Genomic DNA, 113,900 nt, shown 5'->3' with positions numbered 1-113,900 from the left:
CCGGCGCCCTCGACGCGGAGCTGGCCCAGCGGCTCACCTGGGCGGAGCGCCGCGTCGAGCTGCCCGCCGGCCGGTACGAGACGCTGCTGCCGCCGTCCGCCGTCGCGGACCTGGCGATCTACCAGCTGTGGTCGTCCGGCGCGCGGGACGCGGCCGAGGGCCGCACCGTGTTCAGCAAGCCCGGCGGCGGCACCCGCGTCGGGGAGAAGCTCTCCGAGCTGCCGCTGACGCTGCGCAGCGACCCGTCGGCGCCCGGCCTGGAGTCGGCCCCGTTCGTCATCGCGCACGCCTCGGGCGACGAGTCCTCGGTGTTCGACAACGGCCTGCCGGTCGGGCCGGTGGACTGGATCCGCGACGGGGTGCTCAACCGGCTCCCCACCACCCGGCACAGCGCGGGCCTCACCGGCCTGCCGGTGACCCCGGCCGCCGACAACCTGATCCTGGACGGCGGCGGCACGAAGTCGCTGGAGGAGATGGTCGCGGCGACCGGACGCGGGCTGCTGCTGACCTGCCTGTGGTACATCCGCGAGGTCGATCCGTCGACCCTGCTGCTCACCGGTCTGACCCGGGACGGCGTCTACCTGGTCGAGAACGGCGAGGTGACGGGCGCGGTGAACAACTTCCGGTTCAACGAGTCGCCGGTGGACCTGCTCGGCCGGGTCGCCGAGACGGGCCGCACGGAGCGGACGCTGCCGCGCGAGTGGAGCGACTACTTCACCCGGGCCGCGGCACCCGCCATGCGGATCCCGGACTTCAACATGAGTTCGGTCAGCCAGGGCGTCTGAGGGCCCCTGCCAGGAGGATGGCGACGGTGGACGAGAAGCGGACGGTCAAGGTCTCGAAGTTCCTGGCCCTGGTGCTGCGGCACGATCCGGGGGCGGTCGGGCTGGCCCTGGACGAGGGCGGCTGGGTGGCGGTGGACGAGCTGATCGCCGCCTGCGACCGGGCCGGCCGCCGCTTCTCGCGCACCGAGCTGGACCACGTCGTCGCGACGAACAACAAGAAGCGGTACGAGTACTCGCCGGACGGCCGCCGGATCCGGGCCAGCCAGGGCCACTCGGTCCCGGTGGACCTGGGGCTGGCGGCGGCCCCGCCGCCCGACGTGCTCTTCCACGGCACGGCCACCACGACCCTGCCGCTGATCCTGCGGGACGGGCTGCTTCCGATGTCCCGGCAGGACGTCCACCTGTCGGCGGACGTGGAGACGGCCGTGCGCGTGGGGGCGCGGCACGGCCGTCCGGTGGTGCTGGAGGTGGATGCCGCCCGGCTGGCCGCCGAGGGCCATGTGTTCCGGGTCAGCGCCAACGGCGTGTGGCTGACCGACCGGGTTCCGGCGGCGCGGCTGCGGCAGCGCCCGGTCCAGCCCGACCGGGCCGCCGGCGTCAGGCCGTCCTCTTGCCCCTGACCGCCGCCCACAGTCCGTCGCCCACGGCGACCACCGCGATGGCTCCGAGCAACTGCAGCAAGTGCCGGGTCCAGTCGATACCACTGGTGTTGTTGACGCCGATCCACGTGGCCACGGCATTGCCCAGGACGCTGCCGAGCATGCCGAAGATCGCGGTCAGCCACAGCGGGATGGCCTGCTTGCCGGGCAGGATCGCCTTTGCGATCAGACCCAGAACCAGACCGACGATGATCGCCCACAACCAACTCATGTCACACGCCTCCTCGCGTTCAAGTGACAACGCACTCGTGTCGTCAGTCTGTGCCGAGGTGGGCTACGCCGCATGTCGGGGGCGTCCATACGCTGTACGAGGGGGTATGTCCGCCACTCGCCGGGCGGCCCCGGTCTCGAATGCGACGGACCCGCGGCGTACCGTGAGGAAGGCCTGGGGCGGGTCCCCGCAACAGAATTCGGTACGGCCCGAAGGGCCGAGCGGGCGGTGGAATGTGATGCGGAAGCACAGCGAGGGTCAGGTCATCCGGATCACCGGGGCCCGGACCAGCCTGACGCAGGACGTACAGGGCCGGCAGCGCCGTTACATCATCTCGATGCTGGTCCGTACCGCGTCGGTCATCGCCTGCGTGACCTTGTGGAACGTGCAGCGGCCGCTGGCCTGGGTCGCGCTGGTCCTGGGCGCTCTGCTGCCCTATGTCGCGGTGGTCATCGCCAACGCGGGACGGGAGAACGCGCCGTCGCTGCCGTCCACCTTCGTCCCGCCGCCGACCCGGCCGATGCTGGAGCGGGCCGTCGTGGAGGGCCGCGTGGTGCCGGGAACGGAACCTCAGGAGGGTCCGTACACCGGTCGGAACTGAGCCGCGGATGGCTGGAAACCTCAAGAAAAGCTCAGATCAATCATGAGGATCCACTCCTCGACCGGGGTGCGCGCGTGACATACTTCGTACGCGCTCCGCATCCCCCGTCGGAGCGACGGACCGACGCCGGGCGGCTCCCCCCGTGGCTGCCCGGCGTCGCCATGTTTACTGGCGGCTATGAACGACGAGACGCCGATCTGCTCGGCCAAGGGCTGCCGCACCACCGCCGCGTGGGTGCTGGCGTGGAACAACCCGAAACTGCACACCCCCGACCGCCGCAAGACGTGGCTCGCCTGTGACGAGCACCGGGAGCACCTGTCGCACTTCCTGGACCTGCGGGGGTTCCTGAAGGACACCGTGCCGTTCGACCAGTGGCGCTCCCCGGAGGACTCCGCGGAGCCGGCGGCGGCGCCCGATCCGGCGGGGCGGCAGGGGCCGGACGCGCCCTGAGGCGTCCTGATAGCGGACAGCCCACGGGTCCGGCCCGCGACCGGCCCGGGGGTCCGGCGGGGCCCTGGCGGGCCCTGGGGCCCTCCTAGCCGCCGATCGCCGACATCGGGCGGTCGGGCTGCAGGAACGACGGGTCGTCCAGCCCTGAGCCGGCCTTCTTGCCCCACATCGCGGTCTTCCACAGCGCGGCGATCTCCGCGTCGGTGGCGCCGGAGCGCAGCGGGGCGCGCAGGTCGGACTCGGTGCGGGCGAAGAGGCAGTCGCGGACCTGGCCGTCGGCGGTGAGCCGGGTGCGGTCGCAGGCGCGGCAGAAGGGGCGGGTCACGGAGGCGATGACGCCGACCCTGGCCGGGCCGCCGTCCACCAGCCACCGCTCCGCGGGGGCGGAGCCGCGGGCGCCGTTGGGCTCCGGGGTGAGCGTGAAGCGGGTCCTGAGGCTGTCCAGGATCTCCTCGGCGGTCACCATGTCGCCGCGCTGCCAGCCGTGCTGCGCGTCCAGCGGCATCTGCTCGATGAAGCGCAGCTCGTAGCCGTTCTCCACGGCCCACCGCAGCAGTTCAGGGGCCTCGTCGTCGTTGACCCCGCGCATGAGCACCGCGTTGACCTTGACCGGGGTCAGCCCCGCGGCGCGGGCCGCCTCAAGCCCGGCGATGACGTCCTGGTGGCGCTTGCGCCGCGTCATGGCCTGGAAGACGTCCGGGCGCAGGGTGTCGAGGGAGACGTTGACCCGGTTCAGGCCGGCGTCGCGCAGCGCGGACGCGGTGCGCCCCAGGCCGATGCCGTTGGTGGTCAGCGAGATCCGGGGGCGGGGTTCGAGGGCCGCGACGCGTTCGATGATGCCGACCAGGCCGGGGCGCAGCAGCGGCTCGCCGCCGGTGAAGCGGACGTCCTTGACGCCGAGGTCGGTGACGCCGATCCGCACCATCCGGACGATCTCGTCGTCCGTGAGCAGGTCGGGCTTGGCCAGCCACTGCAGGCCCTCCTCGGGCATGCAGTACGTGCAGCGCAGATTGCACCGGTCGGTCAGCGAGACCCGCAGATCGGTGGCGACGCGTCCGTAGGTGTCGATCAGCACGCGTTCCGCCTCCCTCGCGGGCACCTGATGCGCCCGCCACTCCAGCTTAGGACCACGGCGACCCACCGCGTATCGCCGCAGCGTACGCGATGGGCCCCTGAATGCAACAGTTTGTTGAAACCGCGGTGGAGGCGGCGGTCAGTGCGCGCCGGCGCCGGTCATGGAGCGCACCTCCAGCTCCTGGTACTTCTCCAGGTCCGGCTGCTCCTTGGACAGGACCGTGCCGAGCCAGCCGAGCAGGAAGCCCAGCGGGATGGAGACGATGCCCGGGTTGGCCAGCGGGAACCAGGAGAAGTCGCTGCCGGTGAAGAGCGAGTCGGAGGCGCCGGAGACGACCGGCGAGAAGATCACCAGGACGACCGAGGAGACCAGGCCGCCGTAGATCGACCAGGTCGCCCCCGAGGTGGTGAACTTCTTCCAGTACAGGCTGTACAGGATGGTCGGGAGGTTGGCGGAGGCGGCGACCGCGAACGCGAGCGCCACCAGGGCCGCCGCGTTGAGCTTCGTGGCGTACATGCCGAGCCCGATGGAGACCGCGCCGATCGCCACCGCGGCGATCTTCGCCGTGATGACCTCGTTCTTCTCGCTCACCTTGCCCTTGCGGATCACGTTGGCCCACAGGTCGTGCGCGAACGAGGCCGACGAGGCGAGGGTGAGGCCCGCGACGACGGCGAGGATGGTCGCGAAGGCCACCGCGGAGATCACCGCGAGCAGGATCGCGCCGCCGGTCGTGCCGGGGCCGCCGCCGACGTACTCGGCGAGCAGCGGCGCCGCGGTGTTGCCGGACTTGTCGCTCGCCTTGATCTTGGCGGCGCCGACCAGGGCCGCCGCGCCGAAGCCGAGGGCGATGGTCATCAGGTAGAAGCCGCCGATGATGCCGATCGCCCAGTTGACGGACTTGCGGGCGACCTTCGCCGTGGGCACCGTGTAGAAGCGGACCAGGATGTGCGGCAGCCCGGCGGTGCCCAGCACGAGGGCCAGGCCCAGCGAGATGAAGTTGATCTTGCTGGTGCTGTCGATGCCGTACTTGAGGCCGGGCTCCAGGAACTTGTGCCCCTGGCCGCTCTTGTCGGCCGCGGCGCCCAGCAGCGTGGACGGGTTCCAGTGGAACTTGTTCAGCACCAGGATCGTGATCAGCAGGGTGCCGAGGATCAGCATCACGGCCTTGATGATCTGCACCCAGGTCGTGCCCTTCATGCCGCCGATCGTCACGTAGAGCACCATGACGATGCCGACCAGCGCCACGATCAGCCGCTTCGGGCCCTCGCCGGTGACGCCGAGCAGCAGCGAGACCAGGGCGCCCGCGCCGACCATCTGGGCCAGCAGGTAGAAGATCGACACGACGATGGTCGAGGTGCCGGCCGCGGTGCGCACCGGGCGCTGGCGCAGCCGGTAGGCGAGCACGTCGGCCATGGTGAAGCGGCCGGAGTTGCGGAGCGGTTCGGCGACCAGCAGCAGGGCGACCAGCCAGGCGACCAGGAAGCCGATCGAGTAGAGGAAGCCGTCGTAGCCGACGAGCGCGATGGCGCCCGCGATGCCGAGGAACGAGGCGGCCGACATGTAGTCGCCGGAGATCGCCAGCCCGTTCTGGAACCCGGTGAAGCCGCGGCCGCCCGCGTAGAAGTCCGTCGCGTCCTTCGTCTGGCGGCCGGCCCAGACGGTGATGCCGAGGGTGATGACGACGAACACCGAGAAGAGCGTGATGATCAGGCCGCGGTGCTCGGACGCCGCCGCCTCGGCCGCCAGGTTGATCGTGCCGGTGGTCATGAGCGGTCCTCCAACGTAGCGCCGTTCTCCAGCCGCGCCTTGAGGGCTTCGGCCCCCGGGTCGAGGCGGGCGTTCGCGTACCGGGCGTATATCCAGGCGATGAGGAACGTGGTGAGGAACTGCGCGAGGCCGAAGACGAAGGCCACGTTGATGTTGCCGATGACCTTGGTCGCCATGAACCCGCCCGCGTAGCTCGACAGGATCACGTACAGCAGGTACCAGGTGATGAAGGCAATGGTCACCGGGAAGGCGAACACCCGGTAGGAGTGCCGCAGTTCGGCGAATTCCGGACTCGCCTCCACCTCGGAGTACGAAGCGGGGGTCGGCGGACCCGGGGTGGCGGACGGTGGTGCGGGATCCACGGTGCCTCCATGAGTGATCTGCGTCACGTCGATGATCGGAAACCGCATGTTAGAGGTGTGGCGGCAGGTGTTCAACAGGCCCGGGGGCAAAACCGCCGCCATCCGGAGCGGACCCGACACCCGGACGCGGGCGCTTCGTTGTACAGGGCGCCCAGCACCGTCGCCCGGCGGCCCCGACGCGGCCGTGACGCCAGTTCGAGGACAGCGCCCGTGAACACCCAGCCGAGTTCCCCGCCACCGGGTCCGCACCGACCGCCGTACGGCGCCGTCCGGCTGCCCGTCCCGGTGGCCGCGGCCCCGCCGCCGGCCGGCCGCGCGGCGCCCGCGCGCTGGTACGGACCGCGGGTGGTCATACCCCTGTTGAGCATCGAGGCGCTGCGGTCCGGCCACGGCGGTGGCTGACACGCCCGGCGCCCGAACGGGAATCCGGTAGGAATCCGGGATTTCCACCGGAATCCATTGATGGCACCACCAGTACGACGATAGTTTCCATCGTCATGTACCCGTCCAACGGCAACCGGGCCGTCGTGACGGGTTGTTGGACGATTGGAGATCCCATGGTTCCTCTTCACAGACGGTCCGGACGGCGTCGCGTGCTCGCGGCGACCGTCGGGATGGCGCTGGCCGCAGCGGTCGCCGTACTGCCGGGCGCCGCTTCGGTGGCCGCGGCGGACAGCCCGGCACCGGCGGACGGCCCGCTGCTGTCGTACGTGGTCAACACCAAGGTGGACCACGGCACCGTCAAGAGCGTCGAGCACGCGGTGGCCAGGGCCGGCGGGCAGGTGGTGATCTCGTACGAGAAGATCGGCGTCATCGTCGTCCACTCGGCGAACCCGGGGTTCGCCGCCGCGATACGCAAGGCCCACGGGGTCCAGACGGCGGGCGCCACCCGTACCGCCGCCATCGCCCCCGCCTCGACCACCGAACTGGGCGCTCCCGAGCGGCTCACCGCGGCCCAGGTCGCCGCGGCCACCGCCAAGGCGGGCCCCGCGCAGGAGCCGCTGGAGGCGAACCAGTGGGACCTGAGGGCCATCAAGGCCGACCAGGCCGCGAAGGTCAACCCGGGCAGCCGGAAGGTCACCGTCGGTGTCATCGACACCGGGGTCGACGACACCCACCCGGACCTCGCCGCGAACTTCTCCGCCGCACAGTCCGCGAACTGCGTGGGCGGCGTGGCCGACACGTCGCCGGGCGCCTGGCGCCCGTACGACCCGGCCAGTGACTACCACGGCACGCACGTGGCGGGCGAGATCGCCGCCGCGCGCAACGGCGTCGGCGTGGCCGGTGTCGCTCCCAACGTCAAGGTCGCGGCCATCAAGGTCAGCGACCCCGTCACCAGCCTGTTCTACCCGGAGAGCGTGGTCTGCGCGTTCGTCTTCGCGGCCGACCACGGCATCTCCGTGACGAACAACAGCTATTACATCGACCCGTGGCTGTACAACTGCCTCGCCGACCCGGACCAGCGGGCGATCGTCGACGCCGTCAACCGCGCGTCGAAGTACTCCGAGCGCAAGGGCGTGCTCAACGTCGCCTCGGCCGGCAACTCCGACGACGACCTGGACTCGGACGCGATCGTCGACGCGTCCAGCCCGGACGACAGCACGCCGGTCGAGCGCACCATCGACCCGCACAAGTGCTTCGACATCCCGACCCAGCTGCCCGGCGTCGTCACGGTCTCCGCGACCGGCGTGCAGAACCTCAAGTCGTACTACTCCAGCTACGGCCGCAACGTCATCGACGTCGCCGCCCCCGGTGGGGACAAGTACCAGATCCCGGACACCCCGGACAAGAACGGCCGCATCCTGTCCACCCTGCCCGGCAACACCTACGGATACCTGCAGGGCACCTCGATGGCCAGCCCGCACGTGGCCGCCGTCGCGGCGCTCGTCAAGAGCAAGCACCCGCACGCCACGCCTGAGCAGATCCAGTGGATCCTCAAGGCCGAGGCCGACAACCCCGGCTGCCCGACGGGCCTGTACGACCCGGACGGCAACGGAGTGCAGGACGCCACCTGCACCGGCCCGAAGCGGGTGAACAGCTTCTACGGGTTCGGCATCGTCGACGCCCTGGACGCCGTCACCAAGTGATCCGGTAGCGGAGACAGCACGACGGTTCACGACGACGCCGGGCGGGCCCGCTGGACGGGCCCGCCCGGCGTCCGTGTGCCGTCAGAACCTGATGATGGTCTTCAGGGCGGTGCGCTGGTCCATCGCCTTGTAGCCGCCGGGGACGCCGTCCAGGTCGACCTCCAGGTCGAAGACCGGGGACGGGTCGACCGCGCCCGACAGGACGTCCGGGAGCAGCTCCGGGATGTACGCGCGGACCGGGGCGACGCCGCCGCGCAGGGCGATGTTGCGGTTGAACATCTCGCCGAGGTCCAGGCCGGTGCCGCTGCCGTGCGGGACGCCGACGTAGCCGATGGAGCCGCCGTCGCGGGTGATGCCCACCGCGGTGCGCATGGACTGCTCGGTGCCGACCGCCTCGATGACGGCGTGCGCGCCCTGCCCGCGGGTCAGCTCGCGGACCGCCGCGACGGCCGCCTCGCCGCGCTCGGCGACGACGTCGGTGGCGCCGAACGTGCGGGCGAGGTCGGTGCGCGCCTCGTGCCGGCCCAGCGCGATGATCCGCTCGGCGCCCAGCCGCCTGGCGGCGAGCACCCCGCACAGGCCGACCGCGCCGTCGCCGACGACGGCCACCGTCGTGCCGGGGCCGACGCCGGCGCCGACGGCGGCGTGGTGGCCGGTGCCCAGGACGTCGGACAGCGCGAGGAGCCCGGACAGCAGGCGGTCGTCGGAGAGCGCCTCGGCGGGCAGCTTGACCAGGGTGGCGTCGGCGAAGGGCACCCGGACGGCCTCGCCCTGGCCGCCGTCGGAGCCGACCGAGCCCCAGAAGCCGCCGTGCACGCAGGAGGTCGTCAGGCCCTCGGCGCAGTAGGCGCACACCCCGTCGGACCACATGAAGGGGGCCACGACCAGGTCGCCGGCGGTCAGCCCGGACACCTCGGAGCCGGTCTCCTCGACGACGCCGAGGAACTCGTGGCCGATGCGCTGCCCCGGCTCGCGGGCGGCCTCGCCGCGGTACGCCCACAGGTCGCTGCCGCAGACGCAGGCGCGGACCACCCGCACGACCGCGTCGCCGGGCTGCCGGACCGCCGCGTCCGGGACGTCCTCCACCCTGATGTCGAACGGGGCGTGGATGACGGTGGCGCGCATGGGGTGTCCTTGGTGCTCAGTTCAATGGGGTGACCTCACGGTACGCCCGTGGCCCCGGTGCCGCGCGCCGTGGGTCCTGGCAGGTCAGGGCCTGGGCCAGCAGGTACTGGGCGGCGAGGTAGGTCAGCATGACCCAGAAGTCGTGGGCCGGCAGCCGCGGCCAGTCGGCGATGCCGGTGGCGATGAGGGTGTCGGAGAGCAGGAACAGCGCGCCGCCGGCCGCCGCCCGCGCGCCGAGCCCGGCGGCTCCGGTGGCCATCGCGGTCAGCAGCAGGCTGTAGCCCGCGACGGGGCCGCGCATCGACGCCTCCAGGCCGCCCCACAGCAGCGTGATCACCACCAGCCACACCACGGCGTACGCCGCCGCGCGCCGCAGCGCCGCCCGGCGGTCGGCGAAGGCGCCGTGCCGGACGAAGAGCACCAGGTAGCAGACGTGTCCGGCGGCGAAGGAGCCCATGCCGGCCAGGAACGCCAGGTCGCCGCCGATCTGCAGGGCGACGTCGCCGCCCCAGCCGAACAGCAGCGCGGCGATCAGCGGCCGGGGGCCGCCGCGGGCGGCGGCCCAGCCGGCCAGGACGGGCAGCAGGGCGGGCTTGGTGAGCTGCCGCCCCAGGTCCCAGCCCGCGAGGGTCGCGGCCAGGTGCGCGGTGCCGACGACGGCGAACGCCACGAGCAGCGCCCGCTCCGTACGGGCACGGCTCACGCGGCCCGCTCCCCGGTGGCCGGGGCGGCGGGGACGGTGACCGGCACGGTGGCCGGGGCCGGGGCGGGCTGCCAGCCGGGGCCGCGCAGCACGTGGCCGAAGCGGGCCCGCCAGGTGCCGGCGGCGGCCACGTCGCGGGCGATGGCCGCGTACTCGTGGGTGGCCACGCGCAGCGGGTTGTACGTGCCGATGTTCTTGGTGAGGCCGAACACCGGCCGCTCGGTCTCGGGCGCGAACGAGCCGAAGAGCCGGTCCCAGACGATGAGGATGCCGCCGAAGTTGCGGTCCAGGTAGCCGCCCTGGGAGGCGTGGTGCACCCGGTGGTGCGAAGGGGTGTTGAACACGTACTCGACGGGCCGGGGCAGCTTGCCGACCCGCTCGGTGTGCACGAAGAACTGGTAGACGAGGTTGACCGAGGAGCAGAAGGCCAGCGCCGCCGGGTGCACGCCCACGGCGATCAGCGGCACGTAGAAGGGCCAGACGGTCAGCGACGTCCAGGGCTGGCGCAGCGCGGTGGAGAGGTTGAAGTTGCGGCTGGAGTGGTGGACCACGTGGCAGGCCCACAGCAGCCGGATCATGTGGTGCCCGCGGTGCGACCAGTAGTAGAAGAAGTCCTGGCCGAACAGCATCAGCGGGAGCGTCCACCACAGCACCGGGATGTGCAGCGGGGTGATCGCGTAGACCGCGGCGTACACGGCGACGATGGGGATCTTCCACAGCAGGTCGAAGACCAGGCTGCCGAGCCCCATGGTGATACTGGTGGCGGCGTCCTTGGCGACGTATCCGGCGGCGTCCTCGTCGGGATGGATGCGGTAGCTCACCATCTCCAGGACGGTGAGCAGGACGAAGGCCGGTATCGACCACAGCACGACATCGGGCAGTTGCGGCATGGAGGCACGATAGGGGCGCCCGGGCGGCCACCGCTAGGGGTTGTTACCGACAAGTACGACGAGTGTTACGGCGGCCGTTACGGCAGCCCTCGCGGGCCGCGGCCGGTCAGCGTCCGGCCGGATCTCCCGGCGCCGCCTTCAGCGCGGCCGCCAGATCGGCCCGCTGCCGGATGCCGAGCTTGCGGTACGTGCTGGTCAGGTGGGTCTCGACGGTTCTGCGGGCGAGGTGCAGCAGCTCCGCTATGGCCCCGTTGCCGTGTCCCGCGGCGGCCAGTTCCGCTATCCGCCGCTCGCTGGCCGTCAGGGCGCCGGTCCCGGTGTGCGGACCGCGGCGCGGGCGGGCGCCGCCGTCCCGCAGCGCCTGCCGCGCGAGCCGCCCCAGCCGGACGGCGCCGAGCCGCTCGGCGCGCGCGGCGGCCTCCCGCAGCACGTCGCGGGCCTGCCCGGAGCGCCCGGCGGCGGTCAGGGAGCGGCCCAGGCCGAGCTGGGCGGTGATCAGCTCCGGCTCGGCGTCCGGGTCCTCGCGCAGCCGGGCGACGGCCTCCTCGATCAGTTCGATGCCGCGCCGGCCGCCGGTGGCCGAGCCGAGCGCGCGCAGGGCGCGCCCCTCGGTCCGGGCCGTGCCCCAGACCCTGGCCAGCCGCAGCTCCTCGGCGGCCAGCGGCACCGCCTCGCCGGCCCGGCCGGTCCGCACCAGGCTGTCGGCGGCGGCCGAGCGCCAGGCGGTGACGACCGGGCTCACGACGCCCCGGGCGACCTGCCGCCGGCCGCAGTCGTGCAGGTCCTCCAGCGCGCCCGCGTCGTCGCCCCGCGCGGCACGCAGCAGACCGCGCGCGTACAGGAACTCGCACCACTGCCAGGAGTGGTCGGGGCCGGGCCCGGCGAGCCGCTCGGCGAGCGCGGCCGCCTCGTCCAGCCGGTCGAGCTCGGTGAGCGCGATCATCGTCTGGGCGCCGACATGGACGTTGGCGGCGGGGTCCTGGTCGTCGACGAGCCGGGCGAAGTCGCCCCGCATGACGGCGGCCTCCGCCCGCACGCTCACCAGGCACTCGTGCCCCGGGTGCAGCACCGGCTCGCCGAGCGGGATGCGGGCGGCGAACCGCTCCGCCTCGTCGAGCCGGTCGGCCCACTGCGCGACGGTGGCCACCGACCCCAGGACGTACGGCTCCAGCAGCGGGTCGACGGCGCCGGGGGCGAGCAGCGGGCGCACCTGCTCCCAGGCCTGCTCCGCCGAGAGCAGGCCCGCGGCCGACTCGTACTCGGTGAGCATCGTCTCGGCCATCGGATCGGGGTCGCCGAGGTGCCGCAGCCGCAGCAGTTCCGAGATCATCTGCCGCCAGCTCTCGCCGTCGTGCGAGGCGATCAGCGCGGTCGCCGCCTGCACCGCGCCCAGCAGGTCCGGGCGGCCGGCGAAGCCGTCGGCGAGCTCGCGCAGCACCGCGATGGCCGCGGGCACCTCGCCGTGCGCGGCCAGTGCCGTGCCCAGCGCGTTGGCGACCCGCACCCGGCCGTGGCCGTCCTGCTGCACGCGCAGCGCCTCGGCGAGCCGCCGGACCCCGGCCGCCCGCTCGATCCTGACCTCCAGGCAGCCCAGTTCGGTCAGCACGCTGCCGCGCCGCTCGGTGGTGAGGGGCTCGTCCAGCGCCCGGCGCAGGTGCGCGACGGCCCGCGGCACGCCGTCCGGCCGCGAGCGGGCCTCCTGCGCGGCGGCCAGCAGCACGTCGGCGGCCCACGCCTCGCCGACCGGCGGGACGGGCAGCAGGTGTGCGGCGACCGCCCCGGCCCGGTCGCCGCGTTCGAGCAGCAGCCGGGCGGCGGCGCGGTGCGCCGCGTCCCGGCGCTCGCGCGGCAGGGTGTGCAGCACGGCGTCGCGCAGCAGCGGGTGGGCGAAGCCGACCGGCTCGCCGCCCGCGGCCAGGAAGCCGTGGTGGCGCAGCGCGGCGGCCCAGCCCGCCAGCCGGGCGGGATCGGCGCTCTCCGGCACCGCGCTCCCCGGAACGCCGCCCGCCGGCACGCCGCGGGCTGGCGCCGAGCGGAGGCGGCGCCGGCGCTGCCACTCGGCGAGGAGCCCGAGCGGGTCGTCCTCGTCCTGGACCAGCGCGAGCGCGCAGCCGGCGTCGGCGGTCTGCCGGCCCGCCGCGGCCAGCAGCCAGGCGACGGCGTCCGCGTAGCCGCCGGGGTGGAGTTCGGCGACGCTGGACGGGGTTCGCTCCGGCGGGCCGCCGGGGTACAGCTCGGCCAGGTCCTGCAGCAGGGCGTGCAGCAGCAGCGGGTTGCCGGCGGTCGCGGCGGCGAGGCCGGACGGCGCCTCACCGCCGAGCCGCTCGCGGGCGATCGCGTCGACGCAGGGCCCGCTCAGCGGCGGCAGCCGCACCGTGTGGACGAGCGAGGGGGCCAGGCCCCAGGCGATGCCGCGCGCCGCGGCCGTCATGTCGTACTGGTGACGCTCGGTCAGGATCAGCAGCAGCGGCAGCCGGTCGAGCCGGGGCACGAGCCGGGCGAACCAGGCGCGGGAGGCCGGATCGGCCAGATGGACGTCGTCGACGGCCAGCGCGAGCGGGACGCCGCCGGGCGACAGCTCCTCGACGCACGCGGCCTCGGGGGCGCCGTCCAGCAGCCGGTGCACGACGGCGGGGAGGTCGCCCGCGTCCCGGTCGTGCTCCGCGCAGCGGGTCCTGCGGACGTCCAGGCCCTGCCGCCGGGCCAGTTCGGCCGCGGCGTCCAGTAGCGCGGTCCTGCCGCTGCCGGTTGTGCCGCGCACCACCAGCAGGGCGCCCGAGCCCGCCTCGGCCTGCTCGGCGAGGCGCGCCGCGACGGCGAGCTGGTCGTCGCGTTCGCGCAGACCGAGCCGCTCCCCCACCGTGGCCACCGCACCCCTTCCGCCGCCGCGGTCCCAGGATATGCCGTGGTGTTGTCGTGGTTGATCTCGTGGTGGTCCACGATGGCCGGACACCCCGGGTGCGGCACTGTGGAGACGTAGCCGATCCACCGGGGGACCCCTCATGCACAGGCCGAGCCTGCCCACCGCGGTAAGCCTGGCCGTGCTTGCCCTCTCCGTGTTCGTGCTGGTGACGGCGTGCGGCACCACCAAGGACGCCGCCCGTCCGTCACCGACCCAGAACCTGCCGGGGCACGCCTCCACGCCCCGGCCCGGTGCCGCACTGTCCGTTCTGTTCCGGACGGTGCCGGCCCGCTAGACCGCGGCCCGCCGCGGTCCCACGGTCTTCCGGCGGCGGGGACTCCCCCGTATTCCCCGCCGCCGGAGGCAACTCCCCCGCCGTCACCACACGCGGACGGAGCCTCCCGGGGCGAACGCCGGGCTGGTCGCGTCGGCGGGCACCTCCCGCAGCGGTTCGGCGATCTCCGCCACGGTGGGCCCGGACTTCGCGGCGACCGCGTCCAGCAGCCCCAGGTCGAAGCCGTAGACCCGGGCCGCGTTGCCGCCCACGATCGCGGCGACCTCGTCCGCCGGCAGCCCGGCGAACGCGATCCGCAGGCCCTCCCGGGTGTAGGGGTAGGTCCCCTCGTCATGCGGGTAGTCACTGCCCCACATGATCTTCTCCAGGCCGATCCGGTCGCGCAGCGGCACCTCGTGCGGGCGCATGAAGCTCGCGCCGACGAAGCAGTTGTCCCGCCAGACGGCCTGCGGGCCCTTGCCCATCGACGCCGCCAGCCCGGTGCCGAACTTGGCCTCGGCGGTGGCCGCCCGGGTCGCGGCGCTCACCAGCCGCCCGTGGTAGTACTCCAGCATGTCGAGCACGGCGGGGATCCACCCCGAGCCCTGCTCGGTGAGGACCAGCCGCAGCCCGGGATGGCGCTGGAACGCCCCGCCGAAGATCAGGTGCCACAGCGCCCGGTGCGAGAACCACGTCGTCTCGACCATGAACACCGCGCGGGCCGCCGGTTCGTCACCGAGCGGCGGGGAGGCCGAGCCGCCGTGGTGGTTGACGGGCACATCCAGCTCGTCGCAGACCGCCCAGAGCGGGTCGTACACGCCCGAGTACAGTTCGGGGACGCCCGAGCCCGGTGGCGCGCCCGGCAGCAGGATGCCGCCGGTCAGCCCGTGCTCCTTGGCCCACCGCACCTCGCGGACCGCCGCGTCCACGTCGTTGAGCAGGATCTGCGCCACGCCCGCGCGCCGGCCCGGCGCCTGTGCGCAGAAGTCCGCGAGCCAGCGGTTGTGGGCCCGCAGCCCGGCCCAGCGCAGCGCGAACTCCTCCTTCGTGGGCGCGGGGGCCAGCAGCGAGCCGCTGGGGAAGAACGGCGGCACGGTGTTGGGGAAGACGACCTCGGCGACGATGCCGTCCGCCTCCAGCTCCGCGAGCCGGCGCTCGGAGTCCCAGTTGCGCGGCGCCTCGGGCGCGATCAGGTCCTCGTACGGGTTGACGTAGGTGGCTGCCCACGCGTCGAACTCCGCGTGCAGGCCGCTCTCCAGGTACGGCCGGTAGTCGAGCAGGTCGGCGCCCGCGTGGCAGTCCGCCGAGATCACCGTGTAGCGGTCGTCGGGTCCTGGGCCGGGGAGGGGTCCGGTGGGTGTCATGTGCCCGCCTCCATCCCGACGTACGGGAAGTCGTGCCCGGTCAGCCAGTGCCGCCCGGTGTCCCGGGCGCGCGCCCAGGACGCCTCGACGGCCTCCTGGTCGGCCGGCTGCCCCAGCTCCGCCGGGGTCGGGCCGATGCGGCGGGCGATGGGCGCCAGCTTCCCGGTGTCGAAGCCGAAGACCTCGGCGGCGGCCAGCCCCAGCATCTGCCGGGTCTCGGTGACCGGGATGTCGTGGAAGGTGTTGCGCAGCCACTCCCGGGTCGCCGGCCAGGTCCCCTCGGGGTGCGGGAAGTCGCTGCCCCACAGGATGTTGCCGACGCCGATCTCGTAGCGCTGGGCCAGCTCGCGCCGCTTGGTGTTGGTCGCGCAGATGAAGACCTGGCGGTCCAGGTACTCGCTCGGCGGGCGCTTCAGCTCGGCGAACGGCGAGAGCTTCTTGCCGCCGTGCGCGCCGAGGTAGAGCCGGTCCATGAACCACAGCTGGTTCGGCAGCCACCAGCAGCCGGACTCAGCGACGCCGAACCTCAGCCCGGGGAAGCGCTCAAAGACCCCGGCCCAGAGCAGGAACCACAGCGGCCGGGACGGCCAGAACGTCACCTCGCTGACGTAGATGCCCAGGTGGTCCCCGTACTCGTGGTGCGGGGCCGAGCCGGAGTGGGTGACGATCGGCATCTCCAGCTCCTGCGCGACCGCCCATACCGGGTCGTAACGGGCGTCGTGGTAGGCCGCCTTGTCGACCCAGCGGGCCGGGATCATCAGGGCGCCGAGGCCGGACTCCTTCGCCCGGCGGACTTCGGCCACCACCGCGTCGATCTCGCCGGTGATGGGCAGCAGCGCAACCCCGCAGCGGCGCTCCGGGCTGCGCTCCGCGCAGAACTCCGCCAGCCAGCGGTTGTGCGCCTGGGCGCCCGCCATGCCCAGCGCCGGGTCCTGGTCGCCGGAGAGCCCGAGGCCCACCCCGAAGGGGGCGGCGGTCTGGCTGTCGACGGCGTCGGCGTCCGGGAAGACGACCTCGGCCGCCACCCCGTCCCCGTCGAGCTCCTTGTCGCGCTGCGCGCTGTCCCAGCCGCCGCGCAGCCCCTCCTCGTTGTCGCTGAACCACTTCTGCGCGAACGCCTCGTTGCGCACCCCGAGCCGCGTCATCGCCTCGCGGCGCGCCTGGCGCTGCCCGAGGAACTCGTCGAAGTCCGCGTGGAACCTGCTGTCGAGGTACGGCCGGTACTGCTCCGTCGGCAGGCCCGCGTGGCAGTCCGAGGAGATGATCAGGTACGGATCCGTCATGATGTCTGCTGTCCCCTCGTTCAGTCGAGAATGAAGTTCTCGAGGTAGCCGGGGTTGGCCCGGTCGAGCATCGACCGCGAGCGCGCCCGGATCTGGGCGTCGCTGCGCTCGCTGGCCGGCAGTATCCAGAAGCGGTCCGCGCGGATGCCGTCCGCCACGAGGGCGGCGACCTCCTCCACGGGGGTGAACTCCACCTCGTGCCCGGCCTCCCTCATCGCCGCCTCCCACTGGTCGAGGCTGCGGTAGGGGGTGCGGCGCGGCGCGGACTTGGCGTACCGCTCGGGGCGGTTGCGGTGCGACTCCCACAGGCCGGTGCGGAGCATGTGGGGGCCGGGGAAGAGCACGGAGGCGCCGACGGCAGCGCGCTCGGCCTTCAGATGGGCGTACAGCGACTCCGTCATCGTGACCACGGCGGCCTTGGTGACGGCGTACACGGACGCGGTCGGCAGCGGGGCGATCCCGCCGTCGCCCGAGGAGGTGTTGACGACGTGGCCCGGCTCGCCGGCCGCCAGCATCCGGGGCAGGAACGCCTGGACGCCGTGGAAGACGCCCCACACGTTGACGGAGAACGCCCACTGCCAGTCCTTGGGGTCGTGCTCCCACATCCGGCCCTCGGCCCCGGAGCCGACCCCGGCGTTGTTGCACAGCACGTGCACGGCGCCGAAGGCGCGGTACGCGGCCTCGGCGAGCGCGTCGACCGACGCGCGCTCGCTCACGTCGGTGAGCTGCCCGACGGCCTCGGCGCCGCCCTCCCGCAGCCGCCCGACGGCCTTGTCGAGCGCGCCCTCCTCCACGTCGGCGAGGACGACCCGCAGGCCCTCCGCGGCGAACCGTTCCGCCATGGCGTACCCGATGCCGCTCGCGGCGCCGGTCACCACGGCCGTCTGTCCCGCCCGCAGCTCCATCAGGCCTCCCGCGGGGGTGCGTCGAGGAGCTGCTGCACGTCGTCGTAGCGCTGGTGCATGTAGGGCAGCAGCGCCTGCGCGCTGACCCGCTCGACGACCTGGCCCGACTGGTCGCTGGTCTTCTCGCCGATGGTGATGTCGACGAGCCGGCGGACCACGAGGTCGGCGACCGGGTCGTAGGCGGACTCGCGCAGCACCACGCTGCCGGTGACCGCCTCCAGCTTGCGCACCCGCTCGTGCCGGGTGCAGCGCACGAGCACCGGGTCGCCGTCGAAGCCGTCGCCGTCCACCGCCGGCAGGAACTTGAAGTAGAAGTCGGTCTTCTCGGTGGTGTCCGGCAGCGGCAGCGGGCCGCCGACCGCGCCGGCGACCTCGACGAACGCGATCCCGTGCCGGGCGAGTTTGGCCATCACGACGTCGCCGACCCGCTCCACGGTCACCTCGCCGAGCTTCTTCGGCTCGCCGAAGACCTCCCGGCCGCCGATCAGCGCCCGCTCGGTCGTCATGGGCATCACCAGCGGGTACCAGCCCTCGACGCCGTCGTGCCGGGCGGAGACCGCGACGGAGCCGGCGCCCAGCGGGTGCCCGAACAGGTCGACACGGCTGATGTTGACCCGCACCAGGGGCCGTTCGCCGGGCTTGAGCGGCGGCGGCAGGACCTGCGCCACCACGTCCGGGTCGGTCTCCCAGACCGCCACCACCCCGGTGGACCAGATGTCCGGGAGCTTGCCGCCGGCGGCCTTCGCCGCACCGATCTCCGCAGCGCTGCGCGGGCCGTACCGTACTCGCGTCATGTCGTGCCGCCCTTCGTTCATGTCAGTCACACGGGTGCGTCATGAGGGATTCGGGACGAGCTTCTGTAACACAGTTACACCGACGCGCTCGAAGGGTAAATAGGCGTGCACGGTCCACAATGGGAGCACCATGACGCGCACCGCCCTGACCCGCGACGACGTCCTCGACGCCGCTGCCGCGCTCGTCCGGCAGCTCGGCCCCGAGGCGCTGACCATGCGCAAGCTCGCGGCGGAACTGGGCACCGCGGTCACCTCGATCTACTGGCACGTGGGCAACCGCGAGTCGCTGCTCGACGAGCTGGTGGCGCGCACCGTGCGGGAGATGGGCGCTATCGCCCCCACCGGCCGCGGGCCGCTCGACCGGGTGCTGTCCATCGCCCGCGCCCAGCGCCGGATGCTGCGCGACCGGCCGCACCTGATCGCGATGGTGCACGAACGGGGCCTGACCGAGCTGATGTTCCTCCCCGCCCAGCAGGCCCTGATCCGGGAGCTGCACGAGGCGGGGCTGCGCGGGGCGCGGGCCGCGGACGCGCTGCGCGCCATCGAGTTCCACGTCATCGGCTTCGTCCTGGTCGAGCGCAACCGCGAACGCTCGCCCGCCCAGATCCCGGTGGAACAGGACCTGTGGGACAGCGCCACGGCCGGCCACGACCCGGCGCTGGCCCGCGCGCTGACCGACCCGCCCGACCCCGAACGCCTCTTCACCACCACGACGCGCGCCCTGGTCGGTTCGCTGTTGCGTCTCTGAGTGTCAGCGGCGCCCCTTATTCTCAATGACCATGCTGGACAACCGCACCGAGCCGACCGCCGCACCGCCCCCGTGGCCCGCCGCCTACCCGGACGGATATGCCGTGGTCGACGTCGAGACCACCGGTCTGGGCCGCGACGACCGGATAGTGTCCGCCGCCGTCTACCGGCTGGACGCCCGGGGCGAGGTCCAGGACCACTGGTACTCACCGGTCAACCCGCTGCGCGATCCCGGCCCGGTGTGGATCCACGGGCTGACCAGCACGATGCTCGCCGACGCCCCGCTCTTCCCGGAGATCGCCGCCGAGCTGGCCGAGCGGCTGGCCGGCCGGGTCCTCGTCGCGCACAACGCCGTCTTCGACTGGTCGATGCTGGCCCGCGAGTACGCGCGGGCGCGGTCCGCCGCCCCGGTCGAGCAGCGGCTGTGCACGATCGTCCTCGCCAAGGAGCTCCGGCTGCCGCTGGCCAACCACAAGCTGGAGTCGCTCGCCGCGCACTACGGCGTCGTCCAGCAGCGCGCCCACCACGCCCTGGACGACGCGCGGGTGCTCGCCGAGGCGTTCCGCCCCAGCCTGCACCTGGCGGCGGCGGCCGGGATGCCGCTGCCGCTGCACGCCTGCCGGGCGCTGACCGAATGGGTCGACGCCGGGGTGCCGGCGGCCCGCCCGGCGCCGGCCGGCGGGTCGTACGGCTCCTACCGCCCCGGCAGCTGGCGCCCGGCCCGCAAGCGGCCGGCCTGCCCGTACCCCAACCCCGGGCGGCTGGAGCCCGACGGGGCGCTCATGCAGGGCATGCGGGTGGCGTTCTCCGGCGACACCGGGACAGACCGCGAGCTGCTGGAGGACCGGGCGACCGAAGCCGGGCTGCATGTGGCGTCCAGCGTGAGCCGGCTCACGAGCGTGCTCGTCACCAACGACCCGGACTCCCCCACCGGCAAGTCCGTCAAGGCCCGCGCGTTCGGCACCCCCGTCATCGACGAGCGGCGCTTCGCGGAACTCCTCAGGGCGGTGACCCCGGCGCCCGGGGTACACGGCTGATCGAGTGGCGCGGCGGCGACGCGCCCGGCCGCCTGTTGCCCACCGCCCCCGCGCCGCGCAATCTGTGCCCCATGGCCCGTTGTGAAGTGTGCGGAAACGATTACGTCATGAGCTTCGAGGTGCACGCCCAGGGGGCGGTGCACGTCTTCGACAGCTTCGAATGCGCCATCCACCGCATGGCGCCCATCTGCGAGCACTGCCGGGTGCGGATCGTCGGCCACGGCGTCGAGGCCGACGGCCACTGGTACTGCGGTGCGCACTGCGCGAAGGCGGAGGGCGCGCACGGTCTGGTCGACCGGGTCGGCTCCGTCCCCATCTCCTGATCCGTCCCGCATCGACCCGCTATCGGCCGGCACCCCACGACCGAGTACCGTCGTGGGGTGTACCGCTTTCTGCTGTCCCGCCAGTGGGTGATCCTCACCCTGCTCGGCCTGGTCATGATCCCCACGATGGTCAAGCTGGGCTACTGGCAGCTGCACCGCCACGAGCACCGGGTGGCCAACAACCACCTGATCAGCCAGAACGTCAAGGCGGCCGCCGTCCCCGTCGAGGAGCTGGCGGCGCCCGGCAGGGCGGTGCCCCGCAAGGACCTGTACCGGACGGTCAGCGCGCACGGTCACTACGACACGGCGCACGAGGTCGTCGCCCGCCAGCGCACCGCGGCCGACGGGCAGAAGAACGGGTACCACGTCATCACCCCGCTGGTGCTGGACGACGGCAGGGCGGTCCTGGTCAACCGCGGCTGGATCGACGCCGACGGCGGGCTCACCACGCTGCCGAGGATCCCGGCCGCCGCGACGGGCGAGATCACCGTCACCGGGCGGCTGCGCCCCGACGAGACGAGTTCGAGCACCGGGATCAGGAACAAGAGCGGGCTGCCCGACCGCATGATCATGCTCATCAACTCCGCCGACCTGGCGCAGGACAGCCCCCGGCCGCTGCTCGGCGGCTACCTGGAGCTGGCCACCACCGCGCCCAAGCCCTCCGGGCCGCAGCCGGAGCTGATCCCGGAGCCGGACGACTCCAGCATCGGCCCGCACATGGCGTACGCGATCCAGTGGTGGCTCTTCTCCGCGATGGTCCCGGTCGGCTGGATCATTCTGGTGCGCCGCGAGCGCAAGGAGCGCGCCGCAGGGCAGGAGTCCGAGAAAGGCGTTCCGGTCGCGGTGTAGGCGCGTCCCCGGCACGCTACGACCAGCAGTGTGGACGAAAGGCGGCCCAGTGCCAGGACTGATCGAGGACTACGCGCTCATCGGCGATCTGCAGACCGCGGCGCTGGTCGGCAAGGACGGCTCCATCGACTGGCTGTGCCTGCCCCGCTTCGACTCCGCCGCGTGCTTCGCGGCGCTGCTCGGCGACGAGGAGAACGGCCAGTGGCGGATCGCCCCGGCCGGCGCGGATCAGTGCACCCGGCGCGCGTACCGCGGCGACACCCTGGTGCTGGAGACGATCTGGGAGACCGGGACCGGCACGGTCAAGGTCATCGACTTCATGCCGCAGCGCGACCACGCCCCCGACGTCATGCGGATCGTGGAGTGCGTCTCGGGCACCGTGCAGATGCGCGGCGAGCTGCGGCTGCGCTTCGACTACGGCAGCATCGTGCCCTGGATGCGACGGTCCAACGGCCACCGCATCGCGGTCGCGGGGCCCGACTCGGTCTGGCTGCGCAGCTATCCCGCGCAGCTGCCGATGTACGGCAAGAACTTCTGCACCTACGCCGACTTCACCGTCTCGGCGGGCGAGCAGGTCGCCTTCGTCCTGACCTGGCACCCGTCCCACGAGACGCGGCCGCGCCGGATAGACCCCTACGAGGCGCTGGCGACCAGCGTCGAGGACTGGGAGAAGTGGTCGGCGCAGTGCACCTACGACGGCCCCTGGCGCGACGCCGTGCTGCGCTCGCTGATCACCCTCAAGGCGCTCACCTACGCGCCCTCCGGCGGTATCGCCGCGGCCGTCACGACGTCGCTGCCGGAGGAGATCGGCGGGGTGCGCAACTGGGACTACCGCTACTGCTGGCTCCGCGACGCGACCCTGACGCTCAACGCGATGGTCTCCAGCGGCTACCTCCAGGAGGCCTCGAAGTGGCGTGACTGGCTGCTGCGCGCGGTCGCCGGGGACCCCGCCGACCTGCAGATCATGTACGGGATCTCGGGCGAGCGGCGGCTGCCCGAGTACGAGGTGCCGTGGCTGGCGGGGTACGAGGCGTCCGCCCCGGTCCGCATCGGCAACGCCGCGGCGGGGCAGCTGCAACTCGACGTCTACGGCGAGGTCCTCGACTCGCTCTTCCTCGCGCGCGACAGCGGGCTCGCCGACGACAAGCACGCCTGGAGCCTGCAGCGCGCCCTGATGGACTTCCTGGAGTCCAACTGGCGCGAGCCGGACGAGGGCCTGTGGGAGGTCCGCGGCAGCCGCCGGCACTTCGTGCACTCCAAGGTGATGGCGTGGGTCGCCGCGGACCGCGCGGTCCGCACCGTGGAGGCCCAGCCCAAGCGCGGCGGGGACCTGGCCGGCTGGCGGGCCATGCGCGACCAGGTGCACCTGGAGGTGTGCAAGCGCGGCTACGACAACGAGCGCGGCACGTTCACCCAGTTCTACGGCTCCACCCAGCTCGACGCGGCGACGCTGCTCATCCCCCAGGTCGGCTTCCTGCCCGCCACCGATCCGCGCGTGATCGGCACGGTCGACGCGGTGCGCAAGGACCTGGACCTCGGCGGGCTCGTCCGCCGCTACTCCCTGGACGAGAAGGCCGTGGACGGCCTGCCCGGCCAGGAGGGCGCCTTCCTGGCCTGCTCGTTCTGGCTCGCCGACGCGCTGCACTCGACCGGCCGCGAGCGGGAGGCCCGCGAGCTGTTCGGGCACCTGCTGAGCCTGCGCAACGACGTCGGGCTGCTCGCCGAGGAGTGGGACCCGGTCGCGCGCCGCCAGCTCGGCAACTTCCCGCAGGCGTTCAGCCACATCGGGCTCGTCAACACCGCGCTGCACCTGTCCGGGGGCCGCAGCTCCGGGGCCCGTGAGGGAGCATGAGGGCATGGATCTCGAACTGAAGGACCGGGTGTACATCGTCACGGGCGCCACCCGCGGGCTGGGCCTGGCGGCCGCCCGCGAGCTGGCGGCCGACGGCGCGAAGCTCATCGTGACCGGACGCTCGCAGGAGTCGGCCGACGCGGCGGCCGACGCGCTGGGCGGCCCGGGCAACACCGTCGGGCTGGCCGCCGACAACACCGACGCGCAGACCCCGGACCGGCTCATCGGCGCCGCCCGCGAGGAGTTCGGACGGCTGGACGGCGTGCTGATCAGCGTCGGCGGCCCGGCCGTCGGCCGGACCGAGGACATCACGGACGACCAGTGGCGGGACGCGTTCGAGACGGTCTTCCTGGGCGCGGTCCGGCTGGCCCGGGCCGCCGCGGCGGCGCTCGGCGAGGGCGGGGTGATCGGCTTCGTGCTCTCCGCGTCGGTGTACGAGCCCCTCACGGGCCTCACCGTCTCCAACGGGCTGCGGCCGGGGCTGGCCGGCTTCGCCAAGAACCTCGCCAACGAGCTGGGGCCGCGCGGCATCCGCGTCGTCGGACTGCTGCCGTCCCGGATCGACACCGAGCGGGTGGCGGAGCTCGACGCCATCGGCGGCGACGCGGCGGCCTCCCGCGCCCGGCACAGCGCCGGCATCCCGCTGCGCCGCTACGGCACCCCGGAGGAGTTCGGCCGCGCCGCGGCCTTCCTGCTCTCCCCCGCCGCCTCGTACCTGACGGGCATCATGCTCCCGGTCGACGGCGGCGCCCGGCACGGTTTCTGAGCTGCGGCGCGCGCGGGCCCTCGCGGCCCGCCGCGCGCCGGCGGCGGTTCAGCTGACCCGGCTGGCCCGGTGCTTGACGGCCCGCAGCCGCGCCTCGGCCGGCAGGTGGTCGAGCCCGGCGGAACCGCCGGCCCGCCGCAGGATCTCGGTGTCGAGCCGGGAGACGACGCTGTCGGGCGCGGCGTGCGGCGCCAGCGCGAGCGTCAGCCGCGCGCGGGGCGCGGAGCGCTTGCCGGTCAGCGTGGCCCCGGCCCGGTCCACCCCGTGCAGTGCCTCGGTCTCGGTGACCAGGACGTCCTCCAGGGCCCGGCCGCGCAGGACCGCGTCCTGCCCGTCCCGGCTGTCGACGCGCAACTGGCGCATCCGGTGGCTGCGCAACTGCGCCAGGAACCACCACAGGGCCGCCAGCACCAGCACGCCCAGCGCGGCCAGCACGGTGGGCCACCACCATCCGTCGTCCCGGTAGCGGGTGCGCTCGCGGGCGGTCAGGAGCACGTCGTCCGGCCCGTCGAAGGGCCACTTGTCCGGAAGCGTGAAGCCCCAGCGGCGCTGCAGGTCGAGACTGCCGACCAGCACGGCGAGGCCGGCGACCAGCAGGAACAGGCCGGTCAGTGCCAGCAGGATCCGGTTGAGGGTGCTGCGCATCGGCGGATCAGCCCTTCTGGGCGCGCTGGACGGAGACGGTCAGGGCGGGCGGACGGGCCAGCCCGAGCTGGACGAGGCCCTCGTTCAGGGCGGTCCCCAGGTCGGCGCTCACCTCGTCCAGGTCGCGGAAGTGGGACGCGGCGCGGGCCTTGATCCGGCGGCGGCCGACGCGGACCCGGCAGGTGTGGACGCCGGAGACCTCCATCGCCCGGTCGCGCAGCGTCAGTTCGGCCGCGTGCCGGTCGAGCCCGGCGCGCACCCCCGTCGTGCTGCGGCGCATCGGCAGGATGTCGCGCAGCCCGGGGGTCACGGCCAGGACGATCAGCCACAGGCCGATCAGCGCGGCGACCGCGGCGCAGGTGACGACGAGCCAGTCGTCCAGCGGGCGGGTGGCCAGTTCCCGGGCCAGCCGGGGCCGCCACCCCATCGGGGCGCGGTCGGCGCGGACCGCGGCGATGTCGTAGAGCAGGATGCCGGCGGCGCCCAGCACCACCAGCGCGGTCAGCGCCGACGGGACCCTGCGCTGCGACCAGAACCGGGACGCCCGGCCGGCGGGCGGCTCGGCGGGGACCTCGGGGGGCTCGGGGCTGGACCCGTCCGGCCGGTCCGGGTCGTAGGAGCCGACGACCGGCAGCCGCCGCGTATCGCCCCCGGGTTCGGACTCCGCGCCGGTGGTGCTCACAGCACCCTCCCCTCGCTCTGCCGCCGCGCTGTCGCGGAGTGCAGTCGCTCGATCTCGACGGCGACCTCGGGTACCTCCATACCCGTCAGTGCCCGGACCCGGTCCGCGACATGGCGGCGCACCGAGCCGCAGACCCTTCCGAGATCACCCGGATAGCCCAGTTCCACCGACAACCGCACCCGCGCGGTCTCCTTGCGCACCGAGACCGACGCGTGCGGCGTGCGGTCCGGCGGCACGAGCCCGGACTCCGGCACGTCCGCGAGCACCTCGGACGCGGCCCGAGCGGCGATCTTGGCGACCACCCGGTCGGCGATCCGGAGCGCGCCGCGCTCCGCGGCCGGCAGGGCGACCGGGGCCGCGGCTGCCATCACCGGCGCCGGTCGCGGCTGCGGAAGAACTCTCCGGGCTCCAGGTCGCCGTCCAGGAACTTCCCGGCCACGAAGCCGACCGCGCCGAGCGCGGCCACCAGCAGGAACGCGCCGAAGCCGCCGAAGTACCCGGCGAAGCCGAGCGCCATGCCCACGATCAGTCCGACCAGTGACATCCTCATCGTCCGTCCACCGTCCTCGCCTCAGCGCTGTCGCCGGCGGTGCCGGCCACCCGTGTACCCGTCCGCACGGTCGTCACTGGACCCTCTGCTCGCGGTCGTCCTCGTCGTCGTCCTCGGGCAGCTTCACGTCGCCGACGGCGATGTTGACCTCGACGACCTCCAGGCCGGTCATCCGCTCGACGGCGGCGACCACGTTCTCCCGCACCGCGCGGGCCACTTCGACGATGGACACCCCGTACTCGACGACGATGTCCAGGTCGAGCGCGGTCTGCACCTCGCCGACCTCCGCCTTCACCCCGCGGGTCACGGACTTGCTGCCGGGCACCCGGTCGCGCACGGCACCGAAGGTGCGGGCGAAGCCGCTGCCCATCGCGTGCACGCCGAGCACGTCGCGCGCGGCCAGCCCGGCGATCTTCTCGACCACGCCGTCCGCGATGGTGGTCCTGCCGCGGGTCGCGGGGTCGCCGAGCGGCGCCCGGCGGCCGGGCACTCCCGCGCCCGTGCCCTTCTCCAACGTCTTGCCTTCGCCCACGGCCGCGGGGCCGTCCGGCTCGGAGATGTTGCGCTGTGCCGCCTCGGTCATCGCGAGTCGTCCCTTCGTCTGGGCTGCTCCGTGCACCACACTATGTCCGCATGCCCTACCGCGCCGCCGAGATGCGGCCAGGAGGCGTGGTGCGCACCGCCGTTCGGGTGGTGCGCGACGAAGGAGGCGGAGACCGGTGACTGTGGACCGTTTGACCCGTGCGGTACGGGAGCAGATCGCGTTCGGGCGCGTGCTGCCGCTCGGCGGGGTGGGAGACGGTGTCTGGATCACCGAGAGCGCGGCCGCCGACGCGCTGCGCGGAGCGGTGTCCGGGCTCCCCGGCGTACGGGTCGGCTCGCTGCGCATCACCCCGGAGGGGGACGGACCGCGAGCGGAGCCGGCTACGGAGGTGGAGCGAACCGCGGCCGGAACCGGCGCGGCCCTCGTACCGCCGAGCGCGGTGGCGCCCGGCCCGCTGCGCCTGTCGGCGGCCTTCGAGGCCGCCATCGACCGGCCGTTGCCCGCCACCGCGGAGGGGTTGCGGTCCGCCCTGTGGGACGCGGCCCACGAACTGCTGGGGCTGCCCGTCGCGTCGGTGGACCTCGATGTCACCGGCCTGCTGGAGCTTCCCGCCGGACCGGGTGCGCCCGTCCTCGATCCCGCGCCGGTGCCCGCGGTCGAGGGCCCGTCGGGCACCGTGGACCACGACGTGGAGGGGGCCGGACCGGCACCCGCCGGTGACCCTGTGGTCGTCGCCGCGCTGCTGGTGCCGGGCGTCGCCCGGGTGACCTCCCGGCTCGGCGGCTTCGCGTCCGGGATCCGCACGGCCGACGCCGGCGACCCGCCGGCCCGCGAGGTCCGGGTGCAGATCGCGGTCGTGCCCGGCCACCGCGCGCTGGACGTGGCCCGCGCGGTGCGCACGGCGGTCACGCGGGCCGCGGAGCCCGGTGCGCCCGGTCCGGTGACGACGGCGGTCGTGGTCACCGCCTTCGGGTGACCACGACCGGACGCGCGTCATAGGGACGCCGTACGGGGAACCAGTCGTACGGAGGACCGGCCGTACGCAGGACTACTCGCCGACGCCGGCGAGGTCGCGCAGCCGGCGGCCCTGGGCGGCGCGCTCGGCGGGCCGCTGCTCCTCGTAGGAGCGGCCGACGGCGCCCTGCAGCAGGGCCTTGGTCTCGATGACGGCGTCACGGGGCGCGGCGAGCAGCGCACCGGCGAGGTCGCGGACGGTCGCGTCCAGCTCGGCAGCCGGGACGACCAGGTTGGCCAGGCCGAGGCGCTCGGCCTCCGTGCCGTGCACGAAGCGCCCGGTGGCGCAGATCTCCAGGGCCCGCGCGTAGCCGACGAGGTCGACGAGCGGCTTGGTGCCACCGAGGTCGGGAACCAGGCCGAGGCTCGTCTCGCGCATGGCGAACTGCGCGTCGTCCGCGCACACCCGCAGGTCGCAGGCGAGGGCGAGCTGGAAGCCGGCGCCGATGGCGTGGCCCTGGACGGCGGCGATGCTCACGATGTCGCTGCGCCGCCACCAGGTGAACGCTTCCTGGTACTCGGCGATCGTCTCGTCGAGCAGCTTGTCGGAACCGCGCGCGAGGTCGATGAACGACGGCTCGCCGTCGAAGCCCTCGGGCGTGAAGGCCTGCCGGTCGAGTCCGGCGGAGAAGGACTGGCCTTCGCCGCGGAGCACGACGACGCGTACGTCGCCCGGCAGGAGCCGGCCGGCTTCCGCCAGCGTCCGCCACATGGCGGGCGACTGGGCGTTGCGCTTGGCCGGATTGCACAGTGTGACGGTCGCGACGGAGTCGTCGGCGGTGAGCCGTACTCCGTCACGCTCGAGCAGCACGGTGGGGTCGGGCATCGGGCACCTCCGAGCGAACCACGGAATTGATTACCGAAGAGTAACCACCCGGTCGACACGGTCGTCGACCGGGTGGGCACGCCGGGAATCCGGCTCGCGGGAGATGCCCTGCCCGTCAGGCCGTAGCGGCCTTTGACTTGCCTCGTGTCGCACCGCCGCGACCGCGAAGGGTCACGCCGGACTCGCTGAGCATCCGGTGCACGAATCCATAGGAGCGGCCTGTTTCCTCGGCCAACGCCCGGATGCTCGCACCGGAGTCGTACTTCTTCTTCAGGTCTGCCGCGAGCTTCTCGCGCGCGGCGCCGGTTACCCGGCTGCCCTTCTTCAGAGTCTCGGCCACCCGTGCCTCCTCTAGGGAAGTGCGCTCTGGACTCTCATGATCACCCCTAGGCGGCTTCCTGGCCACCCATTCGGCAAGGTCCGTACGACAACATTTGAACCGGGGACCTTTTTTCGGCGGCCGGGTGGCACGGGAAGATCCCCGAATTCGGCCGTCGCTTTCCGGACAATTGTCCGAGCGTCTCGAAAAGGGGCAGGTCATCCATGGTCGGTAAGGAGTTTCCCGACGTCACGCCACTGATCGACTCGGGACGGCACCCATACCGCGCCACCGGGTGGCGCGGTATGAGCTCGTCTCACACAGATGATGGATCACCCGTAGGCCGAATGATCCACTCGTAAGTGATCAGGCGGGCCGATCCGGCGGTCAGGCCAGCGAGACCAGATCCGCGTAGTCCTCGCCCCAGAGGTCCTCGACCCCGTCGGGCAGCAGGATGATCTTCTCGGGCGCCAGCGCGTGCACCGCGCCCTCGTCGTGCGTCACCAGGACGACGGCACCGCTGAAGGTGTGCAGCGCGCCGAGGATCTCCTCGCGGCTGGCCGGGTCGAGGTTGTTGGTGGGCTCGTCGAGCAGCAGCACGTTCGCGCTGGAGACCACCAGCGAGGCGAGCGCCAGCCGGGTCTTCTCACCGCCGGACAGGACACCGGCCGGCTTGTTCACGTCGTCGCCGGAGAACAGGAACGAGCCGAGGATCTTGCGGATCTCGACCAGGTCGGTGTCCGGGGCGGCCGAGCGCATGTTCTCCAGGACCGTGCGGTCCGGGTCCAGCGTCTCGTGCTCCTGGGCGTAGTAGCCGAGCTTGAGGCCGTGGCCCGGCTCGATCTTGCCGGTGTCGGGCGTCTCGACGCCCGCCAGCAGGCGCAGCAGCGTCGTCTTGCCGGCGCCGTTGAGGCCCAGGATGACGACCCGCGAGCCGCGGTCGATGGCCAGGTCGACGTCGGTGAAGATCTCCAGCGAGCCGTACGACTTGGACAGCCCGGTCGCCATCAGCGGGGTCTTGCCGCAGGGCGCGGGGTCCGGGAAGCGGAGCTTGGCGACCTTGTCCGAGACGCGGACGGCGTCGAGGCCGGCCAGCAGCCGGTCGGCGCGCTTGGCCATGTTCTGCGCGGCGACGGTCTTGGTCGCCTTGGCGCGCATCTTGTCGGCCTGCGAGTTGAGCGACGCGGCCTTCTTCTCGGCGTTGCTGCGCTCGCGCTTGCGGCGCTTCTCGTCGGCCTCGCGCTGGGCCTGGTACAGCTTCCAGCCCATGTTGTAGACGTCGATCGCGGTGCGGTTGGCATCCAGGTAGAAGACCTTGTTGACGACCGTCTCGACGAGCTGGATGTCGTGGGAGATCACGATGAAGCCGCCGCGGTACGTCTTGAGGTAGTCGCGCAGCCACGCGATGGAGTCCGCGTCCAGGTGGTTGGTGGGCTCGTCGAGCAGCAGGGTGTCGGCGTCGGAGAACAGGATCCGCGCCAGCTCCACCCGGCGCCGCTGGCCGCCGGACAGGGTGTGCAGCGGCTGGCCGAGTACCCGGTCGGGCAGTCCGAGGGCGGCGGCGATGGTGGACGCCTCGGCCTCGGCCGCGTAGCCGCCCTTGGTGAGGAACTCGGTCTCCAGGTTGGAGTACTTCCGCATCGCCTTCTCGCGGGTGGCGCCCTTGCCGTTCGCCATCCGCTCCTCGTTCTCGCGCATCTTGCGCAGGACGGAGTCCAGATCGCGGGCGGAGAGGATGCGGTCGCGGGCGAGGGTGTCCAGATCGCCGGTGCGCGGGTCCTGCGGGAGGTAGCCGACCTCGCCGGAGCGGGTCACGGTGCCGCCGGCGGGCTGGCCCTCACCCGCCAGGACCTTGGTGAGGGTGGTCTTGCCGGCGCCGTTGCGGCCGACGAGGCCGATGCGGTCGCCCTTGGCGATACGGAAGGAGGCGGACTCGATGAGGATGCGGGCTCCAGCACGCAGCTCAAGACCGGTGGCAGTAATCACGGGAAAAGCTCCAGGGCATGGCGAACGACAGAAAGGGGCGCGGGAGGGTCGTACGCCGCCGGCTAATGAACGAGAGGGACTGCCATACAGGCCAGTCTACCGGGGCGTGGCAAGCCGGTTGTTGCCCGTCACAGGGCGACGGGGTGCTACGGGGCCGGGTCCGTGGGCCGCGAACAGGGGACTTTCCCGAGCGCCGGTGTGGGGCACATCACCATCCGGCCGCCGTCGGGCACCGAGGCGGTGCGGCCCGCCGGGGGCCGCACCGCTCGACCGGATCCTCAGACGCCGCCGGTGTGCACCTGGAAGGCGGCCCGGCGGACGGCCTTGGCCACGGCCGGGTCCGGGTGCGCGGCGGCCAGCGCCACCAGCACCTGGACGGTACGGGGGTGCCCCGCGCCGCGGATCTCCACCAGCAGCGCCCGCACCGAGCCCTGCACGGCCGCGTCGAGGTGGCTGACGAGCAGCTGCCCCTCGCCGTGGTCGGCGACGGCCGCGGCGGTGTCCACCCACAGCCAGGCGGTCTCCTCGCGGGTCAGCAGCCCCGCGACGGCCTCCGGGTCGTCGCCGTCCTGCTCGGCCAGCCACAGCAGCGCGTACGGCCGCAGTGTCGGCTCCTCCGACGCCGCGCGCACGGCGGGCTCGGCGGGCGCCCCGACCACCCGGAGCGCCTCGAAGGCCAGGCCGCGCAGCAGCGCGTCCTCCCCGCGGGCGGTCTCCAGCAGCTCGGCGACGGCCAGTCCGGCGGGCCGGGCGGCGAGCCAGGCCCGGTACTCGGCGCGGGCCGGGCCCGGGGAGAGCCGCGCGCAGGCGCGCAGCATCTTCTCCGCGGGCTGCTCGATGTGGCCGGCCGGGCCCTGGGCGGCCACGCAGATCTGCTCCAGCTTGACCCAGACCGCCCAGTTGCCGAGCGGGGTGAGCGCGACCTCCTGGAGGTCGGAGCACGCGTCGCGCGGCTGCAGCGCCCCGACTCCGGCGACCGCGTCGAGCACCCAGTCCAGGAGCGCGGGCAGCGGGTCGTGGGCGTCGTCGGCGGGCGGCTCGTGCCGTTCGGTCCGCAGCTCCGCGACCCGCTGGCGCAGCAGGTCGAGCAGGGTGTCGACGGGCACCGGACCCGAGGACAGGTGCAGGAACGACAGCAGCTGGGGGGCGGCCTCGACGACCTCGGCCACCAGCGAGGGGTCCGCCCCGGCGAAGTCGCCGGGGGGATGCGCGAGGGACCAGGCGTCGAAGAGCGCGACCCAGCCGCGCAGCACGGCGGTGTTGTCGCGGTCCCAGGCGCGCAGCCGCCAGCCGGGGCGGGCGGTGCCCTGGTGGAGTTCGATCAGGCCGGCGAGCCGGGCCCGGTCCCAGCCGGACCGGATCTGCCGTTCCGTCAACTCCAGCTCGGCTGCCGCCTGCTGGACGTCGGCGTCGGAGAGTATCCCGGTCGGGCAGGCGGTGCCGGAGCCCGCCTCCGACCAGCGCGCGAGGCGGACCGTGTCGCCGAGTTCGGCACGCGCCTGGCGCGCGAGCTCGGCGAGCGCGGGCGTGCCTTCGGGCGGCCGCGGCGGCCGGGAGCGCCGCGCCGTCGCCGTGGGGCGGGCGGCGGAGCCCCCCACGGCGAAGGCCAGGGAAGGTCGTCGGGGGACAAGACGGAGCGGAGTGTCTCGCGAAGTACGGGACGTCACTGGAGCAGTGTCCCGGGTGAGGCCCCAGAATCCCAAACGCGCTCCGGGGCGCCGCCCCTCACCCTGTGCTCCCGGACCCGCGCCGAGCGCTACATCAGCGGGGTCAGAAAACGCCGCAGCGCCTCTTCGTACGCGGCCGGGTCGACGTTCCACATAGCGCTGTGGGAGGCGCCGGCAACGGTGTGCAGCGTCACCAGATCCGGTCGCCTCGCGGCGAGTTGACGCGATCCTGACCAGGACGAGAGGGTGTCGTCCGGGCCGTGCACCACGAGGGTGGGGACGCTGAGGCGGGCGGGGTCCGCGGCGTCCGCGATGCGTTCCGCATGCAGCCCCGTGCGGCCCTCCGCAGCGCGCACCCCGAGCGGCACGAGGGCTCCCGGCACGCCGTGCGAAAACGCGGCGGCGCGCACGGTCGACTTCCAGTCCAGAACGGGCGAATCGAGGATCAGCCCGCTGATCCGGTTCCGCAGCGCCGAGTGGTCGGCGGCCCGCAGGGCCATCGTGGCGCCCGTCGAGAACCCGTAGAGCACGAACCGCTCGGCGCCGTACTCCACCGCGTACCGCATCGCCGCGTCCAGGTCGCGCCACTCGGTGTCGCCGAGGTGGCCGAGGCCGTCGGGCGAGGCCGGGGCGCCGGGGTCGTTGCGGTAGGCGAGGTCGAGCACCGGGAAGCGGTGGCCGCTGAGGGCGGGCAGCACGTTGAGCGGGAGTTCGCGGGTCGTGCCCAGGCCGTGCACGGCGATCACCCAGGTCGGGCGGACGCCGGGCACGAACCACGCGGGCAGCGGGCCCAGTTCGCCCGGCACCAGCACCTCGGCGTAGTCGAGCCCGAGGGCGGCGCGCGGGTCGCCCGCGTGCACCTGGGCCGTCAGCCGCACCTGGGTGCCGGGGTCCAGCGCGCCGCTGTAGACGCGGTCCAGGCGGCGGGCGACCGTGTCGGGCGTCGTCCACAGCACCTCGCCGACCGCCGCGTGCACGCCGTCGCCCGTCAGGCCGTAGACACCCGGCCGCAGGGAGACCTGCGCGCGCGTCATGGTGACCTGGCCCGCCGCGGTGGCGTGGACGGTGAGCCGCCCGTCCGGCTCCACACTGTCGGGCGACGGCTTGAGGGCGAGGTCGGACACGTACCGTCCGGCCGCCACAGCGGCCGCCCCGGCACCGAGCACGGTGGTGGCGGCCACGGCCGCCACGGTTCGCTTACGCATCGGTACCAGTGTCGACCGGGCGGCCCGATGCGGCCAGTGGACGTCGGCCGCCCGTGTCAGCGGCGGCCACCGGGGCGGTGTCAGCCGGGCTGGCCGTAGCCGCGCAGCCGGCCGGCCGCCTCGTCCATCTGCGCGTCCGACAGCAGCGCGGGGCTCAGCCCGGGGACCGAGCGGGCGGTGAGCCAGACCCGGCACATCCACTCCAGCTGCGCCGTCCGGTCGTACGCCTGGTCCAGCGTCCGCCCGTACGCGACCGTGCCGTGGTTGCGCATCAGGCACGCGCTGCGGTCGCGCAGCGCCTCCAGCACCCGCTCGGCCAGCTCGTCCGTGCCGTAGAGGGCGTACCCGGCGACCCGGACCGGGCCGCCCATCGTCGCCGCCACGTAGTGGACCGACGGCAGCTCGTCGACCAGCGTCGAGACGGCGGTGGCGTGCACCGCGTGGGTGTGCACGACGGCCCGCGCGTCCGTGCCGCGGTAGACGGCCAGGTGCATCGGCAGCTCGCTGGTGGGGCGCAGCCGCCCGGAGACCTGCCGGCCGTCCAGGTCGACGGCGACGGCGTCGACCGGTCCGAGCCGGTCGTAGGGCACGCCGGTCGGGGTCACCAGCACCAGGTCGCCCACGCGGACCGAGACATTGCCGGACGTACCGACCACCAGGCCGTCCGCCACACTGCGCCGGGCCGTGGCGACCAGGTCCGACCAGGCTTTCTCCAGGGCATCGCGCATCCGTCGATCCTTACAGGTTGGCCGTTGCCGCGTGCTCGCGGGGCGCAGTAGCGTCCGGCACACCACCGGCCGCACAGCACGGCCGCACCGGATCGCACACGGATTGCAGGGGCATCATGACCACCGTCAACGGCGGCATCTCCTTCTGGTACTCGCGGACCGGCGTGCCCGTGCCCCGCGAGCCGCTGCCCGGGGACACGACCGCCGACGTCTGCATCGTCGGCGGCGGCTACACGGGGCTGTGGACGGCCTACTACCTGAAGAAGGCCGTGCCGTTCCTGCGCATCATCGTGCTGGAGCAGAAGTTCTGCGGCTACGGCGCATCCGGGCGCAACGGGGGCTGGCTCTACAACGGAATCGCCGGGCGGGACCGCTACGCGAAGCTGCACGGGCACGACGCGGCCGTCGCGCTGCAGCGCGCGATGAACGAGACGGTGGACGAGGTGGTGCGGGCCGCCGCCGAGGAGGGCATCGACGCCGACATCGTCAAGGGCGGGGTGCTGGAGGTGGCGCACTCCCCCGCGCAGCTCGCCCGGCTGAAGGCCTTCCACGAGGCGGAGGTGGCCTTCGGCGAGAAGGACCGGCTGCTGCTGGGGGCGCGCGAGTCCGCCGAGCGGATCCGGGTCGCCGGGACCTCCGGCGGCACCTGGACGCCGCACGGCGCTCGTATACAACCGGTGAAGCTGCTGCAGGGGCTGGCGCGGGCCGTCGAGGCGCTGGGCGTGGTGATCCACGAGTCGACCGCGGTGACCGCGATCAGGCCGAAGCACGCGGTCACCGCGTACGGCACCGTGCGCGCCCCGTACGTGCTGCGCTGCACGGAGGGCTTCACCGCGTCGCTCAAGGGGCAGAAGCGGTCCTGGCTGCCGATGAACTCCTCGATGATCGCCACCGAGCCGCTGCCGCGGGCGATCTGGGACACCATCGGCTGGGACGGCCGCGAGACCCTCGGCGACATGGCGCACGCGTACATGTACGCGCAGCGCACCGCCGACGACCGGATCGCGCTGGGCGGTCGCGGGGTGCCGTACCGCTTCGGCTCGCGGACCGACAACGACGGGCGCACCCAGCCGGCCACGGTCGAGGCGCTGCGCGAGATCCTGGTCCGCTTCTTCCCCGCGACCGCCGGGGCGGCCATCGACCATGCCTGGTCAGGGGTGCTGGGTGTGCCGCGCGACTGGTGCGCGAGCGTGACGCTCGACCGGGCCACCGGGCTCGGCTGGGCGGGCGGCTACGTCGGCAGCGGCGTCGCGACGGCGAACCTGGCGGCGCGCACGCTGCGCGACCTGGTGCAGCTGGACTCGGGCCAGGGCCACGGCACGGAGCTGACGGCGCTGCCCTGGGTCGGGCACCGGGTGCGGCGCTGGGAGCCGGAGCCCTTCCGCTGGATCGGGGTGCACGGGATGTACGCGGCCTACCGCGGCGCGGACCGCCGGGAGCTGGCCGGGCGCAGCGCCGGGACGGACCCGGTGGCGCGCGTCGCGGACCGGATCTCCGGACGGCACTAAGCGGAATCCGCGGACGGTTTCGTACCAATTTTCCGGGTGGCGCCGGCCCCGGTGGCGAGCTGCTAAGGGGCCGGGTTCCCGTGGGGCGCCTGAACCGTCCCAACACCCGTCGTGGCCTGAAGAATCGGGTGCCCGGACACCGGCACCACGCAGCCGCCGCCAGTTAACCTTCCGTTCACCCAGGCTCCGTACGGTCGCCATCGCCACTGTCCGATCAAACGATTGCCTGGGTAAATGGAACACATCACGCTCCTGATCGGAATCGTGATCGTGACCGCTCTCGTGTTTGACTTCACGAACGGTTTCCACGACACCGCCAACGCGATGGCCACCACCATCTCCACCGGCGCACTCAAGCCCAAGACGGCGGTGGCCATGTCCGCCGTGCTGAACCTCGTCGGCGCCTTCCTCTCCGTGGAGGTCGCCAAGACCATCTCCGGCGGCATCATCGACGAGAGCGCCGGGATCCGGCCCGAAGTCATCTTCGCGGGCCTGGTCGGCGCCATCGTCTGGAACATGCTGACCTGGCTGGCCGGGCTCCCGTCCAGCTCCTCCCACGCACTGTTCGGCGGCCTGATCGGCGCCACCCTGGTCTCCGTCGGCGCCCACGGCGTCAACGGCGACAAGGTCGTCATGAAGGTCCTGATCCCGGCGCTCGCCGCCCCGATCGTCGCGGGCCTGGCGGCGATGCTCGCCACCAAGCTCACCTACCGCATCGGCCGCAACAGCGACCCGAAGGCGACCGCCAAGGGGTACCGGGCCGGGCAGATCGCCTCGGCCGGCCTGGTCTCGCTCGCGCACGGCACCAACGACGCGCAGAAGACCATGGGCGTCATCACCCTCGCGCTGATCACCGGCGGCGTCGTCGCCCCGCACGCCGACCCGCCGATGTGGGTCATCGTCTCGGCGGGCACCGCCATCGCGCTCGGCACCTACCTCGGCGGCTGGCGCATCATCCGCACCATGGGCAAGGGCCTCACCGACATCGAGGCGCCGCAGGGCTTCGCCGCCCAGACCGGCGCGGCGGCCACCATCCTGGCCTCCTCGCACCTCGGCTTCGCGCTCTCCACCACCCAGGTCTGCTCCGGCTCCGTCATGGGCTCCGGCGTCGGCCGCAAGGGCGCCGTGGTCCGCTGGAGCACCGCCGGCCGCATGGTCGCCGCCTGGGGCCTGACGCTGCCCGCCGCCGGCCTGGTGGCCGCCGGAGCCGCGCTGCTGGCCGACCAGGGCAGTTGGGGCGTCACCGCGGTCGCCGTGCTGGCGCTCACCGCCTGCACCGCGATCTGGCTGGCCTCGCGCCGCAAGCCGATCGACCACAGCAACGTCAACGAGCTCCCGGCCGAGTCGCAGGGTGCGGTCACCGCCGCCATCGCGGCCGTCAGCCCGCCGCCCGCCGGCCACGTCGCCCCGCTCGCCGCGACCATCCCGGCCCCCGCGGTCATCACCACCGCCGACGCCACGCCGGCCACGGCCTGATCCCGGCCCGGAAGGAATCCGCACCATGCAGATCGACTGGCAGGCCCTCGGCACCGTCCTCGGCGTCACCCTCGCGGTGACCATCGGGCTGGTGGGCGTCTTCACCCTCGGCATCGTCGGGCTCGCCAAGCGGGAGTCCGCCGACGGCGCCGCCGCCTCCGGCGGAACCGCCGCCCTGACCCGGACCGGCGCCTACGCGTGCTTCGCGCTCTGCGCGGCGGCCGTCGCGTACGGCATCTTCCTGATCGTCGCCTGATCCCCGCCTGATCCCCGCTCGACCGCCGGCGTCGCCGGCGCGGCACCGCCGAAGGCCCGCACCCCGCACCGCGGGTGTGGGCCTTCGCACATCTTCCGTCGCAGGTCAACAGTGAGTTGACGGGGTTCCCGGCACGTGGTGGACTGCCCGGTGCCATACGGCGGCAGGAGAGGAAGTCCGGTGCGAATCCGGCGCGGTCCCGCCACTGTCACCGGGGAGTGCACCCCACCCGAACACCACGGCCGAGCGATCGGCCGGTCGGAGCGGGGTGCGCGCATCCGGGAGCCAGGAGACTCTCCGCCGCCGGTCACGTCGAACCAGGGCGCGGACCCTGAGTGAGGACTCCTGCCATGCCCGGCCGCCGTCGTACCCCACCGGATTCCCAGGCCCTGTCCCGTCGAGGCATGACGGCGGGCTGACGCCGTGCGCGCCGGACACGCCCTCGCGTGCGGCACCGCCCTCGGCCACCTCGCCGACCTGATCGCCGGAGATCCGCGCCGCGGCCACCCGGTCGCCGGGTTCGGACGTGCCGCGGCCGCCGCCGAACGCCGCCTGTGGCGCGACCACCGCGGCAGCGGCGCGCTCTGGACGGCGCTGTGCGCGGGCGGCGCGACCGCCGCCGCCGCGCTCGCCGCCCGCTCCGTACGCTCCTCCCCCGCCGCCGCCATCGCGCTGACCGCGACCGCCACCTGGTCGGTGCTGGGCGGCGCCTCGCTGGGCCGCGAAGCGCTGGCCATCGGCTCCGCGCTGGAGGCGGGCGACCTGGAGGTGGCGCGCGAGCGGCTGCCGAACCTGTGCGGCCGCGACCCGCAGTCGCTGGACGCCGCGCAGATCGCGCGGGCCGTCGTGGAGTCCGTCGCCGAGAACACCTCGGACGCCGTCGTCGGCGCCCTGGTGTGGGGCGCGGCCGCCGGGGTGCCGGGGCTCGTCGGCTTCCGCGCGGTCAACACCCTGGACGCGATGGCCGGCCACAAGTCGCCGCGCTACCGCCGGTTCGGCTGGGCCGCCGCCCGCCTCGACGACGTCGCCGGCTGGCCCGGCGCCCGGCTGACCGCCGTCCTCGCCACCCTCGCCGGCCCCGACCCGCGCGGCGCGCTGCGGGTCTGGCGCGCCGACGCCGCCGGCCACCCCAGCCCCAACGCGGGCCCCGTGGAAGCCGCGTTCGCCGGCGCCCTGGGCGTCCGGCTCGGCGGCACGCTCGCCTACGCCGGCCGCGTGGAGCACCGCGCCGTGCTCGGCCCGGCAGGCCGGCCGCCCGAAGTCGCCGACATCGCCCGCGCCGTACGGCTCTCGCGCCGCGTCGGCGCGCTGGCGCTGGCGGTCTGCGTCGGCGGGCGGCTGGCCGCGACCGCGCTGTCACCGTCCCCCCAGGGAGGAACCCGATGAGCGGAACGCGTCCCACCGGCGGAGGGCTGCTGGTCGCCGGGACCACGTCCGACGCGGGCAAGAGCGTCGTCACGGCCGGCATCTGCCGCTGGCTGGTCCGGCAGGGCGTGAAGGTCGCGCCCTTCAAGGCGCAGAACATGTCGCTCAACTCGTTCGTGACGCGCGAGGGCGCCGAGATCGGCCGGGCACAGGCGATGCAGGCGCAGGCCGCCCGCGTCGAGCCGACGGCGCTGATGAACCCGGTGCTGCTCAAGCCGGGCGGCGACCGGACCAGCCAGGTCGTGCTGATGGGCCGGGCCGTCGGCGAGATGAGCGCCCGCGGCTACCACGGCGACGGCGGGCGCGGCAGCGCACTGCTGCCCACCGTGGTGGAGTGCCTGGCCGAACTGCGGGGCACGTATGACGCGGTGATCTGTGAAGGGGCGGGCAGTCCGGCCGAGATCAACCTGCGGCGGAACGACATCGTCAACATGGGCCTGGCCCGCGCCGCCCGGCTGCCGGTCGTGGTGGTCGGGGACATCGACCGGGGCGGCGTCTTCGCCTCGTTCTTCGGCACCACGGCGCTGCTGAGCGCCGAGGACCAGGCGCTGCTCTGCGGCTACCTCGTCAACAAGTTCCGCGGCGACGTCTCGCTGCTGGAGCCGGGCCTGGACATGCTGCGCGGGCTGACCGGCCGCTCGGTGTACGGGGTGCTGCCGTTCGCGCACGGGCTGGGCATCGACGAGGAGGACGGACTGCGCGTGTCGATGCGCGGCGCCGTCCGCGAGTCCGTCACCGCCGCGCCGCACGGCGCGGACCTGCTGCGGGTCGCGGTCGTCGCCGTGCCGCTGATGTCGAACTTCACCGACGTGGACGCGCTGGCCGCCGAACCGGGCGTCGTGGTGCGCTTCGTCGACCGGCCGCAGGAGCTCGCCGACGCCGACCTGGTGGTGCTGCCCGGCACCCGGGGCACCGTCAGGGCGCTGGCCTGGCTGCGCGAGCGCGGGCTCGCCGACGCGATCGTCCGGCGGGCGGCCGAAGGCCGTCCGGTGCTGGGCATCTGCGGCGGCTACCAGATGCTCGGCGAGGCCATCGAGGACGACGTCGAGTCGCGCGCCGGCCGCGTCGACGGGCTCGGACTGCTGCCCGTCCGCGTCCGGTTCGCGGCGGAGAAGACGCTGGCCCGGCCGGTCGGTGAGGCGCTCGGCGAGCCCGTGGAGGGGTACGAGATCCACCACGGGGTCGCGGAAGTCCTCGGCGGCGACGGGCCGTTCATGACCGGCGACCGGGGGCGCGCGCTGGACGGCTGCCGGTCGGGCGCCGTCTGGGGCACCCACTGGCACGGCTCGCTGGAGAGCGACGGCTTCCGCCGCGCCTTCCTGCGCCGGATCGCCGACCAGGCGGGGCGGCGGTTCGTCCCCGCCCCCGACACCTCCTTCGGGGCGCTGCGCGAGGAACAGCTCGACCGCCTCGGCGACCTGATCGAAGAACACGCGGACACCGCCGCGCTCATGCGGCTCATCGAGGACGGCGCACCCGCCGGCCTCCCCTTTATCGCTCCGGGGGCACCGTGACCACCGTTCTGCTTCTGTCCACCGCCGACACCGACCTGCTGGCGGCCCGCGCCTCCGGGGCGGGGTACCGGATCGGCAACCCGACCCGGGTCTCCCCCGACGACCTGGCCGCGCTCACCGAGGGCGCGGACATCGCCGTCGTGCGGCTGCTCGGCGGCAAGCGCGCCTGGGAGGACGGGCTCGCGGCGCTGCGCGCGTCGGGCATCCCGACGGTGCTGCTCGGCGGGGAGTCGGTGCCGGACGCCGAACTCATGGCGGAGTCCTCGGTGCCGGCGGGCGTCGTCGCGGAGGCGCTGCGCTACCTGGTCGAGGGCGGCCCGGCCAACCTCGTGGAGCTGACCCGCTTCCTGTCGGACACCGTCCTGCTGACCGGCGAGGGCTTCGAGGCGCCCGCCGCCATGCCGCAGTACGGGACGCACGGCGCGTACCCGTTCACCGAGGGCCGCCCGACCGTCGGCGTGCTCTTCTACCGCGCCCACGAACTCTCCGGGAACACCGGCTTCGTGGACACGCTCTGCGCCGCGATCGAGGCGAAGGGCGCCAACGCGCTGCCGGTGTACTGCGGGACGCTGCGCGGCGCCGACGAGGGCCTGTACGCGCTGCTGGGCCGGGCGGACGCGCTGGTCGCGACCGTCCTGGCGTCCGGCGGCACCCGCGCCTCCGACGCCTCGGCGGGCGGCGACGACGAGGCCTGGGACATCGGCGCGCTCGCCGACCTGGACGTGCCCGTCCTCCAGGGCCTGTGCCTGACGTCGTCCCGCGCGGCCTGGGAGGCCTCCGACGCGGCCCTGTCGCCGATGGACGCGGCGATGCAGGTCGCCATCCCGGAGTTCGACGGCCGGCTGATCACCGTCCCCTTCTCGTTCAAGGAGACCGGCGAGGGCGACGTGCCGGTCTACGTCGCCGACCCCGAACGCGCCGCGCGCGTCGCCGGGATCGCGGTGCGGCACGCGGTGCTCAAGCACAAGCCGAACCCGGAGAAGAAGCTCGCGGTCGTCTTCACCGCGTACCCCACCAAGCACTCGCGGGTCGGCAACGCCGTCGGCCTCGACACCCCCGCGTCGGCCGTCGGCCTGCTGGACGCGCTGCGCGGCGCCGGGTACGCCGTCGACGGCTACCCCGACAACGGCGACGAGCTGATCCACCGGCTGATCGCCGCCGGCGGCCACGACGTCGAGTGGCTCACCGAGGAGCAGCTGTCCGCCGCCCCCGCCCGGGTCCCGCTCGCCGACTACCAGCGGTGGTTCGCCACCCTCGACCCCGAGCTGCGCGCCGGGATGCTGGAGCACTGGGGGGAGCCGCCGGGCACCCTCTACCTCGACGGCGACGACATCGTCCTGGCGTCCCTGCGGTTCGGGAACGTCGTGGTGATGATCCAGCCGCCGCGCGGCTTCGGGGAGAACCCGATCGCGATCTACCACGACCCGGACATGCCGCCCTCGCACCACTACCTGGCGGCCTACCGCTGGCTGGACAACACCTTCGGCGCCGACGCGATCGTCCACATGGGCAAGCACGGCACCATGGAGTGGCTTCCCGGCAAGGGCCTCGGCCTGTCGGCGGGGTGCGCGCCGGACGCGGTGCTGGGCGAACTGCCGCTCGTCTACCCGTTCATCGTCAACGACCCGGGCGAGGGCACCCAGGCCAAGCGGCGCGGCCACGCCACCGTCGTCGACCACCTGGTGCCGCCGATGGCGCGCGCCGACACCTACGGCGACCTCGCCAAGCTGGAACAGCTCCTGGACGAGTACGCGCTCGTCTCCGACCTGGACCCGACGAAGACCCCGGCCGTCCGCAGCCAGATCTGGACGCTGGTGCGGGCCGCCGAGCTCCACCACGACCTGCACGTGGACGACCAGCCCGACGAGGACGCCTTCGACGAGTTCGTCATGCACATCGACGGCTGGCTCTGCGAGATCAAGGACGTGCAGATCCGCGACGGCCTGCACATCCTCGGCGGCGGCCCCGTCGGCGAGCCCCGCGTCAACCTGGTGCTGGCCATCCTGCGCTCCTCCCAGGTGTGGGGCGGCGTCGGCGCCGCGCTGCCGGGCCTGCGGGCCGCGATGGCCGAGGCGTTCGGCCTGGAGGAGAAGGCGCTGCTCGCCGAGCCCGGCGCCCGGGTGGCGGTGCCGGCCGCGCTGACCGCGCTGGTGGAAGGGCCCGCCCGGACCGCCGCCGACGCCGTCGACCTGCTGGAGACGCTCGCGCGGCGGCTGGCCGGGGCGATGGAGGAGTCCGGCTGGAGCCGGTCGGCCGCGGCGCCGATCGTCAAGGACGTGCTGGGCACCGAGGTCGTGGACGCCGTCCGGATCCTGGAGTTCGCCGCCGAGGAGGTCGTGCCCCGCCTGGAGCGCACCACCGACGAGATCGACAACATCCTGCGCGCGCTGCGCGGCGGCTACGTGCCGGCCGGGCCGTCCGGGTCCCCGACCCGCGGCCTGGTCAACGTGTTGCCGACCGGCCGCAACTTCTACTCCGTCGACCCGAAGGCGATCCCGTCCCGGCTCGCCTGGGACGTCGGCACGGCGCTCGCCGACTCGCTGCTGGCGCGGCACCTCGCCGACACCGGTGCGTACCCGAAGTCCGTCGGCCTGACGGTGTGGGGCACGTCCTGCATGCGCACCCAGGGCGACGACATCGCCGAGATCCTCGCCCTGCTGGGCTGCCGCCCGGTCTGGGACGACGCCTCGCGCCGGGTGACGGGCTTCGAGGTGGTCGGCCTGGAGGAGCTGGGCCGGCCGCGCATCGACGTGACGGTCCGCATCTCCGGCTTCTTCCGCGACGCCTTCCCGCACGTCATCCAGCTGCTGGACGACGCGGTGCGGGCCGTCGCGGAGCTCGACGAGCCCGCCGACTCCAACTACGTCCGCGCCCACGCGGACGAGGACACCGCGGAGCACGGCGACCGCCGCCGGGCCACGGCCCGCATCTTCGGCTCCAAGCCCGGCGCCTACGGGGCCGGCCTGCTGCCGCTGATCGACGCCCGCAACTGGCGCTCCGACGCCGACCTCGCCGAGGTCTACGCGGTCTGGGGCGGCTACGCGTACGGGCGCGGCCTGGGCGGGCGCGCGGCGCGCGGGGACATGGAGCAGGCGTTCCGCCGGATCCAGGTCGCGGCGAAGAACATCGACACGCGCGAGCACGACCTGGTCGACGCCGACGACTACTTCCAGTACCACGGCGGCATGGTGGCGATGACGCGCCACCTGACGGGCGTCTCCCCCGCCGCCTACGTCGGCGACAGCGCCACCACCGACCAGGTCAAGACCCGCACCCTCGGCGAGGAGACCCACCGCGTCTTCCGCGCCCGCGTGGTCAACCCCCGCTGGATGGCCGCTATGCGCCGCCACGGCTACAAGGGCGCCTTCGAGATGGCCGCCACCGTCGACTACCTCTTCGGGTACGACGCGACGGCGGGCGTGGTGGACGACTGGATGTACCAGCGCCTGGCGGCGGAGTACGTGTTCGACAAGGAGAACCAGGACTTCATGCGGCGCTCCAACCCCTGGGCGCTGCGCGGCATCACCGAGCGCCTGCTGGAGGCCGCGGAGCGGCAGCTGTGGGCGGAACCGGAGCAGGAGACCCTGGACCAGCTCCGTGCGATCTACCTCGAGCTCGAGGGCGATCTGGAGGGAGACGCGTGAGCTTCCCCGGGACCTCCGCCCGCGCGGAGACGGTTCACTCGTCCCGCGGAGCGCGCAGGGGTCGGACGGCCCACCGCCGCGTCGGCGGAGAACCCCACAGCACCCTGGCACAGCGCGCGGCTGCCCGCGTCATGTCCGTTCGCCGTTCACCCGCAGGAGGCATGACGTCATGAGCACCCCGTACCCGTTCACCGCGATCGTCGGGATGACCGACCTGCGGCTCGCGCTGCTGCTCAACGCCGTGTCGCCGGCGGTCGGCGGTGTGCTCGTGCGCGGCGAGAAGGGGACCGCGAAGAGCACCGCCGTGCGCGCGCTCTCCACGCTGCTGCCCGACGTCGCCGTCGTCCCCGTCTGCCGGTTCAGCTGCGATCCGGCCGCGCCGGACCCGGCGTGCCCGGACGGCCCGCACGAGGGCGGTGCCGGGGTCGCCCGGCCCGCGCGGATGGTGGAGCTGCCGGTCGGGGCGTCGGAGGACCGGCTGGTGGGTTCGCTCGACATCGAACGCGCCCTGTCCGAGGGCAAGAAGTCGTTCGAGCCGGGGCTGCTCGCCGACGCGCACCGCGGGGTGCTCTACGTCGACGAGGTCAACCTGCTCCACGACCACCTGGTCGACCTGCTGCTGGACGCCGCCGCCATGGGTGCCTCCTACGTGGAGCGCGAGGGCGTCTCCGTGCGGCACGCGGCCCGCTTCCTGCTCGTCGGCACCATGAACCCGGAGGAGGGCGAGCTGCGCCCGCAGCTCCTCGACCGGTTCGGGCTGACGGTGGAGGTCGCGGCGTCCCGCGAGACCGACGAGCGCGTCGAGGTCGTGCGGCGGCGGCTCGCGTACGACGAGGACCCGGCGGCGTTCGCCGGGAAGTGGGCGGGCGACGAGGACGCGCTGCGGGCGCGGATCGTGGCGGCGCGGGCGCTGCTGCCGTCCGTGGTGCTCGGGGACCGGGCGCTGCGCCAGATCGCCGCGACCTGTGCGGCGTTCGAGGTCGACGGGATGCGCGCGGACATCGTCATGGCGCGGACCGCGACCGCGCTGGCGGCGTGGGACGGGCGGACCGAGGTCATCGCGGAGGACGTCCGCCAGGCGGCGCTGCTGGCGCTGCCGCACCGGCGGCGGCGCAACCCCTTCGACGCGCCGGGCCTCGACGAGGAGAAGCTGGACGACACGCTGGAGCAGAACAGCGGCGGCTCCGACCCGGAGGACGACCCGGAGGACGACCCGGATCCGGAGGGGCCCGACGACGGCGGCGGGCAGCCACCGGAGGGCGGTCCTGAGGGCGGTCCTGAGGACGGTCCTGAGGACGGGCCGGATGCCTCGGACTCTGCCGAGCAGCCGCAGGGCGGCGGTTCGGGGGCCGGCGAGCAGAGTGCGGCTCCGGCCGGTGAGCCGTTCAAGACCAAGGCGTTCACCATCCCCGGCACGGGTGAGGGCGCGGCCGGGCGCCGGTCGCGGGCGCGGACGGCGCACGGCCGGACGACCAGCGCCCGCCGCCCGCAGGGCCAGTTGACGAAGCTGCACCTGGCGGCGACGGTGCACGCGGCGGCCCCGCACCAGAAGGCGCGGGGGCGCAGCGGTCCCGGCCTGGTGGTGCGGAAGGACGATCTGCGGCAGGCGGTGCGGGAGGGCAAGGAGTCGAATCTGGTGCTGTTCGTCGTCGACGCCTCCGGCTCGATGGCCGCCCGGCAGCGGATGACCGCCGTCAAGGGCGCGGTCCTGTCGCTGCTGATGGACGCGTACCAGCGGCGCGACAAGATCGGGATGATCACCTTCCGCGGCGCCGACGCCGAGCTGGCGCTCCCGCCGACCTCGTCGGTCGAGGCGGGCGCGGCGCGGCTGCGGGTGCTGCCGACGGGCGGCAGGACGCCGCTGGCGGCCGGGCTGCTGAAGGCGCGCGAGGTGCTGCGGATCGAGCGGCTGCGGGACGCGTCCCGCCGCCCGCTGCTGGTCGTGGTGACGGACGGCCGGGCGACCGGCGGCCCCGAGCCCGTCCAGCTGGCGGCGCGGGCGGCGCGGCTGCTGAGCGCCGAGGGCGTGGCGTCGGTCGTCGTGGACTGCGAGTCGGGGCCGGTACGGCTCGGCCTCGCGGGCGCGCTCGCGGCCGACCTGGCGGGCACCGCCGTGACGTTGGAGGAACTGCGCGCGGACACCGTGTCCGCGCTCGTACGCGATGTGCGGAGGGCCGCGTAATGCCGCAGGGACAGCCGAGCAGCGTGCCGGACGACGGGCTCACGACGCGCCAGCGCCGCAACCGGCCGCTGACGATCGTGCACACCGGCATCGGCAAGGGGAAGTCGACGGCCGCCTTCGGGCTCGCGCTGCGCGCGTGGAACCAGGGGTGGCCGATCGGGGTGTTCCAGTTCGTCAAGTCGGCGAAGTGGAAGGTCGGCGAGGAGCGGGCACTGCGCGTGCTCGGTGACTCCGGTGAGGGCGGCACGGTCGCCTGGCACAAGATGGGCGAGGGCTGGTCCTGGGTCCAGCGCGACATCGCCGACAGCGAGGAGGCGGCGCGCGAGGGCTGGGAGCAGGTCAAGCGGGACCTGGCCGCCGAGACGTACCAGCTGTACGTGCTCGACGAGTTCGCGTACCCGATGCACTGGGGCTGGGTGGACACCGACGAGGTGATCCAGGTCCTGGCCGACCGCCCCGGCACCCAGCACGTGATCATCACCGGCCGCAACGCGCCGGAGAAGCTCGTCGAGGCCGCCGACCTGGTCACCGACATGTCGAAGGTCAAGCACCCGATGGACGCCGGGCAGAAGGGCCAGAGGGGCATCGAGTGGTGAGGTCCGTCCCCCGCCTGGTCATCGCCGCGCCCTCGTCGGGCAGCGGCAAGACCACCGTGGCCACGGGGCTGATGGCGGCCTTCACCGGGGCGGGCCTGGCCGTGTCCCCGCACAAGGTCGGCCCCGACTACATCGACCCGGGCTACCACGCGCTGGCCACCGGCCGCCCGGGGCGCAACCTCGACGCCTTCCTGTGCGGGCCCGACCTCGTCGCCCCGCTCTTCCTGCACGGCGCGGCGGGGACGGATCTGGCGGTCGTCGAGGGCGTCATGGGCCTGTACGACGGGGCCGCCGGGCAGGGCGAGCTGGCGTCGACCGCGCACGTGGCGAAGTTGCTGCGGGCGCCGGTGGTGCTGGTCGTCGACGCCTCGTCGCAGTCCCGGTCGGTGGCCGCGCTGGTGCACGGCTTCGCGTCCTGGGACCCGGAGGTGCGGCTCGCGGGCGTCATCCTCAACAAGGTCGGCTCCGACCGCCACGAGGCGCTGCTGCGCGAGGCACTGGACGAGTCCGGCGTCCCGGTGCTGGGCGTCCTGCGCCGGGCCGAGCAGGTCTCCGTCCCCTCCCGCCACCTCGGTCTGGTCCCGGTCGCCGAGCGCAGCAGCGAGGCGGTCGGGGCGGTCCGTGCGATGGCGGCCCAGGTCCGCGCGGGCTGCGACCTGGACGCCCTGCTGGCCCTGGCGCGCAGCGCCCCACCGCTGGACGCGGACCCGTGGCCACCCTCGGCCGAGGTGTGGGCGGACGTTCCGCGGGGCGGAACGGGTGGGCACGACGCCACGACGGACCCGCACCTTCGCGGGGTCCGGGGCGGAGCCCCGGTAGTGGCCGTCGCGGGCGGGCCCGCGTTCACGTTCTCGTACGCGGAGCACGCGGAGTTGCTGACCGCCGCCGGCGCCGAGGTCGTCACCTTCGACCCGCTCCGGGACGAGCGGCTCCCCGACCACGCCGCCGCCCTGGTGATCGGCGGCGGCTTCCCCGAGGTGTACGCGCCCGAGCTGTCCGCCAACGAGCCGCTGCGCAAGGCGGTCGCGGCCCTCGCCGAGTCCGGGGCGCCGGTCGCCGCCGAGTGCGCCGGGCTGCTCTATCTGGCGCGGGAGCTGGACGGCCGGCCGATGTGCGGGGTGCTCGACGCGAGCGCGCGGATGTCGGAGCGGCTGACGCTCGGCTACCGCGAGGCGGTGGCGGTCTCCGACAGCGTGCTGGCGCGGGCCGGAACGCGGGTGCGCGGGCACGAGTTCCACCGCACGGTCGTCGAGCCGGGCGCGGGCGCGACGCCCGCGTGGGGGGTGACGCGGCCGGAGCGCCGCGTCGAGGGTTTTGTCCACGGGGGCGTGCACGCCTCGTATCTGCATGTGCACTGGGCCGCCGTTCCGAGCGTGGCCCGAAGACTGGTGGAGAGGTGTTCCGAATGAGCGGTCGGCTGATCGGGGTCGGGGTGGGCCCCGGCGATCCGGAGCTGGTGACCGTCAGGGGGGTGAACGCCCTGCGGGCGGCGGCGGTCGTGGTCGTCCCCGTCATGGACACCCTCGAACGCGGCCGGGCCGAGGCGACCGTGCTGCACTACGTGGAGCAGGAGAAGATCGTCCGGATCGTCTTCGCGCTCAACGAGCGGACCGACCGGGCGCGGCGCGAGGCCGCGTGGGACGCGGCGGGCGAGCAGGTGGCCGAGCTGCTGCGGACGCACGGCACGGTGGCGTTCGCGACGATCGGCGACCCCAACGTCTACTCGACGTTCACCTATCTCGCGCTGACCGTCGGGGAGCTGGTCGGGGGCGTCGCCGTCGAGACCGTTCCCGGCATCACGGCGATGCAGGACCTGGCCGCGCGCAGCGGCGTCGTGCTGGCCGAGGGGACCGAGCCGCTGACGCTCGTGCCCGTCACGGCCGGGTCGGCGGTGCTGAAGGAGGCCCTGGCGGGTCCCGGCACGGTCGTGGCGTACAAGTTCGGCCGGCTGGCGGCGGACGTGGCGACCGCGTTGCGGGAGACCGGCAGGACCGAGGGCGCCGTGTGGGGTTCCGCGCTCGGGCTGCCCGAGGAATCGATCCGGCCCGCCGCCGAACTGCTCGAAGGCCCGCTCCCCTATCTCTCGACACTCATCGTCCCCGCTCGCCGGGACACCCGTGGAGGCAAGCTGTGACCGGCAAGGTGACCATCGTGGGGGCGGGGCCCGGCGCCGCCGACCTGCTGACCTTCCGGGCGGCCCGCGCCATCGCGGCCGCCGACATCGTCATCTGGGCGGCGAGCCTGGTGCAGGCGGAGGTGCTGGAGCACGCCCGCGAGGGCGCGGAGATCCTGGACTCGGCGACGATGTCGCTGGAGGACGTCGTCGCGGTCTACCGGCGGGCGCAGGCCGAGGACCTGCACGTCGCGCGGATCCACTCCGGCGACCCGGCCCTGTGGGGCGGCACCCAGGAGCAGGTCGACCGGCTCGACGAGCTGGGCATCGAGGTCGAGATCATCCCGGGTGTCTCCTCGTTCTCCGCGGTCGCGGCGATCGCGCAGCGCGAGCTGACGATCCCCGAGGTCGCGCAGTCCGTGATCCTGACCCGGCTGGGCGGCGGCAAGACGCCGATGCCGCCGGGCGAGGAGGTACGGGAGTTCGCCCGGCACGGCACGACGATGGCGCTGTTCCTGTCGGCCGCCCGGTCGGGCCAGCTGGTCACCGAGCTGCTGGAGGGCGGCTATCCGACCGAGACGCCGGTCGTGATCGCCTACCAGGCGACCTGGCCGGAGGAGCTGGTGCTGCGCTGCACGATCGCGACGCTGGAGGAGACGGTCAAGGAGCACAAGCTCTGGAAGCACACCCTCTTCCTCGTCGGCCCGGCGCTCGCCGCGTCCGGCACCCGCTCGCACCTGTACCACCCGGGGCACTTCCACGGCTTCCGCCGGGCGGACCCGGTGGCCCGGCGCGCCCTGCGCGAGTCCAAGGCGTAGCCCGCTTGCACCCCCCGACGAAGGGACGGCCTTGAGCCGGACGCCGTACCAGCCGTACGCCCAGCCCGGCCCCCGCGAGCCGGAGCTGCCGCGTACCCCCGGCACGCCCGCGCCCGGCGCGATCACCGTCATCGGCACCGGCACGGGGACCGGTGCCGGCACCGGCGGGGCCGCCACGGCTCCGGCCGGCGCCACGCTCGTGGTCGGCGCGCGCCGCCATCTGGAGGCGGCGCGGCTGCCGGAGGGGGTGGAGCGGATCGTCCTCGGCCCGCTCGCCCCGGCGCTGGACGGCATCGAGCGGCACCTCGGCCCGGCGGGGCGGCCGGACCGGCGGGTGACCGTGCTCGCCTCCGGCGATCCCGGGTTCTTCGGCATCGTCCGGGCCCTCGGCGAGCGCTTCGGCCCGGCGGCCCTGGACGTGCGCCCGTCCTCCCCCTCCATCGCGGTGGCCTTCGCCCGGCTCGGGCTGCCCTGGGACGACGCGGTCGTCGTCAGCGCGCACGGCCGCGATCCGCGCACGGCCGTCAACGTCTGCCGCGCGCACCCCAAGACCGCGGTGCTGACCGGCCCGGGGGCGGGCCCCGCCGAGCTGGGCGCGGCCCTGGCCAGGACCGGCATCCAGCGCACGCTGGTGGTCGCGGCGGCCCTCGGGACGGCGGACGAGACCGTCGAGCGGGTCTCCCCCGCCGACGCCGCCGCCCGCGACTGGAGCGGCGCCGGGGTGAGTGTCGTGCTCTGTCTGGACGAGGCGCGGGTGCTGTCGCCGGTCCAGCGGATCGTCGCGGGACCGCCCGCAGCGCCGGCCGGATGGGCGCTGCCCGAGGCGGCGTTCGGGTACCGCGACTCGATGATCACCAAGTTCGAGGTGCGGGCCCTGGCCCTGGCCCGGCTCGCGCCGCGCCTCGGTGACCTCGTCTGGGACATAGGGGCCGGTTCGGGGTCGGTGGCCGTGGAGTGCGCCCGCTTCGGCGCCGCCGCGGTCGCCGTCGAGCAGACCTCCGACGGGATCGAGCGGATCCGGGCCAACGCGGCGGCCCACAACGTGGACGTGCAGATCGTGCACGGCGCCGCCCCGACCGTGCTCTCCCAGCTCCCGGACCCCGACGCCGTGTTCATCGGGGGCGGCGGGCGCGACCTGTCCGCCATCGTCGGTGCCTGCGCCCGGCGCGCCCGCAGGACCGTGGTCGTCACGCTCGCCGCCGTCGACCGCGTCGGCGACGTGCGCGACGCGCTGTCCGCGGCCGGTCTCGTACCGGACGGGCTGCTGCTGCAGTCCTCCCGGCTGGCGCCGCTGCCGGGCGGCGTCACCCGGCTCGCCGCCAACAATCCCGTATTCGTCCTGTGGGCCACCCGGCCCGGCACCGAAGGAGCAATTCTGTGATCGGCCTGATTTCCGCCACGTCGGCGGGGCAGCGCGGCTGCGAACACCTGGCCGCCGCCTGGCCGGACGAGGTCCGGGTCTACGACGGGCCGGTCCGCGAGGCGGTCGAACGCGCCTTCGGCGAGTGCGACCAGCTGGTGTGCTTCCTCGCCACCGGCGCCGTCGTCCGCCTGATCGCGCCCCTGCTGCGCGGCAAGGACACCGACCCGGGCGTCGTCACGGTGGACGAGACGCACCAGCACGCGATAGCCCTGCTGGGCGGCCACGGCGGCGGTGCGAACGCACTGGCGCAGCGCGTCGCGGACGTGCTGGGCGGCCGTCCGGTGGTCAGCACCGCCACCGACGCCGTCGGTGTGCCGGGCCTGGACATGCTGGGCTGGCCCGTCGAAGGCGCGGTCGCGGCCGTCAGCCGCGCGATCCTCGACGGCGACCCCGTTCGTCTGGACACCCCCCATGGCGTCCACCCCCTTCCCGCTCTGCCACCCAACGTAACCGCCGCCACTGACAGTGACGTCTCACTCGTCGTCACCGACCGTGTAACCAGTGACGATGCGGCCGCCGCCACCGTGCTGCTGCGTCCGCCGTCGCTGGTGGTGGGCGTGGGCGGCAGCCGCGGAGTGTCGGTGGACGAGGTGCTGACGCTGATCGGCGGCGCGCTCGCCGACGCCGGCCTCTCGCCCCGCTCGGTCGCCGCGCTGGCGACCGTGGACGCGAAGGCGGACGAGGCGGGGATCGTCGAGGCCGCCGAGCGGCTCGGGGTGCCGCTGCTGACGTTCGGCGCGGACCGGCTCGCCGGGATCGACGTGCCGAACCCTTCGGAGGCGCCGCTGGCGGCCGTCGGCACCCCGTCCGTCGCCGAGGCGGCGGCCCTCGCGGCGGCGCCCGGCGGCGAACTGCTGGTGCCCAAGCGGAAGTCCGCGCCCGAGCGGGGCGCCGCGATGGCGACCGCCGCCGTGGCGCGGCGCCGCCCGCGCGGCCGGCTCGCGGTGGTCGGGCTCGGCCCCGGCGCCCGCGACCTGCTGACGCCGCGCGCCCGCGAGGAGCTGCGCCGCGCGTCGGTGATCGTCGGCTTGGACCAGTACGTCGACCAGATCAGGGACCTGCTGCGGCCCGGCACCCGGATCCTGGAGTCCGGTCTCGGCGCCGAGGAGGAGCGGGCCCGTACCGCGGTGGAGGAGGCGCGCGCGGGCCACGCCGTGGCCCTGATCGGCAGCGGCGACGCCGGCGTCTACGCGATGGCCTCGCCCGCGCTCGCCGAGGCCGCGGACGACATCGACGTCGTCGGGGTCCCGGGCGTGACGGCCGCGCTCGCCGCCGCCGCGATCCTGGGGGCGCCGCTGGGCCACGACCACGTGTCGATCAGCCTGTCGGACCTGCACACCCCGTGGGACGTCATCGAGCGCCGGGTCCGCGCGGCGGCCGAGTCCGACCTGATCGTCACCTTCTACAACCCCCGCAGCCGGGGCCGCGACTGGCAGCTGCCGAAGGCGTTGTCGCTGCTCGCGGAGCACCGCGAGCCCGGCACCCCGGTCGGCGTGGTGCACGCCGCGTCCCGGCCCGACGAGCGCAGCGAGGTGACGACGATCGAGGCGCTGGACGTGACGACGGTCGACATGGTGACCGTCGTGACCGTAGGCAACACCGCCACCCGCAACGTGGCCGGCCGCATGGTGACCCCGCGCGGCTACCGGTGGCAGGCATGACCGAACGGCATCCCATCCGACGACCGGGAGGTTCCCTGTGACCCGCACCGTCCACCCCATCGAGCAGGAGTCGTTCCGCAGACTGCGCTCCCGGCTCGACACGTCGCACCTGCCGCCGCTGACGCGGGCCGTGGTCGAACGGGTCATCCACTCCAGCGCCGATCTGGAGTACGCCGGCGAACTCGTCTGCGACGAGGACGAGCTGCTGGCCGCGCACGCCGCGCTGCGCGCGGGCGCCCCGATCGTCGCGGACGTCGAGATGGTCGCCGCCGGCATCACCACCCGGCCCGTCGTCTGCCGGCTCAAGGACGGCCGGTCCGGGCCGGACCTGACCCGCAGCGCGCACGCCGTCCGGCTGGCCTACGAGGAGGTCGGGCCCGGCGCCGTCTGGGTGATCGGATGCGCGCCGACCGCGCTGGAGGAGCTGCTGACGCTGGACGCGGCGCCCGCCCTGGTGATCGGCCTGCCGGTCGGCTTCGTCGGCGCCGCCGAGAGCAAGGCCGCGCTGCGCGCCTCCGGTCTGCCCGCCGTCAGCAACATCTCCGAGAAGGGCGGCTCGGCCGTCGCGTCCGCCGCCCTCAACGCCCTGCTCTACACCGAACTCCCCGGCGGTTCCGCCGCCGTCCCGGGTTCCGCAACCACCCCCAGCAACAAGGAGAACTCCCTGTGACCCCGCCCGCACTCCTGCTCGTCGGCCACGGAACCCGGGACGAGGCGGGGGCCGAGGCCTTCCGCGCCTTCGTCCGGCAGCTCGGCGAGCACAACCCGGGACTGCCGGTCGGCGGCGGTTTCATCGAGCTGTCGCCGCCGCCGCTCGCCGACTCCGTCGCCGAACTGGTCGGCCAGGGCGTCCGCAGCTTCGCGGCCGTGCCCATGGTGCTGGTCTCCGCCGGCCACGCGAAGGGCGACATCCCGGCGGCCCTGGCCCGCGAGGAGCAGCGCCACCCCGGCACGTCCTACACCTACGGCCGCCCGCTGGGCCCGCACCCGGGCCTGCTGACGATCCTCGAACGCCGGCTGGACGAGGTGCTCGGCGACGACGACCGCTCGGACACCACCGTGCTGCTCGTCGGCCGCGGTTCGACGGACCCGGACGCCAACGCCGAGATCTACAAGGTGGCACGCCTGCTGTGGGAGGGCCGCGGCTACGCGGGCGTCGAGACGGCGTTCGTGTCGCTGGCCGCGCCGGACGTGCCCTCGGGCCTCGACCGCTGCCGCAAGCTGGGCGCCGGCCGGGTCGTCGTGCTGCCGTACTTCCTGTTCACCGGGATCCTGCCGGACCGGGTCCGCGACCAGGCCGCCGAGTGGGCCGCCGCGAATCCGGAGACCGACCTGCGGCAGGCGGCCGTCATCGGCCCGGAGCCGGAGCTGGCCGACCTGGTGATGGAGCGCTACCGCGAGACGCTCAAGGGCGATCTGCGGATGAACTGCGACTCCTGCGTCTACCGCGTCAAACTGCCCGGTTTCGAGGACCGGGTCGGCGCTCCGCAGCAGCCGCACCACCACCCCGACGACCCGTCGGGCGGTCACGGCCACCACCACGGCCACCATGCCCACTCCCACTGACCGCTCCCGCGGTGCCGACGTCAGCGACGTTGATGACGTTGCCGACGGGGACGGCAGGGACGACGGGGACGACGGGGCCGGCTACGACCTGCGGCACCACGGCGACGCGGAGGTGCGCGACGACGGCGGGGTGCTGACCGACCTCGCCGTCAACGTCCGCTCCGGTACGCCCCCGGCGTGGCTGAAGGCCGTGATCGCCGCGTCGCTCGACGGCCTGGCCGCCTACCCCGACGGGCGGGCGGCCCGTGCCGCCGTCGCCCGGCGGCACGGCCGGCCGGAGGACGAGGTGCTGCTGGCGGCGGGTGCGGCGGAGGCGTTCGTGCTGCTGGCGCGGGCGTTCGCGCCGCGCCACGCGGTCGTGGTGCACCCGCAGTTCACCGAACCCGAGGCAGCGCTGCGCGACGCCGGGCACCGGGTGCACCGGCTGGTCCTGGACGCCGCCGACGGCTTCCGCCTCGACCCGGCGGCCGTCCCCGAGGACGCCGACTTCGTCGTGCTCGGCAACCCGACGAACCCGACGTCGGTGCTCCACCCGGCCGGTGTCGTGGCACGGCTGGCCCGGCCGGGCCGGACCCTGGTGGTCGACGAGGCGTTCATGGACGCCGTACCCGGCGAGTCCGCCTCGCTGGCCACCCGCCGCGACGTGCCCGGACTCGTCGTGCTGCGCAGCCTCACCAAGACCTGGGGGCTGGCGGGGCTGCGGATCGGCTACGTTCTCGCCGGGGCTGAGGACATCGCCCGGCTGGGGCGGGCGCAGCCGCTGTGGGCGGTCTCGTCGCCGGGGCTGGCCGCCATCGAGGCCTGCGTCGCGCCGCGGGCGCTGGCGGAGGCGGAGCGGGCCGCGGCCGACATCGCGGCCTGCCGCGCGTATCTGATCGACCGGCTGGGCGAGTCCGCCGGCGTGCGGGTCGCGGGCACGCCCGCCGGGCCGTTCGTCCTGGTCGAACTGGCGCGGGCGGCGGCCGTCCGCGAGCGGCTGCGCGACCTCGGCTTCGCCGTCCGCCGCGCCGACACCTTCCCCGGGCTCGACGCGCGGTGGCTGCGGATCGCCGTACGCGACGCCGCCACCACGGACGCCTTCGCCGAGGCCCTGGCCAAGGCGCGCGGCTCCGTACCGGAGGAGGAGAACCCGGCGGAGGGGAACCCGGCGAAGGAGGGGAACCCGGGGGTCAGCCCTTGACGCCGAGCGCCTGCAGGTCCACCCCGCCCAGCGCCGGGTGGAGGTAGACGTTGGTGAGCCGCGCCGACCGGTAGTTCAGCTCCCGCACGTACATGTACGGGAGCAGCGTGCCGCGGTCCTGCGAGGTGGAGTCGACGGTGCGCCACACGCTGTCCGCGGAGTTCCGGTCGGTCTTGGCGTCCGCCTCGTCCATCAGGTCCTTCAACTGCTGGTCGGCGAGGGCCGCGTAGTTGTTCGGGCTGCCGGTCAGCAGCAGCGGCCGCAGGAAGCCGGCCGCGGTGGGCCAGTCGGCCTGCCACGTGGTGAGGACGATGCCCCAGCCGCGCTCCTTGAGCTTCTTCTGGTCGGACAGCGCCCCGTAGAAGTCCGCCGGCTCGGGGTACTCGGCCTTGGCGGTGATCCCCACGGCGGCCAGCTGGGTGCGCAGGCTCTCCACGACGGCCTTGGTCCGGGGATTGCCGCTGGCCGTGGCGATCGTGGTCGAGAAGCCGGACGCGTGACCGCAGTCGGAGAGCTGGCGTTTGGCGAGGTCCGGGTAGGCGCGGCCGTTGGCCGTGCCGTAGGTGTTCAGGTGCGGGTCGTAGCCGCCGACCGTCGGCGGCAGCATCCCGCCCGCGACATCCCCTGCGTCCTTCCCGCCGCCCGCGTCGCGCAGCACCGTGCGGTTCGCGGCGTACTGCACCGCCCACCGGCACCGGTAGTCGTTCAGCGGCGCGACGGCGGTCTGCAGGGAGAAGTACCGGACGGCCCCTATCAGGGCGGAGTCCGTGTTCGCCTTGAGGCTGTCGCTGGCGAGGATCTTCGTGCGGGTGGCGTCCTGGACGCCGACCTGTCCCGGGTCCAGGTCGGCCTCCCCGCTCAGCAGGGCGGCGTCGACCGCGTCGGAGCTGGCCGCGACCGTGAAGTCGACGACGTCCGGCAGCGCCGTGCGGATGCCGTCGGTGGTCGGATCCCACTTCTCGTTGCGCACCAGGCGCAGCTTCTTGTCACGGTCGTACGTGGCGATCTTGTAGGGACCGCTGGCGACCGGGAGCTTCTCGTAGTTGCCCTTGGTGTCCTTCGCCTGCGGCACCGGTGAGGCCATCGGCAGCGCCAGAACGTACGGGAAGTCGGCGAAGGGCGCGTCGAGATGGAAGACGACGGTCTGGTCGTCGGGCGTGAGCACGCTCTTGAGGCCCAGCTGTTCCGGGTCGGTGTCCTTGTACGGGCCCGCGTAGGACTGGCCCTGGTCGAGCAGGTCCCGCAGGTGCGTGGGGCCGCCGCTGTACAGGTCGGTCGCGAACGTCCGCTCGATGCCGTACTTGATGTCCTTGGACGTGATGGCCGTGCCGTCCTCGAACGTCACGCCCTTCTTGAGGGTGTACGTGTACGTCCGGCCGTCGTCGCTGATGGTGCCGGTGGTGGTGGCGAGGTCCGGTGCCAGCACCGTCCCCGCCTGCCCGGGCTGCGGGGCGAAGTCCACGAGCTTGCGCATCAGGAGCCGGTCCAGGTTGAAGGACAGGGGCGAGTAGGAGCGCGCCGGGTCCAGCGAGTCCGGGGCGTAGAACGACATCAGCTTGAGGGTGCCGCCCTTGACCGTGGACGGGTTGACGGTGCCGGTGACGGCCCCGTTGAACCCGGTGGCCGGGTGGCGCTGGTCGATGAGGTCCATGGCCGTGACCTGGTGCTCGGGCGGGCGCGACGAGGAGCCGAAGCGGACGGCGAGGACCGTGCCGACCGTCAGCACCACGGCCGCCGCCACCGCGATCAGCGCGCGCCGCCGCGCCTTGCCGCGCCGCGGACCGGCCGGCGGCGTGCCCCAGCCCGGCGCCGTGTACGCCTCGCCCGGCCGCTGGGAGACCGGCGGCATGAGCTGCGGCACCGGCGTGTGCGGTGGTGTGTGCGGCGGGTTGTAGGCCGGGTGCAGGGGCAGGGCCGGACGCGCGACCGGGGCCGGGGCGGGTGGCGGGGCCGGGGTGGCGCTCCGGGGGGCGGCGAGCCAGGCGTTCAGGTCGTCGCGCATGGCGGCGGCGCTGCGCGGGCGCAGCGCGGGGTTCTTGGAGAGCGCGGCGATGACGACCGCGTCCAGCTCCGGCGGGACCGCAGGGTTCCGCGCGGAGGGCGGTTCCGGGGTGGAATGCACGTGCGCGTACATCACCGTGAGCGGCGTCGGGCCGGGGAACGGGACGGTGCCGGTGAGCAGTTCGGTCAGCATGCAGCCGACCGCGTACAGGTCGCTGCGCGCGTCGACCTCGCGGTCCTCGATCTGCTCGGGCGACATGTAGCCGGGGGTGCCGAGGGCGGATCCGGTGCCGGTGATCCGGGTCAGCGAGTGCACGACCCGGGCGATGCCGAAGTCGGCGACCTTGATGCCGCCGGTCGACGTGATCAGGACGTTGGACGGTTTGACGTCCCGGTGCACCAGCCCGCGCGCGTGCGCGTGGGCGAGCGCGTCCAGGATGTCGCAGGTGATCCTGACGGACCGTTCGATATCGAGCCTGACCTGGCTGCGGGCCAGGTCCGCGAGGGTGCTGCCGTCCACGTACTCCATGACGAGGTACGGCACGATGTCCTCGTCCGTGCGCACCTCGTCCTGGTCGTGGACGGTGACGATGCCGGGGTGGTTGAGTCCGGCCGCGGCGCGGGCCTCGCGGGCGAAGCGGCGCCGCGCCTCGGCGTCCCTCGCCAACTCCGGCAGGAGGGTCTTGACGGCGACGGTCCTGCCGAGCCTCGTGTCGTACGCGAGATGGACCCTTGCCATGCCCCCGGAGCCGAGCAGCTCCCGGATCTCGTACCTGCCCCCGAACAGCGCGCTGTCCATCGCGTCCCCCGACCCCCGGCCCGTCCAGCGGACCCCGTGACCCCTGAAGCGAACCCCGAAACGAAACCTGCGAACCCTGTGCTTGCTCTCCCCTGGACACCACAGTAGAGGGCGCCGCCGACACTACGGCGTCGCCCTCTACTATTCCCCCTCCGAGCCCCTCAGGTCCCCCTCACTCCCCCGCGGGCCCCCGTCCGGTCGTCACCGGACGTCTACGCGGCGGCCTCCGCGTCCGCGACCGCCTGGGCCGCCTTGCGGCGGCGCGACGTCAGGTACAGCGCGCCGCCGCCGACCGCCACGAGCCCGGCCGCGCCGGCGGCGAGCAGCGGGGTGTTCGAACTGCTGCCGGTCTCCGCGAGGTTCTGCGTGGTGGGGCCGGTCTGCGGCTGGGACCCGCCGCTGCCCCCGGTGCCGCCGGAGCCGCTCGCGCCGCTCGATCCACCGCTCGCGCCGGAGTCACCGCCGGAACTGCCGCCGGAGGCGCCACCGCTCGTGGTCCCGCCCGAGGTGCCGCCGTTCGTGGCACCCCCGTTGGCCGTGCCGCCGTTGGTGGTTCCGCCGTGGGTGGTGCCGCCCGTGCTGGTCCCTCCGTGGGTGGCGCCCCCGGTGGTGCCGCCGTGGGTGGTCCCGCCGGTCGTCGGGTCGACCACCTTCGGTGCCTCGCAGGTCGCCTTGACCAGCGTCACGGTGCCGCTGACGTCGGCGACGTTCAGATTGCCGGGGTTGACCTTCACCTTCAGCTCCAGGCCGGTGGCGGCGGCCGTCCGCGTCGTCGTCTCGGTCTTCGACAGGTCCAGGCTGACCTCGCCGACCCCCGGCACCGCCACCTTCGTCGTCCCGGTGGCGGTCAGGGTGATCTTCTTGTTGAGCACCCACACGCCCGCCAGGGTGGCCGAGGCCGTCGGCTTCCGGCCCGCCTCGCAGGTCGCCTTGGAGGTGACCGCCTCGATCCTGATCAGGGACAGCGCCGGCAGGCCGGGCAGGTGCACCTCGGCGCGGGCCAGGTTCGCGTACCCCTCCGCCTTGTGCGTGTCGGCCGTCGCGCGGGCGGTGGCGACGTCCGCCCGCAGCATGCTGAACGGCTTGCCGTTGTCGACGCCCGCCAACTGGGCGGTGAGCGCGGTCTCGTCGGCGTCGGCCGGCGCCTTCACATCGTTGAGCGAGACGTTCAGCGGCACGTCGACCGTCTTGTTCAGCAGCGATACGTCGAGACCCGCGCGCAGGACGGTCGCGGTCGACTTGCCGCTCTCCGGGCGGCCGCCGGAGGTGCCCCCGGCATTGCCGGAGGGATGCGCCTGGGCCGCCGGGGCGACGACCAGCGCACCTGCCGCCAGCGCGACGGCCGCGCCCAGGGCGGCGGCCGAACGGCGTGCGGGCAGGCTGAAGTTGGAGCTGTACACGGTGGAACCCCCACGAGTGGCTTGGAGTCAGCGGCGTCGCTTGAGGGGACAACGCGTCCGCCGGTGACCTCGGTCCCGCAATATTTACGCACTGAGAGTGAACTGGCGACTACCTGCAGCTAGTTCACCCATACGGGTGGTTTCCGGCACTGTCTTCGAATCTCGCTGCACGTCCGTTCCCAACTGTCACCCGTGTCACGTGATGACGGCCCCCACCTCCGTTGACGCGCCGTGGCGCACGCGGTGGTGCTCAACGATCCGCACCCGCTCCACGTAACGCTGCGTCAACCGGAGTCCCCTCAGCCCACCACCCGGCCGCGCAGCACGACGCGCCGCGGATCGGCCAGCACCCGCACGTCCGCGCGCGGGTCGGCGGCGTACACGACCAGGTCGGCCGGGGCGCCTTCGGTGAGCCCGTCGCGGCCGAGCCACTCGCGGGCGCCCCAGGTCGTCGCCGAGAGCGCCTCGACCGGCGACAGGCCCGCCAGGACGAGTTCGGCGACCTCGTCCGCGATCAGGCCGTGGGCCAGCGAACCGCCCGCGTCGGTGCCCGCGAAGATCCGGATGCCGGCGTCGTGCGCGGCGCGCACCGTGTCGTGCCGGCGCTCGTGCAGCCGCCGCATGTGGGCCGCCCAGCGCGGGAACTTGGCCTCGCCGCCGGCCGCCATCGCCGGGAACGTCGCGATGTTGACCAGCGTCGGGACGATGGCGACCCCGCGCTCCGCGAAGAGCGGGATGGTGTCCTCGGTCAGCCCGGTCGCGTGCTCGACGCAGTCGATCCCGGCCTCCACGAGGTCGCGCAGCGAGTCCTCCGCGAAGCAGTGCGCGGTGACGCGGGCGCCCTCCTCGTGGGCGGCGGCGATGGCGTCCTCCAGCGCGCCGCGCGGCCAGCAGGCCGTCAGATCGCCGGCCTCGCGGTCGATCCAGTCGCCGACGAGCTTCACCCAGCCGTCGCCGCGCCGCGCCTCCCGGCGCACGTACGCCGCCAGGTCGCCCGGCTCGATCTCGTGCGCGTAGTTGCGGATGTAGCGGCGGGTGCGCGCGATGTGCCGGCCGGCGCGGATGATGCGCGGCAGGTCCTCGCGGTCGTCGATCCAGCGGGTGTCGGAGGGCGACCCGGCGTCGCGCAGCAGCAGGGTGCCGGCTCCGCGGTCGGTCAGCGCCTGCTTCTCCGCGGTCTCCGCGTCCACCGGGCCGTGCGTGTCGAGGCCGACGTGGCAGTGCGCGTCGACGAGGCCGGGCAGCGCCCAGCCCTCGACGGTGGTCACCTCGCGCGCACCGGCCGGCCGGTCGTAGGAGATCCGGCCGTCGAGCACCCACACCTCGTCCCTGACGTCCTCGGGCCCGACCAGCACCCGGCCCTTGACGTGCAGCGCACCGCGACCACCCATGACACTCATGCCCAGCACCCTAAAAGGTCGGAGGTACGCTCGCGACGGCACCCTCGGGCCCGCCACGGCCCGCCGGTCCCCCGGCCCCCATCACGCACGGAAGAGACACATCGTGACGCACCCCCTCCTGGACCTGCCCGCGCTGACCGCCGCCCGCTTCGCCGGGATCGAACGCCAGGTCGCGGCGCTGCTGGACACCGAGCAGGACGTCGTCATCACCCAGGGCGAGGCGCTGCTGCCCCTGGAGGGGTGCATCCGCGGCGGGGCGCGGCCCGGCTCGGCGGCGCTCAACGTGGTGACCGGCCCCTACGGGAAGACGTTCGGCGACTGGCTGCGCGACGCGGGCGCCGAGGTCGTCGACCTGGCCGTGCCGTTCCACGGGGCGGTGAGCGCCGAGCAGGTGGAGCGCGCCCTGGCGGAGCACCCGGAGATCGACTTCGTCTCGCTGGTGCACGCCGAGGCGGCCACCGGCAACACCAACCCGGTGGCGGAGATCGGCGAGGTGGTGCGGGCGCACGGCGCGCTGTTCATGCTGGACGCGGTCGCGTCGGTGGCCGCGGAGCCGCTGCTGCCGGACGCGTGGGGCGTGGACCTGTGCGTCATCGGCGCTCAGAAGGCGATGGGCGGCCCCGCGGGGGTGTCGGCGGTCTCGGTCAGCGCCCGCGCCTGGGAGCGCATGGCGGCCAACCCGGCGGCGCCGCGCCGTTCGTACCTCTCCCTCCTGGACTGGAAGGAGCGCTGGATCGACGCCGGGCGCGCCGCGCTGCCGCACGCGCCCGCGCAGCTGGAGATGCTGGCGCTGGAGGCGTGCCTGGAGCGGATCGAGGCCGACGGCCTCGACGCGGTGATCGAACGGCACCGGGCGGCCGCGGCCGCGACCCGCGAGGGCGCGCTGGCGATCGGCGGCGGCCTGGAGCCGTACGTGCACGAGGTGCGCGACGCCGCGCCCGTCGCGACGACGCTGCGGGTGCCCGCGGGCACCGACGCCACCGCGCTGGTGGCGAGGGCGCTCGCCCTGGACCCGTCGGTGCCGCTCGTCGCGGGCGGCGGCGCGCTCGCCAAGGAGATGGTCCGCGTCAACCACTACGGTCCCGCCGCGGACCCGGCCGTGGTCGCGCGGAGCCTCGCGGCGCTGGGCACGGCGCTCTCCGGCTGACGCCGGTCGCCGTCGGTTTCGGCCGGCCGGCAGGCTTCACTTCCGGGGAATTCGCATTCCCTCCGAGATATCGGAGCCGAATTCCCCGGACTTATTCTTCCGTCTGACTCCTGCCCAGCCCTCCACGGACCAAACCCGTCAATTCCGCTCATCCCCCTGAGCCGATCCGGCCGTGTGACAGAGTCCACATCAAGATCAAATCACCCGGTAATATCAGGATATAGCACCAGTTCTCACCACGGTTTTGGCCACCCGCGCCCGTTCGCGCGATAACACGAGCACCCGGCCGCGCAAAGGGCTCAGCCCCATGCAATTCCACTTTTAGCTCGGTAAGTTCGTTCCGCATGAACGCCGCTACGGAATTGAAGGCACCGATCGCCCCCGCATTCCTCGACACTCCCTCGGTCGACGACGGCGGAGCGATGTGGCGCATAGCCCGCGATTCACGGACGCTCGACCTGAACTCCTCGTACAGCTATCTCCTGTGGTGCCGCGACTTCGCCGCCACCTCGGTGGTCGCCCGCGACGCCGACGGGGCCCCGGTGGGCTACGTGACCGGCTACATCCGCCCCGAGGCGCCGCAGACGCTGGTCGTCTGGCAGGTGGCCGTCGACGCCGAGCAGCGCGGCCGGGGCGTGGCCGCCGCCATGCTCGACCACCTGGCGGCGCGCGTCGCCGCCGGCGGCGTCCGGCTGATCGAGACCACCATCACGCCGGACAACACCGCCTCGCAGCGGCTGTTCACCTCCTTCGCCGAACGCCACGGCGCTCCGGTCGAGCGCGACGTCCTCTTCCCCGGCGCCCTGTTCCCCGACGGGCACGACGCCGAGGTGCTGTTCCGCATCGGCCCGACGGCCTGACGCGACGAGCGGCCTGACGCGACGGACGGCCTGGCCCGACCGCCTGACGCGGCCGTGTCCGGACGCCCTCCCCCGACTTCGCACCACCCCCATCGCCCCGACCCCCGGAAAGCAGGCACAGTGACCATCACCGCCCCCGACATGACCGTCTTCGAGTCCCTGGAGTCGGAGGTCCGCAGCTACTGCCGCAGCTGGCCGGTCGTCTTCGACCGCGCGCAGGGCAGCGTCATGTACGACGAGGACGGCCGCTCCTACCTGGACTTCTTCTCCGGCGCCGGCGCGCTCAACTACGGGCACAACAACCCGGTGCTCAAACGCGCGCTGCTGGACTACCTGGAGCGCGACGGCGTCACCCACGGCCTGGACATGAGCACCACGGCCAAGCGCACCTTCCTGGAGCGCTTCCAGCAGGTCGTCCTGGAGCCGCGCGGCCTGGACTACAAGGTGATGTTCCCCGGCCCGACCGGCACCAACGCGGTCGAGGCGGCGCTGAAGCTGGCCCGCAAGGTCAAGGGCCGCGAGTCGATCGTCTCGTTCACCAACGCCTTCCACGGGATGTCGCTCGGCTCGCTCGCCGTCACCGGCAACTCGATGAAGCGGGCCGGCGCCGGCGTGCCGCTGGTGCACGGCACCCCGATGCCGTTCGACAACTACTTCGACGGCCGCGTCCCGGACTTCCTGTGGTTCGAGCGGCTGCTGGAGGACCAGGGCTCCGGCCTCAACCAGCCGGCCGCCGTGATCGTCGAGACGATCCAGGGCGAGGGCGGCATCAACGTCGCCCGTCCCGAGTGGCTGCGGGCCCTCGCCGACCTGTGCGAGCGGCGCGACATGCTGCTGATCGTCGACGACATCCAGATGGGCTGCGGCCGCACCGGCGCGTTCTTCTCGTTCGAGGAGGCCGGCATCACGCCGGACATCGTCACGCTCTCCAAGTCCATCAGCGGCTACGGCATGCCGATGTCGCTCGCGCTCTTCAAGCCGGAACTGGACGTCTGGGAGCCCGGCGAGCACAACGGCACCTTCCGCGGCAACAACCCGGCGTTCGTCACCGCCACCGCCGCGCTGGACACCTACTGGGCCGACGGCCAGCTGGAGAAGCAGACCGTGATGCGCGGCGAGATGGTCGAGCGGGCGCTGCGGGAGATCTGCGTCGCGCAGGCGCGCGCCGGCGCCGAGTTCCGGGGCCGCGGCCTGGCGTGGGGCCTGCAGTTCATCGACCCCGCGATCGCCGGCCGGGTCTGCGCCCGCGCCTTCGAGCTGGGGATGCTGCTGGAGACCTCGGGACCGCGCAGCGAGGTCGTCAAGCTGCTGCCGGCCCTGACCATCAGCCCCGACGAGCTGGACGAGGGTCTGCGCACCCTCACGCGGGCCGTGAGCGAAGCGGTCGCCGAGAGCGCCTGAGTCCCGGCGTCCGCGACCCACCACGAACGGAAAGAAAGCAGAGGCAGACCGTGATCGTCCGATCCTTCCAGGACATCGAGGGCACCGACCGCGATGTGACCGCCGAGACCGGCACCTGGCGCAGCAAGCGCATCATCCTCGCCTCCGAGGGCGTCGGCTTCTCGATGCACGAGACCACGATGTACGCCGGCACCGAGACGTCCATGTGGTACGCCAACCACATCGAGGCGGTGCTGTGCGTCGCCGGCGAGGGCGAGCTGACCAACGACGAGACCGGCGAGACCCACTGGATCTCCCCGGGCACGCTCTACCTCCTCGACGGCCACGAGCGGCACACCATGCGCCCCGCGACCGACCTGCGGTTCGTCTGCGTCTTCAACCCGCCCGTCACCGGGCGGGAGGTGCACGACGAGAACGGGGTCTACCCGCTGCTGACGGAGGCCGGGGGCACGACGACCGCGACCCGGACCGGGAACCGGACCGAAACGGGGACCGAGACCGAGACCGAGGGAGCCTGACGCCATGACGACGACCACCACCGACACCATCACCAGCCGGTACCCGACGCGCGGCGCGACCGAGGTCATCACCCCGCGCCAGGACCCGGTCGTGTGGTCCGACTACGGCACCCCTGGCCCGATCCAGCCCGCCGAGCTGCGCGGCTACGAGCGGGACGGCTTCCTCGGCGTCGACCAGCTGCTGATGCCGGGCGAGGTGGACCGCTACCGCCAGGAGCTGGACCGGCTCGTCGCCGACCCGGCGGTCCGGGCCGACCCGCGCGCGATCGTCGAGCCGAAGTCCGGGTCGATCCGCTCGGTGTTCGAGGTGCACAGGATCAGCGAGGTCTTCGCCGAGCTGGTGCGCGACCCGCGGCTCGCGGACCGCGCGCGGCAGATCCTCGGCTCGGACGTCTACGTCCACCAGAGCCGGATCAACGTCAAGCCGGGCTTCGGCGCGTCGGGGTTCTACTGGCACTCGGACTTCGAGACGTGGCACGCGGAGGACGGCCTGCCCGGGATGCGGACGGTCTCCGTCTCGGTCGCGCTGACCGAGAACCACGACACCAACGGCGGTCTGATGATCATGCCGGGGTCGCACCGCACGTTCCTCGGCTGTTCGGGCGAGACGCCGAAGGACAACTACAAGCGGTCGCTGCAGATGCAGGACGCGGGCACGCCGTCCGACGAGGCGCTCACCGGGCTGGCCGGGGAGCACGGCATCAAGCTCTTCACGGGCAGGGCGGGTTCGGCGACCTGGTTCGACTGCAACTGCATGCACGGTTCCGGCGACAACATCACGCCGTTCCCGCGCAGCAACGTCTTCATCGTCTTCAACAGCGTGGAGAACGCGGCGGTCGAGCCCTTCGCGGCTCCCGTGCGGCGGCCGGAGTTCATCGGTGCCCGGGACTTCACCCCGGTGCGCTAGCAGGACCCTTCGGAGGGCGGGCCGCCACGGGCGGCCCGCCCTCCGCGCGTGGTCGGCCGCCTCCGCGCGTCCGCCCCGCCCTCCGCGCGTCGCGCGTCCCTCCGCGCGCCGCGGGCGGCCTCAGCTGCCGTCGCGCAGGTCGGCGGGCGCCCAGGACCGGAAGGCGATCTTGTCGAAGACCGCCGTGCACCCCTCGGCGTCCGGGGACGGGCACTGCGTCATGAAGCCGACGCTCGCGGCGGCCGCCTCCCGCTCCGTGCCGAGGGCGAAGAGCCGGACGAACGTCCACCGCTCGCCGTCGCCGGAGGCGTGGAAGGCGAAGGCGCGCCCGGTGCGGGTGATCCGCAGCCAGACGTGGTCCCCCGGCACCTCGTAGCTGTTGGCGTCGTCGGAGCGGCCCCGGGTGACGACCGAGACGACGGTGTACCGGGCGGGTGACAGCTCCAGGCAGAGCTTGGCCCACTCGCCGTCGGCCACCCCCAGGTAGAGCGCCCCGGCGTCGCCCGCGGACCGCAGTCCGGCCGTCACCCGGGCGATCAGCTGGAAGTCGCCGGGCGGCGGCGTGCCGAGCAGCCGGGGCGCGTCGGCGGCCGGCTCCTTCGGCTCCCGGCCGGGGTGCACGAAGCGGTCCTGGCCGGGACCCGCGGTGAGGACGAGCGTGCCGTCCCCGTACCCCGGGTCCGCGGCCGGACCGTACGCCCGCAGCCCGAAGGGCAGCTCCTCCAGGGCGAGCACCGTCAGATCTCCAGCCGGCCGTCGAAGCGGCGCGGCAGGCCCAGCGGGTTCTCGTCGCGCAGTTCGGCGGGGAGCAGCGCGGCCGGGGTGTCCTGGTACGCGACCGGGCGCAGCCAGCGCTCGATGGCGGTGCCGCCGACCGAGGTGGACGTGGACGTGGTCGCCGGGTACGGCCCGCCGTGGTGCTGGGCGGGGGCGACGGCGACGCCGGTCGGCCAGCCGTTGACGAGCAGCCGTCCCGCCAGCGGGGTGAGTTCGGCGAGCAGCGCGGTGGCCGGGCCGTCCTGCTGCCCCGCCTCCTCGTCACCGAGGTGGACGGTGGCGGTGAGGTTGCCGGGCAGCCGCTGAAGCACCGCGGTGATCTGCTCGCGGTCCTCGTAGCGCGCCACGACCGTCACCGGCCCGAAGCACTCCTCCAGCAGCAGGTCGTGCGGCCCTTCGGCGGCCAGCCGCTCGGCGGCGACGGTGAGGTATCCGGCGCTGACGGTGTGCTCGCCGCCGGAGCCGGGCGTCACCGGGGCTTCGACGCCGGGCAGCGCGGCCCTGGCCTCGACGCCGGCGACGAAAGCGTCCCGCATCCGGGTGTCGAGCAGGACGCCCGCGTCCGAGTCGCTGACGGCCGCGGTGACGGCCTTGAGCAGCCGGTCGCCCGCCGCGCCGGCCGGGGCCAGCACCAGTCCCGGCTTGACGCAGAACTGGCCGACGCCGAGCGTCATGGACCCGGCGAGTCCCGCGCCGATCTGCTCGGCGCGCTCCTCCGCCGCGGCCTCGGTGATCACGACCGGGTTGAGGCTGCCCAGCTCGCCGTGGAACGGGATCGGCTTGGGGCGGGCCGCGGCCGCGTCGAACAGCGCCCGGCCGCCGCGTACCGAACCGGTGAAGCCGGCGGCGCTGACCAGGGGGTGCTTGATGAGGTCGATGCCGGCCTGGAAGCCGTGCACGACGGAGACGACGTCGGCCGGCAGCCCGACCTGCACGGCGGCGCGGCGCAGCACGCTCGCGCACAGCTCCGACGTGGCGGGGTGGTCCGGGTGCGCCTTGACGACGACCGGGCAGCCGGCGGCCAGCGCGCTCGCGGTGTCGCCGCCGGGCACGGAGAACGCCAGCGGGAAGTTGCTGGCCGAATAGACCGCGACCACGCCGAGCGGGATCTTGTAGCGGCGCAGGTCGGGACGGGGAGCGGGCTTGGCGGCCGGGTCCGCGTGGTCGATGACGACGTCGAGGAAGGCGCCCTCGTCGACGATGTCGGCGAACGCGCGCAGCTGGAACGTGGTGCGGGCGAGCTCGCCGGTCAGCCGGCCGGGGCCGAGCGCGGTCTCGGCGTCCGCCGCCTCCAGCACCTGCGGGCCGGCCTCCTCCAGGAGGTCGGCGGCGGTGCGCAGCAGGCGGGCGCGTACGCTGCGGTCGGCGAGCGCGGGCGCCGCGGCGGCCGCGGCGCGGACGGCGGCGTCGATCTCCGCCGTGGTGGCCTCGTCCGCCACCTGCTCCCGCTGCTTCCCGGTACGGGGGTCGACGGACCAGACTGGAACAGCCACCGGGGAACCTCCAGATTTGCCTCATGTGGATCAGGCACTGTTCGATATGCTGAACAGTGTCTTCACTTATGAATCTTTGAACCATTCCGGAGCCTACTTGCAGGGTCCGGGGCCGAACAAGAGGGGTCAGGACGATGTCTGCTGGCGACGGTGGCGGTTCTCAGGTCAAGTCCGCGGTCCGTACGGTCGAACTGCTGGAGTTCTTCGCCGGGCGCCCCGGCATGCACAGCCTCGCGGCCGTGCAGGAATCCGTCGGCTACCCCAAGTCCAGCCTGTACATGCTGCTGCGCACCCTCGTGGAGCTCGGCTGGATCGAGACCGACGCCACCGGCACACGCTACGGGATCGGCGTCCGCGCCCTGCTCGTCGGCACCTCGTACATCGACGGTGACGAGGTCGTCGCCGCGGCCCGCCCGACCCTCGACCGGCTCTCCGACGACACCAGCGAGACGATCCACCTCGCCCGCCTGGACGGCACCAGCGTCGTCTACCTCGCGACCCGCCAGTCCCAGCACTACCTGCGCCCCTTCACCCGGGTCGGCCGCCGCCTGCCGGCGCACTCCACCTCGCTCGGCAAGGCGCTGCTCGCCACGTACTCCGACGAGCAGGTCCGCAAGCTGCTCCCCGAGACCCTCGAACCCCTCACCGAGCACACCCACACCGACCGCGAGAAGCTCATCGAGGAACTCGCCGTCATCCGGGAGCAGGGCTTCGCCGTCGACCGCGAGGAGAACACCCTCGGGCTGCGCTGCTTCGGCATCGCCATCCCGTACCGCACCCCGTCCCGCGACGCGATCAGCTGCTCCGTCCCGGTGGCCCGCCTCACCCCCGCCCACGAGCAGATGATCAAGGACGCCCTCTTCGACGCCCGCGACCGCCTGACCCTGGCCACCCGCCGCCTCTGACCCCCCTGATCGTCACAGAACGTCGACGACCCGCCCCTGGCCGGGTCGCGCCGGATCCCGCAGTGCGAGAATCAACGCGGAGTTGATCACACACGGGGGAGAACGTGGCGAATCGTCCGACGGATTGGCATGTGCTGGACCTGGACCGGGATCCGGTCCCGGGCGACGCGTACGAGGTGAAGGAACTCGCCCGCAAACTGGGCGACTTCGCGGACGACGTCTCGTCGGCCCTGCGCTCGGTGAAGGGTCTGAGCGGCAACAACGCGGTGCAGGACTGGGCGGGTCTCGCCGCCGACGCATACCGGGAGCAGTTCGGTGATCTGCCGGGCGAGCTGACGAAGCTGGAGAAGTCCTACCGGCTGGCGTCGGGCGCCCTGGAGACGTACTGGCCGAAGCTGGAGACCGCGCAGGCGGACGCCGACCGGGCGCTGGCCCAGGGGCGTACCGCCCGCCAGGACCTGGACGCGGCGAAGACCACGCAGGGCAACGCCAACGACTGGGTGAAGCGGGCGGGCGACAAGTCCAAGGAGTACCAGGCCGACCCCAAGCCGGGCGTGGAGCCGCCGTCGGCGGAGGAGGTCCGGACCGCCACCCGCAACGCGCTGGACGCGTCGAACGCCCAGAAGTCCGCCAATGCCGCGGTGCACGAGGCGCAGCAGCGCCTGGACGCGGCGAAGGAGCTGGCCGCCCAGGCGGCTCACCTGCGCGACACCGCCGCGTCGACCGCCGAGCACGCCCTGCACGAGGCGTCGGACGCGGGGATCAAGAACAAGCACTGGTGGGAGAAGGCGGTCGACTGGGTCGCCGACCACTGGGACGAGATCGTCGCCGTCTGCAAGGTCATCGTCGCCGTCCTCGGCATCCTCGTCATGATCATCGGCGGCCCGCTGGCCTGGCTCGTACTGGCGGCGGCACTGGTCGTCCTCGCCGACACCCTGGTCAAATACGCCCAAGGAAAAGCCAGCCTCTGGGACGTGGCGTTCGCCGCCCTGGACTGCATCCCGGGTTTCAAGGGTCTGACCACCGCCGGCGGCCTGCTCAAGATGGCCAAGAGCCTGCCCAAGCTGATGAAGGGCATGGGCAGCCATCTCGGCGACATCGCCGGCGCCATGCGCAAGGGCGCCCAAGGCGTACGGCAGGCGGCGAAGCGCATGGGTGAGCGCCGGTGCAAGAGCGACCCGATCGACGTGGTCACGGGCGAGATGGTGCTGCCCCAGGTCGATGTCGACCTGCCCGGGGCCCTGCCGGTCCTGCTGGAGCGCGCGCACATCTCGTCCTACCGCTCCGGCCGGTGGTTCGGGCCGTCCTGGGCCTCGACGCTCGACCAGCGGCTGGAGCTGGACGGGCAGGGAGTCTGCTTCGTCGCCGACGACGGCATGCTGCTGCAGTACCCGGTGCCGGCCCGCGACGTGCCGGTGCTGCCCGTCGCCGGTCCGCGCTGGCCCCTGGTCTGGGACGGCTCGCCGGCTGGAATCGTCACCGTCACGGATCCCGACAGCGGACGCACCCTGCACTTCGACCCCAACGGGCCCACCCTGCCGACTGCCTCCGGGCAGCCGCTCCAGCTGCCGCTGCGCGCACTCAGCGACCGCAACGGACAGCGAATAGACATCGACTACAGCGACGACGGGGTGCCGACGGGAATCCGCCACGCGGCCTACCACCTCAAGGTGGCCACCTCGGAGGGCCGCATCGCAGCCCTGTACCTGCTCGACAGGGCGCGCGAGGGGTCCGCGGAGCAGGTAGCGGACGGACAGGAGCGCCGGGAGCCGGCAGAGATCCTGCTCGGCCGGTTCGGCTACGACAACGGCCGACTCGCCGAGGTGTTCAACTCCTCGGGCCGCGCCGCCCGCTTCGCCTACGACGACCACGGCCGGATCACCGGGTGGCAGGACCGCAAGGGAACCGGCTACGCGTACACGTACGACAGCGCTGGCCGGTGCGTGCGCACCACCGGTTCCGACGGGTTCCTCAGCGGCACCTTCGACTACGACACCGACCGCCGGGCCACCGTCCACACCGATTCACTGGGTCATACGACCACGTTCCACTACAACGAGGAACTCCAGGTCGTGCTGGAGATCGACGCCCTCGGCCGCAGCACCGCGAGCGAGTGGAACAGCCGCGACCAACTCCTGGCCCGCACCGACGCCCTCGGCCGCACCACCCGGTACACCCGCGACGCCGAGGGCAACCTGCTCACGATCCGGCGCCCTGACGGCACGTCGACCACCGCGGAGTACAACGCCCTCCGGCTTCCCGAGTCGATCACCGAACCGGACGGCAGCCGCTGGCGCTTCGGCTACGACGAGCGGGGCAACCTCCTCACGGTCACCGACCCGATCGAGGCCACGACCCGCCACACCTACGACGAGCTCGGGCGGCTCCGCGCCGTGGCCGACGCGCTGGGGCACACCCGCCGCATCGAGGCCGACGCCGCCGGCCGGCCGGTCGTCCTGACGGACGGCAGCGGGTCCTCCACCCGGTACACCTACGACGCGCTGGGCCGGGTGACCGCCATCACCGACCCCACCGGCGGCGTCACGCGCTTCACCTGGTCCGTCGAGGGGTTGCTGACCTCCCGCAGCACCGCGGCCGGCCACACCGAGCGGTGGGTGTACGACGGCGAGGGCAACATGGTGCAGCACATCGAACCCACCGGAGCCGTCAACCGCTTCGAGAGCACCCACTTCGAGCTGATGACCGCCAGGACCGCGCCGGACGGCTCCCGGATGGAGTTCGCCTACGACACGGAACTGCGCCTCACCCGGGTCACCGACCAGCAGGGCAGAACCTGGACCTACGAGTACGACCCGGCGGGCAACCTCCTGCGCGAGACGGACTTCAACGACCGCGTCCTGTCCTACCGGTACGACGCGGCGGGGCAGCTCGTCGAGCGCGTCAACGCCGCGGGCCAGAGCGTCGAGTACACGCGGGACGCCCTCGGGAACATCGCGGAGCAGAACTGCGGCGGGCTCGTCACGACGTTCCGCTACGACCGGCTCGGCCGGATGGTCGGGGCCTCCAACCCCGACGTGGACATCGCCTTCGAACTCGACGCGGCGGGCCGCCTCGTCGCCGAGACCTGCAACGGCCGCGTCCTGCGGAACACGTACGACCTGCTCGGGCGCCGGACGCGGCGCCTGACCCCGGGCGGGGCCGTCAGCACCTGGGAGTACGACGCCGGCCACCGTCCCACCGCTCTGCGGGCCGCCGGGCAGCTGCTCCGCTTCGGCTACGACACGACCGGCCGGGAGGTCAACCGAGAACTCGGTGCGACCACCCTTCACCGGGAGTGGGACGACGACCACCGGCTGACCTCGCAGACCCTGACCGGCTCGGACGGCCAGGTCGCTCTGAGCCGCCGGTACACCTACCGCGCGGACGACTACCTGACGGCCGTCGACGACCGGGCCGGCGGCAGCCGCGGCTACGACCTGGACCCGGTGGGACGGGTGACCGCCGTACACGCCGATGCGTGGACCGAGCGGTACGCGTACGACGCGGCCGGCAACCTGACCGAGGCGCAGTGGCCCACGGGTCCCGACCCGGAGGACGCCGATGTGCTGGGCGCCCGCACCTTCACCGCGGCGCTGGTCAGCAGGGCGGGCCGGACGACGTTCGAGCACGACGCCCAGGGGCGCGTCGTGCGTCGCAGCCGCAAGCGGCTCTCGGGCGGTTCCCGCACCTGGGAGTACCGCTGGGACGGCGAGGACCGGCTCACCGACGCGATCACGCCGGACGGCCGGCATTGGCGCTACCTCTACGACCCCCTGGGGCGGCGGACGGCCAAGCAGTTGCTGGACAAGGACGGCCAGGTCGTCGAACGGACCGACTTCACCTGGGACGGCACCGTACTGGCCGAGCAGTGGAGTTCGGCGCAGGGCCGCACCCTGACGCTCGACTGGGCTCCGGACAGCGGACTGCCGGTGGCGCAGACCGATCGCGTTCCACTGGGCGACGCGTCCCAGGACGAGTTCGACGAGCGCTTCTACGGCATCGTCACCGACCTGCTCGGCACCCCGACGGAACTCGTCTCCCCTGACGGGCACATCGGCTGGAGCCTGCGGACCAGCCTGTGGGGAAACGCGCTGTCCGACCCGCGCGGCGAAACCGAATGCCCGCTGCGTTTCCCCGGTCAATACCATGACGACGAGACCGGGCTGCATTACAACTACTTCCGTTACTACGATCCGACGGTCGGCCGCTTCCAGAGCCTCGACCCTCTCGGTCTCGCCGGTGGCCCGAATCCCGGTTGGTACGTCCCGAACCCGACGGCATGGATCGACCCGTACGGCCTCGCCCTCTGCCGGCAGAAGCCGCGTATCGAGGACGGGAACGTCAAGGAGGGCTGGATTCACATCGACGGCCGCCACATCTCGGGCACCATCCCCAACCACGGCGGCCTGAGCAGCCTGATGCCGCCCACCACCACCCGCGAGCAGGTGCTCAAGGCCGCGACGACCGCGGTACGAAAGGGGAACCGGATCTCCGACCCGGCCAAACGCATGCAGTTGTTCGAGAAGAAGATGACGGTCAACGGTTTCACTGCCAAGTACCATGTCCTGGTCGATTCACACGACGCGAACCGGGTGGTCACCTTCTTCCCCTTCGGAAAGAGTTTTGGGGCGTAATGCGATTCGTGTTCTCCGCCGACGATGTGCCGCCGCCCTCCGGGTTCGACCTCGGGCACATGGAGGTGGAGGGGAACCTGGGGGTGTACTCGTCGCGCGCGCAGGTTCCGGACCAGGCGATGATGATCTACGTTTCCGTCTCGCTGCTGCTGGACGGTCTGCGGTCGCTCGTCGAAGCCGGGCGCGGCGGGTACACGTTCGGCGGGGTCGACTCGTCCTTCTCGCTGAAGTTCTCGCTGACGAAGGACGGGACGCTCACCACGCGGGCCCCCGGTACGCCGGTCGACCGGTCGGACGTGCGGACCGTCGTCGCCGCGGTGTGGGCGGCGGCGCGGGAGTTCGCCGCCGCCCGGCTGCCGGGGCTGCCGCCGGACGACGCCGGGCGGCAGGACCTGGAGATGTCGCTCGCCGCCTTCGCGCCGCTGGCCTCGGCCGGCGGGTAGCCGGGGTCGGGTCCGGTCAGACGCGGGTGACCTGGCCGCAGCCCTCGGCCGGGGCGACGGGCTTGCTGCGGTCGTAGGGGTCGACGGCCGAGGCGGAGGGGCCCGGGGTCGTGCCGGGGCCGTCCGCGGGGTCGATCTCGGGGTGCAGGAAGCCGTCGGTGATGTCGCAGGCCGAGTTGCCGAGGTCCTGGCGGTAGTCGGTGATCCAGAGCTTGCCCGCGGTCACGTTCTTCACCCGGGGGTCGGCGACCTCGAAGTCCAGCACGCGCCGCACGATGGTGCGGGAGACGGCCGTCGAACGGCCGTCGGCGGCGGTCACCCCGTAGACGAAGGTGACGTCGGCGTGCACGGCGACCGAACCGCCCTTGCCCTCCGCGAACGTGACCAGGCCGCGGGTCTTGACCACGTCGCCGACCAGCCGCACCTCGGCCGGATCGAACCGGCTGGCCACGGTCAGCGGGTTGTGGCTCTTGCCGGGCTTGCTGAAGGCGGTGTCCCAGCTCGCGATGACGTCCGACTCCCAGGGGTCGATCAGGTTCATCGCGACCTGCGGGCGCTCCCCCCGCAGCGTCGCCGGGTTGAGGTTCGTGTCGATCAGGAACTGCTTCGTCCGGTCCAGCGCGCCCGCCACCTGCTCGCGCGTCATCCGCCCCACCGGCTTCGCCGCGGGCAGCACGATCCCGGCCTCGCCGTTCGCGTACAGCAGGGCCGGCGAGCCGCGGAAGGGCTCCGCGAGCGTCGGGGTGTCCGCCATCGGGTCGGCGGGCGGGGCGGCCGTGGGCGGGGCCGTCTCCGGGGGGAGGGTGGCGGGCGGGCGGCCGGAGCCGTCGGACCGGTAGCCCGTCTGGTCGGCGGAGTCCGCCGAGGCGCCGGAGCCGCTGAAGTCGCCGTGCAGCCAGTCCAGCGCGGTGGACGGGTTGAGCACCGCCAGGAGGACCACCACCACCGCGAGCACGCCCAGCGCCCCGCGCCACCGCCGCCGGGTCGCCCGGCGCTCCTTCTCGTGCCAGGTGGTCCCGGTGCGCCAGCCCGCGGGCTCCACGGGCCGCGCCGCCCGCGCGCGGCGCCCCCAGCGGCTGCCCTTCTTCTGCTGCTGCGCGGCGAGTTCCGCCTCGCGGCGGAGCCGTTCCGTCACCATCCGGGCGCGCGCCGAGGGCTCCTTCGGAGCCTGCGCCCGGATGTCCTGTTCGGTGTCCCGGACGAACTTCTCCCAGACATCGTCCGGTATGCCGGAATCTCCTCCGGAAACGGGTGGTTCAGCGGTCACGGAAGGGCCCCCCACAGGCTGTTCTGACACGTGAGGGCAGTTCTACAGGCCGGTGGCGCACCCTACAAATCGGTTCAGGACCGCAGGGTGCCGAGCGCCGAGCGGACCGTTTCCAGGTCCGCGTCGGAGGCCAGGCCCGCGTGGTAGAGCCGGACCTCGGTGGCGCCGAGGTCCGCGGCGTGGGCGAGGTCGGCGGCCAGCGTGCCGGGGCTGCCGCCCATGCCGGCCACGACCGGGAAGTTGGCGGCGAGGACGGTGCCGGGGCGCCGGTGGGCGCCGAAGGGGCCGAGGACGGCGGCCCGTTCCGCCGGGCCGCCGGCGCAGGGCAGGACGAGGCCGTCGGCGTGCGCGAGCACGTCCTCGGCGTCGACGCCGACGTTGGCGCCCGTTCGGTGCGGGCCCGGGTCGGCGTGCAGCAGGACCTGGAAGCCGGGGCGGGCCGCCGCGCGGACCGCCGCGACCACCTCGCGCTGGAGGTGCCGCGCCACCATCGCGCGCCAGGACAGCGTCGCCCCGGCCAGGTCCGCGCCGAGCAGCTTCTCGACCCCGGCCCACTCGGCCGCGCGGTCGCCGGGCGCCGGCTCCCGCTCGCCGGACCAGACGGGCGCCAGCGCGGTCCGCACGGCGCTCTGCAGCGCGTCGGGGTCCTGGCCGAGCCCCGAGTAGCCGTCCCGGCAGGTGCGGCAGAAGCAGAGCGACATCAGGTACTGCGCCGACCCGTCCAGCGGCACTCCCCCGACCTTGTCGTGCGCGTGCAGATGGCTGAATCCGTACCATCCGCAGGACTCCAGCTCGGTGCCGTCGCTCCCCGGCCGGACCGCCGCCTCCACCGCGAGGTCGACGGCGTAGGCGCGCACCTCGGGCTGTGCGATGCACGGCGCCCACGGGTAGCGGTCGCCGTAGGCGTTGCGCACCGAGGTGCGCGGGAACTCGTCGCCCATCCGGGAGTTGTGCGCGAGCACCACCCAGGAGTGGACGGCGAGCCCGGCCGCCGACAGCGCGGCCGCCGCCTCCCCGTACGCGTCGGTCGCCGGCACCCACGCCTGCGGGTAGGGGCGCAGCGAGCGCCCGCTCCAGCGCTGCGGGTCCGGCGGGTAGAGCACCGCCGCGTGCCGGGCCGTGACGATGCGCCCGCGCGGATGGCGGGGGGTCAGGGCGCGGGTGGAGTGGTACGCGGACGCGAGCGTGACCTGCTGCACGCCGAGGTCGGCGATCCGGCGCGGGGCGTCCGGATCACCGACGACGTCCCAGGGGTAGACGAAGGCGGAGGCTTTCACTGTGGCTCCTCATACGGCGGGTCGGCACACGCGGGCCCGGTGCGGCCGCACCGGGTGCCCGTCCGTCAGCTGTCGTCAGCTGTCGCTCAGCAGCGCCGTTCCGCGCTCGATCAGTTCGGCGAGCTCCTTGACGTGCGCGGGCGCGGGTTCCACCAGCGGGGACCGCACCTCGCCGACGTCCAGGCCGCGCAGCCGGACGCCCGCCTTGACCAGGGAGACCGCGTAGCCGCGGCCCTGGTTGCGCAGCGCGACCAGCGGCCGGTAGAAGCCGTCGATGAGCCGGTTGACGGTCGCGTCGTCGCCGGTGTTCAGCGCCTTGTGGAAGGCGAGGGCGATCTCGGGCGCGAAGCAGAAGACGGCCGAGGAGTACAGCAGCACGCCGATGCCGCGGTAGGCGAGGCCGGTGAGCTCCGCGGTGGGCAGCCCGTTGAAGTAGAGGAAGTCGCGCTCGGGCAGGTCGGTGCGGACCGCGCTGACGATCCGCTGCATCAGGTCGAGGTCGCCGAGGCCGTCCTTGAGGCCGATGATGTTGGGGATCCTCGCCAGCTCGACGACGGTCTCCGGGTCGAAGACGGCGTTGTCGCGCTGGTAGACGATGATGTCGAGCCCGGTGCCTGCGGCCAGGCCGGAGTAGTGGCGGAGCAGGCCGGCCTGGTCCGGGACGACGAGGTAGGGCGGCATGGCGAGCAGCCCGTCGGCGCCCGCGTCCTCGGCCAGCCGCGCGAACTGCACCGCCAGCGCGGTCCCGTAGCCGGCTCCCGCGACGACCGGCACCCGGCCGGCCGAGACCTCGACGGCCGCGGCGACGCAGGCGCGGAACTCCTCGGGGGTCAGCGCGTGGAACTCGCCCGTGCCGCAGCACGCGAAGACCGCCGCCGCGCCCGCCTCGATCCCCTGGCGCACGTGCGCGCGGAAGGTGTCGAGGTCCAGCTCACCGTCCGGACCGTAGGCCGTGACGGGGAAGAACAGCAGGCCGTCGAGGCGCTCGGCAAGTGAGGCTGAGGTCATCGGATCCCCTTGAAGTTCTGTGCGCTCTTCTGGCTGTGCGCTCTTCTGATTCACGTCCATATTCGTGAACGCTGCCACGCTAAGCGAGCCCGGCCGCGCCGGTCAAGCGAACGGACATGCCTTGACGGTGCCGAGGGCTCTCTTTAGCCTGTCCATAGATATGAATGATGTCCACGGAGGAGAACAATGCCCGTTCCCCGCACCATCCTGCTCACCGGCGCCGCGGGCGGCCTGGGCACCCTGATGCGTGAACTGCTGCCCGCGTACGGCTACGAGCTCCGCCTGCTGGACGTCCGGCCCGTCGACGGGGCGCCGGACGCCATCACGGCCGATCTCACGGACGCCGACGCGCTGCGCGAGGCGGTCCGGGGCGTCGACGCGATCATCCACCTCGCGGGCATCTCCCTGGAAGCACCCTTCGAGAAAATCGTGCGTTCCAACATCGAGGGGACCTACCACCTCTACGAGGCGGCGCGCCTGGAGGGCGTGCCGCGCGTCGTGTTCGCCTCCAGCAACCACGCCGTCGGCTTCACCCCCCGCCCCACCGGTGACGACCCGCTGATCCCCATCGACACCCCGCGCCGCCCGGACACCTTCTACGGGCTCTCCAAGTGCTTCGGCGAGGACCTCGCCTCCCTCTACTGGGACCTGCACGGCCTGGAGACCGTCTCGCTGCGGATCGGCTCCTGCTTCCCCGAGCCGACCTCCGTGCGGATGCTCTCGGTCTGGATGAGCCCCGCCGACTGCGCCCGGCTGCTGCACGCCGCCCTCACCGCCGAGGACGTCCGGCACACCGTCGTCTACGGCAGCTCGGCCAACACCCGCCTGTGGTGGGACCTGACGACGGCCCGCAAGCTCGGGTACGAGCCGCAGGACGACTCCGAGCCCTTCGCCGCCGCCCTCATCGCCGAGCACGGCGAGCTCGACCCGGCCAACCCCGACCACGCCCACCTGGGCGGCCCCTTCTGCACGAACCCGCCCGTCTGGCCGTACTGACGGCGCGGGACGCCGCTCCGGCGGGCCGTACGGCCCTGCGGCCCGTGCGACCAGGCCGTTCCCGACCGGTGGAGCAAGGTAATGGAACCGCAAAGCCCGGTCGATCGTTAGCGGGGCATGACCGCTATGACACCCGGCTCGAATGTCCCGCTCTCCGTACCGCGCGTCGCGGTGGACGTCACCGCACCCGTGCGGCTCGACGTGTCGGGCCTGCTGCTCACCGCCGACGGCAAGGTGCGCTCGGACGACGACTTCGTCTTCTACAACCAGCCGAACGGCCCGGGCGTGAGCCACCAGTCGGGCCGCGGCACCGGACCCGACTCGATCACCGTGGACACCGGCGCGGTGCCCGAGGGCATCGAGAAGATCGTCGTGACGGCGAGCCTGGACGCGGCGAACGCCACCTTCGCCGGCACCGAGCCCACGGCCACGGTCCGGGACGCCGACAGCGGCAGCGTCATCGCGACGTTCACCCCGCCGCGGCTGGGCTCGGAGACCGCGCTCGTGGTCGCCGAGGTCTACCGGCGCGGCGGCGCGTGGAAGGTGCGCGCGGTCGGCCAGGGGTACTCCAACGGCCTGGCCGGGATCGCCACCGACTTCGGGGTGAGCGTGGAGGAGCCCGCGGCCGCCCCGGCGGCGCCCGCGGCCCCGCAGGCACCCGCCGCGCCCGCCGCCCCGCAGCCGCCCGCCGCCCCGCAGGGCTTCGGCCCGCCGCCCGCCATGCCGAGCGCACTGCCGCCGCAGCCCCCGGCCCCGCCCGCCCCGCCGGCCGCCCCGCCCGCGCCCACGAAGATCAACCTGGACAAGGGCCGGGTCAGCCTCACGAAGAACCAGTCCGTCTCCCTGGTCAAGGGCGGCAGGCCGCTGATGTCCTCGGTGCGGCTGGGCCTGGGCTGGGAGCCCGCCTTCGGCGGCCGCTCCATCGACCTGGACGCGTCCGTCATCGCGTACGGCCCGACCCGCAACCACATCGAGACCTGCTACTTCGGCCGGCTCAGCATCATCAACGGCGCCATCCAGCACTCCGGCGACAACCTCACCGGCGCGGGCTCCGGCGACGACGAGACGATCACCGTCCACCTCGGCGGCCTGCCGCCCGAGGTCACCGGCCTCGTCTTCACCGTCAACTCGTACTCCGGGCAGAAGTTCAACAAGGTGGCCAAGGCGTACTGCCGGCTGCTGGACGGCGCCACCGGCGAGGAGCTGGTCCGCTTCGACCTCACCAACGGCGAGGCCCGCACCGGCGTCCTGATGTGCAAGATGGTCAAGCAGTTCTCCGGCGAGTGGGAGATGACCGCGCTGGGCGACTTCATCGACTCGCGCAGCGCCAAGGGCATGGTGAAGCCGGCCGCGGCGGCGCTGTAGCGCCACGGCGGCCGGCTGCCGGCCCGGAGCCCGTCAGCCCGCCGGCCGGCCGTTCGGCCGCCGGCGGGTCACCGGGTCAGCAGTGCTTCTGCCGACGCCAGGGGCCGGTGATCGCGAGCATGATCCCCGGCTCCTGGATGTTGGCGAACAGGGTGTGCCCGTCGGGCGAGAAGGTCACCCCGGTGAACTCGCTGTACTCCGGCTCCAGGTCGGTGCCGATGTTCAGCTCGTTGCGGGCGATCGGGTAGGTGCGGCCGTCGTCCAGCGCGCCGAACAGGTGCTGGATGCCCGCGCCGTCCTCGGCGATGACCAGGCCGCCGTAGGGCGAGACGGTGATGTTGTCCGGGCCGTCGAACGGGCCGTCGGCGCCCGGGTCGGCGTTGACGCCGAGCAGCACCTTGAGGGTCAGCGTGCGGCGCTTCGGGTCGTAGAACCAGACGGCGCCGTCGTGCGGCACCGGGCTCTCGGCACGGGCGAAGGACGAGACGATGTACGTGCCGCCGTCGCCCCACCACATCCCCTCCAGCTTGCGGGCCCGGGTGACCTCGCCCGCCGCGAACTGCTTGCGCACCGAGACCGTCTTCGCGTCGCGGTCCGGGACGTCGACCCAGTCCACGCCGTAGACGGTGCCGGTCCGCGTCGCCCGCGACAGGTCGTCGACGAACTTGCCGCCCGAGTCGAAGCACTTGAACGCCTGCAGCACACCGGCGGTCTCGCCGAGCGTGTCGAGCCGCCCGCGGCCGTGGTGGAAGCCGGCCGGCGGCGTCCAGCGGTAGAGCAGCCCGTTCGGGCCCGACGCGTCCTCGGTCAGGTACAGGTGGCCGCGCTTGGGGTCGACGACGACCGCTTCGTGCGCGTACCGGCCCAGCGCCTTGATCGGCTTGGGGTCGCGGTTGGCCCTGCGGTTGTACGGGTCGACCTCGAAGACGTAGCCGTGGTCCTTGGTCATGCCGTTCTGGCCGGCCTTGTCCTCGGTCTCCTCGCAGGTCAGCCAGGTGCCCCAGGGGGTCGCGCCGCCCGCGCAGTTGGTGGAGGTGCCGGCGATGCCGACCCACTCGGCGACGTGGTCGCCGTGCTTGGCGACCTCCACGACGGTGCAGCCGCCGGACGCCGCCGGGTCGTAGACCAGGCCCTCGATGAGCGGCACCGGGTGCGGCCAGTCGGCCCGCTTGCCCTTCAGCTCGTGGTTGTTGACGAGCAGCGTCGCCCCGCGCACGCCGGCGAAGGTGGCGGTGCCGTCGTGGTTGGACGGGGTGGACTCGCCGGTCTCCAGCTTGGTGACGCCGGTGCGGGTGATCACCCGGTACGAGAAGCCCGCCGGCAGCCCGAGCAGGCCCTTCGGGTCCTCGATGATCGGGCCGTAGCCCAGCTCGGGCGCGTGGTGCCCGGCGCCCGGCTTGGCGGCGGCTGTGGCGGGGGTGTCGGCGGCGAGCGCGCCCGGGGCGGTGGCGAGGACGTCGACGGCACCTGCCAGGGCCACGCCGGCACCGGTGATGGCTGTGCGCTGAACGAAGTCTCTACGGCTGAGCGGCACTCTGGGGCTCCTTCTGTCGCGGGCTGCGGCGGTCACGTTCCCTTCCCGAGACGAACGCCACATGAACGACATCCGGCCACCGGGAAGCCACATATGGATAAGCTGTAAAACCCGTAAAGAATCTTCGTATACAAGGTCAAGTCATGACCAACACCCTGATGTACGAATTTCCGTGTGAAAGTGCTTGACCTTCCTCACGGGTCGCAATAGACCGGCAGGTGTCGCACCAATCCGTGGGGGAGGCGGAGCGCATGGACGCCAAAGAGGCCCGCATCCGTCACGAGAGCCGGCTCATGCAGCTGGCCAACGTCACCGGAGTCGGCACCGGGCGGGACGAGCGGACCGGCGAGGACCTGATAGTCGTCTTCGTCAGCCGCAAAGTACCCCGCGCCGAGCTCCGCGCTGAAGATGTGGTTCCGGCCGAACTGGACGGCGTGCCGGTACAGGTGCTCGCCGTCGGAGATGTGACCGCGCTGGGCGGATGACCCGGCGGTGCGACCCGCGGCCTGTCGGCCCGCGGCCGTCGCAGGAAGCCGGTCGGCCGGTCGCGGCGCCGTGAGGCACCGGAACCGCGAACCCCGAGCAGGGTTCCGATCAGGACTCCGATCGGAACTCCGATCAGGACTCCGAAGAGGAAGAGGTGGTCAGGCGTGAGCCGACCCGAAATGATGCGCGGCCCCACCGGTGGGCGTGTGAGCGATTCCTCGAAGCAGCAGGCACTGTCCGAGTTCCTGCGGCCGCAGTCTCCCCTCTCCAACGTGGTCGGCTTCGGTCACGGCATGAAGTGGACCGACGGGGAGCCGACCGGCGAGGAGGCCGTTCTGGTCTTCGTGACGCAGAAGCTGCCCGAGTCGATGCTGCCCGAGCGGGACGTCGTCCCGCGGCAGATGGACGACGGAACGCCGACCGACGTCCTGGCCGTCGGGCATGTGGCGGCACAGCGGCAGTCGCCGCGCCAGTACCGTGAACTCCAGCGCGAGGGCGGCTCTTCCCGCGCCGACGGCAGTATGTCGGAGCAGCAGCTGCAACTGGAGGAGCTGGGCCTGAGCCTGGCCGAACCGCAGGTGCTCAAGCGCCGGATGCGGCCGGCCCCGTCCGGCTTCTCGGTCGGCAACATCGCGGTGACCGCGGGCACGCTGGGCAGCGTGGTGTACGACTTCCTGCCCGGCGCCACCACGGACCCGCCGGGACCCGGCATCGGTTCGCCCTCGCAGTACTACATCCTCAGCAACAACCACGTGCTCGCCGACTCCAACCGGGCGCAGATCGGCTCGGCGATCCTGCAGCCCGGCGTGTTCGACGGCGGGACGGACCCGGCCGACCGGATCGCGACGCTGAGCCGCTTCATCCCGATCCAGTTCGCACCGCAGACCCCGCTGGACCAGCACAACAACGTCGTCGACTGCGCGCTGGGCAGGGTGGAGTTCCAGGACGCCACCCGCGACCAGAACTACTGCGGCCCGCCGCGCGCCTGGCGGCGCAAGTCCAACGTGGCCGTCGGCGACCTCGTCAAGAAGACCGGCCGCACCACGAACTTCACGATCGGCCGGATCGTCTCGGTCGACGCCGTCATCGACGTCAACTACGGCACGGCGGGCACCGCCCGCTTCAAGGACCAGATCCTCACCACCAACATCTCGGCCGGCGGTGACTCCGGGTCCCTGGTGACGTCGCTCGACAGCGTCGCGGTCGGGCTGCTCTTCGCGGGGTCCAACACCGTCACCGTGCTCAACCACATCGAGAACGTACGCGCCCTGCTGCGCGTCGAGATCGCCGAGCAGCTGGCCTGAGAGGGGGGAACCATGACCACCCAAGCACAGAAGAAGCAGCGCCAACAGCGCTCGGAGCACCGCTTCATCAACCCCCAGGGCGCCGAGGTCAAGTCCCGTGACGAGGCCTTCGGGCCGCAGGCGGACGTGTCCGACAAGGCCGTCCAGACGACGGCCAAGCTGGAACTGCACAACGGCGCGGTGTCCTTCGGCATCGAGGTCACGTACAACCCGAACACCTACCCGCACGTGATCACCGGCGGCCACATCACCTCCGGCATCTGCGGTGCGCCGTGGGACATCACCGGCGGCTTCCTCGGCGAACAGATCCGGCTCGACGCGAAGCGGTCGGGGCAGGGCTCCTGCGCCAACACGATCACGATCGTCGGCGAGTACCAGAACCCGCCGGCCTACCGCGGAACGTACGGCTTCGACGGGGCGTCGTCCTCGTTCAAGCACACCACGAAGTTCGAGTGCTGACGGCCTGAGCGCCCGAGTGCCTGCGGGCTGTTCAGCGAGTGCTCCACCGGGAGCGCGCCGGCCGGGCCGGGTTCCGACGGCCCGGCCGGCGCACCGCTGTCCTCCGGGCGCCGGCTAGCGTCCAGTGCCCGCCTTGGAGCGGGCCTTGAACGCGGCCTTGCGGGCGGTCTTGGCGACCGACTTGTCGGGGTGCAGCCGCCCCATCGCCTCCAGGACGTCGGAGGTGGCCGGGTGGTCGACGCGCCACACCGCGTCGAAGAAGCCGTCGTGCTGGGCGACGAGGCCGGTCACGAGTTCGGCGAGCAGCTCGGGGGCGTGCTCCGCGTCGAGCTGCGCGGCCAGCGTGTCGACCGTCAGCCAGAACACCATCGCCTCGTCCGGCGCGGGGACGTCCGGCGCGCCGCGCTCGGTCAGCCACACCCGGGCGAGCCCGCCGAGCCGGCGGTCGTCCAGGACCTCGCGCAGCGCGGGCTCCGCGTCGGCCCCGAGCAGGCTGAGGGTCTGCTGGCACATCAGCCGGCGGCCGGGCGCGCCCAGGTCGTCGCCGGTGGACGCGGCGAGCAGCTCGCGGGCCGCCTCGACGGGCTTGCGGCCGTCGAGCCACAGCTCGGCCTCGGTGCGGGCCGCCTGGTCCGGGTAGTCGGTCATCGCCTCCAGGAGCACGGACCCGGGCCGGTCGGCGAGGTCGCCGACGGCGGGGGCGTGGGCGCCCGCGTCGAGCAGCCGGGCGCGGACGCCGAAGACGCCGAGCGGGGTGAGCCGGACCAGGCCGTAGCGGGAGACCTCCTCCGGGTCGAGTTCGCCCGAGAAGTCCCGGTCGAAGGCCGCGTCACCGTCACCGGCCGCCCCTTCCTCGTCCTCCTCGATGAGCGCGTCGTCGACCGGCTGGTACTCGATCAGGCCGGTGGGGGCGAGCAGCCGGAAGTGGTCGTCCAGCCGCATCATGACCTCGGTGACCTCCTCCAGGACGTCGTCCGTCGGCTCGGCCATGTCGTCGGGGACGACGAGCGAGGCCGCGAGCACGGGCAGCGGCACGGCCTCGTACCCGGCCTCCTCCATCGCGGTGTACGCGTAGAGGTTGGCGAGCGCCGCGTCGAGGAACTCGGCCTCCTCCTCCGGGTCCCAGTCCAGCGCGTCGAGGTCCAGGACGCCGTCGTCGTCCTGCCCGTCGCCGCCGATGGCGGCGCGCAGCCCCTCCAGGTCGGGCGAGGCGGCCTCGCCGAGGGCGGTCTCGGCGGTGGCGAGCCACACCTCCAGCACGTCCTGCGGCTCGCCCGCGGTCAGTTGGGCGAGCGCCTCGCCGGGCAGTGCGCTGCCCGCGGGCTCGCCGGACTCCGTGGTCTGGCCCGCGGCCTCGTCGATCTCCAGCTCGACCAGGCCGGTGTCGATGGCGATGCCCCAGGCCTGGGAGGTCTCGGCCAGCCCGTCCTGGTCGTCGGCGAGGCCCAGCTCGGCCGCCGCGCGCAGCCGGTCGTCCTCCGTCAGCTCGCCCATGACGTCGACCCGGGTGCCGGGCCCGGCCCAGCGGGCCAGCCGGACCGCGCGCTCCAGCAGCGGCACGGCGAGCGCGAGCCGTGCCAGCTCGTCCTCGGGAAGCAGCCGCACGGGCGGCAGGGCGAGGCGGTCAGCGGCCATGGCGGGGTTCTCCTCAACAGCGGTGGGGGGTGACAGCGCCGCGCGTGCGAGGCAGCGCGGACCCAGCCTAGACGCGTCGGGAGGCGGCAGGTCCGGTTCATCTCCCCTTCAGGGTTCGTTCCCTTTTCGTCCCTTGTCCGGCTCTTGACAACACACGCCCCCTACAAGGAAATTGACGCGCGTAGACCTTTGCTCGGGAGACCCGCGCCCCACCAACTCCCGCACCTTGTTCCAGAGACCTTTGCCCTCACGGAGGCCACGTTGACCACCCCTCGCTCCATCGGCGCCATAGTCACCGCCGCGCTCGCGGCCGGGCTGATCGCCATGCCGCAGTCCGCGACCGCGGACACGTCCGCCGCCGACGGTGTGCGCGTGCACGACCTGCAGGGCGCCACCCGGCTCTCCCCGCTGGCCGGCCAGGCGGTGACCGCGGTGCCCGGCATCGTGACCGGCGTCCGCACCTACGGCTCCTCCAAGGGCTTCTGGCTGCAGGACCCGACGCCGGACGCGGACCCGGCGACCAGCGAGGGCGTCTTCGTCTTCACCAGCTCCGCCCCCACGGTGGCGGTCGGCGACTCGGTGACGGTCTCCGGCACGGTCAGCGAGTTCTACCCGGGCGGCAAGGCCGCCGGCGACCAGTCCGTCACCGAGATCACCAAGCCGGTCGTCACGGTCGTCTCCTCCGGCAACGCGCTGCCCGCCCCGGTGGTCCTGAACAGCGCCGCCGTCCCGGCCGCGTACGTCCCGGCCGGCGACCCGGCCGCCGGCAACAGCATCGAGGCGCTGCCGCTGCGGCCCGCGGCGTACGCGCTGGACCTGTACGAGTCCCTGGAGGGCATGAACGTCCAGGTCGCCGACACCCGCGTGGTCGGCGCCACCGACCCGTACTCCGAGCTGTGGGTGACGGTCCGGCCCGAGGACAACCCGTCCGCGCGCGGCGGCACGGTCTACGGCTCCTACGCGAACCAGAACTCCGGCCGGCTGCAGATCCAGTCCCTGGTCCCGACGGCCCAGCAGCCCTTCCCGACCGCGAACGTCGGCGACGTCCTGACCGGCACCACCGAGGGCCCGCTGGACTACAACCAGTTCGGCGGCTACACCCTCACCGCCCGCACCCTCGGCACCGTCGCCTCGCACGGCCTGCAGCCGGAGACGACGCGCAAGCAGCGCAAGGACGAGCTGGCGGTCGCGACGTACAACGTCGAGAACCTGGACCCGTCCGACCCGCAGGCCAAGTTCGACCGGCTCGCCGCGGGTGTCGTCACGCACCTCGCGTCGCCCGACATCGTCGCCCTGGAGGAGATCCAGGACAACAACGGCGCGGTCAACGACGGCACGGTCGCCGCCGACCAGACGCTCAACAAGTTCATCGACGCGATCGTCGCCGCGGGCGGCCCGCGCTACCAGTGGCGCTCCATCGACCCGACCAACGGGACCGACGGCGGCGAGCCCGGCGGCAACATCCGCCAGGCGTTCCTCTTCAACGCGGCGCGGGTCTCCTTCACCGACCGGCCCGGCGGCGACGCCACCACGCCGGTCTGGGTGTCCAGCAACCACGGCAGGGCCGCGCTCAGCGTCTCCCCCGGCCGCATCGCCCCCGGCGACAGCGCCTGGGCCGACAGCCGCAAGCCGCTCGCGGGCGAGTTCTCCTTCCGCGGCAAGCCCGTCATCGTCATCGCCAACCACTTCGCCTCGAAGGGCGGCGACGCGCCCCTGACCAGCCGCGTCCAGCCGGTGGTGCGCAGCTCCGAGACCAAGCGCCTGCAGCAGTCCGTCCAGGTCAACACCTTCGTGCGGCAGATCCAGGCGGTCCAGAAGGACGCCCGGGTCGTCGTGCTCGGCGACATCAACGACTACGAGTTCTCCGCCGCCGGGCTGCGCCTGACCGAGGGCCGCGCGCTCAAGGACCTCGCCCTGTCGCTGCGTCCGAGCGAGCGCTACTCCTACGTCTACCAGGGCAACTCGCAGGTGCTCGACCACATCCTGGTCAGCCCCTCCCTCGGCACGCCGGACTACGACGTGGTCCACATCAACGCCGAGTTCGCCGACCAGGCCAGCGACCACGACCCCCAGGTCGCCCGCATCCGCCCGTAACGCCTCCGCGACCCGGGGCGCCCGCCGTCACGGCGGGCGCCCCGGCGTCGTCCCCCGGCCGTCCGGCCGCCGACTCACACCCGTCCCGCGCCCGGCAACCGCTCCGTGGCGTCGTCGGCGGTGACGGCGGTGGCGGTGGCCGCGGCGATGTTGACCAGGTTGGAGTCGCCGTAGACCAGGGTGTTGTTCTGGATGATGGCCACCTGGCGGACGAAGCCCGCGACGGCGACGCCGTGCTCCTCCAGGAACTCCTCGACCGCGTTGAACATCCACTTCTGCAGGATCGACACGTGGCGCCGGACGTCCTCCTCCTGGTGCATGTCGGTGACGGTCCGCATCGCGTAGCGCTCGCGCAGGCTCAGCGGCTGGTCGGGGCGCGGCGGCTGCGCGGCGGGCGCCTGGTGCTCGCGGGCGGGCGGCAGGGTGCGCAGGGCGTGGCCGGTCGCACGGTACGCGCGGGCCGCCAGCGCGACGGTGTCCGCGACGCAGTCCACCGGCAGTTTGGCGATCTGCAGCGCGAGCCGGCGCCCCCGGCGCACCCGGCCGGCCGCCTGGAAGAACGGCGGGGCGATGATGTGCGGCCGGGTCACGAAGTGCAGCGTCCTGCCCTCCAGGGCCGCGTGGACGAAGACCGTGACCACGACGTGCCCGCCCCAGCTCACCACCTGCGCCGACAGGTAGCGGCGGGAGTGCGCGCTGGACGGCGAGCTGCGCCCGTTGAGGCACATCGCCTCCGCCTCGGGCTCCGGCCAGCCCCCTCCGCGGGGGTTCCTGAGGTCCCGCCAGAGGTACGCGGGCGTCACGTACATCTCCGCCACGTCGCAGTTGGGCAGCGCGTGGGTCTCCGTCAGGTTGCCGCTCAGCGCGAGCAGCTCGTCCCGCACCCGGTCGAGCAGGTCGTCGGCCTCGAACGTCCGGTACCCGTGCGGCCCGTGGGACGCGCGGTGCTCCTCGGAGTCGGCGTCGTACTCCTCGTCGTCCGGGTCCCGCGCCCGCCCGTTCCTGTCGTCCGGGCCGGCGGCGGTCAGCTGGAGCCGCACCGCCCCCGGGAACCAGGCGTCGCGCCCCGCGCCCAGGAAGTGGCTGATCGACCCCTCCCGGACGTAGGGGATGGTCTGCCAGGTCTCCATCTCCTCGATGGCGGCGATCCGGCTCGCCGCGTACGGGGCCCCGCGCGGCCGCTGCGCCACGGTCTTCCTGGCCGGCCGCAGCGACTGCGTGTAGCCGAGCGCCGCCACCCGGTCGGCGAGGTGGACGACGGTGAGCAGGACGGCGAGCCACCCGGCGGTGTGCAGCGCTTCGATGACGGTGTCGTGCAGGAACCCGCTGTGCGACCGGGCGACCACCCAGGCCCAGACGACCAGGACGGCGAGGAGCGCGGTCACGACGACCGAGCCGGCGCCCCGGCGCAGCAGCCCCATCGCCCCGCCGCCGGTCAGCAGTTGGGTCACCAGGACCACGATGAGCCAGACCACCAGGGCCCGCGGGTGCCACAGGGACATCAGGCCGAACGCGGCCCACAGCGCGAGCACGCGCAGCCGCTGCTGGCGGCGGGCGGCCACGCAGTGGGTGAGGATCGTCGCCAGCCCGAAGCCGTAGGACGGCACCGGCCGCAGCGGCGAGCGCAGCACGTGGGCGATGGCCCAGGCGGCGATCCGCTCGCCGGTCTCGGGTGAGGGGCCGGAGGACCGCGGGGCCGGGCCGCGATGGCCCGCCATCCGCTCCCCCGCCTCCATCAGCCGCCGGCGCAGCTCGGCGGCCCGGTCGCGCCGCACGTGGACGCCTGCCGCGAGGCGCCGGGTGACGGGAGTGTCGGCGACGTGCCGCCGCACCGCGTACTTCCGGCGGCCCCGCCCGGATCCGGGCGCGTCCAGCGGTACGGCCGGCGCGGCCCCGATGTCGTTGACCGTGCGGCTGCGCCACGACAGGATCGACATCCGCGGACCCCCGTTCACCCCGTTCACCCCGAAGCGGGTCGAAGGAGCGCGGGCGCACAGCGCGGCCCGCCCCCTGACCGCTTCCCCCTCGTGGCGCCATATTGGGGGACCGGCCCGTACCGCGCCAGGGTCGGAACCGGAGCGCGTCGGCCGGTCCTGACATTGGCCGGATTACGGCCAACGCCCTGGGGCGGGGGTCGAGCAGCGGGGCTGGAGTGCGGCGCCGGACGAGCGGGGCCCGCCCGGCGCCGTCGCTCAGTTGTGGCTGTGCAGCAGTGCGTTCAGGCCGCCCCACGAGCCGGTGCGCTGCAGGACCTCGACCGTGCCGGTGGTGGAGTTCCGGCGGAAGAGGAGGTTGTCGGCGCCGTTGAGCTCCAGGGCCTTGACGATCCGGCCGTCCGGGAGCGTGACGCGGGTGCCGGCGGTGACGTAGAGGCCGGCCTCGACGACGCAGTCGTCACCGAGCGCGATGCCGATGCCGGACTCGGCGCCCAGCAGGCAGCGCTCGCCGATGGAGACGACCTGCTTGCCGCCGCCCGAGAGGGTGCCCATGATCGACGCGCCGCCGCCGATGTCGGAGCCGTCGCCGATGACGACGCCCTGCGAGATCCGGCCCTCGACCATGCTCGTCCCGAGAGTTCCGGCGTTGAAGTTGCAGAAGCCCTCGTGCATCACGGTGGTGCCGGCGGCGAGGTGCGCGCCGAGGCGGACGCGGTCGGCGTCGGCGATGCGGACGCCGGCGGGGGTGACGTAGTCCGTCATGCGGGGGAACTTGTCGACACCGTAGACGGACAGGTGCAGGCCCTCAGCGCGGGCGGCGAGGCGCGTGGCGTCGATCCCGGCGACCGGCACGGGGCCGATGGAGGTCCAGGCGACGTTGGCGAGCAGCCCGAACAGGCCTTCGAGGCTCTGGCCGTTGGGGCGCACCAGGCGGTGGCTGAGCAGGTGCAGGCGCAGGTAGGCGTCGTGCGCGTCGAGCGGCTTGTCGTCGGTCGAGGCGATCACGGTGCGGACGGCGACGACCTCCACCCCGCGGCGCGGGTCCGGGCCGAGCGCCTTGGGCGCGGCCGCGCCCAGCAGCTCGGCGGCGCGCTCGGCGGTCAGCCGCTCGGTGCCGGCCGGACCGGGGTCGGCGACGAGCTCGGGGGCGGGGTACCAGGTGTCCAGGACCGTGCCGTCATCGGCGATGGTGGCGAGGCCGGCGGCAACGGCACCGGTGGAGCGGGCAACGGTCGAAGCGGTCGAGTCAGTCATGCCCCGCACGCTAGCCGCTGACCACGCCCGATGCCCAACCGGCCCGACATGCGACATGCGCGTCCGCGCGAGGACGCGGCCGGCCGCCGCCTAGGTCGTCGCGCTCCCGGCCAGCAGGCGGCCGAACATCTCGCGGGCCCAGCCGCGGTCGTAGGGGGCGTTGGTCAGCAGGGACTGGAGGCAGATGCCGTCGATGAGGGCGATCAGGGCCCGGGCGGTGGCCGGGTCGGTGTGCGGGGTGAGGAGGTCGGTGGCCTGGGTGACCCACTCCGCCGCGATGGGGCGGACCGCCTCGCGGCGCAGGGCCGCCAGGTAGAGGTCGTAGTCCCGTTCGATCAGGGTGCGGTCGCCGGTGAGCCACACCTCCAGCAGCCGGGACAGCTCGTCCGCGAGTGCGGCCGGGGAGGCCGCCCGCGCGGGCGGGTCCGCGAAGAGCGGGCTGTCGCGGATGGACTGGGCGAAGCCCTCGTTGGACTGGCGGAGCGCGGCGACCAGCAGGTCGTCGAGGGTCGCGAAGTGGTACGTCGTCGAGCCGAGCGGCACGTCCGCCTCGGCGGCGACCGAGCGGTGGCTCAGCCCGGCGATGCCGCGGGCGCCGACCACCCGGATCGCGGCGTCGATGATGCGCGCCCGCCGCTCGGGGTCGTGGCGGCGGGGCATCAGTGCGACCCGCCGAGGTTGAGGACGATGACGCCCGCGATCACCAGCAGCACCCCGAGCACCTTCGCGGCGTTCGCCGCCTCCCCCAGGAAGAGCATCCCGATCGCCGCGATGGCCGCGGTGCCGACCCCCGCCCAGATCGCGTACGCGGTGCCGACCTCGACCGTCTTCAGGGTCCGCGCGAGCAGCGTGAAGGCGATGAGGTAGCCGGTGACCGTGATCGCGGAGGGCCAGAGCCGGCTGAAGCCCTCGCTGTACTTCATCGCGGTGGTGCCGAGGACCTCGGCGGCGATCGCGCCGCCCAGCATGATGTAGCCCATGTGTACAAGCGTACACATGGGCTGCACCGGTCGGCCGCGGTCAGCCGATGCTGAACCAGGTCGCGCGGGACTTCTTCCACTCCGCGTGCGTGAGGTCCTTGGCCTCCGTGCCGTCGCCGTACAGGTCGGCCGAGCCGTCGTCGGTGATCAGCTGCGCGCGGGCGCCCGGCACGGTGAGGTCCGGGACGTCCACGACGGCCTCCCAGCCGCCCGCGTCGCTCGTCGGCAACTGCACGCGCTTGACCGGGGCGTGGCCCGCGACGCCGTCCCACGAGTACAGCGCGTACGGGTCGCTGTTGTCGTCGGCGGCCCAGGAGCCGGCCACGATCAGGTACTGGTCGGCGGCGTTCTTGCGGATGTCGCGGATGCTCAGGCCGCCCAGGTCGAGCTCGATCGGGGCGCCGAGGACGGCCTTGGTGCCGGTGACGACCTTGTCGATGTTGGTGACCGGCACGATCAGCGCCTTGCCGCCCACCACGTGCGGGGCCAGCGGGGCGCGGAAGCCGATGTACGCGGTGGTGGTGCTGCCGGGCGCGAACTCCAGGCCCTCGACGTTGAAGCCGTCGATCTGCTTGGGCACCTGGCCGGCGGCGGCGCCCGCCGCGAAGCCGTAGCGGTTGCCGTTGGCCTTGTCCCAGGCGATCAGGTCGGCGCGCAGGTTCTTGTACTTCCCGCCCAGCGCGAGCTGGGTGCTCGCGCCCGAGCCGGTCACCGTCGTGGTGAAGAGCGTGGCGCGGTCGGCCTTGATCTCGCCGTCCTTGTTGTTGCCCAGCGAGCCGGTCCAGTAGATCGTGTCGCCGACCCGGGCGCCCGCCTCGATGTCGATCTCCTGGGAGACCCCGAGCGCGGAGCTGAAGTCCCAGGTGCGCACCGGGGCGCCGGACGCGGCACGGTCGTACAGCCGCAGCGTGTTGGACTCGTCGTCGGCCACGACCACGTAGCCGCCGCCCGCGTCCACCGCCGCCGAGGCGTCGGACGAGCCGGTGAGGTAGCGGGTGTCGGCGGCGAACTGGACCGCGGGCGAGGCCGCGTAGTGCAGCGTCCTCGTCGCGGTCTTGCCGCCCAGGCCGGTGACCTTCAGCGTCAGGTCGGTGTAGCCGGTGCCGTGCGCGGCCACCGCGACCCGGCGGGCCCCGCCGGTCCCCGTCACCGTCACGTCGCCCGCCCCCGCGACAGAGGACTTCGAGCTGGCGGAGGCGGCGACCGTGAGCGCGGAGGCGTCGGCGCCGCTCTGCGAGACCGTCGCCGTCACCACCGGGTCGCCGGTCGCCCCGACCGCCCCCGACAGGTACGCGGCGGAGAGCGTGATCACCGGGGTGCCGTAGCTCGCGGCCTGCGCCGTGGCCGGTGCGGCCAGGCCCAGGGCGCCCAGGGCGAGAGCGGCGGCCGCGGCCAGGCCGGTGCCGCGCGCGGAGGGGGAAGCGTGAGGCTGCACGAGGAGTGCCCTTCGACGTCGCTGATGTCGACGCAAACGCTCGGGCACGGCCGCCAACGAGGGGCACCCGCAGGGCATACATCCGGCGAACAACGGCGGACGGCCCGCACGCGCGAGGCGTACGGGCCGTCCGAAGTGATCACACAGGAGGCTAGCCGATGTTGAAGCCCAGCGCCCGCAGCTGCTCGCGGCCGTCGTCGCTGATCTTGTCCGGGCCCCACGGCGGCATCCAGACCCAGTTGATCTTGAGGTCGGCGACGATGCCGTCGGTCGCCGAACGCGCCTGGTCCTCGATGACGTCGGTCAGCGGGCAGGCCGCCGAGGTGAGCGTCATGTCCAGCGTCGCGACGTTGGAGTCGTCGATGTGGATGCCGTAGATCAGGCCCAGGTTGACGACGTCGATCCCCAGCTCGGGGTCGACGACGTCGTAGAGCGCCTCGCGCACTTCCTCCTCGGAAGCGGGCTTGGTCGTCACGTCAGTGTTGTCGGTCATGCGGTCTCCCTCGCCGTGCCACTCGCCAGTGCCTGCGAAGTGGCGTCTTTCCACGCCATCCAGCTCAGCAGGGCACACTTCACACGCGCCGGGTACTTGGAGACGCCGGCGAACGCGACCGCGTCCTCCAGCACCTCTTCCATCGCGTCGTCCGGTTCCACCTTGCCCTTGGACTGCATCAGCTCCAGGAAGACCTCCTGGACCTTCAGCGCGTCGTCGAGCTCGCGGCCGACCACCAGGTCGTTCAGCACCGAGGCGCTGGCCTGGCTGATCGAGCAGCCCTGTCCCTCGTACGAGACGTCCACGATCTTCGAGCCGTCGAGCTTGACCCGTAGCGTGATCTCGTCACCGCACGTCGGATTGACGTGGTGCACCTCGGCGTCGCCGTCGCGCAGACCGCGCCCGTGCGGGTGCTTGTAGTGGTCCAGGATCACTTCCTGGTACATCGAATCCAGCTTCACCAGTCAGCCCTCACCCGAAGAAGTTCCGTACGTGCTCCAGCCCCTCGACGAGGGCGTCGACCTCGGCGGGGGTGGAGTACAGATAGAACGACGCCCGCGTGGTCGCAGGAATTCCGTACCGCAGGCAGACCGGGCGGGCACAGTGGTGGCCGACGCGGACCGCGATGCCCTGCTCGTCCAGCACCTGGCCGACGTCGTGCGGGTGGATGTCGCCCAGCACGAACGAGATCGCCGCGCCCCGGTCCTCGGCCGTCGTCGGGCCGATGATCCGCAGGTCCGGGACCTCCAGCAGGCGCTTCACCGCGTACTCGGTGATGGCGTGCTCGTGGGCCTCGATCCGGTCCATGCCGATCGCGGACAGGTAGTCCACGGCCGCGCCCAGACCGACCGCCTGGGCGATCGGCGGGGTGCCGGCCTCGAACTTGTGCGGCGCCGGGGCGTACGTCGAGGAGTGCATCGAGACGGTTTCGATCATCTCGCCGCCGCCGAGGAACGGCGGCAGGTCCTCGAGCAGCTCCTGTCGGCCCCACAGCACGCCGATGCCGGTCGGACCGCACATCTTGTGGCCGGTGAAGGCCACGAAGTCGGCACCGAGCGCCTGCACGTCCAGCGGCATGTGCGGGGCGGCCTGCGAGGCGTCGATGAGGACCAGCGCGCCGACGTCCTGGGCGCGCCGGACGATCGCGTCGACCGGGTTGATCGTGCCCATGATGTTGGAGACCAGGGTGAACGAGACGATCTTCGTCTTCTCGGTGATCACCTGGTCGATGTTGGAGAGGTCGAGCCGGCCGTCGTCGGTCAGCCCGAACCACTTCAGCTTCGCGCCGGTGCGCTGCGAGAGCAGCTGCCACGGCACGATGTTGGAGTGGTGCTCCATCTCCGTGATCACTATCTCGGTCTCGCGGTCCACCCGGTAGGGCTCGTCGGCCCAGCCCAGCATGTTCGCGACGAGGTTGAGCGACTCCGAGGCGTTCTTGGTGAAGATCACCTCGTCGCGGCTCGGCGCGTTGATGAACGCGGCGACCTTGTCGCGCGCGCCCTCGTACAGCGCCGTGGCCTCCTCCGCGAGCACGTGCACACCGCGGTGGACGTTGGCGTTGTGCCGCTCGTAGTACGCGTTCAGCGCGTCGAGCACCTGGCGCGGCTTCTGCGAGGTCGCCGCGTTGTCCAGGTAAACGATCTTCTTGCCGTCGTGGACCACGCGGTCCAGGATCGGGAAGTCCTTGCGGATCGCCTCAGTGTCGAGGAGGCCGTGCAGTGGTGTCACGCGGAAGCGCCGCCCTTCGTGCTGTACGCCTCGTAGCCCTCGTTCTCCAGCTTGTCGGCCAGCTCGGCGCCGCCGGACTCGGCGATGCGGCCGTTCGAGAAGACGTGGACGAAGTCCGGCTTGATGTAGCGCAGGATGCGGGTGTAGTGGGTGATCAGCAGCGTGCCGACCTCACCGGTCTCGCGGACGCGGTTGACGCCCTCGGAGACCTGGCGCAGCGCGTCGACGTCCAGACCGGAGTCCGTCTCGTCCAGGATCGCGATCTTCGGCTTGAGGAGCTCCAGCTGGAGGATCTCGTGGCGCTTCTTCTCACCGCCGGAGAAGCCCTCGTTGACGTTGCGCTCGGCGAAGGCCGGGTCCATCTGGAGCTGCTCCATCGCGGACTTGACCTCCTTGACCCACGTGCGGAGCTTGGGGGCTTCGCCGCGGATCGCGGTGGCGGAGGTGCGCAGGAAGTTGGAGACGGAGACTCCGGGGACCTCGACCGGGTACTGCATGGCGAGGAACAGGCCGGCGCGGGCGCGCTCGTCGACGCTCATCGCGAGGATGTCCTCGCCGTCGAGCGTGACGGTGCCGCCGGTGATCGTGTACTTCGGGTGGCCGGCCACCGAGTAGGCCAGGGTGGACTTGCCCGAGCCGTTGGGGCCCATGATGGCGTGCGTCTCGCCCTGCTTAACGGTCAGGTCGACGCCGCGGAGGATCTCGCGGGGGCCGTTCTCGGCCTCGACGGAGACGTGCAGGTCGTGGATCTCAAGCGTTGCCATGGGTGCCTCAGGACTCCTGGGTGACGGAGACGAGCACGTCGTCGCCGATGATCTTTACGGGGTATACGGGTACGGGCCGCGTGGCGGGTAGCCCGGACGGCTTGCCGGTGCGCAGGTCGAAGCTGGAGCCGTGCAGCCAGCACTCGATCTGGCAGTCCTCGACCTCGCCCTCCGAGAGGGAGACGTTCGCGTGCGAGCACACGTCGTTGATCGCGAACACCTCGCCCGCGGTGCGCACCACGGCGATCGCCGTGCCGTCGAGTTCGACCCGCCGGGGCGTGTCGTCCTCCAGCTCGGCCACCGCGCACGCGCGGACAAAACCTGGGGCCGTGGTCATCAGACGGACGCCTCCAGCTCCGCGTCGATCTTCGCCATCAGGCGCTCCTCCAGGTCGGGCAGGCCGATCTGCTGGACCAGCTCGCCGAAGAAGCCGCGCACGACCAGCCGGCGGGCCTCGGCGGCGGGGATGCCGCGGGCCATCAGGTAGAAGAGCTGCTCGTCGTCGAAGCGGCCGGTCGCCGAGGCGTGGCCGGCACCGGCGATCTCGCCGGTCTCGATCTCCAGGTTCGGGACCGAGTCGACCCGCGCGCCGTCCGTGAGGATCAGGTTGCGGTTGAGCTCGTAGGTGTCGGTGCCCTCGGCCGCGGCGCGGATGAGGACGTCGCCGATCCAGACCGCGTGCGCGTCCTTGCCCTGCAGCGCGCCCTTGTAGGTCACGTTGCTGCGGCAGTGCGGCGTGTCGTGGTCGATGAAGAGCCGGTGCTCCTGGTGCTGGCCCTCGTCCGTGAAGTACAGGCCGAAGAGCTCGGCGTCGCCGCCCGGGGCGCCGTAGATGACCCGCGGGTGCAGCCGGACCACGTCGCCGCCGAAGGTGACGATCACGGACTTGAAGCTCGCGTCCCGGCCGACCAGCGCGGTGTGCTGCGCGACGTGCACCGCGTTGTCGTCCCAGTCCTGGACCGAGACGACGGTGAGCTTGGCGCCGTCGCCGATCAGGTACTCGACGTTGGCGGCGAGCGTGGCGTCACCGGTGTGGTCGATGACCACGACGGCCTCGGCGAAGGCGCCGATCTCGATGACCTGGTGGCCGTAGGCGGTGCCGCCCTCGCCGTGCACGGCGATCCGGACCGGCTCGGTGAGCACGAGGTCCTTGGGGATCGAGACGACCGAGGCCTTCTCGAAGGAGCTGAACGCCTGGGCCACGACCCGGTCCGCGGGCTTGCCGGCCTTGCCGACGCGGGCGTCGGTGCGGTCCACCGACTCGACGGTGACACCCTCGGGGGCGGTCACGTCGACGCGCAGGCCGCCGTCGGCCTTCGCGGTGCCGTCGTGCAGGCCGCGCAGCCGCTCCAGAGGAGTGAAACGCCACTCCTCCTCGCGGCCGTGCGGCACCGGGAAGTCGGCCACGTCGTAGGACGGCGAGGCGCTGACCCGGGCATCGGCGGGGTGGCCCACCGTGATGGCACCTTCGGTGGTGCTGCCGGCAGGGATGTTGTCAGCCATGGCTTGTCGTACTGCTCTCTTTCTGGAGAAACGTCGACTACGAGTCTCTGGAGGAACGTCGTCGCGTCGCCGGTGGTCGGCTGTCGGACCGCACGGGCGCGCCAGCGCGCCCGTGCGGGGACGTCGTACTAACCGACGGAGCCTTCCATCTGCAGCTCGATCAGGCGGTTCAGCTCCAGCGCGTACTCCATCGGCAGCTCGCGCGCGATCGGCTCGACGAAGCCGCGCACGATCATCGCCATGGCCTCGAACTCGGTCATGCCGCGGCTCATCAGGTAGAAGAGCTGGTCGTCCGAGACCTTGGAGACGGTCGCCTCGTGGCCCATGGACACGTCGTCCTCGCGGACGTCCACGTACGGGTACGTGTCCGAGCGGGAGATCGTGTCGACGAGCAGGGCGTCGCAGAGCACGTTGGACTTCGAGCCGGACGCGCCCTCGCCGATCTCGATGAGACCGCGGTAGGAGGTACGGCCGCCGCCGCGCGCCACGGACTTCGAGACGATGTTGGACGACGTGTTCGGCGCCATGTGCACCATCTTGGCGCCGGCGTCCTGGTGCTGGCCCTCGCCCGCGAAGGCGATGGACAGGGTCTCGCCCTTGGCGTGCTCGCCCATCAGGTAGACGGCCGGGTACTTCATGGTCACCTTGGAGCCGATGTTGCCGTCGACCCACTCCATCGTGGCGCCCTCGTAGGCGACCGCGCGCTTGGTGACCAGGTTGTAGACGTTGTTCGACCAGTTCTGGATGGTCGTGTAGCGGCAGCGGCCGCCCTTCTTCACGATGATCTCCACCACGGCGCTGTGCAGCGAGTCCGAGGAGTAGATCGGCGCGGTGCAGCCCTCGACGTAGTGGACGTAGGCGTCCTCGTCGACGATGATCAGCGTCCGCTCGAACTGGCCCATGTTCTCCGTGTTGATACGGAAGTAGGCCTGCAGCGGGATGTCGACATGCACGCCCTTGGGGACGTAGATGAACGAGCCGCCGGACCACACGGCCGAGTTCAGCGAGGCGAACTTGTTGTCGCCCACCGGGATGACGGTGCCGAAGTACTCCTGGAACATCTCCGGGTACTGCTTCAGCGCCGTGTCGGTGTCGAGGAAGATGACGCCCTGCTCCTCCAGGTCCTCACGGATCTGGTGGTAGACGACCTCGGACTCGTACTGGGCGGCGACACCGGCGACGAGGCGCTGCTTCTCGGCCTCCGGGATGCCCAGCCGGTCGTAGGTGTTCTTGATGTCCTCGGGCAGGTCCTCCCAGGAAGCGGCCTGCTTCTCGGTGGAGCGCACGAAGTACTTGATGTTGTCGAAGTCGATGCCGCTGAGGTCCGAGCCCCAGGTGGGCATGGGCTTCTTGCCGAACAGCTTCAGACCCTTCAGCCGCAGCTTCAGCATCCACTCCGGCTCGGATTTCTTCGCGGAGATGTCGCGCACGACATCCTCGTTGATTCCACGCCGGGCGTTGGTGCCGGCGGTGTCCGAGTCGGACCAGCCGAACTCGTACGTGCCCAGCCCATCGAGTTCCGGGTGCGTGGTCTCCGTGGGAGCAGTCATGCGGGGTTCCTCCCGGCCGTACTGGCGGATGCGTTATTCACTGCGGTGGTGGTATTCACTGCGGTGCTGGTATCTGGTGCGGTACTGCTTCTCACTGCGCTGCCGACCTGCTGGTGGTGCGGGTGCCGCGGAATGTACGTCGTGCAGACGCCGTCGCCGTGGGCGATGGTGGCCAGCCGCTGGACGTGGGTTCCCAGCAGGTGGGAGAAGACCTCGGCCTCCGCCTCACACAGCTGCGGGAACTCCTCGGCGATGTGCGCCACCGGGCAGTGGTGCTGGCAGAGCTGCTCACCGGCGGGCTCCCGTGCGCCGGCGGCGGCCGACGCGCTGCGGGTGGTAGCAGCGTACCCGTCCTCGCTCAGGGCCCTGGCGAGCGCCTGGGTGCGCTGGGCGGGCTCCGCGGCGTCGACCGCGGCCCGGTAGCGGTCCGCCTGCTTGGCGACCCGGGCCCGGGCGAACGCGGTGACCGCGGCATCGCCCGTCTCCCCGCCGCCGGCGGACTGCGCGATCCAGCGCAGCGCGTCGGCCGCGATCTGGTCGTACGCCTGGTCGAAGGCGTCGCGGCCGCAGTCGGTGAGGGCGAAGGCCTTGGCGGGGCGCCCACGGGTGCGCGCTCCGTAGACCCGCTGCTCACGCGGCTCGACGATGTTCTCCGCGACGAGGTGGTCCAGGTGGCGGCGGACGGCGGCCTGCGTGAGGCCCAGCCGCTCCGCGAGGTCGGCGGTGGTCGACGGGCCGTGGTCCAGGATGGACCGGGCGACCCGGTTGCGGGTGCTCCGCTCCCCGGTCGTCTGCTCCTCCTGAGCCGCGCCGACGTTTTTCACAACTTCATTGTTGCGTAATTCATCGGGCCCCGGCAACCCGCGTCGGATTCGACCCGCGGTGGAGTTCGTCACTTAGGCAAACCTAAGTTGACCTGCGCATTCGCGTGAACAAGATCTATTCCCCGGGTATTCCCCGCGCGCGCCGTCCACCGGGTCACCGGGCCGGTTCTGAGCGCGCGGCGGCGCTCCCTAGACTCACGGGTATGCGAAGCGGCAGCACCAGTCAGCCACCGGCCGTCGAGATCGCCGGCCTGGTCAAGCGGTACGGCGGCAAGACCGCGGTGGACGGCCTCGACCTGTCGGTGGCGGCCGGCTCGGTGACCGCCGTGCTCGGTCCGAACGGCGCCGGCAAGACCACCACCGTCGAGACCTGCGAGGGCTACCGGCGCGCAGACGCCGGGAGCGTGCGGGTGCTGGGGCTCGACCCGGCCACCGACGGGGCAGCGCTGCGGCCGCGCATCGGAGTGATGCTGCAGTCGGGCGGGGTGTACCCCGGGGCCCGCGCCGAGGAGATGCTGCGGCACACCGCCGCGCTGCACGCCCGCCCGGTGGACCCCGCGCTGCTCATCGAGCGGCTCGGCCTGGAGTCCTGCGGCCGCACCACGTACCGCCGGCTGTCCGGCGGGCAGCAGCAGCGGCTGGCGCTCGCCATGGCCGTCGTCGGCCGCCCCGAGCTGGTCTTCCTCGACGAGCCCACCGCCGGCCTGGACCCGCAGGCCCGCCGCGCCACCTGGGATCTCGTACGGGAGCTGCGGGCCGACGGGGTGACGGTCGTCCTGACCACGCACTTCATGGACGAGGCGGAGCAGCTAGCCGACCAGGTCGTGATCATCGACCGCGGCCGGTCGATCGCCCACGGCACCCCCGAGGAGCTGTGCCGGGGCGGCGCCGAGAACACCCTGCGCTTCACCGGCCGTCCCGGCCTCGACCTCGTCTCGCTGCTCAAGGCCCTGCCGGACGGCACCGCGGCCGCCGAACTGACGGCGGGCAGCTACCGGATCGAGGGCGCGATCGACCCCCAGCTGCTGGCCACCGTCACCTCCTGGTGCGCGCAGCACGGCGTCATGCCGGACCGCCTGGCGGTCGAGCGCCGCACACTGGAAGACGTCTTTTTGGACTTGACCGGCAAGGAGCTGCGCGCGTGACGACGGCAGAGAAGAGGGCCGCCGAGGCCGCCGGGACGTTCGCTCCCGACCCGGGCGCGGCGCCGCTGTCCCGCATGATCGGCGCGCAGACGGCGTTCGAGACGAAGATGCTGCTGCGCAACGGTGAGCAGCTGCTGCTGACCGTCGTGATCCCGGCCCTGCTGCTCGTCCTGTTCAGCGCCGTCTCCATCGTCGACACCGGCACGGGCAAGGCCGTCGACTTCCTCGCCCCCGGCATCCTGGCGCTCGCCGTGATGTCCACCGCCTTCACCGGCCAGGCCATCGCCACCGGGTTCGAGCGCCGCTACGGCGTGCTGAAGCGGCTCGGCGCCTCGCCGCTGCCGCGCTGGGCGCTGATGACCGCCAAGACCGGCTCCGTGCTGGTCACCGAGGTGCTGCAGATCGTGCTGCTGACGGCGATCGCGTTCGCGCTGGGCTGGTCGCCGCACGGCAACCCGCTCTTCGTCGTGCTGCTGCTCCTGCTGGGCACCGCCGCCTTCTCCGGGCTCGGCCTGCTGATGGCCGGCACGCTCAAGGCGGAGGCGACGCTCGCCGCCGCGAACCTCGTCTTCCTGCTGCTGCTGGTCGCCGGCGGCGTCATCGTGCCGCTGGACCGCTTCCCCGGCGCGGCGCGGGACGTTCTGGCGCTGCTGCCCGTCTCCGCCCTCTCCGACGGGCTGCGCGACGTGCTGCGGGACGGTGCGGGCATGCCCTGGGGCGACCTCGCCATCCTGCTGGTCTGGGCGGTCCTGGGGCTCGGCGCGGCGGCGCGCTTCTTCAAGTGGGAGTGACGCCCGGCGGGAGTGCCCTCAGCCCGGGGTGATGCAGTCGACGAAGCGGGCGAACTTCCTGTCGTGCGAACCGGCCGCCACGAACGCGTCCGCCGGATGGTCGACGAGGCGGCACATGTCGTAGCGGACGCTGGCCGGCAGCTCCGCGCCCGCGGCGGGCCGGTACTGGTGGGCCCCGGAGAGCTGGCACATGTCGTACCGCACCAGCGGTCCCGCGGGGCCGATGTTGTAGCGGTGCGCGGTGAGGCCGTCCGAGTACTGCCGGTAGGACTGGGACGTGTCGTCGCAGTCGTTGAAATGGACCGTGCCGCTGTTCCACTCGCAGTCGATGACCACGACCGCCGGGTCGCGTATCTCGAAGCGGATGTCCTCGGCGTGGAAGCGCTGCACGGAGTCGAAGTGCGAGGGGCGCGGGAAGCGGAAGAAGGCGCTCTCGAACCCGTACTCGGGGTGGGGCGTCGGGCGGCGGCCGGTGATGATGTAGCTGCCGCTGCGGCAGGTGATCGAGCCGCCGTAGGGGAACTCCAGGAAGTTGCCCCAGTCGTAGGTGACCGTCATGTCGGTGAACCAGTAGTTGAGGAACTGGTCCTGCTGCTCGCGCTTCTCCGACCGCTTGGAGAGCCCCGAGTACAGGAACGCCTTGCGGTAGGCGCCGCCCACCCGGCACGCCTCCCAGCGCATCTCCGAGTTGTTGTTGCTGCCGTCCAGGGCGAGGCCGTACTCCCACTCCCCCATCCACTCGCACTCCGAGAAGCGGTAGTTCTGGGCCCAGCCGGTGGAGTACGAGGAGAAGAACGACGCGCCGGGCGTGCCTGAGGTGAAGCGCAGCCCCTCGAAGGAGATGTTGCTCCACATGTTGTTGTTGCGGCACAGGTAGGCGTCCTTGGCCGACTCCGGCGCGAAGACGATCTCGCTGATCCGCATCCCGGCGCCCCGGAACCGCAGGCCGCTCGCGCGCTTGTCCGGCTTGTCGCCGGCGAGCAGCGCGCCCGGCTTCTTCACCAGGTACACGCCCGGCGGCACGTCGATGACGGTGTGCCCCACCCCGCCGGAGATCCGCGACTCGGCGTAGGCGTAGGCGGCGGCGAAGGCCGCGCTGTCGTCCGTCCTGCCGTCGCCCTTGGCGCCGAAGTCGGCCACGACGTCCGCCACGCCGGGGTGGTCGGAGCTCCCCTGGGCCGCGGCGGGCGCGTTCCACTCCCCGCTCGCGTACCCCGCGATGCCCGCTCCGGCGACGACGGCGGCGCCTCCGTAGAGCATTCTCCGCCGGTTGACCGAACCGCTCTTGTCGGTTGTCATATTTCCCCCAGTCGCGGATCCTCCGCTCGATGGTAAGGGTGCGGGCGGCTGCCGACCCCTCGTGAAATGTTGCACAAGCGGCCGCCTACGATGGACGGGTGCCGAAGTCGCTCGAAGTCGCCCGTAATCCCCTCGCCCACATCGCCCGCCGCTGGACCCCGTCCCCGGTGACGGTCCAGCGGGCCTGCGCGGCCGCCCTCGCGATGGCCGTGGTCATCGTGGTGACCGGCGGGGCGGTCCGGCTGACGAGTTCGGGGCTCGGCTGCCCGACCTGGCCCAAGTGCACCGACGAGAGCCTGACGACCACCAGCGACATGGGCCTGCACGGCGTCATCGAGTTCACCAACCGGATGCTGACGTACGTGCTGTGCGCGGCGGTCGGCTGGGCGATCATCGCGGTGCGCTCGCAGAAGCCGTGGCGGCGCAGCCTGACCCGGCTCGGCTGGGCCCAGTTCTGGGTGGTCATGGGCAACGCGGTACTCGGCGGCATCACGGTGCTGACCGGCCTGAACCCCTACGTGGTCGCCGGGCACTTCCTGCTCTCCAGCGCGCTGATCACGGTCGCCGTGGTGACCTGGCAGCGGGCCCGCGAGGGTGATGGTCCGGTACGCCCCCTGGTGGGCAGGCCGGTACAGCAGCTGGCGTGGGTGCTGACCGCCTGCTGCGCGCTGCTGATCGCGGTGGGCACCGTCGTGACCGGCGCGGGGCCGCACGCGGGCGACTCCGCCGAGGTGCACCGCATCCCGATCGACTGGAAGACCGTCGCCCAGCTCCACGCCGACCTCGCCTGGGTCGTGGTGGCCCTGACGCTCGCGCTGTGGTTCGTGCTGCGCGCCGTGGACGCCCCGGCCGGCCCGAAGGCCCGGACGCGGGACCTGTTCCTCGTGCTGCTGGCGCAGGGCGCCATCGGCTACGTGCAGTACTTCACGCACCTGCCGGAGGTGCTGGTCGGGCTGCACATGCTCGGCTCGGCGCTGATCTGGATCGGGGTGCTGCGGGTCGCGCTGTCGATGCGCGAGCGCCCGGCGGAGCAGCCCGGCATCCCGGGCCCCGCCCAGTCCGGCTCCGCCCTCGCCTCAACGGTCTGACCCGGCGCGCTCCCGGCCGCGGCCGGGGCGCCCCTGAAGCCCGTACACCCGCCGCGCGTTCCCCGCGGCGATCAGCCCCGCGACGCGCCGCGCGTCGGCCGGCGTCCAGGCCCCGTCGGCGACCCAGTCGGTGACCAGCCGCTCCAGCGCCTCGCGGAAGAGCCGGGCGCCGATCACGTACAGCTCGGGCAGCGCGTACGCCCCGGTCGAGAAGAGCACCTTGCCGAAGGGCGCCAGCTCCAGCGTCTCGGCCAGCGCCGAGGCCACCGGTGCGGAGCCGATGTCCGTGTAGACGTGCGGGAAGGCGGCCGCCAGCCGGGCGGCGGGCCGGTGGCCGGGGAACCCCCGCAGCAGCACCACGTCGGTGCCCAGGCCCGCGGTGGCATGCAGGAACGGGGTGAGCCGCAGCGGATCGGCACCGACGGGGCCGCGGATCTGCAGCGGCCGGCCGGTCGCGACGGCGTTCCACACCAGGTGGCGCAGCAGCACCGGGTCGTCGAGCCGTTCACCGGCCGCCCGCCGGGCCAGCCACGCCCCGGCCGCGTGCCGCACCGGGCCCGCGTCGGGGGGCCCGGCCGGGAACCCGGGCGGGCAGGTGTCGGCGACGGAGAAGGCGATAGCCGTGCGCGCCGCCGTGTGCACCGCCTCGGCGACGTTGGCCAGGAACGCCCCGACGGTCCCCGAGGTGTCGGCGACCTGCTGCGCGAGCGGTTCCAGCCGGACGGTCTCGTACGCCGGGGCGGCCGCGGCCGAGCCCAGGTCCTTGGGCGAGGTGAGGTCGGGGGGCGGCGGCGCGGCGGGCACCGGGCCGTCGGCACCGCTCCCTGCCGGGTCCACCAGGTAGGCGCCGATCCCGGCGCCGCGCAGCAGCCGCCGGGTGGCCTCGTACGCGCCCAGGTCCCGGCGTCCGGCCAGGTAGTGGGCGGGGGTGCAGTGCGGTTCCAGGCCCAGCAGGGGCGGGCACCAGCGGCGTACGGCGAACCCGGCGGGGCTGTCGAAGAGCGTGGTGCCGGGCGCGGCGGTCCCCGCCAGGAGCGCCTCGAACGAGCCGAGGCCCAGCTCCCCGGGGACCACCCCGTGGCAGTGCGCGTCCACCAGGGGTGGAAGCTCCAGCATCACTGACTCCTCGCGCCGCCGGGCGGGACCGTTTCCCATGGTCCCTAACGTGCGGGCGCCGCGTCAGGTGTTGCTGGGACCGCCCAGCTGGATGCCGGCCATCCGCGACCACTCGTACGGACCCGTGCGCACCTTGGCGGCGAACTCGCCGTCGAAGTCCTCGTGCACGCTCACGCCGGAGCGCTCGACGGCCTCGCGGGCGATGGCGTACGTCGGGGCCACCAGGTCGCCCCACTCGCCGTTCTCGCCGACGAGGACGATGCGGGTGCCGGCCTCGCCGATGTAGGCGATGTTCGCCTCGGCGCCGCCGCCGTGGCTCTTGGCGAAGGCGTGGATCTGCTTCGTCAGCCGGGCGGTGCGGCGCTCGGCGCGCGGGTCCGCCTTCGGGGTCTCTTCCACGGTGTTCTGCGCGGTCTCAGCCATGAGGCAGATGCTACCCGTCAGTAATCAGTGAAGGAAAGGATCGACGGCCACGACGACGAAGAGCAGCGACAGATAGGTGATGGACCAGTGGAACAGCCGCATCTCCTTCAGCTTCGCGCCGCTGACCCCGGCCTTCGCGCGGCTGTACAGGCCGTGCGCCTCCTTGAGCCACATCGCGCCGAGCAGCACCGCGGCCACCGGGTAGAGCCAGGACGTCTCGTTCAGCGGCCACCACAGGGTCAGCGAGACGAGCACCATCACCCAGCTGTAGATCACGATCTGCCGGGCGACCACCAGGTTGCCGGCCACGACCGGCAGCATGGGCACGCCCACCCGCTCGTAGTCGTCCTTGACCTTCATCGACAGCGGCCAGTAGTGCGGCGGCGTCCAGAAGAAGATCACCAGAAAGAGGACCAGCGCGGCCCAGGAGACGGAGTTCGTGACCGCGGACCAGCCGATGAAGACCGGCATGCAGCCCGCGATGCCGCCCCACACGATGTTCTGCGCGGTGCGGCGCTTGAGGCCGAGCGTGTACACGAAGACGTAGAAGAGGATGGCCGTCAGCGACAGCGCCGCCGACAGCGTGTTGACCAGGACCGCGAACCAGACCGTGGAGACCACGGAGAGCGCGATGCCGAAGACCAGCCCCTCGCGGGGCGACACCATGCCGGTGACCAGCGGACGCTGCTCGGTGCGGTGCATCAGCGCGTCGATGTCGCGGTCGATGTACATGTTCAGCGCGTTGGCGCCGCCCGCCGAGAGGTAGCCGCCCACGACGGTCGTCAGCACCAGCCACAGGTCCGGGACGCCACCCGCCGCCAGGAACATCACCGGAACGGTGGTGATGAGCAGCAGCTCGATAATGCGTGGCTTGGTCAGCGCCACGAACGCCATGACGCGAGCCGCGAACGGCCGCCGTCCGTGGCTCGTCCCGATGACCCCTGCGGGTCGGGATTCGACGGCCGTCACAAACACCCCTGGGGAAGGATTAAGTCCAGCAAGTCCCGGTCCCAGACGTGAAGGTCCGGTAAGTCCTTGCGCGTACCACGCCACTGTAGACGTAGGGAATACTCCGCCCGCCCCGGGGGGTGACCCGTGTTGCCGCCGGTCCTTCGCCGCACGTTCAGCAGGCGAACCCGCGCGGGCCGGGGCAGGCTGTCAGTATCCCGGCATGCCGGGAATGGCCGTGCCGGGGTCCTGGTTGCCCGAAGAGGTGCCGGGAACCTGCCCGAGCAGTGCTCCGGACGCCGAACGGTAGGTCGAACAGCCCGCTCGAAAAGGTGCACGTGCCTGCGGCGGTAGGCTCGACCACGCCGGGTAGGCGCCACGTCACCGGTATCTCAACATGTGGAAAGGAGCCCTGAAGCAGGGTGAGCAGCAAGCCGACCACCACAGACCTTGAGTGGACCGATCTGGACAAGCGGGCCGTTGACACCGCTCGCGTCCTGGCCATGGATTCCGTGCAGAAGGTCGGCAACGGCCATCCCGGCACGGCCATGAGCCTCGCGCCCGCCGCGTACCTGTTGTTCCAGAAGCTGATGCGGCACGACCCGTCCGATCCCGACTGGACCGGCCGCGACCGCTTCGTCCTCTCGGCCGGTCACTCCAGCCTGACGCTCTACACCCAGCTCTACCTGGCCGGGTACGGCCTGGAGCTGGACGACCTGAAGGCGTTCCGCACCTGGGGCAGCAAGACCCCGGGGCACCCGGAGCACGGCCACACGGTCGGCGTGGAGACCACGACGGGTCCGCTCGGCCAGGGCATCGCCAACGGGGTCGGCATGGCCATGGCCGCCCGCTACGAGCGCGGCCTGTTCGACCCGGACGCCGAGGCGGGCACGTCCCCCTTCGACCACACCGTCTGGGTCATCGCCGGTGACGGCTGCCTGCAGGAGGGTGTCTCCGGCGAGGCGTCCTCGCTGGCCGGGCACCAGAAGCTCGGCAACCTCGTGCTGCTGTGGGACGACAACCACATCTCCATCGAGGGCGACACCGAGACCGCTGTCAGCGAGGACACCCTCAAGCGCTACGAGGCGTACGGCTGGCACGTCCAGCGCGTCGAGCAGCTGCCCAGCGGCGACCTGGACCCGCAGGGCCTGTACGAGGCACTGGCGGCGGCCCGGGCCGAGACCTCGCGCCCCTCGTTCATCGCGGCCCGTTCGATCATCGCCTGGCCGGCCCCGAACGCGCAGAACACCGAGGCCGCGCACGGCTCGGCGCTGGGCGACGAGGAGGTCGCCGCGACCAAGACCGTGCTGGGCTTCGACCCCGCGAAGACCTTCGAGGTCGACGACGCGGTGCTGTCGCACACCCGCGCGGCGGCCGACCGCGGCCGTGAGGCGCACGCCGTCTGGAACAAGCGGTTCCAGGAGTGGCGCGACGCCAACCCGGAGCGCGCCGCCGAGTTCGACCGCATCAACGCGGGCGAGCTGCCCGACGGCTGGGAGAAGGCGCTGCCGTCCTTCGAGACCGGCAAGAGCCTCGCGACCCGTGCCGCCTCCGGCAAGGTCCTGCAGGCGCTCGGCGCGGTCGTGCCGGAGCTGTGGGGCGGCTCCGCCGACCTCGCGGGCTCCAACAACACCACGATCGACAGCGGCTCGTCCTTCCTCCCGGCGGGGAACCCGCTGCCGGAGGCCGACCCGTACGGCCGCACGGTGCACTACGGCATCCGTGAGCACGCCATGGGCTCGACCATGAACGGCATCGCGCTGCACGGCAACACGCGCATCTACGGCGGCACCTTCCTGGTGTTCTCCGACTACATGCGCCCCGCCGTGCGACTGGCCGCGCTCATGCAGCTGCCCGTCACGTACGTGTGGACGCACGACTCCGTCGGTCTCGGCGAGGACGGCCCGACGCACCAGCCGGTCGAGCACCTGTCCGTGCTGCGCGCCATCCCGGGCCTGAACATCGTCCGTCCGGCCGACGCCAACGAGACGGCGATCGCCTGGCGCGAGATCCTCAAGCGCCACGCGTCCAAGCCGGCCCCGCACGGCCTGGCGCTCACCCGCCAGGGTGTGCCGACCTACCCGGCCAACGAGCACGCGGCCAAGGGCGGCTACGTGCTGTTCGACTCCGAGGGCGGCCGTCCGCAGGTCATCCTCATCGCCACCGGCTCCGAGGTGCAGCTGGCCGTCGAGGCCCGCGACGCACTGCAGGCCGACGGGATCCCGACGCGGGTCGTCTCGATGCCGTCCGTCGAGTGGTTCGAGGAGCAGGACCAGGCGTACCGCGACAGCGTGCTGCTGCCGGACGTCAAGGCGCGCGTCGCGGTCGAGGCCGGTATCGGCCTGACGTGGCACCGCTACATCGGCGCGCAGGGCCGGATCATCAGCCTGGAGCACTTCGGTGCCTCGGCCGACGCCAAGATCCTGTTCCGCGAGTTCGGCTTCACGGCCGACGCCGTCGCCAACGCCGCACGTCAGTCCATCGACGCCGTCGACGCCGTCACCCGCTGACGCACCGCATACGACCAGTAGGAGATGTAATTCCATGACAGACGCACTCAAGCGCCTCTCCGACGAAGGCGTCGCGATCTGGCTGGACGACCTGTCCCGCAAGCGGATCACGTCAGGGAACCTGGCCGAGCTCATCGACCAGCAGCACGTCGTGGGCGTCACCACCAACCCGTCGATCTTCCAGAAGGCGATCGCCGGCGGCGAGGGGTACGAGACCCAGCTCACCGACCTCGCGGCCCGCGAGGTCACGGTCGAGGAAGCCATCCGGATGATCACCACGGCGGACGTCCGCGACGCCGCCGACATCCTGCGGCCGGTCTTCGACCGCACCGACGGCCAGGACGGCCGGGTCTCCATCGAGGTGGACCCGCGCCTGGCCCACAACACCCGGGCGACCGTCGCCGAGGCCAAGCAGCTCGCCTGGCTCGTCGACCGGCCGAACACCCTCATCAAGATCCCGGCGACGCTGGCCGGCCTGCCCGCCATCGCCGAGGTCATCGGCAAGGGCATCAGTGTCAACGTGACGCTGATCTTCTCGCTGGCCCGCTACCGCCAGGTCATGGACGCGTACCTGGAGGGTCTGGAGAAGGCCAAGGCCTCCGGCCTGGACCTCTCGAAGATCCACTCCGTCGCGTCCTTCTTCGTGTCCCGCGTGGACACCGAGATCGACAAGCGGCTCGACAAGCTCGGCGGCGACCGGGCCAAGGCGCTCAAGGGCAAGGCCGCGCTGGCCAACGCCCGGCTCGCCTACCAGGCGTACGAGGAGGTCTTCTCCTCGGACCGCTGGAACGCGCTGGAGAAGGCGGGCGCGAACAAGCAGCGTCCGCTGTGGGCCTCGACCGGTGTCAAGGACCCCGACCTCCCGGACACGCTGTACGTGACCGACCTGGTCGCCCCGAACACGGTCAACACCATGCCGGAGGCCACCTTGGAGGCCACGGCGGACCACGGCGAGATCTCCGGCGACACCATCAGCGGGCGGTACGAGCAGGCCCAGGCCGACATCGACGCGCTGGCGGGCCTCGGCATCTCGTACGACGAAGTGGTGCAGCTGCTCGAGGACGAGGGCGTCGAGAAGTTCGAGGCCGCGTGGAACGAGCTGCTGGAGTCCACCCAGGCGGTACTCAAGCGTCAGACGCCTTCGGAGGCATGAGTTGAGCAGCAGCAATCCGCTGCGTGACGCACAGGACCGGCGGCTCCCGCGTATCGCGGGGCCGTCCGGCCTGGTCATTTTCGGCGTCACGGGCGATTTGTCCCGTAAAAAGTTGATGCCTGCCGTCTACGACCTCGCCAACCGCGGGCTGCTGCCGCCGGGCTTCGCGCTCATCGGCTTCGCCCGGCGGAGCTGGGAGGACGAGGACTTCGCGCAGGAGGTCCACGACGCGGTCAAGGAGCACGCCCGCACGCCCTTCCGCGAGGAGGTCTGGCAACAGCTCGCCGAGGGCTGCCGCTTCGTGCAGGGCGAGTTCGACGACGACACCGCCTTCGAGAACCTGAAGGCGACGATCGACGAACTCGACAAGGCGCGCGGTACCGGCGGCAACTTCGCCTTCTACCTCTCCGTGCCGCCGAAGTTCTTCCCGAACGTCGTGCAGCAGCTCAAGAAGCACGGCCTGTCCGAGGGCCCGGGCGAGTCCTGGCGCCGCGCGGTCATCGAGAAGCCGTTCGGCCACAACCTGGAGAGCGCGCAGGAGCTGAACCAGCTCGTGCACGACGTCTTCCCGCCCAACGAGGTCTTCAGGATCGACCACTACCTGGGCAAGGAGACGGTCCAGAACATCCTGGCGCTGCGCTTCGCCAACACGATGTTCGAGCCGATCTGGAACCGGTCGTACGTCGACCACGTGCAGATCACGATGGCCGAGGACATCGGCATCGGCGGCCGGGCCGGGTACTACGACGGCATCGGCGCGGCCCGTGACGTCATCCAGAACCACCTGCTGCAACTGCTCGCGCTGACCGCGATGGAGGAGCCCGGCTCCTTCCACCCCAAGGCGCTGGTCGCCGAGAAGCTCAAGGTGCTCGGCGCCGTCGAGCTCCCCCAGGACTTGGGCGCGCACACCGTGCGCGGCCAGTACGCGCACGCCTGGCAGGGCGGCGAGGAGGTCGTGGGGTACCTCGAGGAAGAGGGCATCGACCCCAAGTCGAAGACCGACACCTACGCGGCCGTCAAGCTGGAGATCAACAACCGCCGCTGGGCCGGGGTCCCCTTCTACCTGCGCACCGGCAAGCGGCTCGGCCGCCGGGTCACCGAGATCGCGGTGGTCTTCAAGCGGGCCCCGTACCTGCCCTTCGAGGCCGGGTCCACCGAGGAGCTGGGGCAGAACGCCCTGGTCATCCGGGTGCAGCCGGACGAGGGCGTGACGGTGCGCTTCGGCTCGAAGGTGCCGGGAACCTCGATGGAGGTCCGGGACGTGACGATGGACTTCGCCTACGGCGAGTCCTTCACCGAGTCCAGCCCGGAGGCGTACGAGCGGCTCATCCTCGATGTGCTGCTCGGCGACGCCAACCTCTTCCCCCGTCACCAGGAGGTCGAGCTGTCCTGGAACATCCTCGACCCGATCGAGAAGTTCTGGGACACGCACGGCAAGCCCGCCCAGTACGCCTCGGGCACCTGGGGACCGGTCGAGGCGGACGAGATGCTCGCACGAGACGGTAGGAGCTGGCGCCGGCCATGAGGATCGATCTGACGGACACCACGTCGTCCCGTATCAACGCCGGGCTCATCGACGCCCGCCGCGCCATCGGCACACCGGCCGTCGGCATGGTGCTCACCCTGGTCATCGTCACCGACGAGGGCAGCGCCTACGACGCCCTCAAGGCGGCCAGCGACGCGTCGCGGGAGCACCCGTCCCGCATCCTGGCCGTCATCAAGCGGCCCGGCCGCTCACCGCGCGACCGCGCGATGGCGCGGCTGGACGCCGAGGTGCTGGTCGGCTCGGACTCCGGCACCGGTGAGACGGTCGTGCTGCGCATGCACGGGGAGCTGGCCAACCACGCCGAGTCCGTCGTGCTGCCGCTGCTGCTGCCGGACGCCCCGGTGGTGGTGTGGTGGCCGGAGGAGTCCCCCGGCAGCCCCGCCGAGGACCCGCTGGGCCGGCTCGCGCAGCGCCGGATCACCGACGCGGCGGCGGCCGAGGACCCGGTGGCCGCGCTCAACGAGCGGGCCGCCGCGTACGCCCCCGGCGACACCGACCTGGCCTGGACCCGGATCACGCCGTGGCGCAGCATGCTGGCCGCGGCCCTGGACCAGAAGCACACCAGGATCGCCTCCGCGACCGTGGAGGGCGAGGCCTACAACCCGAGCACGGAACTGCTCGCGCTGTGGCTCGCCGACCGGCTGCGGATCTCGGTGGAGCGCAAGGTCTCCGAGGGGCCCGGCATCACCGGCGTCCAACTGGTCACCGCCGACGGCGAGATCCGGCTGGACCGGGCCGACGGCTCGCTGGCCGAGCTGGCCATGCCGGGGCAGCCGGACCGTCACGTGGCGCTCAAGCGCCGCGAGACCTCCGAGCTGATCGCCGAGGAGCTGCGGCGGCTGGATCCGGACGACATCTACCGGTCGACGGTGAAGTTCGGCGTCGGCCGGCTGACGGAATCCGGGTCGCAGGCCTCGGAGGAGCCGGTCGAGGCGGTGGAGCTGATCACCCCCGCCAAGCCCGCCAAGGCGGCCGCGGCCCCCGCGGCCAAGGCTCCCGCGAAGAAGGCCGCGCCCGCGAAGAAGGCGGCCGCCAAGGGGACGGGCTCGTCATGAGCACCCCCCAGGTCGTCGTCCACCGCGACAAGGAGCTGATGGCGAAGGCCGCGGCGGCGCGGCTGATCACGAAGATCGTGGACGCCCAGTCCGCCCGCGGCTCCGCCTCGGTGGTGCTCACGGGCGGGCGCAACGGCAACGCGCTGCTCGCCGCCCTCGCCGCGTCCCCGGCGCGGGACGCGGTGGACTGGGCGCACCTCGACCTGTGGTGGGGCGACGAGCGGTTCGAGCCGGAGGGTGACGCCGAGCGCAACGTCACCCAGGCCCGGGAGATCCTGCTCGACGCGGTGCCGCTCGATCCGGCGCGGGTGCACGCCATGCCCGCGTCCGACGGCGCCCACGGCCGGGACGTCGACGCCGCGGCGGCCGACTACGCGGCCGAGCTCGCCAAGGCGTCCGGGCCCGAGGACCACGGCCCGGTGCCGACGTTCGACGTGTTGATGCTGGGGGTCGGCCCCGACACCCACGTCGCGTCGCTCTTCCCGGAGCACCCGGCGGTGCGGGAGACGGAGCGGACGGTGGTGGGCGTGCACGGCGCGCCCAAGCCGCCGCCGACCCGGATCTCGCTGACGCTGCCGGCGATCCGCGCGGCGCGCGAGGTGTGGCTGCTCGCGGCGGGCGAGGACAAGGCGGGCGCGGTCGCGATGGCGCTGTCCGGCGCGGGCGAGATCCAGGCGCCGGCGGCGGGCGCCCGCGGCCGGCGCCGCACGCTGTGGCTGCTGGACCGGGCCGCGGCGGCGGAACTGCCGCCGCAGCTGTACCCGCCGGCTTCGGCCTAGCGGGCGCTTCCCGTAGGACGACGGCCGCCGGCCGGGGGGGGGGGGGGGCCCCGCCGCGCCGGGGCGGGGGGGGCGGGAGGGGGGGGCCCGCCCGCCCCCCCCCCCCCCGCGGGCGGGGCGCCCCGGGCGT

At 72.9% G+C, this 113,900-nt stretch carries 102 protein-coding genes and 1 riboswitch (1 of these 103 running past the window's edge); of the genes, 52 read left to right on the top strand and 50 right to left on the bottom strand.

Annotated elements, in window-relative coordinates:
* Nucleotides 1-785, top strand: partial view of a metallopeptidase TldD-related protein gene (locus tag ABZ721_RS21515; protein ID WP_358790247.1) — the 3' portion only. Its footprint begins 610 nt before the window's first position; only the last 785 of its 1,395 coding nucleotides appear in the window; the start codon falls outside the window, past its left edge; the stop codon is at nucleotides 783-785.
* A gap of 26 nt (nucleotides 786-811) precedes the next feature.
* A complete protein-coding gene (locus ABZ721_RS21510) occupies nucleotides 812-1,405 on the top strand; it encodes an RNA 2'-phosphotransferase (protein WP_358790246.1) in 594 nt (197 codons plus the stop codon).
* On the opposite strand, the gene ABZ721_RS21505 is transcribed toward ABZ721_RS21510, so the two are convergent.
* Nucleotides 1,383-1,655, bottom strand: coding sequence for a GlsB/YeaQ/YmgE family stress response membrane protein (locus ABZ721_RS21505; protein ID WP_358790245.1), 273 nt, complete (start codon nucleotides 1,653-1,655; stop codon nucleotides 1,383-1,385). The genes ABZ721_RS21510 and ABZ721_RS21505 overlap by 23 nt on opposite strands.
* A 235-nt stretch (nucleotides 1,656-1,890) precedes the next feature.
* On the opposite strand from ABZ721_RS21505, the gene ABZ721_RS21500 reads away from it, so the two are divergent.
* Both ABZ721_RS21500 and ABZ721_RS21495 read left to right on the top strand, forming a co-directional pair.
* The gene (locus tag ABZ721_RS21500; protein WP_358790244.1) at nucleotides 1,891-2,256 is read left to right on the top strand and encodes a DUF3099 domain-containing protein; all 366 of its coding nucleotides are present in this window, start codon (nucleotides 1,891-1,893) and stop codon (nucleotides 2,254-2,256) included.
* A 177-nt stretch (nucleotides 2,257-2,433) separates the two neighbouring features.
* The gene (locus ABZ721_RS21495; RefSeq protein WP_358790243.1) at nucleotides 2,434-2,706 is read left to right on the top strand and encodes a hypothetical protein; all 273 of its coding nucleotides are present in this window, start codon (nucleotides 2,434-2,436) and stop codon (nucleotides 2,704-2,706) included.
* Between the two features lie 85 nt (nucleotides 2,707-2,791).
* Here ABZ721_RS21495 and moaA read toward each other — a convergent pair whose 3' ends face one another.
* From moaA to ABZ721_RS21480, 3 genes are all read right to left on the bottom strand, one after another.
* Nucleotides 2,792-3,781 carry a GTP 3',8-cyclase MoaA gene (gene moaA / locus ABZ721_RS21490; RefSeq protein ID WP_358790242.1) on the bottom strand — a complete coding sequence of 330 codons (990 nt, stop codon included), beginning with the start codon at nucleotides 3,779-3,781 and terminating at the stop codon, nucleotides 2,792-2,794.
* Between the two features lie 138 nt (nucleotides 3,782-3,919).
* Complete coding sequence (locus ABZ721_RS21485) at nucleotides 3,920-5,548, bottom strand: cation acetate symporter (RefSeq protein ID WP_358790241.1); 1,629 nt, start codon at nucleotides 5,546-5,548, stop codon at nucleotides 3,920-3,922.
* Nucleotides 5,545-5,958 (bottom strand): DUF485 domain-containing protein, encoded by a 414-nt coding sequence (locus ABZ721_RS21480; RefSeq protein ID WP_358790240.1) that lies wholly within the window; start codon nucleotides 5,956-5,958, stop codon nucleotides 5,545-5,547. The genes ABZ721_RS21485 and ABZ721_RS21480 overlap by 4 nt, the downstream gene beginning before the upstream one ends.
* Before the next feature lie 162 nt (nucleotides 5,959-6,120).
* Here ABZ721_RS21480 and ABZ721_RS21475 point away from each other — a divergent pair, with 162 nt between their 5' ends.
* On the top strand, nucleotides 6,121-6,312 hold the full coding sequence (locus tag ABZ721_RS21475; protein WP_358790239.1) for a hypothetical protein: 192 nt from the start codon (nucleotides 6,121-6,123) through the stop codon (nucleotides 6,310-6,312).
* Between the two features lie 155 nt (nucleotides 6,313-6,467).
* The gene (locus ABZ721_RS21470; protein WP_358790238.1) at nucleotides 6,468-7,997 is read left to right on the top strand and encodes a S8 family serine peptidase; all 1,530 of its coding nucleotides are present in this window, start codon (nucleotides 6,468-6,470) and stop codon (nucleotides 7,995-7,997) included.
* 81 nt (nucleotides 7,998-8,078) lie between these two features.
* Here ABZ721_RS21470 and ABZ721_RS21465 read toward each other — a convergent pair whose 3' ends face one another.
* The 4 genes from ABZ721_RS21465 to ABZ721_RS21450 form a co-directional block, all read right to left on the bottom strand.
* A complete protein-coding gene (locus tag ABZ721_RS21465) occupies nucleotides 8,079-9,122 on the bottom strand; it encodes a zinc-dependent alcohol dehydrogenase family protein (RefSeq protein WP_358790237.1) in 1,044 nt (347 codons plus the stop codon).
* A 16-nt stretch (nucleotides 9,123-9,138) separates the two neighbouring features.
* On the bottom strand, nucleotides 9,139-9,762 hold the full coding sequence (locus tag ABZ721_RS21460; RefSeq protein ID WP_358790281.1) for a lysoplasmalogenase: 624 nt from the start codon (nucleotides 9,760-9,762) through the stop codon (nucleotides 9,139-9,141).
* 59 nt (nucleotides 9,763-9,821) lie between these two features.
* Nucleotides 9,822-10,715 (bottom strand): sterol desaturase family protein, encoded by an 894-nt coding sequence (locus ABZ721_RS21455; RefSeq protein WP_358790236.1) that lies wholly within the window; start codon nucleotides 10,713-10,715, stop codon nucleotides 9,822-9,824.
* Nucleotides 10,716-10,821: 106 nt separating this feature from the next.
* The gene (locus ABZ721_RS21450; RefSeq protein WP_358790235.1) at nucleotides 10,822-13,584 is read right to left on the bottom strand and encodes a LuxR C-terminal-related transcriptional regulator; all 2,763 of its coding nucleotides are present in this window, start codon (nucleotides 13,582-13,584) and stop codon (nucleotides 10,822-10,824) included.
* A gap of 133 nt (nucleotides 13,585-13,717) precedes the next feature.
* On the opposite strand from ABZ721_RS21450, the gene ABZ721_RS21445 reads away from it, so the two are divergent.
* Nucleotides 13,718-13,912 (top strand): hypothetical protein, encoded by a 195-nt coding sequence (locus tag ABZ721_RS21445; protein ID WP_358790234.1) that lies wholly within the window; start codon nucleotides 13,718-13,720, stop codon nucleotides 13,910-13,912.
* Between the two features lie 83 nt (nucleotides 13,913-13,995).
* On the opposite strand, the gene ABZ721_RS21440 is transcribed toward ABZ721_RS21445, so the two are convergent.
* Genes ABZ721_RS21440 through ABZ721_RS21425 form a run of 4 tightly spaced genes read right to left on the bottom strand, consistent with a single transcriptional unit; the run spans nucleotide 13,996 to nucleotide 18,237 of the window.
* Nucleotides 13,996-15,255, bottom strand: a complete 1,260-nt coding sequence (locus ABZ721_RS21440; protein WP_358790233.1) for an amidohydrolase family protein — start codon at nucleotides 15,253-15,255, stop codon at nucleotides 13,996-13,998.
* Nucleotides 15,252-16,538, bottom strand: a complete 1,287-nt coding sequence (locus ABZ721_RS21435; RefSeq protein ID WP_358790232.1) for an amidohydrolase family protein — start codon at nucleotides 16,536-16,538, stop codon at nucleotides 15,252-15,254. Before ABZ721_RS21435 ends, ABZ721_RS21440 begins: the two co-directional genes overlap by 4 nt.
* A gap of 20 nt (nucleotides 16,539-16,558) precedes the next feature.
* Entirely contained in the window at nucleotides 16,559-17,443 is an 885-nt protein-coding gene (locus tag ABZ721_RS21430) for an SDR family NAD(P)-dependent oxidoreductase (protein WP_358790231.1), read from the bottom strand.
* A complete protein-coding gene (locus tag ABZ721_RS21425) occupies nucleotides 17,443-18,237 on the bottom strand; it encodes an acetoacetate decarboxylase family protein (protein WP_358790230.1) in 795 nt (264 codons plus the stop codon). The genes ABZ721_RS21430 and ABZ721_RS21425 overlap by 1 nt, the downstream gene beginning before the upstream one ends.
* Before the next feature lie 130 nt (nucleotides 18,238-18,367).
* Between ABZ721_RS21425 and ABZ721_RS21420 the strand changes: the two genes are divergently transcribed.
* From ABZ721_RS21420 to ABZ721_RS21395, 6 genes are all read left to right on the top strand, one after another.
* Nucleotides 18,368-18,985: a TetR family transcriptional regulator gene (locus tag ABZ721_RS21420; RefSeq protein WP_358790229.1), complete on the top strand. Its 618-nt coding sequence runs from the start codon at nucleotides 18,368-18,370 to the stop codon at nucleotides 18,983-18,985.
* A 31-nt stretch (nucleotides 18,986-19,016) separates the two neighbouring features.
* Nucleotides 19,017-20,021 carry a DEDDh family exonuclease gene (locus ABZ721_RS21415; RefSeq protein ID WP_358790228.1) on the top strand — a complete coding sequence of 335 codons (1,005 nt, stop codon included), beginning with the start codon at nucleotides 19,017-19,019 and terminating at the stop codon, nucleotides 20,019-20,021.
* 71 nt (nucleotides 20,022-20,092) lie between these two features.
* On the top strand, nucleotides 20,093-20,344 hold the full coding sequence (locus ABZ721_RS21410) for a hypothetical protein (protein ID WP_358790227.1): 252 nt from the start codon (nucleotides 20,093-20,095) through the stop codon (nucleotides 20,342-20,344).
* 57 nt (nucleotides 20,345-20,401) lie between these two features.
* Complete coding sequence (locus ABZ721_RS21405) at nucleotides 20,402-21,193, top strand: SURF1 family protein (protein WP_358790226.1); 792 nt, start codon at nucleotides 20,402-20,404, stop codon at nucleotides 21,191-21,193.
* 28 nt (nucleotides 21,194-21,221) lie between these two features.
* Nucleotides 21,222-23,045 (top strand): glycoside hydrolase family 15 protein, encoded by a 1,824-nt coding sequence (locus ABZ721_RS21400; RefSeq protein ID WP_358790225.1) that lies wholly within the window; start codon nucleotides 21,222-21,224, stop codon nucleotides 23,043-23,045.
* 4 nt (nucleotides 23,046-23,049) lie between these two features.
* Nucleotides 23,050-23,811 (top strand): SDR family oxidoreductase, encoded by a 762-nt coding sequence (locus tag ABZ721_RS21395; RefSeq protein WP_358790224.1) that lies wholly within the window; start codon nucleotides 23,050-23,052, stop codon nucleotides 23,809-23,811.
* A gap of 48 nt (nucleotides 23,812-23,859) precedes the next feature.
* On the opposite strand, the gene amaP is transcribed toward ABZ721_RS21395, so the two are convergent.
* The 5 genes from amaP to ABZ721_RS21370 form a co-directional block, all read right to left on the bottom strand.
* Nucleotides 23,860-24,456, bottom strand: coding sequence for an alkaline shock response membrane anchor protein AmaP (amaP, locus tag ABZ721_RS21390; RefSeq protein ID WP_358790223.1), 597 nt, complete (start codon nucleotides 24,454-24,456; stop codon nucleotides 23,860-23,862).
* Between the two features lie 7 nt (nucleotides 24,457-24,463).
* Nucleotides 24,464-25,138: a DUF6286 domain-containing protein gene (locus ABZ721_RS21385; protein WP_358790222.1), complete on the bottom strand. Its 675-nt coding sequence runs from the start codon at nucleotides 25,136-25,138 to the stop codon at nucleotides 24,464-24,466.
* Nucleotides 25,135-25,506 carry an Asp23/Gls24 family envelope stress response protein gene (locus ABZ721_RS21380; RefSeq protein ID WP_358790221.1) on the bottom strand — a complete coding sequence of 124 codons (372 nt, stop codon included), beginning with the start codon at nucleotides 25,504-25,506 and terminating at the stop codon, nucleotides 25,135-25,137. Before ABZ721_RS21380 ends, ABZ721_RS21385 begins: the two co-directional genes overlap by 4 nt.
* Entirely contained in the window at nucleotides 25,506-25,688 is a 183-nt protein-coding gene (locus ABZ721_RS21375; RefSeq protein WP_269272279.1) for a hypothetical protein, read from the bottom strand. Before ABZ721_RS21375 ends, ABZ721_RS21380 begins: the two co-directional genes overlap by 1 nt.
* 73 nt (nucleotides 25,689-25,761) lie before the next feature.
* Entirely contained in the window at nucleotides 25,762-26,271 is a 510-nt protein-coding gene (locus ABZ721_RS21370) for an Asp23/Gls24 family envelope stress response protein (RefSeq protein WP_358790220.1), read from the bottom strand.
* Between the two features lie 136 nt (nucleotides 26,272-26,407).
* On the opposite strand from ABZ721_RS21370, the gene ABZ721_RS21365 reads away from it, so the two are divergent.
* Complete coding sequence (locus ABZ721_RS21365; protein WP_358790219.1) at nucleotides 26,408-27,208, top strand: hypothetical protein; 801 nt, start codon at nucleotides 26,408-26,410, stop codon at nucleotides 27,206-27,208.
* Nucleotides 27,209-27,280: 72 nt separating this feature from the next.
* On the opposite strand, the gene ABZ721_RS21360 is transcribed toward ABZ721_RS21365, so the two are convergent.
* The 6 genes from ABZ721_RS21360 to ABZ721_RS21335 form a co-directional block, all read right to left on the bottom strand.
* Nucleotides 27,281-28,072 (bottom strand): enoyl-CoA hydratase/isomerase family protein, encoded by a 792-nt coding sequence (locus ABZ721_RS21360; protein ID WP_358790218.1) that lies wholly within the window; start codon nucleotides 28,070-28,072, stop codon nucleotides 27,281-27,283.
* Nucleotides 28,073-28,187: 115 nt separating this feature from the next.
* Nucleotides 28,188-28,412 (bottom strand): helix-turn-helix domain-containing protein, encoded by a 225-nt coding sequence (locus tag ABZ721_RS21355; protein WP_187144825.1) that lies wholly within the window; start codon nucleotides 28,410-28,412, stop codon nucleotides 28,188-28,190.
* Nucleotides 28,413-28,778: 366 nt separating this feature from the next.
* A complete protein-coding gene (locus tag ABZ721_RS21350; RefSeq protein WP_358790217.1) occupies nucleotides 28,779-30,377 on the bottom strand; it encodes an ABC-F family ATP-binding cassette domain-containing protein in 1,599 nt (532 codons plus the stop codon).
* A gap of 278 nt (nucleotides 30,378-30,655) precedes the next feature.
* Nucleotides 30,656-31,987, bottom strand: coding sequence for a hypothetical protein (locus ABZ721_RS21345; protein ID WP_358790280.1), 1,332 nt, complete (start codon nucleotides 31,985-31,987; stop codon nucleotides 30,656-30,658).
* Nucleotides 31,988-32,133: 146 nt separating this feature from the next.
* Nucleotides 32,134-33,249, bottom strand: a complete 1,116-nt coding sequence (locus ABZ721_RS21340) for an alpha/beta fold hydrolase (RefSeq protein WP_358790216.1) — start codon at nucleotides 33,247-33,249, stop codon at nucleotides 32,134-32,136.
* 80 nt (nucleotides 33,250-33,329) lie between these two features.
* The gene (locus ABZ721_RS21335; protein WP_358790215.1) at nucleotides 33,330-33,977 is read right to left on the bottom strand and encodes a class II aldolase/adducin family protein; all 648 of its coding nucleotides are present in this window, start codon (nucleotides 33,975-33,977) and stop codon (nucleotides 33,330-33,332) included.
* 116 nt (nucleotides 33,978-34,093) lie between these two features.
* On the opposite strand from ABZ721_RS21335, the gene ABZ721_RS21330 reads away from it, so the two are divergent.
* The 16 genes from ABZ721_RS21330 (at nucleotide 34,094) to cobC (ending at nucleotide 55,339) form a co-directional block, all read left to right on the top strand.
* A complete protein-coding gene (locus tag ABZ721_RS21330; RefSeq protein ID WP_358790214.1) occupies nucleotides 34,094-35,485 on the top strand; it encodes an FAD-dependent oxidoreductase in 1,392 nt (463 codons plus the stop codon).
* A gap of 234 nt (nucleotides 35,486-35,719) precedes the next feature.
* Entirely contained in the window at nucleotides 35,720-36,961 is a 1,242-nt protein-coding gene (locus tag ABZ721_RS21325) for an inorganic phosphate transporter (RefSeq protein ID WP_358790213.1), read from the top strand.
* A gap of 25 nt (nucleotides 36,962-36,986) precedes the next feature.
* On the top strand, nucleotides 36,987-37,217 hold the full coding sequence (locus ABZ721_RS21320; protein WP_358790212.1) for a hypothetical protein: 231 nt from the start codon (nucleotides 36,987-36,989) through the stop codon (nucleotides 37,215-37,217).
* Nucleotides 37,218-37,385: 168 nt separating this feature from the next.
* A riboswitch (cobalamin riboswitch) is annotated at nucleotides 37,386-37,513 on the top strand.
* Between the two features lie 127 nt (nucleotides 37,514-37,640).
* Nucleotides 37,641-38,603, top strand: coding sequence for a cobalamin biosynthesis protein (locus ABZ721_RS21315; protein WP_358790211.1), 963 nt, complete (start codon nucleotides 37,641-37,643; stop codon nucleotides 38,601-38,603).
* On the top strand, nucleotides 38,600-40,156 hold the full coding sequence (locus tag ABZ721_RS21310) for a cobyric acid synthase (RefSeq protein WP_358790210.1): 1,557 nt from the start codon (nucleotides 38,600-38,602) through the stop codon (nucleotides 40,154-40,156). The genes ABZ721_RS21315 and ABZ721_RS21310 overlap by 4 nt, the downstream gene beginning before the upstream one ends.
* A complete protein-coding gene (cobN, locus tag ABZ721_RS21305) occupies nucleotides 40,153-43,800 on the top strand; it encodes a cobaltochelatase subunit CobN (RefSeq protein ID WP_358790209.1) in 3,648 nt (1,215 codons plus the stop codon). Before ABZ721_RS21310 ends, cobN begins: the two co-directional genes overlap by 4 nt.
* Before the next feature lie 169 nt (nucleotides 43,801-43,969).
* Complete coding sequence (locus ABZ721_RS21300) at nucleotides 43,970-45,982, top strand: putative cobaltochelatase (protein ID WP_358790208.1); 2,013 nt, start codon at nucleotides 43,970-43,972, stop codon at nucleotides 45,980-45,982.
* Nucleotides 45,982-46,578 carry a cob(I)yrinic acid a,c-diamide adenosyltransferase gene (gene cobO / locus ABZ721_RS21295; protein WP_358790207.1) on the top strand — a complete coding sequence of 199 codons (597 nt, stop codon included), beginning with the start codon at nucleotides 45,982-45,984 and terminating at the stop codon, nucleotides 46,576-46,578. The genes ABZ721_RS21300 and cobO overlap by 1 nt, the downstream gene beginning before the upstream one ends.
* Complete coding sequence (locus tag ABZ721_RS21290; protein ID WP_358790206.1) at nucleotides 46,575-47,987, top strand: cobyrinate a,c-diamide synthase; 1,413 nt, start codon at nucleotides 46,575-46,577, stop codon at nucleotides 47,985-47,987. The genes cobO and ABZ721_RS21290 overlap by 4 nt, the downstream gene beginning before the upstream one ends.
* On the top strand, nucleotides 47,984-48,712 hold the full coding sequence (cobI, locus tag ABZ721_RS21285; protein ID WP_358790205.1) for a precorrin-2 C(20)-methyltransferase: 729 nt from the start codon (nucleotides 47,984-47,986) through the stop codon (nucleotides 48,710-48,712). Before ABZ721_RS21290 ends, cobI begins: the two co-directional genes overlap by 4 nt.
* On the top strand, nucleotides 48,709-49,509 hold the full coding sequence (cobM, locus tag ABZ721_RS21280; protein ID WP_358790204.1) for a precorrin-4 C(11)-methyltransferase: 801 nt from the start codon (nucleotides 48,709-48,711) through the stop codon (nucleotides 49,507-49,509). The genes cobI and cobM overlap by 4 nt, the downstream gene beginning before the upstream one ends.
* Before the next feature lie 130 nt (nucleotides 49,510-49,639).
* Nucleotides 49,640-50,890, top strand: coding sequence for a precorrin-6y C5,15-methyltransferase (decarboxylating) subunit CbiE (cbiE, locus tag ABZ721_RS21275; RefSeq protein ID WP_358790279.1), 1,251 nt, complete (start codon nucleotides 49,640-49,642; stop codon nucleotides 50,888-50,890).
* Nucleotides 50,887-52,593, top strand: coding sequence for a precorrin-3B C(17)-methyltransferase (cobJ, locus tag ABZ721_RS21270; RefSeq protein ID WP_358790203.1), 1,707 nt, complete (start codon nucleotides 50,887-50,889; stop codon nucleotides 52,591-52,593). Before cbiE ends, cobJ begins: the two co-directional genes overlap by 4 nt.
* A 37-nt stretch (nucleotides 52,594-52,630) precedes the next feature.
* Complete coding sequence (locus ABZ721_RS21265) at nucleotides 52,631-53,263, top strand: precorrin-8X methylmutase (protein ID WP_358790202.1); 633 nt, start codon at nucleotides 52,631-52,633, stop codon at nucleotides 53,261-53,263.
* The gene (locus ABZ721_RS21260) at nucleotides 53,260-54,159 is read left to right on the top strand and encodes a sirohydrochlorin chelatase (protein ID WP_358790201.1); all 900 of its coding nucleotides are present in this window, start codon (nucleotides 53,260-53,262) and stop codon (nucleotides 54,157-54,159) included. The genes ABZ721_RS21265 and ABZ721_RS21260 overlap by 4 nt, the downstream gene beginning before the upstream one ends.
* Nucleotides 54,143-55,339: an Rv2231c family pyridoxal phosphate-dependent protein CobC gene (cobC, locus tag ABZ721_RS21255; RefSeq protein ID WP_358790200.1), complete on the top strand. Its 1,197-nt coding sequence runs from the start codon at nucleotides 54,143-54,145 to the stop codon at nucleotides 55,337-55,339. The genes ABZ721_RS21260 and cobC overlap by 17 nt, the downstream gene beginning before the upstream one ends.
* On the opposite strand, the gene ABZ721_RS21250 is transcribed toward cobC, so the two are convergent.
* The 3 genes from ABZ721_RS21250 to ABZ721_RS21240 form a co-directional block, all read right to left on the bottom strand.
* Nucleotides 55,329-58,139, bottom strand: coding sequence for an ABC transporter substrate-binding protein (locus tag ABZ721_RS21250; RefSeq protein WP_358790199.1), 2,811 nt, complete (start codon nucleotides 58,137-58,139; stop codon nucleotides 55,329-55,331). The two genes, cobC and ABZ721_RS21250, sit on opposite strands and share 11 nt — an antisense overlap.
* A 212-nt stretch (nucleotides 58,140-58,351) precedes the next feature.
* Nucleotides 58,352-59,539: an SCO1860 family LAETG-anchored protein gene (locus ABZ721_RS21245; RefSeq protein ID WP_358790198.1), complete on the bottom strand. Its 1,188-nt coding sequence runs from the start codon at nucleotides 59,537-59,539 to the stop codon at nucleotides 58,352-58,354.
* Between the two features lie 299 nt (nucleotides 59,540-59,838).
* Entirely contained in the window at nucleotides 59,839-60,930 is a 1,092-nt protein-coding gene (locus ABZ721_RS21240) for an amidohydrolase family protein (RefSeq protein ID WP_358790278.1), read from the bottom strand.
* 112 nt (nucleotides 60,931-61,042) lie between these two features.
* On the opposite strand from ABZ721_RS21240, the gene ABZ721_RS21235 reads away from it, so the two are divergent.
* The 5 genes from ABZ721_RS21235 (at nucleotide 61,043) to thpD (ending at nucleotide 65,772) form a co-directional block, all read left to right on the top strand.
* A complete protein-coding gene (locus ABZ721_RS21235; protein ID WP_358790197.1) occupies nucleotides 61,043-62,086 on the top strand; it encodes an aminotransferase class V-fold PLP-dependent enzyme in 1,044 nt (347 codons plus the stop codon).
* Between the two features lie 344 nt (nucleotides 62,087-62,430).
* A complete protein-coding gene (gene ectA / locus ABZ721_RS21230; RefSeq protein WP_358790196.1) occupies nucleotides 62,431-62,946 on the top strand; it encodes a diaminobutyrate acetyltransferase in 516 nt (171 codons plus the stop codon).
* Between the two features lie 120 nt (nucleotides 62,947-63,066).
* Nucleotides 63,067-64,347 (top strand): diaminobutyrate--2-oxoglutarate transaminase, encoded by a 1,281-nt coding sequence (gene ectB / locus ABZ721_RS21225; RefSeq protein WP_358790195.1) that lies wholly within the window; start codon nucleotides 63,067-63,069, stop codon nucleotides 64,345-64,347.
* A 50-nt stretch (nucleotides 64,348-64,397) separates the two neighbouring features.
* The gene (locus tag ABZ721_RS21220) at nucleotides 64,398-64,865 is read left to right on the top strand and encodes an ectoine synthase (RefSeq protein WP_358790194.1); all 468 of its coding nucleotides are present in this window, start codon (nucleotides 64,398-64,400) and stop codon (nucleotides 64,863-64,865) included.
* 4 nt (nucleotides 64,866-64,869) lie between these two features.
* Entirely contained in the window at nucleotides 64,870-65,772 is a 903-nt protein-coding gene (thpD, locus tag ABZ721_RS21215; RefSeq protein ID WP_358790193.1) for an ectoine hydroxylase, read from the top strand.
* Between the two features lie 120 nt (nucleotides 65,773-65,892).
* On the opposite strand, the gene ABZ721_RS21210 is transcribed toward thpD, so the two are convergent.
* Both ABZ721_RS21210 and ABZ721_RS21205 read right to left on the bottom strand, forming a co-directional pair.
* Nucleotides 65,893-66,513, bottom strand: coding sequence for a DUF1349 domain-containing protein (locus ABZ721_RS21210; RefSeq protein WP_358790277.1), 621 nt, complete (start codon nucleotides 66,511-66,513; stop codon nucleotides 65,893-65,895).
* Nucleotides 66,510-68,042 (bottom strand): aldehyde dehydrogenase (NADP(+)), encoded by a 1,533-nt coding sequence (locus ABZ721_RS21205; RefSeq protein WP_358790192.1) that lies wholly within the window; start codon nucleotides 68,040-68,042, stop codon nucleotides 66,510-66,512. The genes ABZ721_RS21210 and ABZ721_RS21205 overlap by 4 nt, the downstream gene beginning before the upstream one ends.
* A gap of 134 nt (nucleotides 68,043-68,176) precedes the next feature.
* On the opposite strand from ABZ721_RS21205, the gene ABZ721_RS21200 reads away from it, so the two are divergent.
* From ABZ721_RS21200 to ABZ721_RS21190, 3 genes are all read left to right on the top strand, one after another.
* Nucleotides 68,177-68,947 carry an IclR family transcriptional regulator gene (locus tag ABZ721_RS21200; protein WP_358790191.1) on the top strand — a complete coding sequence of 257 codons (771 nt, stop codon included), beginning with the start codon at nucleotides 68,177-68,179 and terminating at the stop codon, nucleotides 68,945-68,947.
* A 104-nt stretch (nucleotides 68,948-69,051) separates the two neighbouring features.
* Nucleotides 69,052-73,581, top strand: a complete 4,530-nt coding sequence (locus tag ABZ721_RS21195) for an RHS repeat-associated core domain-containing protein (RefSeq protein ID WP_358790190.1) — start codon at nucleotides 69,052-69,054, stop codon at nucleotides 73,579-73,581.
* Nucleotides 73,581-74,024 carry a hypothetical protein gene (locus ABZ721_RS21190; protein ID WP_358790189.1) on the top strand — a complete coding sequence of 148 codons (444 nt, stop codon included), beginning with the start codon at nucleotides 73,581-73,583 and terminating at the stop codon, nucleotides 74,022-74,024. The genes ABZ721_RS21195 and ABZ721_RS21190 overlap by 1 nt, the downstream gene beginning before the upstream one ends.
* Before the next feature lie 16 nt (nucleotides 74,025-74,040).
* Here ABZ721_RS21190 and ABZ721_RS21185 read toward each other — a convergent pair whose 3' ends face one another.
* From ABZ721_RS21185 to ABZ721_RS21175, 3 genes are all read right to left on the bottom strand, one after another.
* Nucleotides 74,041-75,291: a hypothetical protein gene (locus ABZ721_RS21185; protein WP_358790188.1), complete on the bottom strand. Its 1,251-nt coding sequence runs from the start codon at nucleotides 75,289-75,291 to the stop codon at nucleotides 74,041-74,043.
* Between the two features lie 74 nt (nucleotides 75,292-75,365).
* Complete coding sequence (locus ABZ721_RS21180; RefSeq protein WP_358790187.1) at nucleotides 75,366-76,568, bottom strand: hypothetical protein; 1,203 nt, start codon at nucleotides 76,566-76,568, stop codon at nucleotides 75,366-75,368.
* 75 nt (nucleotides 76,569-76,643) lie between these two features.
* Nucleotides 76,644-77,576, bottom strand: a complete 933-nt coding sequence (locus tag ABZ721_RS21175) for a 5-dehydro-4-deoxyglucarate dehydratase (RefSeq protein ID WP_358790186.1) — start codon at nucleotides 77,574-77,576, stop codon at nucleotides 76,644-76,646.
* A gap of 186 nt (nucleotides 77,577-77,762) precedes the next feature.
* Here ABZ721_RS21175 and ABZ721_RS21170 point away from each other — a divergent pair, with 186 nt between their 5' ends.
* Nucleotides 77,763-78,572 (top strand): NAD(P)-dependent oxidoreductase, encoded by an 810-nt coding sequence (locus ABZ721_RS21170; RefSeq protein WP_358790185.1) that lies wholly within the window; start codon nucleotides 77,763-77,765, stop codon nucleotides 78,570-78,572.
* A gap of 126 nt (nucleotides 78,573-78,698) precedes the next feature.
* On the top strand, nucleotides 78,699-79,937 hold the full coding sequence (locus ABZ721_RS21165) for a TerD family protein (RefSeq protein WP_358790276.1): 1,239 nt from the start codon (nucleotides 78,699-78,701) through the stop codon (nucleotides 79,935-79,937).
* Nucleotides 79,938-80,013: 76 nt separating this feature from the next.
* Here ABZ721_RS21165 and ABZ721_RS21160 read toward each other — a convergent pair whose 3' ends face one another.
* Complete coding sequence (locus tag ABZ721_RS21160; protein WP_358790184.1) at nucleotides 80,014-81,471, bottom strand: alkaline phosphatase PhoX; 1,458 nt, start codon at nucleotides 81,469-81,471, stop codon at nucleotides 80,014-80,016.
* A gap of 251 nt (nucleotides 81,472-81,722) precedes the next feature.
* Here ABZ721_RS21160 and ABZ721_RS21155 point away from each other — a divergent pair, with 251 nt between their 5' ends.
* From ABZ721_RS21155 to ABZ721_RS21145, 3 genes are all read left to right on the top strand, one after another.
* Nucleotides 81,723-81,956, top strand: coding sequence for a hypothetical protein (locus ABZ721_RS21155; protein WP_358790183.1), 234 nt, complete (start codon nucleotides 81,723-81,725; stop codon nucleotides 81,954-81,956).
* Between the two features lie 207 nt (nucleotides 81,957-82,163).
* The gene (locus tag ABZ721_RS21150) at nucleotides 82,164-83,261 is read left to right on the top strand and encodes a hypothetical protein (protein ID WP_358790182.1); all 1,098 of its coding nucleotides are present in this window, start codon (nucleotides 82,164-82,166) and stop codon (nucleotides 83,259-83,261) included.
* 12 nt (nucleotides 83,262-83,273) lie between these two features.
* Complete coding sequence (locus tag ABZ721_RS21145; protein ID WP_358790181.1) at nucleotides 83,274-83,720, top strand: hypothetical protein; 447 nt, start codon at nucleotides 83,274-83,276, stop codon at nucleotides 83,718-83,720.
* A gap of 114 nt (nucleotides 83,721-83,834) precedes the next feature.
* Here ABZ721_RS21145 and ABZ721_RS21140 read toward each other — a convergent pair whose 3' ends face one another.
* Nucleotides 83,835-85,355, bottom strand: a complete 1,521-nt coding sequence (locus ABZ721_RS21140; RefSeq protein ID WP_358790180.1) for a hypothetical protein — start codon at nucleotides 85,353-85,355, stop codon at nucleotides 83,835-83,837.
* Between the two features lie 261 nt (nucleotides 85,356-85,616).
* Here ABZ721_RS21140 and ABZ721_RS21135 point away from each other — a divergent pair, with 261 nt between their 5' ends.
* Nucleotides 85,617-87,449 carry an endonuclease/exonuclease/phosphatase family protein gene (locus ABZ721_RS21135; protein WP_358790179.1) on the top strand — a complete coding sequence of 611 codons (1,833 nt, stop codon included), beginning with the start codon at nucleotides 85,617-85,619 and terminating at the stop codon, nucleotides 87,447-87,449.
* Nucleotides 87,450-87,523: 74 nt separating this feature from the next.
* Here ABZ721_RS21135 and ABZ721_RS21130 read toward each other — a convergent pair whose 3' ends face one another.
* The 13 genes from ABZ721_RS21130 to ABZ721_RS21070 form a co-directional block, all read right to left on the bottom strand.
* On the bottom strand, nucleotides 87,524-89,386 hold the full coding sequence (locus tag ABZ721_RS21130; RefSeq protein ID WP_358790178.1) for a hypothetical protein: 1,863 nt from the start codon (nucleotides 89,384-89,386) through the stop codon (nucleotides 87,524-87,526).
* A 255-nt stretch (nucleotides 89,387-89,641) separates the two neighbouring features.
* Nucleotides 89,642-90,640, bottom strand: coding sequence for a 2,3,4,5-tetrahydropyridine-2,6-dicarboxylate N-succinyltransferase (gene dapD / locus ABZ721_RS21125; protein ID WP_358790177.1), 999 nt, complete (start codon nucleotides 90,638-90,640; stop codon nucleotides 89,642-89,644).
* Between the two features lie 90 nt (nucleotides 90,641-90,730).
* Nucleotides 90,731-91,300, bottom strand: coding sequence for a TetR family transcriptional regulator (locus ABZ721_RS21120; RefSeq protein WP_358790176.1), 570 nt, complete (start codon nucleotides 91,298-91,300; stop codon nucleotides 90,731-90,733).
* Nucleotides 91,300-91,620 carry a multidrug efflux SMR transporter gene (locus ABZ721_RS21115; protein ID WP_358790175.1) on the bottom strand — a complete coding sequence of 107 codons (321 nt, stop codon included), beginning with the start codon at nucleotides 91,618-91,620 and terminating at the stop codon, nucleotides 91,300-91,302. Before ABZ721_RS21115 ends, ABZ721_RS21120 begins: the two co-directional genes overlap by 1 nt.
* Nucleotides 91,621-91,660: 40 nt before the next feature.
* Nucleotides 91,661-93,055 carry a hypothetical protein gene (locus ABZ721_RS21110; RefSeq protein WP_358790174.1) on the bottom strand — a complete coding sequence of 465 codons (1,395 nt, stop codon included), beginning with the start codon at nucleotides 93,053-93,055 and terminating at the stop codon, nucleotides 91,661-91,663.
* Between the two features lie 151 nt (nucleotides 93,056-93,206).
* Entirely contained in the window at nucleotides 93,207-93,548 is a 342-nt protein-coding gene (locus ABZ721_RS21105) for a metal-sulfur cluster assembly factor (RefSeq protein WP_358790173.1), read from the bottom strand.
* The gene (gene sufU, locus ABZ721_RS21100; RefSeq protein ID WP_358790172.1) at nucleotides 93,545-94,009 is read right to left on the bottom strand and encodes a Fe-S cluster assembly sulfur transfer protein SufU; all 465 of its coding nucleotides are present in this window, start codon (nucleotides 94,007-94,009) and stop codon (nucleotides 93,545-93,547) included. The genes ABZ721_RS21105 and sufU overlap by 4 nt, the downstream gene beginning before the upstream one ends.
* Before the next feature lie 10 nt (nucleotides 94,010-94,019).
* Entirely contained in the window at nucleotides 94,020-95,276 is a 1,257-nt protein-coding gene (locus tag ABZ721_RS21095; RefSeq protein WP_358790171.1) for a cysteine desulfurase, read from the bottom strand.
* Nucleotides 95,273-96,040 carry a Fe-S cluster assembly ATPase SufC gene (gene sufC / locus ABZ721_RS21090; protein WP_358790170.1) on the bottom strand — a complete coding sequence of 256 codons (768 nt, stop codon included), beginning with the start codon at nucleotides 96,038-96,040 and terminating at the stop codon, nucleotides 95,273-95,275. Before sufC ends, ABZ721_RS21095 begins: the two co-directional genes overlap by 4 nt.
* A gap of 7 nt (nucleotides 96,041-96,047) precedes the next feature.
* On the bottom strand, nucleotides 96,048-96,377 hold the full coding sequence (locus tag ABZ721_RS21085; RefSeq protein WP_358790169.1) for a non-heme iron oxygenase ferredoxin subunit: 330 nt from the start codon (nucleotides 96,375-96,377) through the stop codon (nucleotides 96,048-96,050).
* On the bottom strand, nucleotides 96,377-97,543 hold the full coding sequence (gene sufD / locus ABZ721_RS21080) for a Fe-S cluster assembly protein SufD (protein ID WP_358790168.1): 1,167 nt from the start codon (nucleotides 97,541-97,543) through the stop codon (nucleotides 96,377-96,379). The genes ABZ721_RS21085 and sufD overlap by 1 nt, the downstream gene beginning before the upstream one ends.
* A 128-nt stretch (nucleotides 97,544-97,671) precedes the next feature.
* Nucleotides 97,672-99,093, bottom strand: a complete 1,422-nt coding sequence (gene sufB / locus ABZ721_RS21075; protein WP_358790167.1) for a Fe-S cluster assembly protein SufB — start codon at nucleotides 99,091-99,093, stop codon at nucleotides 97,672-97,674.
* Nucleotides 99,090-99,917 carry a MarR family transcriptional regulator gene (locus tag ABZ721_RS21070; protein WP_358790166.1) on the bottom strand — a complete coding sequence of 276 codons (828 nt, stop codon included), beginning with the start codon at nucleotides 99,915-99,917 and terminating at the stop codon, nucleotides 99,090-99,092. Before ABZ721_RS21070 ends, sufB begins: the two co-directional genes overlap by 4 nt.
* A gap of 203 nt (nucleotides 99,918-100,120) precedes the next feature.
* Between ABZ721_RS21070 and ABZ721_RS21065 the strand changes: the two genes are divergently transcribed.
* Both ABZ721_RS21065 and ABZ721_RS21060 read left to right on the top strand, forming a co-directional pair.
* On the top strand, nucleotides 100,121-101,062 hold the full coding sequence (locus ABZ721_RS21065; RefSeq protein ID WP_358790165.1) for an ABC transporter ATP-binding protein: 942 nt from the start codon (nucleotides 100,121-100,123) through the stop codon (nucleotides 101,060-101,062).
* A gap of 74 nt (nucleotides 101,063-101,136) precedes the next feature.
* On the top strand, nucleotides 101,137-101,853 hold the full coding sequence (locus tag ABZ721_RS21060) for an ABC transporter permease (protein ID WP_358790275.1): 717 nt from the start codon (nucleotides 101,137-101,139) through the stop codon (nucleotides 101,851-101,853).
* A gap of 18 nt (nucleotides 101,854-101,871) precedes the next feature.
* Here the strand turns inward: ABZ721_RS21060 and ABZ721_RS21055 are convergent, their stop codons facing one another.
* Complete coding sequence (locus ABZ721_RS21055; protein WP_358790164.1) at nucleotides 101,872-103,152, bottom strand: glycosyl hydrolase family 28-related protein; 1,281 nt, start codon at nucleotides 103,150-103,152, stop codon at nucleotides 101,872-101,874.
* A gap of 98 nt (nucleotides 103,153-103,250) precedes the next feature.
* Between ABZ721_RS21055 and ABZ721_RS21050 the strand changes: the two genes are divergently transcribed.
* Complete coding sequence (locus ABZ721_RS21050; protein WP_358790163.1) at nucleotides 103,251-104,240, top strand: COX15/CtaA family protein; 990 nt, start codon at nucleotides 103,251-103,253, stop codon at nucleotides 104,238-104,240.
* Here ABZ721_RS21050 and ABZ721_RS21045 read toward each other — a convergent pair.
* The 3 genes from ABZ721_RS21045 to ABZ721_RS21035 form a co-directional block, all read right to left on the bottom strand.
* Nucleotides 104,229-105,356 carry an amidohydrolase gene (locus ABZ721_RS21045; RefSeq protein WP_358790162.1) on the bottom strand — a complete coding sequence of 376 codons (1,128 nt, stop codon included), beginning with the start codon at nucleotides 105,354-105,356 and terminating at the stop codon, nucleotides 104,229-104,231. The two genes, ABZ721_RS21050 and ABZ721_RS21045, sit on opposite strands and share 12 nt — an antisense overlap.
* A 63-nt stretch (nucleotides 105,357-105,419) precedes the next feature.
* Entirely contained in the window at nucleotides 105,420-105,779 is a 360-nt protein-coding gene (locus ABZ721_RS21040; protein ID WP_358790161.1) for a hypothetical protein, read from the bottom strand.
* A 24-nt stretch (nucleotides 105,780-105,803) separates the two neighbouring features.
* Nucleotides 105,804-106,748, bottom strand: coding sequence for a heme o synthase (locus ABZ721_RS21035; RefSeq protein WP_358790160.1), 945 nt, complete (start codon nucleotides 106,746-106,748; stop codon nucleotides 105,804-105,806).
* A gap of 401 nt (nucleotides 106,749-107,149) precedes the next feature.
* On the opposite strand from ABZ721_RS21035, the gene tkt reads away from it, so the two are divergent.
* From tkt to pgl, 5 genes are read left to right on the top strand one after another with little or no spacing between them, the layout of a single operon-like run.
* Nucleotides 107,150-109,237, top strand: a complete 2,088-nt coding sequence (gene tkt / locus ABZ721_RS21030) for a transketolase (protein ID WP_358790159.1) — start codon at nucleotides 107,150-107,152, stop codon at nucleotides 109,235-109,237.
* Between the two features lie 34 nt (nucleotides 109,238-109,271).
* A complete protein-coding gene (tal, locus tag ABZ721_RS21025; protein ID WP_358790158.1) occupies nucleotides 109,272-110,390 on the top strand; it encodes a transaldolase in 1,119 nt (372 codons plus the stop codon).
* Nucleotide 110,391: 1 nt separating this feature from the next.
* A complete protein-coding gene (gene zwf / locus ABZ721_RS21020) occupies nucleotides 110,392-111,915 on the top strand; it encodes a glucose-6-phosphate dehydrogenase (protein ID WP_358790157.1) in 1,524 nt (507 codons plus the stop codon).
* The gene (opcA, locus tag ABZ721_RS21015; RefSeq protein WP_358790156.1) at nucleotides 111,912-112,991 is read left to right on the top strand and encodes a glucose-6-phosphate dehydrogenase assembly protein OpcA; all 1,080 of its coding nucleotides are present in this window, start codon (nucleotides 111,912-111,914) and stop codon (nucleotides 112,989-112,991) included. The genes zwf and opcA overlap by 4 nt, the downstream gene beginning before the upstream one ends.
* Nucleotides 112,988-113,770 carry a 6-phosphogluconolactonase gene (pgl, locus tag ABZ721_RS21010; protein ID WP_358790155.1) on the top strand — a complete coding sequence of 261 codons (783 nt, stop codon included), beginning with the start codon at nucleotides 112,988-112,990 and terminating at the stop codon, nucleotides 113,768-113,770. Before opcA ends, pgl begins: the two co-directional genes overlap by 4 nt.
* The last annotated feature ends 130 nt before the right edge of the window (nucleotides 113,771-113,900 follow it).

It is taken from the genome of Streptomyces sp. NPDC006733 (assembly GCF_040636125.1).
Classification (GTDB): domain Bacteria; phylum Actinomycetota; class Actinomycetes; order Streptomycetales; family Streptomycetaceae; genus Actinacidiphila.
This window is presented reverse-complemented; position numbering and strand designations above follow the sequence as displayed.

Coding starts and splice junctions, on each gene's coding strand:
- cobI (WP_358790205.1), top strand. CDS start 47,984: ATGAGCGGTCGGCTGATCGGGGTCGGGGTGGGCCCCGGCGATCCGGAG.
- tal (WP_358790158.1), top strand. CDS start 109,272: ATGACAGACGCACTCAAGCGCCTCTCCGACGAAGGCGTCGCGATCTGG.
- ABZ721_RS21130 (WP_358790178.1), bottom strand. CDS start 89,386: ATGTCGATCCTGTCGTGGCGCAGCCGCACGGTCAACGACATCGGGGCC.
- ABZ721_RS21250 (WP_358790199.1), bottom strand. CDS start 58,139: ATGGACAGCGCGCTGTTCGGGGGCAGGTACGAGATCCGGGAGCTGCTC.
- ABZ721_RS21495 (WP_358790243.1), top strand. CDS start 2,434: ATGAACGACGAGACGCCGATCTGCTCGGCCAAGGGCTGCCGCACCACC.
- ABZ721_RS21425 (WP_358790230.1), bottom strand. CDS start 18,237: ATGACGCGAGTACGGTACGGCCCGCGCAGCGCTGCGGAGATCGGTGCG.
- ABZ721_RS21115 (WP_358790175.1), bottom strand. CDS start 91,620: ATGGGCTACATCATGCTGGGCGGCGCGATCGCCGCCGAGGTCCTCGGC.
- ABZ721_RS21155 (WP_358790183.1), top strand. CDS start 81,723: ATGGACGCCAAAGAGGCCCGCATCCGTCACGAGAGCCGGCTCATGCAG.
- ABZ721_RS21420 (WP_358790229.1), top strand. CDS start 18,368: ATGACGCGCACCGCCCTGACCCGCGACGACGTCCTCGACGCCGCTGCC.
- cobC (WP_358790200.1), top strand. CDS start 54,143: ATGCCCACTCCCACTGACCGCTCCCGCGGTGCCGACGTCAGCGACGTT.
- thpD (WP_358790193.1), top strand. CDS start 64,870: ATGACGACGACCACCACCGACACCATCACCAGCCGGTACCCGACGCGC.
- ABZ721_RS21140 (WP_358790180.1), bottom strand. CDS start 85,355: ATGGCCGCTGACCGCCTCGCCCTGCCGCCCGTGCGGCTGCTTCCCGAG.
- opcA (WP_358790156.1), top strand. CDS start 111,912: ATGAGGATCGATCTGACGGACACCACGTCGTCCCGTATCAACGCCGGG.
- ABZ721_RS21505 (WP_358790245.1), bottom strand. CDS start 1,655: ATGAGTTGGTTGTGGGCGATCATCGTCGGTCTGGTTCTGGGTCTGATC.
- ABZ721_RS21200 (WP_358790191.1), top strand. CDS start 68,177: ATGTCTGCTGGCGACGGTGGCGGTTCTCAGGTCAAGTCCGCGGTCCGT.
- ABZ721_RS21045 (WP_358790162.1), bottom strand. CDS start 105,356: ATGCTGGAGCTTCCACCCCTGGTGGACGCGCACTGCCACGGGGTGGTC.
- ABZ721_RS21370 (WP_358790220.1), bottom strand. CDS start 26,271: ATGACCGAGGCGGCACAGCGCAACATCTCCGAGCCGGACGGCCCCGCG.
- ABZ721_RS21445 (WP_358790234.1), top strand. CDS start 13,718: ATGCACAGGCCGAGCCTGCCCACCGCGGTAAGCCTGGCCGTGCTTGCC.
- ABZ721_RS21240 (WP_358790278.1), bottom strand. CDS start 60,930: ATGGGTGGTCGCGGTGCGCTGCACGTCAAGGGCCGGGTGCTGGTCGGG.
- ABZ721_RS21320 (WP_358790212.1), top strand. CDS start 36,987: ATGCAGATCGACTGGCAGGCCCTCGGCACCGTCCTCGGCGTCACCCTC.
- ABZ721_RS21310 (WP_358790210.1), top strand. CDS start 38,600: ATGAGCGGAACGCGTCCCACCGGCGGAGGGCTGCTGGTCGCCGGGACC.
- ABZ721_RS21190 (WP_358790189.1), top strand. CDS start 73,581: ATGCGATTCGTGTTCTCCGCCGACGATGTGCCGCCGCCCTCCGGGTTC.
- ABZ721_RS21485 (WP_358790241.1), bottom strand. CDS start 5,548: ATGACCACCGGCACGATCAACCTGGCGGCCGAGGCGGCGGCGTCCGAG.
- ABZ721_RS21470 (WP_358790238.1), top strand. CDS start 6,468: ATGGTTCCTCTTCACAGACGGTCCGGACGGCGTCGCGTGCTCGCGGCG.
- ABZ721_RS21060 (WP_358790275.1), top strand. CDS start 101,137: ATGATCGGCGCGCAGACGGCGTTCGAGACGAAGATGCTGCTGCGCAAC.
- ABZ721_RS21325 (WP_358790213.1), top strand. CDS start 35,720: ATGGAACACATCACGCTCCTGATCGGAATCGTGATCGTGACCGCTCTC.
- ABZ721_RS21395 (WP_358790224.1), top strand. CDS start 23,050: ATGGATCTCGAACTGAAGGACCGGGTGTACATCGTCACGGGCGCCACC.
- amaP (WP_358790223.1), bottom strand. CDS start 24,456: ATGCGCAGCACCCTCAACCGGATCCTGCTGGCACTGACCGGCCTGTTC.
- sufC (WP_358790170.1), bottom strand. CDS start 96,040: ATGGCAACGCTTGAGATCCACGACCTGCACGTCTCCGTCGAGGCCGAG.
- cobO (WP_358790207.1), top strand. CDS start 45,982: ATGCCGCAGGGACAGCCGAGCAGCGTGCCGGACGACGGGCTCACGACG.
- ABZ721_RS21410 (WP_358790227.1), top strand. CDS start 20,093: ATGGCCCGTTGTGAAGTGTGCGGAAACGATTACGTCATGAGCTTCGAG.
- ABZ721_RS21170 (WP_358790185.1), top strand. CDS start 77,763: ATGCCCGTTCCCCGCACCATCCTGCTCACCGGCGCCGCGGGCGGCCTG.
- ABZ721_RS21165 (WP_358790276.1), top strand. CDS start 78,699: ATGACACCCGGCTCGAATGTCCCGCTCTCCGTACCGCGCGTCGCGGTG.
- ABZ721_RS21145 (WP_358790181.1), top strand. CDS start 83,274: ATGACCACCCAAGCACAGAAGAAGCAGCGCCAACAGCGCTCGGAGCAC.
- ABZ721_RS21375 (WP_269272279.1), bottom strand. CDS start 25,688: ATGAGGATGTCACTGGTCGGACTGATCGTGGGCATGGCGCTCGGCTTC.
- ABZ721_RS21455 (WP_358790236.1), bottom strand. CDS start 10,715: ATGCCGCAACTGCCCGATGTCGTGCTGTGGTCGATACCGGCCTTCGTC.
- ABZ721_RS21330 (WP_358790214.1), top strand. CDS start 34,094: ATGACCACCGTCAACGGCGGCATCTCCTTCTGGTACTCGCGGACCGGC.
- ABZ721_RS21440 (WP_358790233.1), bottom strand. CDS start 15,255: ATGACACCCACCGGACCCCTCCCCGGCCCAGGACCCGACGACCGCTAC.
- ABZ721_RS21065 (WP_358790165.1), top strand. CDS start 100,121: ATGCGAAGCGGCAGCACCAGTCAGCCACCGGCCGTCGAGATCGCCGGC.
- ABZ721_RS21480 (WP_358790240.1), bottom strand. CDS start 5,958: ATGCGGTTTCCGATCATCGACGTGACGCAGATCACTCATGGAGGCACC.
- dapD (WP_358790177.1), bottom strand. CDS start 90,640: ATGACTGACTCGACCGCTTCGACCGTTGCCCGCTCCACCGGTGCCGTT.
- ABZ721_RS21415 (WP_358790228.1), top strand. CDS start 19,017: ATGCTGGACAACCGCACCGAGCCGACCGCCGCACCGCCCCCGTGGCCC.
- ectA (WP_358790196.1), top strand. CDS start 62,431: ATGAACGCCGCTACGGAATTGAAGGCACCGATCGCCCCCGCATTCCTC.
- ABZ721_RS21465 (WP_358790237.1), bottom strand. CDS start 9,122: ATGCGCGCCACCGTCATCCACGCCCCGTTCGACATCAGGGTGGAGGAC.
- ABZ721_RS21085 (WP_358790169.1), bottom strand. CDS start 96,377: ATGACCACGGCCCCAGGTTTTGTCCGCGCGTGCGCGGTGGCCGAGCTG.
- sufB (WP_358790167.1), bottom strand. CDS start 99,093: ATGACTGCTCCCACGGAGACCACGCACCCGGAACTCGATGGGCTGGGC.
- ABZ721_RS21040 (WP_358790161.1), bottom strand. CDS start 105,779: ATGGCTGAGACCGCGCAGAACACCGTGGAAGAGACCCCGAAGGCGGAC.
- ABZ721_RS21105 (WP_358790173.1), bottom strand. CDS start 93,548: ATGACCGACAACACTGACGTGACGACCAAGCCCGCTTCCGAGGAGGAA.
- ABZ721_RS21335 (WP_358790215.1), bottom strand. CDS start 33,977: ATGCGCGATGCCCTGGAGAAAGCCTGGTCGGACCTGGTCGCCACGGCC.
- ABZ721_RS21055 (WP_358790164.1), bottom strand. CDS start 103,152: ATGACAACCGACAAGAGCGGTTCGGTCAACCGGCGGAGAATGCTCTAC.
- ABZ721_RS21120 (WP_358790176.1), bottom strand. CDS start 91,300: ATGCCCCGCCGCCACGACCCCGAGCGGCGGGCGCGCATCATCGACGCC.
- ABZ721_RS21360 (WP_358790218.1), bottom strand. CDS start 28,072: ATGCCCGACCCCACCGTGCTGCTCGAGCGTGACGGAGTACGGCTCACC.
- ABZ721_RS21435 (WP_358790232.1), bottom strand. CDS start 16,538: ATGACGGATCCGTACCTGATCATCTCCTCGGACTGCCACGCGGGCCTG.
- ABZ721_RS21175 (WP_358790186.1), bottom strand. CDS start 77,576: ATGACCTCAGCCTCACTTGCCGAGCGCCTCGACGGCCTGCTGTTCTTC.
- pgl (WP_358790155.1), top strand. CDS start 112,988: ATGAGCACCCCCCAGGTCGTCGTCCACCGCGACAAGGAGCTGATGGCG.
- sufD (WP_358790168.1), bottom strand. CDS start 97,543: ATGGCTGACAACATCCCTGCCGGCAGCACCACCGAAGGTGCCATCACG.
- ABZ721_RS21300 (WP_358790208.1), top strand. CDS start 43,970: ATGAGCACCCCGTACCCGTTCACCGCGATCGTCGGGATGACCGACCTG.
- ABZ721_RS21340 (WP_358790216.1), bottom strand. CDS start 33,249: ATGCGTAAGCGAACCGTGGCGGCCGTGGCCGCCACCACCGTGCTCGGT.
- ABZ721_RS21430 (WP_358790231.1), bottom strand. CDS start 17,443: ATGGAGCTGCGGGCGGGACAGACGGCCGTGGTGACCGGCGCCGCGAGC.
- ABZ721_RS21380 (WP_358790221.1), bottom strand. CDS start 25,506: ATGGCAGCCGCGGCCCCGGTCGCCCTGCCGGCCGCGGAGCGCGGCGCG.